The sequence below is a fragment of the Ramlibacter tataouinensis genome, assembly GCF_001580455.1.
GTDB lineage: Bacteria > Pseudomonadota > Gammaproteobacteria > Burkholderiales > Burkholderiaceae_C > Ramlibacter > Ramlibacter tataouinensis_B.
Genome location: NZ_CP010951.1, coordinates 3,875,001 through 3,988,380, shown reverse-complemented (window position 1 = coordinate 3,988,380; position 113,380 = coordinate 3,875,001). Strand labels below are relative to the sequence as shown.

At 67.0% G+C, this 113,380-nt stretch carries 104 protein-coding genes and 2 tRNA genes (2 of these 106 only partly in view); 71 read left to right on the top strand and 35 right to left on the bottom strand.

Translation table 11 applies throughout. The annotated features are described in order from the left end of the window. A protein-coding gene (locus UC35_RS18495; protein WP_082793376.1) for a DUF4142 domain-containing protein crosses the window boundary here: on the bottom strand, positions 1-421 show its 5' portion. It extends 86 nt beyond the left edge of the window; the window shows 421 of its 507 coding nt (coding positions 1-421); it begins with the start codon at positions 419-421; its stop codon lies off the left edge, out of view. A gap of 182 nt (positions 422-603) precedes the next feature. After that, complete coding sequence (locus tag UC35_RS18490; protein WP_061502286.1) at positions 604-2,709, bottom strand: ATP-dependent helicase; 2,106 nt, start codon at positions 2,707-2,709, stop codon at positions 604-606. Here UC35_RS18490 and UC35_RS18485 point away from each other — a divergent pair. Both UC35_RS18485 and UC35_RS23305 read left to right on the top strand, forming a co-directional pair. Beyond that, the gene (locus tag UC35_RS18485; protein WP_061502284.1) at positions 2,699-3,592 is read left to right on the top strand and encodes a DUF72 domain-containing protein; all 894 of its coding nucleotides are present in this window, start codon (positions 2,699-2,701) and stop codon (positions 3,590-3,592) included. The two genes, UC35_RS18490 and UC35_RS18485, sit on opposite strands and share 11 nt — an antisense overlap. Before the next feature lie 17 nt (positions 3,593-3,609). Then, positions 3,610-4,134, top strand: a complete 525-nt coding sequence (locus tag UC35_RS23305; protein WP_082793374.1) for a DUF4019 domain-containing protein — start codon at positions 3,610-3,612, stop codon at positions 4,132-4,134. A 4-nt stretch (positions 4,135-4,138) separates the two neighbouring features. Here the strand turns inward: UC35_RS23305 and UC35_RS23775 are convergent, their stop codons facing one another. Continuing rightward, the gene (locus UC35_RS23775) at positions 4,139-4,957 is read right to left on the bottom strand and encodes a hypothetical protein (protein ID WP_145979542.1); all 819 of its coding nucleotides are present in this window, start codon (positions 4,955-4,957) and stop codon (positions 4,139-4,141) included. Positions 4,958-5,202: 245 nt separating this feature from the next. Here UC35_RS23775 and UC35_RS18465 point away from each other — a divergent pair, with 245 nt between their 5' ends. Beyond that, on the top strand, positions 5,203-5,562 hold the full coding sequence (locus UC35_RS18465; protein WP_082793373.1) for a hypothetical protein: 360 nt from the start codon (positions 5,203-5,205) through the stop codon (positions 5,560-5,562). 18 nt (positions 5,563-5,580) lie between these two features. Here UC35_RS18465 and UC35_RS18460 read toward each other — a convergent pair whose 3' ends face one another. Further along, complete coding sequence (locus tag UC35_RS18460; RefSeq protein ID WP_061502275.1) at positions 5,581-6,426, bottom strand: ZIP family metal transporter; 846 nt, start codon at positions 6,424-6,426, stop codon at positions 5,581-5,583. Between the two features lie 102 nt (positions 6,427-6,528). On the opposite strand from UC35_RS18460, the gene UC35_RS18455 reads away from it, so the two are divergent. Next, the gene (locus UC35_RS18455; RefSeq protein ID WP_061502273.1) at positions 6,529-6,849 is read left to right on the top strand and encodes an I78 family peptidase inhibitor; all 321 of its coding nucleotides are present in this window, start codon (positions 6,529-6,531) and stop codon (positions 6,847-6,849) included. Between the two features lie 15 nt (positions 6,850-6,864). Here the strand turns inward: UC35_RS18455 and UC35_RS18450 are convergent, their stop codons facing one another. Next, entirely contained in the window at positions 6,865-7,467 is a 603-nt protein-coding gene (locus UC35_RS18450) for a helix-turn-helix transcriptional regulator (protein ID WP_227820377.1), read from the bottom strand. Between the two features lie 325 nt (positions 7,468-7,792). On the opposite strand from UC35_RS18450, the gene UC35_RS23770 reads away from it, so the two are divergent. From UC35_RS23770 to UC35_RS18325, 25 genes are all read left to right on the top strand, one after another. Further along, a complete protein-coding gene (locus UC35_RS23770) occupies positions 7,793-8,074 on the top strand; it encodes a PilZ domain-containing protein (RefSeq protein ID WP_145979541.1) in 282 nt (93 codons plus the stop codon). A 228-nt stretch (positions 8,075-8,302) separates the two neighbouring features. Then, positions 8,303-8,863 (top strand): A24 family peptidase, encoded by a 561-nt coding sequence (locus UC35_RS18440; RefSeq protein ID WP_061502267.1) that lies wholly within the window; start codon positions 8,303-8,305, stop codon positions 8,861-8,863. 30 nt (positions 8,864-8,893) lie between these two features. Next, the gene (gene cpaB, locus UC35_RS18435) at positions 8,894-9,760 is read left to right on the top strand and encodes a Flp pilus assembly protein CpaB (RefSeq protein WP_061502264.1); all 867 of its coding nucleotides are present in this window, start codon (positions 8,894-8,896) and stop codon (positions 9,758-9,760) included. A gap of 43 nt (positions 9,761-9,803) precedes the next feature. Further along, positions 9,804-12,386 carry a type II and III secretion system protein family protein gene (locus UC35_RS24435; protein ID WP_082793371.1) on the top strand — a complete coding sequence of 861 codons (2,583 nt, stop codon included), beginning with the start codon at positions 9,804-9,806 and terminating at the stop codon, positions 12,384-12,386. A 12-nt stretch (positions 12,387-12,398) separates the two neighbouring features. Beyond that, positions 12,399-12,671, top strand: coding sequence for a hypothetical protein (locus UC35_RS18425; RefSeq protein WP_061502262.1), 273 nt, complete (start codon positions 12,399-12,401; stop codon positions 12,669-12,671). 132 nt (positions 12,672-12,803) lie between these two features. Continuing rightward, on the top strand, positions 12,804-12,995 hold the full coding sequence (locus tag UC35_RS18420) for a Flp family type IVb pilin (RefSeq protein ID WP_061502259.1): 192 nt from the start codon (positions 12,804-12,806) through the stop codon (positions 12,993-12,995). A gap of 103 nt (positions 12,996-13,098) precedes the next feature. Then, positions 13,099-13,281: a hypothetical protein gene (locus UC35_RS18415; RefSeq protein ID WP_145979540.1), complete on the top strand. Its 183-nt coding sequence runs from the start codon at positions 13,099-13,101 to the stop codon at positions 13,279-13,281. Positions 13,282-13,305: 24 nt separating this feature from the next. Beyond that, a complete protein-coding gene (locus UC35_RS18410) occupies positions 13,306-14,571 on the top strand; it encodes a pilus assembly protein TadG-related protein (RefSeq protein ID WP_061502253.1) in 1,266 nt (421 codons plus the stop codon). Positions 14,572-14,576: 5 nt separating this feature from the next. Then, positions 14,577-15,017 (top strand): TadE/TadG family type IV pilus assembly protein, encoded by a 441-nt coding sequence (locus UC35_RS18405; protein ID WP_061502251.1) that lies wholly within the window; start codon positions 14,577-14,579, stop codon positions 15,015-15,017. After that, on the top strand, positions 15,014-15,448 hold the full coding sequence (locus UC35_RS18400) for a TadE family protein (RefSeq protein ID WP_061502249.1): 435 nt from the start codon (positions 15,014-15,016) through the stop codon (positions 15,446-15,448). The genes UC35_RS18405 and UC35_RS18400 overlap by 4 nt, the downstream gene beginning before the upstream one ends. 62 nt (positions 15,449-15,510) lie before the next feature. Next, the gene (locus UC35_RS18395; RefSeq protein WP_227820376.1) at positions 15,511-16,620 is read left to right on the top strand and encodes an AAA family ATPase; all 1,110 of its coding nucleotides are present in this window, start codon (positions 15,511-15,513) and stop codon (positions 16,618-16,620) included. Between the two features lie 47 nt (positions 16,621-16,667). Next, the gene (locus UC35_RS18390) at positions 16,668-18,008 is read left to right on the top strand and encodes a CpaF family protein (RefSeq protein WP_061503926.1); all 1,341 of its coding nucleotides are present in this window, start codon (positions 16,668-16,670) and stop codon (positions 18,006-18,008) included. A gap of 13 nt (positions 18,009-18,021) precedes the next feature. Further along, positions 18,022-19,008, top strand: coding sequence for a type II secretion system F family protein (locus UC35_RS18385; RefSeq protein ID WP_061502245.1), 987 nt, complete (start codon positions 18,022-18,024; stop codon positions 19,006-19,008). A 26-nt stretch (positions 19,009-19,034) separates the two neighbouring features. After that, on the top strand, positions 19,035-19,952 hold the full coding sequence (locus UC35_RS18380; RefSeq protein ID WP_061502243.1) for a type II secretion system F family protein: 918 nt from the start codon (positions 19,035-19,037) through the stop codon (positions 19,950-19,952). Positions 19,953-19,954: 2 nt separating this feature from the next. Continuing rightward, on the top strand, positions 19,955-21,463 hold the full coding sequence (locus UC35_RS18375; protein WP_061502241.1) for a hypothetical protein: 1,509 nt from the start codon (positions 19,955-19,957) through the stop codon (positions 21,461-21,463). 30 nt (positions 21,464-21,493) lie between these two features. Continuing rightward, the gene (locus UC35_RS18370) at positions 21,494-22,243 is read left to right on the top strand and encodes a class I SAM-dependent methyltransferase (RefSeq protein ID WP_061502239.1); all 750 of its coding nucleotides are present in this window, start codon (positions 21,494-21,496) and stop codon (positions 22,241-22,243) included. After that, positions 22,243-22,602 carry an EamA family transporter gene (locus UC35_RS18365; RefSeq protein WP_061502237.1) on the top strand — a complete coding sequence of 120 codons (360 nt, stop codon included), beginning with the start codon at positions 22,243-22,245 and terminating at the stop codon, positions 22,600-22,602. Before UC35_RS18370 ends, UC35_RS18365 begins: the two co-directional genes overlap by 1 nt. Then, complete coding sequence (locus UC35_RS18360) at positions 22,586-23,653, top strand: glycosyltransferase family 2 protein (RefSeq protein WP_227820374.1); 1,068 nt, start codon at positions 22,586-22,588, stop codon at positions 23,651-23,653. The genes UC35_RS18365 and UC35_RS18360 overlap by 17 nt, the downstream gene beginning before the upstream one ends. 57 nt (positions 23,654-23,710) lie before the next feature. Beyond that, positions 23,711-23,998, top strand: coding sequence for an I78 family peptidase inhibitor (locus UC35_RS18355; RefSeq protein ID WP_061502235.1), 288 nt, complete (start codon positions 23,711-23,713; stop codon positions 23,996-23,998). 232 nt (positions 23,999-24,230) lie between these two features. Continuing rightward, complete coding sequence (locus UC35_RS18350; RefSeq protein WP_082793370.1) at positions 24,231-24,725, top strand: GtrA family protein; 495 nt, start codon at positions 24,231-24,233, stop codon at positions 24,723-24,725. After that, on the top strand, positions 24,722-25,531 hold the full coding sequence (locus tag UC35_RS18345) for a glycosyltransferase family 2 protein (protein ID WP_061502231.1): 810 nt from the start codon (positions 24,722-24,724) through the stop codon (positions 25,529-25,531). The genes UC35_RS18350 and UC35_RS18345 overlap by 4 nt, the downstream gene beginning before the upstream one ends. An 18-nt stretch (positions 25,532-25,549) precedes the next feature. Further along, positions 25,550-26,290, top strand: a complete 741-nt coding sequence (locus UC35_RS18340) for an NTP transferase domain-containing protein (RefSeq protein WP_061502229.1) — start codon at positions 25,550-25,552, stop codon at positions 26,288-26,290. A 12-nt stretch (positions 26,291-26,302) separates the two neighbouring features. After that, positions 26,303-28,213: a lysylphosphatidylglycerol synthase transmembrane domain-containing protein gene (locus tag UC35_RS18335; RefSeq protein WP_061502227.1), complete on the top strand. Its 1,911-nt coding sequence runs from the start codon at positions 26,303-26,305 to the stop codon at positions 28,211-28,213. Next, positions 28,210-28,779, top strand: coding sequence for an HAD family hydrolase (locus UC35_RS18330; protein ID WP_061502225.1), 570 nt, complete (start codon positions 28,210-28,212; stop codon positions 28,777-28,779). The genes UC35_RS18335 and UC35_RS18330 overlap by 4 nt, the downstream gene beginning before the upstream one ends. Then, positions 28,776-30,614 carry a hypothetical protein gene (locus UC35_RS18325; RefSeq protein WP_061502223.1) on the top strand — a complete coding sequence of 613 codons (1,839 nt, stop codon included), beginning with the start codon at positions 28,776-28,778 and terminating at the stop codon, positions 30,612-30,614. Before UC35_RS18330 ends, UC35_RS18325 begins: the two co-directional genes overlap by 4 nt. Positions 30,615-30,676: 62 nt before the next feature. Here the strand turns inward: UC35_RS18325 and polA are convergent, their stop codons facing one another. Further along, positions 30,677-33,529 carry a DNA polymerase I gene (polA, locus tag UC35_RS18320; protein ID WP_061502221.1) on the bottom strand — a complete coding sequence of 951 codons (2,853 nt, stop codon included), beginning with the start codon at positions 33,527-33,529 and terminating at the stop codon, positions 30,677-30,679. A 57-nt stretch (positions 33,530-33,586) separates the two neighbouring features. On the opposite strand from polA, the gene UC35_RS18315 reads away from it, so the two are divergent. The 9 genes from UC35_RS18315 (at position 33,587) to UC35_RS18270 (ending at position 42,500) form a co-directional block, all read left to right on the top strand. Next, positions 33,587-33,922, top strand: coding sequence for a hypothetical protein (locus UC35_RS18315; protein ID WP_061502219.1), 336 nt, complete (start codon positions 33,587-33,589; stop codon positions 33,920-33,922). Positions 33,923-33,948: 26 nt separating this feature from the next. Further along, positions 33,949-34,929, top strand: a complete 981-nt coding sequence (locus UC35_RS18310; RefSeq protein WP_061502217.1) for a homoserine kinase — start codon at positions 33,949-33,951, stop codon at positions 34,927-34,929. Continuing rightward, entirely contained in the window at positions 34,926-35,666 is a 741-nt protein-coding gene (locus UC35_RS18305) for a BPSS1780 family membrane protein (RefSeq protein ID WP_061502214.1), read from the top strand. Before UC35_RS18310 ends, UC35_RS18305 begins: the two co-directional genes overlap by 4 nt. After that, entirely contained in the window at positions 35,663-36,418 is a 756-nt protein-coding gene (locus tag UC35_RS18300; protein WP_061502212.1) for a hypothetical protein, read from the top strand. Before UC35_RS18305 ends, UC35_RS18300 begins: the two co-directional genes overlap by 4 nt. A 267-nt stretch (positions 36,419-36,685) precedes the next feature. Beyond that, positions 36,686-38,206, top strand: a complete 1,521-nt coding sequence (locus tag UC35_RS18290; RefSeq protein WP_265331333.1) for a UbiA family prenyltransferase — start codon at positions 36,686-36,688, stop codon at positions 38,204-38,206. Then, positions 38,203-38,631, top strand: a complete 429-nt coding sequence (locus UC35_RS18285; RefSeq protein ID WP_061502208.1) for a GtrA family protein — start codon at positions 38,203-38,205, stop codon at positions 38,629-38,631. Before UC35_RS18290 ends, UC35_RS18285 begins: the two co-directional genes overlap by 4 nt. Then, a complete protein-coding gene (locus tag UC35_RS18280; protein ID WP_061502204.1) occupies positions 38,631-39,929 on the top strand; it encodes an FAD-binding oxidoreductase in 1,299 nt (432 codons plus the stop codon). Before UC35_RS18285 ends, UC35_RS18280 begins: the two co-directional genes overlap by 1 nt. After that, entirely contained in the window at positions 39,926-40,660 is a 735-nt protein-coding gene (locus UC35_RS18275; RefSeq protein ID WP_061502202.1) for an SDR family oxidoreductase, read from the top strand. The genes UC35_RS18280 and UC35_RS18275 overlap by 4 nt, the downstream gene beginning before the upstream one ends. 28 nt (positions 40,661-40,688) lie before the next feature. Beyond that, positions 40,689-42,500, top strand: coding sequence for a hypothetical protein (locus tag UC35_RS18270; RefSeq protein WP_061502200.1), 1,812 nt, complete (start codon positions 40,689-40,691; stop codon positions 42,498-42,500). Here UC35_RS18270 and UC35_RS18265 read toward each other — a convergent pair. Further along, positions 42,484-44,877, bottom strand: a complete 2,394-nt coding sequence (locus tag UC35_RS18265) for a UvrD-helicase domain-containing protein (RefSeq protein ID WP_061502198.1) — start codon at positions 44,875-44,877, stop codon at positions 42,484-42,486. The two genes, UC35_RS18270 and UC35_RS18265, sit on opposite strands and share 17 nt — an antisense overlap. A 33-nt stretch (positions 44,878-44,910) precedes the next feature. Between UC35_RS18265 and UC35_RS18260 the strand changes: the two genes are divergently transcribed. Then, on the top strand, positions 44,911-45,606 hold the full coding sequence (locus UC35_RS18260) for a hypothetical protein (RefSeq protein WP_061502196.1): 696 nt from the start codon (positions 44,911-44,913) through the stop codon (positions 45,604-45,606). A gap of 128 nt (positions 45,607-45,734) precedes the next feature. Beyond that, positions 45,735-46,712: a GMP reductase gene (locus UC35_RS18255; protein WP_061502194.1), complete on the top strand. Its 978-nt coding sequence runs from the start codon at positions 45,735-45,737 to the stop codon at positions 46,710-46,712. Positions 46,713-46,716: 4 nt separating this feature from the next. Here the strand turns inward: UC35_RS18255 and UC35_RS18250 are convergent, their stop codons facing one another. Further along, entirely contained in the window at positions 46,717-47,568 is an 852-nt protein-coding gene (locus UC35_RS18250) for an alpha/beta hydrolase (RefSeq protein WP_061502192.1), read from the bottom strand. A gap of 100 nt (positions 47,569-47,668) precedes the next feature. On the opposite strand from UC35_RS18250, the gene UC35_RS18245 reads away from it, so the two are divergent. The 4 genes from UC35_RS18245 (at position 47,669) to UC35_RS18230 (ending at position 50,112) form a co-directional block, all read left to right on the top strand. Beyond that, positions 47,669-48,550: a phytanoyl-CoA dioxygenase family protein gene (locus UC35_RS18245; protein WP_061502190.1), complete on the top strand. Its 882-nt coding sequence runs from the start codon at positions 47,669-47,671 to the stop codon at positions 48,548-48,550. A gap of 4 nt (positions 48,551-48,554) precedes the next feature. Beyond that, positions 48,555-49,913, top strand: a complete 1,359-nt coding sequence (locus UC35_RS18240) for an NAD(P)H-dependent oxidoreductase (protein WP_061502188.1) — start codon at positions 48,555-48,557, stop codon at positions 49,911-49,913. Between the two features lie 33 nt (positions 49,914-49,946). Further along, positions 49,947-50,022: transfer RNA gene (locus UC35_RS18235), tRNA-Ala, on the top strand. Positions 50,023-50,036: 14 nt separating this feature from the next. After that, positions 50,037-50,112: transfer RNA gene (locus tag UC35_RS18230), tRNA-Lys, on the top strand. Between the two features lie 102 nt (positions 50,113-50,214). Here UC35_RS18230 and UC35_RS18225 read toward each other — a convergent pair. Both UC35_RS18225 and UC35_RS18220 read right to left on the bottom strand, forming a co-directional pair. Continuing rightward, the gene (locus UC35_RS18225) at positions 50,215-50,595 is read right to left on the bottom strand and encodes a tautomerase family protein (protein ID WP_061503924.1); all 381 of its coding nucleotides are present in this window, start codon (positions 50,593-50,595) and stop codon (positions 50,215-50,217) included. An 87-nt stretch (positions 50,596-50,682) separates the two neighbouring features. Further along, the gene (locus UC35_RS18220; protein ID WP_061502186.1) at positions 50,683-51,159 is read right to left on the bottom strand and encodes a hypothetical protein; all 477 of its coding nucleotides are present in this window, start codon (positions 51,157-51,159) and stop codon (positions 50,683-50,685) included. Between the two features lie 127 nt (positions 51,160-51,286). On the opposite strand from UC35_RS18220, the gene UC35_RS18215 reads away from it, so the two are divergent. The 5 genes from UC35_RS18215 to UC35_RS18195 all read left to right on the top strand — a co-directional run bounded on the left by UC35_RS18215 (position 51,287) and on the right by UC35_RS18195 (position 58,165). Further along, the gene (locus tag UC35_RS18215; RefSeq protein WP_145979539.1) at positions 51,287-51,784 is read left to right on the top strand and encodes a hypothetical protein; all 498 of its coding nucleotides are present in this window, start codon (positions 51,287-51,289) and stop codon (positions 51,782-51,784) included. 9 nt (positions 51,785-51,793) lie between these two features. Continuing rightward, on the top strand, positions 51,794-52,708 hold the full coding sequence (locus UC35_RS18210; protein ID WP_061502182.1) for a protein NO VEIN domain-containing protein: 915 nt from the start codon (positions 51,794-51,796) through the stop codon (positions 52,706-52,708). 223 nt (positions 52,709-52,931) lie between these two features. Then, the gene (locus tag UC35_RS18205) at positions 52,932-53,510 is read left to right on the top strand and encodes a DUF2760 domain-containing protein (RefSeq protein WP_061503923.1); all 579 of its coding nucleotides are present in this window, start codon (positions 52,932-52,934) and stop codon (positions 53,508-53,510) included. Further along, the gene (locus UC35_RS18200) at positions 53,507-55,396 is read left to right on the top strand and encodes an Hsp70 family protein (protein WP_227820373.1); all 1,890 of its coding nucleotides are present in this window, start codon (positions 53,507-53,509) and stop codon (positions 55,394-55,396) included. The genes UC35_RS18205 and UC35_RS18200 overlap by 4 nt, the downstream gene beginning before the upstream one ends. Before the next feature lie 27 nt (positions 55,397-55,423). Next, positions 55,424-58,165: an Hsp70 family protein gene (locus UC35_RS18195; RefSeq protein ID WP_061502180.1), complete on the top strand. Its 2,742-nt coding sequence runs from the start codon at positions 55,424-55,426 to the stop codon at positions 58,163-58,165. A gap of 90 nt (positions 58,166-58,255) precedes the next feature. Here the strand turns inward: UC35_RS18195 and UC35_RS18190 are convergent, their stop codons facing one another. The 7 genes from UC35_RS18190 to UC35_RS18160 form a co-directional block, all read right to left on the bottom strand. Then, entirely contained in the window at positions 58,256-59,407 is a 1,152-nt protein-coding gene (locus UC35_RS18190; protein ID WP_061502179.1) for a CaiB/BaiF CoA transferase family protein, read from the bottom strand. Continuing rightward, positions 59,404-60,549 (bottom strand): acyl-CoA dehydrogenase family protein, encoded by a 1,146-nt coding sequence (locus tag UC35_RS18185; protein WP_082793369.1) that lies wholly within the window; start codon positions 60,547-60,549, stop codon positions 59,404-59,406. The genes UC35_RS18190 and UC35_RS18185 overlap by 4 nt, the downstream gene beginning before the upstream one ends. Positions 60,550-60,558: 9 nt before the next feature. Further along, complete coding sequence (locus UC35_RS18180; protein ID WP_061502177.1) at positions 60,559-61,386, bottom strand: SDR family NAD(P)-dependent oxidoreductase; 828 nt, start codon at positions 61,384-61,386, stop codon at positions 60,559-60,561. Between the two features lie 17 nt (positions 61,387-61,403). Further along, the gene (locus UC35_RS18175; RefSeq protein WP_061502176.1) at positions 61,404-61,820 is read right to left on the bottom strand and encodes a MaoC family dehydratase; all 417 of its coding nucleotides are present in this window, start codon (positions 61,818-61,820) and stop codon (positions 61,404-61,406) included. 7 nt (positions 61,821-61,827) lie between these two features. Continuing rightward, the gene (locus UC35_RS18170; RefSeq protein ID WP_061502174.1) at positions 61,828-62,268 is read right to left on the bottom strand and encodes a MaoC family dehydratase N-terminal domain-containing protein; all 441 of its coding nucleotides are present in this window, start codon (positions 62,266-62,268) and stop codon (positions 61,828-61,830) included. A gap of 2 nt (positions 62,269-62,270) precedes the next feature. Further along, on the bottom strand, positions 62,271-63,458 hold the full coding sequence (locus tag UC35_RS18165) for a lipid-transfer protein (RefSeq protein ID WP_061502172.1): 1,188 nt from the start codon (positions 63,456-63,458) through the stop codon (positions 62,271-62,273). 258 nt (positions 63,459-63,716) lie between these two features. Continuing rightward, positions 63,717-66,296 carry a LuxR C-terminal-related transcriptional regulator gene (locus tag UC35_RS18160; protein WP_415752685.1) on the bottom strand — a complete coding sequence of 860 codons (2,580 nt, stop codon included), beginning with the start codon at positions 66,294-66,296 and terminating at the stop codon, positions 63,717-63,719. 396 nt (positions 66,297-66,692) lie between these two features. On the opposite strand from UC35_RS18160, the gene UC35_RS18155 reads away from it, so the two are divergent. Next, the gene (locus UC35_RS18155) at positions 66,693-66,899 is read left to right on the top strand and encodes a glycine zipper 2TM domain-containing protein (protein WP_061502168.1); all 207 of its coding nucleotides are present in this window, start codon (positions 66,693-66,695) and stop codon (positions 66,897-66,899) included. 19 nt (positions 66,900-66,918) lie between these two features. Here the strand turns inward: UC35_RS18155 and UC35_RS18150 are convergent, their stop codons facing one another. From UC35_RS18150 to UC35_RS24020, 3 genes are all read right to left on the bottom strand, one after another. After that, positions 66,919-67,347 (bottom strand): DUF3597 domain-containing protein, encoded by a 429-nt coding sequence (locus UC35_RS18150; RefSeq protein WP_061502166.1) that lies wholly within the window; start codon positions 67,345-67,347, stop codon positions 66,919-66,921. A 128-nt stretch (positions 67,348-67,475) separates the two neighbouring features. Next, the gene (locus UC35_RS18145; RefSeq protein WP_158513940.1) at positions 67,476-69,272 is read right to left on the bottom strand and encodes a DUF1302 domain-containing protein; all 1,797 of its coding nucleotides are present in this window, start codon (positions 69,270-69,272) and stop codon (positions 67,476-67,478) included. A 212-nt stretch (positions 69,273-69,484) separates the two neighbouring features. Continuing rightward, a complete protein-coding gene (locus UC35_RS24020; RefSeq protein ID WP_061502161.1) occupies positions 69,485-70,501 on the bottom strand; it encodes a hypothetical protein in 1,017 nt (338 codons plus the stop codon). Positions 70,502-70,512: 11 nt separating this feature from the next. Here UC35_RS24020 and UC35_RS24410 point away from each other — a divergent pair, with 11 nt between their 5' ends. Then, entirely contained in the window at positions 70,513-70,803 is a 291-nt protein-coding gene (locus UC35_RS24410) for a hypothetical protein (RefSeq protein ID WP_061502160.1), read from the top strand. Positions 70,804-71,053: 250 nt separating this feature from the next. Here UC35_RS24410 and UC35_RS18130 read toward each other — a convergent pair whose 3' ends face one another. Next, positions 71,054-72,196, bottom strand: coding sequence for a hypothetical protein (locus UC35_RS18130; RefSeq protein WP_158513939.1), 1,143 nt, complete (start codon positions 72,194-72,196; stop codon positions 71,054-71,056). 452 nt (positions 72,197-72,648) lie between these two features. Between UC35_RS18130 and UC35_RS18125 the strand changes: the two genes are divergently transcribed. Further along, a complete protein-coding gene (locus UC35_RS18125) occupies positions 72,649-74,265 on the top strand; it encodes an MFS transporter (protein ID WP_061502155.1) in 1,617 nt (538 codons plus the stop codon). Here UC35_RS18125 and UC35_RS18120 read toward each other — a convergent pair. After that, a complete protein-coding gene (locus UC35_RS18120; RefSeq protein WP_227820372.1) occupies positions 74,248-75,822 on the bottom strand; it encodes a glycine betaine ABC transporter substrate-binding protein in 1,575 nt (524 codons plus the stop codon). The two genes, UC35_RS18125 and UC35_RS18120, sit on opposite strands and share 18 nt — an antisense overlap. A gap of 264 nt (positions 75,823-76,086) precedes the next feature. On the opposite strand from UC35_RS18120, the gene UC35_RS18115 reads away from it, so the two are divergent. Together UC35_RS18115 and UC35_RS18110 are read left to right on the top strand one after the other, a co-directional pair. Next, the gene (locus UC35_RS18115) at positions 76,087-77,247 is read left to right on the top strand and encodes an acyltransferase family protein (RefSeq protein WP_158513938.1); all 1,161 of its coding nucleotides are present in this window, start codon (positions 76,087-76,089) and stop codon (positions 77,245-77,247) included. Positions 77,248-77,275: 28 nt separating this feature from the next. Beyond that, positions 77,276-77,620 carry a hypothetical protein gene (locus tag UC35_RS18110; RefSeq protein ID WP_061502151.1) on the top strand — a complete coding sequence of 115 codons (345 nt, stop codon included), beginning with the start codon at positions 77,276-77,278 and terminating at the stop codon, positions 77,618-77,620. Here the strand turns inward: UC35_RS18110 and UC35_RS18105 are convergent, their stop codons facing one another. Next, positions 77,621-78,199, bottom strand: coding sequence for a YSC84-related protein (locus UC35_RS18105; protein ID WP_082793366.1), 579 nt, complete (start codon positions 78,197-78,199; stop codon positions 77,621-77,623). It abuts the gene before it with no gap. A gap of 153 nt (positions 78,200-78,352) precedes the next feature. Here UC35_RS18105 and UC35_RS18100 point away from each other — a divergent pair, with 153 nt between their 5' ends. Beyond that, entirely contained in the window at positions 78,353-80,362 is a 2,010-nt protein-coding gene (locus UC35_RS18100; protein WP_145979534.1) for a hypothetical protein, read from the top strand. Position 80,363: 1 nt separating this feature from the next. Next, a complete protein-coding gene (locus UC35_RS18095) occupies positions 80,364-81,443 on the top strand; it encodes a hypothetical protein (RefSeq protein ID WP_061502148.1) in 1,080 nt (359 codons plus the stop codon). A 73-nt stretch (positions 81,444-81,516) separates the two neighbouring features. Here UC35_RS18095 and UC35_RS18090 read toward each other — a convergent pair whose 3' ends face one another. Genes UC35_RS18090 through UC35_RS18075 form a run of 4 tightly spaced genes read right to left on the bottom strand, consistent with a single transcriptional unit; the run spans position 81,517 to position 84,928 of the window. Next, positions 81,517-82,368 carry an SDR family NAD(P)-dependent oxidoreductase gene (locus UC35_RS18090; RefSeq protein WP_061502145.1) on the bottom strand — a complete coding sequence of 284 codons (852 nt, stop codon included), beginning with the start codon at positions 82,366-82,368 and terminating at the stop codon, positions 81,517-81,519. Between the two features lie 37 nt (positions 82,369-82,405). Then, the gene (locus UC35_RS18085) at positions 82,406-83,410 is read right to left on the bottom strand and encodes a Bug family tripartite tricarboxylate transporter substrate binding protein (RefSeq protein ID WP_061502144.1); all 1,005 of its coding nucleotides are present in this window, start codon (positions 83,408-83,410) and stop codon (positions 82,406-82,408) included. A 44-nt stretch (positions 83,411-83,454) separates the two neighbouring features. Beyond that, positions 83,455-84,510 carry a 3-keto-5-aminohexanoate cleavage protein gene (locus tag UC35_RS18080; protein WP_061502143.1) on the bottom strand — a complete coding sequence of 352 codons (1,056 nt, stop codon included), beginning with the start codon at positions 84,508-84,510 and terminating at the stop codon, positions 83,455-83,457. 22 nt (positions 84,511-84,532) lie between these two features. Then, positions 84,533-84,928: a carboxymuconolactone decarboxylase family protein gene (locus UC35_RS18075; RefSeq protein ID WP_061502142.1), complete on the bottom strand. Its 396-nt coding sequence runs from the start codon at positions 84,926-84,928 to the stop codon at positions 84,533-84,535. Between the two features lie 98 nt (positions 84,929-85,026). Between UC35_RS18075 and UC35_RS18070 the strand changes: the two genes are divergently transcribed. Both UC35_RS18070 and UC35_RS18065 read left to right on the top strand, forming a co-directional pair. After that, the gene (locus UC35_RS18070; RefSeq protein WP_145979533.1) at positions 85,027-86,064 is read left to right on the top strand and encodes an AraC family transcriptional regulator; all 1,038 of its coding nucleotides are present in this window, start codon (positions 85,027-85,029) and stop codon (positions 86,062-86,064) included. 164 nt (positions 86,065-86,228) lie between these two features. Next, entirely contained in the window at positions 86,229-88,505 is a 2,277-nt protein-coding gene (locus UC35_RS18065) for a patatin-like phospholipase family protein (protein ID WP_061502140.1), read from the top strand. Between the two features lie 19 nt (positions 88,506-88,524). Here UC35_RS18065 and UC35_RS18060 read toward each other — a convergent pair whose 3' ends face one another. After that, entirely contained in the window at positions 88,525-89,166 is a 642-nt protein-coding gene (locus UC35_RS18060) for a hypothetical protein (RefSeq protein WP_061502138.1), read from the bottom strand. Between the two features lie 264 nt (positions 89,167-89,430). Between UC35_RS18060 and UC35_RS18055 the strand changes: the two genes are divergently transcribed. Both UC35_RS18055 and UC35_RS18050 read left to right on the top strand, forming a co-directional pair. Further along, positions 89,431-90,216 (top strand): DUF2092 domain-containing protein, encoded by a 786-nt coding sequence (locus UC35_RS18055; protein WP_061502136.1) that lies wholly within the window; start codon positions 89,431-89,433, stop codon positions 90,214-90,216. Positions 90,217-90,227: 11 nt separating this feature from the next. Continuing rightward, complete coding sequence (locus UC35_RS18050; protein ID WP_061502134.1) at positions 90,228-90,704, top strand: hypothetical protein; 477 nt, start codon at positions 90,228-90,230, stop codon at positions 90,702-90,704. Positions 90,705-90,745: 41 nt separating this feature from the next. On the opposite strand, the gene UC35_RS18045 is transcribed toward UC35_RS18050, so the two are convergent. Then, complete coding sequence (locus UC35_RS18045; protein ID WP_061502132.1) at positions 90,746-91,609, bottom strand: hypothetical protein; 864 nt, start codon at positions 91,607-91,609, stop codon at positions 90,746-90,748. 140 nt (positions 91,610-91,749) lie between these two features. Here UC35_RS18045 and UC35_RS18040 point away from each other — a divergent pair, with 140 nt between their 5' ends. Next, positions 91,750-94,041: an AsmA family protein gene (locus UC35_RS18040; RefSeq protein ID WP_061502130.1), complete on the top strand. Its 2,292-nt coding sequence runs from the start codon at positions 91,750-91,752 to the stop codon at positions 94,039-94,041. A gap of 14 nt (positions 94,042-94,055) precedes the next feature. Here UC35_RS18040 and UC35_RS18035 read toward each other — a convergent pair whose 3' ends face one another. Beyond that, positions 94,056-96,422 (bottom strand): arylsulfatase, encoded by a 2,367-nt coding sequence (locus tag UC35_RS18035; RefSeq protein WP_061502128.1) that lies wholly within the window; start codon positions 96,420-96,422, stop codon positions 94,056-94,058. A 146-nt stretch (positions 96,423-96,568) separates the two neighbouring features. On the opposite strand from UC35_RS18035, the gene UC35_RS18030 reads away from it, so the two are divergent. After that, complete coding sequence (locus UC35_RS18030) at positions 96,569-98,146, top strand: phospholipase D family protein (RefSeq protein WP_061503917.1); 1,578 nt, start codon at positions 96,569-96,571, stop codon at positions 98,144-98,146. A gap of 25 nt (positions 98,147-98,171) precedes the next feature. On the opposite strand, the gene UC35_RS18025 is transcribed toward UC35_RS18030, so the two are convergent. The 4 genes from UC35_RS18025 to UC35_RS18010 form a co-directional block, all read right to left on the bottom strand. Then, positions 98,172-98,564: a VOC family protein gene (locus UC35_RS18025; protein ID WP_061502126.1), complete on the bottom strand. Its 393-nt coding sequence runs from the start codon at positions 98,562-98,564 to the stop codon at positions 98,172-98,174. A 17-nt stretch (positions 98,565-98,581) separates the two neighbouring features. Beyond that, positions 98,582-99,358: an enoyl-CoA hydratase/isomerase family protein gene (locus tag UC35_RS18020; protein WP_061503916.1), complete on the bottom strand. Its 777-nt coding sequence runs from the start codon at positions 99,356-99,358 to the stop codon at positions 98,582-98,584. Positions 99,359-99,721: 363 nt separating this feature from the next. Continuing rightward, on the bottom strand, positions 99,722-100,099 hold the full coding sequence (locus UC35_RS18015; protein ID WP_061502124.1) for a response regulator transcription factor: 378 nt from the start codon (positions 100,097-100,099) through the stop codon (positions 99,722-99,724). Positions 100,100-100,155: 56 nt separating this feature from the next. Continuing rightward, positions 100,156-100,824, bottom strand: a complete 669-nt coding sequence (locus tag UC35_RS18010; protein WP_082793364.1) for a response regulator transcription factor — start codon at positions 100,822-100,824, stop codon at positions 100,156-100,158. Positions 100,825-101,067: 243 nt separating this feature from the next. Between UC35_RS18010 and UC35_RS18005 the strand changes: the two genes are divergently transcribed. The 3 genes from UC35_RS18005 to UC35_RS17995 all read left to right on the top strand — a co-directional run bounded on the left by UC35_RS18005 (position 101,068) and on the right by UC35_RS17995 (position 105,015). Then, positions 101,068-103,119 carry an ATP-binding protein gene (locus UC35_RS18005; RefSeq protein WP_158513937.1) on the top strand — a complete coding sequence of 684 codons (2,052 nt, stop codon included), beginning with the start codon at positions 101,068-101,070 and terminating at the stop codon, positions 103,117-103,119. Between the two features lie 312 nt (positions 103,120-103,431). Then, entirely contained in the window at positions 103,432-104,130 is a 699-nt protein-coding gene (locus UC35_RS18000; protein ID WP_227820371.1) for a response regulator transcription factor, read from the top strand. 327 nt (positions 104,131-104,457) lie between these two features. After that, positions 104,458-105,015 carry a YSC84-related protein gene (locus UC35_RS17995; RefSeq protein WP_061502120.1) on the top strand — a complete coding sequence of 186 codons (558 nt, stop codon included), beginning with the start codon at positions 104,458-104,460 and terminating at the stop codon, positions 105,013-105,015. A gap of 10 nt (positions 105,016-105,025) precedes the next feature. Here the strand turns inward: UC35_RS17995 and UC35_RS17990 are convergent, their stop codons facing one another. Next, positions 105,026-105,850, bottom strand: a complete 825-nt coding sequence (locus UC35_RS17990; protein WP_082793362.1) for a Crp/Fnr family transcriptional regulator — start codon at positions 105,848-105,850, stop codon at positions 105,026-105,028. Positions 105,851-106,557: 707 nt separating this feature from the next. Here UC35_RS17990 and UC35_RS17985 point away from each other — a divergent pair. The 6 genes in view from UC35_RS17985 to UC35_RS17960 are tightly spaced (at most 20 nt apart) and all read left to right on the top strand, a layout consistent with a single transcriptional unit that may run on beyond the window. Beyond that, positions 106,558-107,964, top strand: coding sequence for an undecaprenyl-phosphate glucose phosphotransferase (locus tag UC35_RS17985; protein WP_158513936.1), 1,407 nt, complete (start codon positions 106,558-106,560; stop codon positions 107,962-107,964). Between the two features lie 2 nt (positions 107,965-107,966). Further along, a complete protein-coding gene (locus UC35_RS17980) occupies positions 107,967-109,259 on the top strand; it encodes a lipopolysaccharide biosynthesis protein (protein ID WP_082793360.1) in 1,293 nt (430 codons plus the stop codon). Further along, complete coding sequence (locus tag UC35_RS17975; RefSeq protein WP_145979532.1) at positions 109,256-110,578, top strand: hypothetical protein; 1,323 nt, start codon at positions 109,256-109,258, stop codon at positions 110,576-110,578. The genes UC35_RS17980 and UC35_RS17975 overlap by 4 nt, the downstream gene beginning before the upstream one ends. After that, positions 110,575-111,921 carry a hypothetical protein gene (locus tag UC35_RS23760; RefSeq protein WP_061502112.1) on the top strand — a complete coding sequence of 449 codons (1,347 nt, stop codon included), beginning with the start codon at positions 110,575-110,577 and terminating at the stop codon, positions 111,919-111,921. Before UC35_RS17975 ends, UC35_RS23760 begins: the two co-directional genes overlap by 4 nt. After that, on the top strand, positions 111,918-113,036 hold the full coding sequence (locus tag UC35_RS23755; protein WP_145979531.1) for a glycosyltransferase: 1,119 nt from the start codon (positions 111,918-111,920) through the stop codon (positions 113,034-113,036). The genes UC35_RS23760 and UC35_RS23755 overlap by 4 nt, the downstream gene beginning before the upstream one ends. A 20-nt stretch (positions 113,037-113,056) precedes the next feature. Further along, a protein-coding gene (locus tag UC35_RS17960) for a glycosyltransferase family 4 protein (RefSeq protein WP_158513934.1) crosses the window boundary here: on the top strand, positions 113,057-113,380 show its 5' portion. 837 nt of this gene lie beyond the right edge of the window; only the first 324 of its 1,161 coding nucleotides appear in the window; its start codon is at positions 113,057-113,059; the stop codon falls past the right edge of the window.

Here is a 113,380-nt window from a genome sequence, read left to right as displayed (position 1 = left end):
ATTCCGGATCCCGCACCTCGCCGCGCGCCTTCTCGAAGGCGGCGATCACCTCTTGGTGGTCCTCGACGCCGACCACGCGGATGTAGGCCAGGTCGAACGCTTCGCTGGACGGCAGCGACGCGAGCCGCTGCAGCTTGGCCGCCTTGTCGTCGGGCAGGTTGTGTGGCGGGACGACGCCGCGCGCATCCATCAGCGCGACCAGTTCGCTGTTCAACTGCGTGTGGTGCGCAGCCATGCTCTGCGCGTAGGCGCGCACCGATGCATTCATCGCCCGCACCGCGGCCAGCCGGGAGACTTCGATCTCGTACAGGCCCTTGGACACCACCTGCACGGCGAAATCGCGTTCGGCGGTGGTGAACCGCAGGGGCGCCGAGATGGCCGGCGCGGCCGGCACCGACGCTGGCGACGGCGGGGCGCCCATCCCGAGGTCCACGCTGCTGGCGCACGCCGTCAGGCCGCACGCTGCGAGCCAAGGCAAACTCGCTTGAAGGAATCCTCGCGAAGAAAGCACGGGCACAGCGGGTCTCCCAAGTTTGTTCCGGCATTGGACTCGCCGGGGGGCACCGCTGTGCTGCCAGTTTTGGTAAATGTTTCGCCGCTCTGTCAGCGCCAGGCGGCGCGCGCGCGCGCCCGCACCTGCATCAGGGGCTGCGGCTGAGGCTGCGCGCCCGGCCCCGGGGATGCACTGTGCGCGGGCGGCCAGGTGATCTGCTCGAATTTCTCGAGCATGGCCTCGGTGATGAAGCGCGTGCGGCCGGCATAGAGGTGGCGATCGCCGCCGCCCGCCTGCTGCGTGACATAGAACCGCTGAGGCACGATCAGATGCAGCCGCTCGCGGGCGCGCGTCATGGCCACGTACAGCAGGCGGCGCTCCTCCTCGATGTCTTCGGCGCTGCCGGTCGCCATGTCGCTGGGGATGCAGCCGTCGACCACGTTCAGCACGTGGACCGCCTTCCACTCCTGTCCCTTGGCGCTGTGGATGGTGGACAGGATCAGGTAGTCCTCGTCCAGGTGCGGTACGCCCGATTCGTCGCTGGTGGCTTGCGGTGGATCGAGCGTGAGCTCGGTCAGGAAGCGCTCGCGGCAGGCATAACCCGCTGCGAGCCGCACCAGTTGCTCCACATCGAGCTTGCGCACCTGCGCGTCGTCGTGAAGGCGCTCGAGCTGGGGCAGGTACCAGTCGCGGACCAGTTCCAGGTCGGCCGGCCAGGCCACCTGCGCGCCTTGCAGCCGGGCGTAGAGCGTGGCGAACTGTTCCCACTCCTGGCGCGCCTGCGCCGGCGGCGTGAACTGAGCCAGAGTCTCGACAGCTTCGGCCGCCTCGCCCATCGCGTCGAGCAGGCGCGTGGCGGTGGCCTGGCCGATGCCGGCAATGAGCTGCAGCACGCGAAAGCCTGCCATCCGCCCGCGCGGGTTCTGCGCGAATCGCAGCACCGCCAGCATGTCCTTCACATGCGCGGCCTCCAGGAACTTGAGGCCGCCGAACTTGACGAAAGGGATGTCGCGCCGCGCCAGTTCCAGCTCGAGCGCCGCGCTGTGCGAGCCGGTGCGAAACAGCACCGCCTGGCTCTTGAGCGTGCTGCCGGCTTCACGCTGCCGAAGCACCTCGTCGGCCACCCAGCGTGCCTGCTCGGCTTCGCCCGGCACCAGCAGCAGCTGCGCGCGCTGGCTGGCGGACTTGTCGGTCCAGAGGTTCTTGGCGTGCCGCTCGCGCGCCGCGCCAATCACGGCATTGCTCGCATCGAGCACCGGCTGCGTGCTGCGGTAGTTGCGCTCCAGCGTGACGATGCGCGCGGGCTGGCTGAACTGCCCGGGGAAGTCCAGGATGTTGCGCACGGTGGCGCCGCGAAACGAGTAGATGCTCTGGGCGTCGTCGCCCACCACGGTGACGCCCTGCCCGGTCGGTTTGATCGCGAGGAGGATCTGCGACTGCAGGCGGTTGGTGTCCTGGTACTCGTCGACCAGCACATGGTCGAAGCGCTCGCCCAGCTCGCGCGCCAGCGCGGGTTCGCCCATCATCTCGGCCCAGAACAGCAGCAGGTCGTCGTAGTCGAGCACGTTCTGCTGCTGCTTGGCCTCGACGTAGGCGCCGAACAGCCGCCTGAGTTCGTCCTCCCATTGCGCGCACCAGGGATAGATGCCGTCGAGCACCTGGTCCAGCGGCTCGCAGGTGTTGACCACGCGCGAGTAGATGCCCAGGCAGGTGCCCTTGAGCGGGAAGCGCTTCTTCGACTCGGCCAGGCCGATGTCGTGCCGCACCATGCCCATCAGGTCCTCGGCATCGCCGCGGTCGTGGATGGTGAACGAATCGTCGAGGCCGATGCGCGGCGAGTACTCGCGCAGCAGCCGCGAGCCGATGCTGTGGAAGGTGCCGGACCAGGGCAGCCCCGGCGGCGCCTGGGTGGCCGGCAATCCGAGCGTCTTGTGCAGCACGCCGCCGGCGCGCCGCTCCATCTCCTGCGCCGCGCGCCGGCTGAAGGTCAGCAGCATCAGGCGCTGGGGATCGGCGCCTTGGCGGATCAGGTGCGCCACCCGGTGCGCCAGCGTATTCGTCTTGCCCGAGCCCGCGCCGGCAATCACCAGCAGCGGCCGCTGGTCGTGCGCCTCTTCGCCGGTGCCGTGCTGCACGGCGGCGAGCTGTTCGGGATTGAGATCGTTCAAGGCGCCATTTCCAAAGCAATGCCTGTATATTAGTACAGTGGACAACATTCTCATCGGTTCCGCTTCCTGGACCGACAAGACGCTGATCGAATGCGGCCGCTTCTACCCGAAGGACTGCACGACGGCCGAGGCGCGGTTGCGACACTACGCGTCGCAGTTTCCGATGGTCGAAGTCGACTCCAGCTACTACGGCCTGCCCACGCCGCAGAACGCCCAGCTGTGGGCCGACCGCACGCCGCCGGGCTTCGTGTTCAACGTGAAGGCGTTCCGGCTCTTCACCGGCCACCAGACCTCGCCGGCCGTCCTGCCCAAGGACATCCTGCAGGCCCTGGGGAACGATCCGCCCAAGGTGCTGTACTACCGCGACACGCCGGCGGAAATCCGCGACGAGCTCTGGCGCCGCTTCATCGAGGCGCTGGCGCCGCTGAACGACGCGGGCAAGCTCGGAGCGGTGCATTTCCAGTTCGCGCCCTGGATGATCCGCAACCGCGAGGGCATGGCGCACGTGCGCCATTGCACCGAGCGCATGCCCGGGCACCTGCTTTCCGTCGAGTTCCGCAACACCAGCTGGTTCGAGGGCGACCGGCTCGAAAAGACCATCGCCTTCGAGCGCGAGCTGGGCGTGGCGCACACCATCGTCGACGGCCCGCAGGGCTTTGCCAACACCGTGCCCTGCGTGTGGGAGGTGACCCACCCCGCCCTCGCCCTGCTGCGCCTGCACGGACGCAACAAGGACACCTGGAACATCAAGGCGGCCGCCTCGTCGAGCCGCTTCGACTACTGGTATGCGCCCGACGAGCTCGAAGCCATGGTGCCTGAAATCCGGCACGTCGCCGGCCTGGCCAAGTCGCTGCACGTCGTGTTCAACACCAACTACCAGGACCAGGGCCAGGTGAATGCGCGCCTCATGAGACAGGTGCTGTCCGCATGAGCGGCTAGACTGCTCCCATGCCTGGATCGAAACGGTATCTGTCGTGGCTGGCCCCACTGGCGGCAGCGCTCGCTGCCCAGGGTGCGGCGGCGCAACTCAAACTGCCCAAAAACCCGCCCGCAGCGTCTGCGCCTGCACCGGCCGCTGCACCCGCCACGCCGGCGCCAGCGCCCGCCCCTGCGCCCGACAGCGCCTCGGCCGAAAAGCAAGCCGCGGGCCGGTTGGCGGCTGCCGGCTGGCTGGTGCTGCTGGACCGGCGCGATTGGGGCCGTGCCTGGGAAACGTCCAGCAGCGTGTTCCGCGGCGCCGTGCCGCTGGCCAGCTGGATGGACGCCATCCCCAAGGTCCGCGAGCCGTTCGGAAGCTTCGTCGAGCGCACACCCCTGGAATCGGTCTACAAGACCAAGCTCGAGGGCCGCCCCGAGGGCGAGTACGTGAGCGTCATCTTCCAGTCCAAGTTCAGCGAGCGCGAAGTGCAGGAAATCGTCACGACCGTGCGAGAGGACGGCAAGTGGCGCGTGACCGGCTACTCGACGCGCTGATCGATTAGCTGTTCTTCGCTGAGGACTCGGACGAGGAGCCGCCGGCGCCCGGGGTCTCGGAGCTGCCGGTGCTGTTCGCGCCCGCGCTGCTGCTGCCCACGCCGCCACCGGTCGACATCGGTGCCGTGTTCTGGCCCTGGCCGCCGCTGCGGCTGGCTCGCCAGCTGTTGAATTCTTCGGCGAACTTCCTGTAGCGGTCCTGGCGCCACGATTGGTACTCGTTGTCCAGGTTGCGCATCTGCTCTTCACGCCACTGCTGGTAGTCGGGATCGTGGTGGCCATAGCGCTCTTCATGGACCGGACTGCCGCCATAGCCCTGGCGCGAGCCGTAGCCGGCCTGTCCATACGCGCCCTGTCCTTGGCCGTAGGGCCCGGCGTAGCCCATGCCGCCATGCTGCTGGCCCTGGGCATAGCCACCCGGCTCATAGCCAGGTCGATGGAGAACCTGCTGGCCGTAGCCGCCTCGATGGTGCTGGCCGTAGTCGGCCTGGCCCTGCGGCCCGTAGCCACCGCCCATGGCGCCATGGCTGCCCGGGCCTGGGTGACCTTGACCATAGCTGCCCCAGTCGCCGCCGCCCTGGCCCCAGCTGCCCGAGGGGCCATAGGTGCCGTATCCCTGCTGGCCACCGCGATAGCCCTGGCCGCCATGCGGATCGCTGTGGCGCCTGCCTTCCGGCGCACCGTAGCCCGAGCCGCCACTCTGTCCCTGCGACCCCCAGCCACCGCGCGCCTGACCGCCGCCGCCCTGCTCCCGCTCCTGCCTTTGATGCTCGCCCCAGCGACCCGGGTTGCGTGCGTCCTCGTCCCAATCACGTGATGCCATGTCAAGGTCTCCTGCGAAAAGCGCGCGCAACGCCCGGGGCGAGCGCGCCACGGAAACACGTTAGGCCCGAGGCATGGGCGTTTCTGTCGGACAAGCGCCTGCCCCATCGGCGGCCCCAGGGTCATGGGCTGTGGTCTGCGACTTACGAAGAGCGGATGTCTTCACATGGCGTTTGCAATCGCCGCACCGGGCATTTACCTGAGCCTTCAATCATTGGGGCACCCGAACCGAAACTGGAGGTCAGCATGGAAACTAGAACCCGCATCGTCATCGCAGCACTTGCGGCCGCTGCCGCCCTTGCGAGCCTGCCCGCCGCAGCCCACACCTCCATTGGCGTGCAGATCGGTGTGCCCGCCTATGCGCAACCCGTCTACGCGCAACCCGTGTATGCGCAGCCGGTGTATCCGCAGCCGGTGTACGTGCGCCCGGCTCCGGTGGTGGTCTATCCAGCGGTTCCGGCCAATCGCGCGTGGGCGCACGGGTACTGGCAAGGCAATGGATATGCGGGGGTGCCGCAACGCACCGCCTACGTCCGCGGCGATCGCGACCACGACGGCGTGCCCAATCGCTGGGACCGCGCGCCCAACAACCCGTACCGCTACTGACGGCACGGGGCCGGATGGTCAGTGCGCGTGCACCAGCCGGCTGGCGCCGGTGACCATGCCGATGCCCACCAGCAGCCAGGCGATCTGCACCGCGGTTTCGCGCGCGGACAGTCGTTGTTGCAACTGCGGCACGAGGTCGGCAAGCGCCACATAGACGAAGCTGCTGCTCGCCACGACGAGGAAGTACGGCAGTCCGCCCACCAGGCGCTCGACCAGCCAGTACCCGGCGGCCCCGCCCAGCGCGGTCACCGCGCCTGCGAGAGAGACCTTCGCCAGCGCCGCCCCGCGGTTGGCGCTGGTCATGCGCATCACGGCCAGGTCGCCGATGTGATGCGGCACCTCGTGCGCCAGCACCGCCAGCGCAGCCACCCAGCCCAGTCGCGGGTCGGCCACGAAGGCCGACGCGATCAGGATGCCGTCGCCGAAGCAATGCACGCTGTCGCCGGTGATCACCGCCCAGCCGCCGGAGCGCAAAGGAGGGTGTGCGTGGCCATGCCTGTCCTCGTGGGCGTGCGCATGCGCATGGACGTGGAGGTGGCGATGGTCGTGCGTGTCGTGATGGTGCTCATGCCCGTGGTGCCAGAGCTCGGCCTTGTCGAGCAGGAAGAAGAACACGACGCCGGCGAGCAGGGTCGTGAACAGCTTGTCCGCGCCGGCGCCGCTTTCGAAGGCCTCGGGCAGCAGGTGCATGAAGGCCGTGGCCAGCAGGGCCCCGGCCGCCAGGCTGAGCAGGTGCCGCGGGCCGACATAGGTCGAATGCTCGCGCGTTGGGCCGAGCGAGCCAATGCGCATCAGCCCGGCGGCGAGCCACACGCTGCCGATGCCCGCGCCCAAGGTTGCGATGAGGATGGATAGGAAGGTCATGCCAAGCAGGCCGCTCCGTCGTGGACGCCCGATTCTTGATTCTTCTTCCGGCCGATACGGCCGAGTCTGGGGCTGATCTTATCAACCGGGCACAATGACCCCATGAGCCCGCCCCGCCGCCTGGCCTGCGCCCTGGGCCTGCTTGCAGCGGGCCTGTTCGCCGCCTGTGCCCAGCCGTCCGCCATGCCGCCCGCTCCCGCTCCGTCGAACCCAGTCTCCAGCCCCTGCGATGCCCAGCCTGCGCAGTTCGCGCTGGGGCGTGTGCTCGATGCCGGGCTGACCGAGCAGCTGCGCGCACGCACCGGCGCCGAGCGGGTGCGCGTGGTGCGGCCCGGCGAGATGGTGACGATGGAGTTCGATGGGCGCCGGCTGACGGTCGAGCTCGATGCCGGCGGGCGCGTGCTCAAGCTGCGTTGCGGCTAGCGCCGCGGCCGGGGCCTAGCGTCCCGTTTCCGTGAGCTGGTGCCGGGTCGCGTAGGCGTACAGGTCCAACCGGCTGGTCAGCTCCAGCTTGCTATAGATCGACGTCAGGTGGTTGCGCAGCGTGTGCTCGCTGATGCAGAGCCTGCGCGCGATCACCTTGGCGGGCGCCGAGGCGTCGCCCGCCACCGCGGCGATCGTCTGCCGCTCGCGCGTGGTCAGCGTCGCGATCTTGGACTTCTCGGGGTCGTTGGCATCGGCCGCCTTCTGCCGCGCCATTTCCATGAAGATGCGGCTGGTGGCGCTGCGGTCGATCCACAACTCGCCCGCATTCACTTTCTCGATAGCCTTGATCAGCGCGGCGGGCGGGTCCGAGGTGCGGACGACGCCGCGCGCGCCGGCCAGCACCAGTTGGTCCAGCAAGGCAGTGTCCTGCGACCCCGTAACGACGAGCAACTTGGCGCTGCATTTCGAATGCAGGTCGGCAAACCGGGGCAAGTCGGCAGGCGACTCGACCGCGACCACGATCACGTCGGGTTCTTCCTTCGCCAGCGCCGCCAGCGCGACATCGATGTCGCAACCCGTTCCCAGCAACTCCATAAGCGGGTGCTCGGTCTGCACCAGACGCTCAAGGCCCCAGGACACCATGGGCGGAGCGACCAGGTAAACCTGAACGGGGCTAATGCGAAAACCCTGCATGAGAAGAACCTCCCTGCTGTGCTTCGTGGCTCATCGTAGTGACTTCCTGTCGCGTTTGGCCTTCAATGTTGCAATTGCTTGCAAAGGTTGCGGAACCTGTCGATATGGCTGCGCTGCCGAAAGTCTGCTCATCTGTTGAAGAGCCGCAGAACTGTTCGGTCGAGGGGATGAAATCGGGAGGGGCTCCTGCCCAAAAAAGGTGAAAGCAACCACGACTGTGTTGCTTCCAAGCGCCAGAGTCGTTCACATGTTCCGTGAACGACGCCTCGAACCGCGCGAGCTGATCGCTCTCCCGCTTCATCTCGCGAACGGTTGCGCGGCAACAACGCGTGACATCAGCCCATCCGGAATGTTCCTGGAGATCCAGGGGAAGCGCTTGATGGGGGGCACGGTGTTCTTCGAGATGAATCTCGTGGAAGGCCGCATGAAGTTCTCGGCCGAGGGACAGATCGTCCGGCTGGAACATCGCGAGGGCTACACGGGCATCGCCATCAGGCTGATCTCGCCGCGGCTCGAACCGCTCGCCTGACTCCTTGCACATCTACTGAGGACGCGGCGCCTCCAGCAGGGCGCTCTCTGGTCCCCTGCGCCTTTGAGGCGCATCCCCGCGACAGGCTCCCTCCTGCCCCGCACTGGGACCCATCCCATGCAAATCGGGAGAACGCGCCCACTTCCGCGCGAGAGGCCATTTTTATATTCGTCCGCAGTCCTCCGCCGAAGCAGCAAGCCCACGAATTCTCAAGAAGCAAGCAAGACCATGCTCCAACTGAACCTGATTCCGCACGCACTGACGCAACCCGTCGTGGCACTTCTCGTGCTCGACGCCATGCTGCTCGCGGCCGCCGTGATCGACTGGCGCACTTTCCGCCTGCCGAACTGGCTGACGCTGGGCGGTGCCGCCGTCGGCCTGACCATGAGCGTGCTGCCGGAAGGCATCGGCTTTTTTGAGTCGCTGCTGGGCGCGGGAACGGGGCTGATCGTGCTGCTCCCTTTGTACGCGATGGGAATGACGGGCGCAGGTGACATCAAGCTGATGGCGGCCGTAGGTGCCTTCCTCGGCCTGCCGCACGTGCTGTTCGCGATCCTGTGCACTTTGATCGTGGGCGGAATCGTCGCCATTGGCTTCGCCATGTGGCGACGCAGCGTCGCTCGCATGGTGCTCAACGCACGCGACCTCATGCAGCTCACGGCCCTGGCGGCGGTTCACGGCGAACGTCCGCAGCTGGGGCTCATTTCATCGATCGGCAGGCTGCCGTATGGGATCTGCGTGTGCGCCGGCACGTACGCGTGGCTCCTGTGGGTCTACGTGATTCATTGATCAGCAACCAAGAGCGTCAAGGAGATCAGGATGAGAAACATGAAGGCATTGGGCCTGCTGGCGCTGGCGATCATCGCCGGCCTGGCCGCGGCCCTCTACGCGGCCGGCTGGGTATCCGAGCGGGCCACAGTGGCGTCGCAGAAGGTCGTGGTCGCCGCCGTCGACATCGAGCTGGGCAGCAAGATCAACGCCCAGATGCTCACGATGGTGGACTGGCCGACCGGCTCCACGCCGGAGGGTGCGTTCAATGACATCAAGGACGTCCAGGACCGGGTGCTGAAGGTCGGCCTGCTGCGCGGCGACGCCATCCTGGAACGCAAGCTCGCTCCTGCCGGCACACAGGGCGGACTTTCCGCAGTGATCGCCGAGGGCAAGCGAGCGATGACGGTGCGCGTCAACGACGTGATTGGCGTGGCCGGCTTCGCGCTGCCCGGCAACTACGTCGATGTCATGGTCAATTCGCAGGTTGAATCCTCCAAAAAGGGCGAGCCTCCGAGCCCGGTGAGCATGACGGTGCTGGAGCAGGTTCTGGTGCTGGCGGTGGCGCAGGAAGCCAGCCGCGACGACACCAAGCCCAAGGTGGTGAGCGCGGTCACGCTCGAGCTCTCGCCGGAAGACGCCGAAAAGCTCGACCTCGCGCGCAGCGTCGGCTCGCTGTCGCTGGTGCTGCGCAACCAGCTCGACAAGAAGATGGCGTCCACCAGCGGCGTCACCAAGAACCAGTTGCTCAAGCTGCGCGAGGTGGCCGACACCAAGGTCGTGGCCGCATCGGCCCCGAAGCCGACCCCGGTGGTGGCCCGCCCGCGGCCCGCACCCACGGCGCCTGCGCCCGCCAAGGAGCCTTCGATCTGCGTGGAAGTGATCCGCAACGGAACGTTGACGGCCAACTGCTTCTAGCAGGCCGCCGGTCGAAGAAAAAGAACCCTCTCAGGGAGCCCACATGAAAAACTCTTTCCGCGTATCGCAATTGGCCCTGGTGGCCATGTGCGCCGTCGGCACCGTCGCCCTCGCGCAGCAAGCGCCTGCGTCCGGGCCGCGAGCTGCACGCCCGGCCACGGCGAGCAGCCCCGCGCTGCGGCCCTGCACTACCGTTACCACCGATCCGCCGATCCGCCTGGCCCTGGGCAAGTCGCAGGTGCTTCGCCTCGACTACCCCGCCGCGCGCATTGTGGTTGGCGGGCAGGCGTCGAATCGCGCCGGCCGGCCGATCGACACGCCGCCCGTGGCGCGTGTCCCGCCAGGCGGCGTGCCAGGGGCCATGCCGCCTCCGCCCCCGCCGACCCTTGGCGAAGCGATGGGTGTGGCCGACACGGAATTCACGCTCCTGAGCCCCACCGACCTGTTCCTCCTGGGCCGCAAGACCGGCTCCATGAACATGATCATCCAGGGCACGGATGGCCGCTGCGCGGTGAAGGATATCGTCGTGACCATCGACCCCGACACGCTGCAGGCCAAGCTTGGCGAGCTGATGCCGGACGAAAGCGGCGTCAAGGTCCGCGGCGCCGAGAACAGCATCGTCCTGACCGGCAGCGTGAGCGACACGGTGAAGCTGGACCAGATTCTCAGCCTGGCCAGTTCCTACGGCGACGGCAAGAAGGTCGTGAACCTGCTACGGGTGACCAGCCCGCAGCAGGTGATGCTGGAAGTGAAGATCGCCGAGGTCAGCAAGAACCTGCTGAGCAAGCTGGGCGCGAGCCTCAACGTACAGAAGAGCTACAGCAACGGCCTCAACACCTACACCTTGCTTTCCAGTTTCCTGAGCGGCGGCAGCGGGTTGGCGCAGGCGCTGCGCATCGGCACCGGAACGATTACGGTCGATGGCCAGAAGGACGATGGCATCGTGCGGATCCTGGCCGAGCCGACCATCATGGCGGTCAGCGGCCAGTCGGCGAGCTTCCTGTCCGGCGGCAAGATCTTCATCCCTGTCTCGCAAAGCAGTACGGGAACGGCGTTCCCGGTCATCTCGCTGGAAGAAAAGGAATTCGGTATCGGACTGAAGTTCACGCCCACCGTGTTGGATGGACGCGTGAACCTCAAGGTCACGTCCGAGGTGTCCGAACTGTCGCAGACGGGTTCGCCCTTCACCACGATCAACGGCGTCACCGCCGTACTGCCCTCGCTCACGACGCGCCGGGTGGATACCACGGTGCAACTGGGCGACGGCCAGACCTTCGCGGTGGCCGGCCTGATCAAGAACAACTTCGCCGAAGCGATGAAGAAGTTCCCCGGCTTGGGTGAGACGCCGGTCGTCGGCGCGCTGTTCCGCTCGACGGAATTCCAGACCGACCAATCCGAGCTGATGTTCGTGGTCACGCCGCGCCTGGTGAAACCGATCATCGGGCCGGTCTTGCTGCCGACGGACGTCCATGTGCCGCCGAATTCCAACGACGCGTTCATCAACGGCAAGGCCGAAGGCACGCGGCCGCTGCCGGCCGCGCCTGCACCGCTGCCGACCGCACCTGCGCCTACCGCGCCGCCCGCCCGTCCGGCCAGCACCGGCGCGCTCACGCCACCGGCTTCGGAGCGGCAGCCCCAGGAGACGGCCAAGCGCGAGCCGCTCGCCCGACCCGCACAAGCCAAGGTGGAGCTGGCCCTGCCCGCGCCCGTCGCGCAGCCCGCGCCCGTCGCGCAGCCCGCACCCGTCGCGCAGCCCGCACCCGTCGCGCAGCCCGCTCCGTTGGCGCAGCCCGCTCCGGTGGCGCAGCCGGCTCCGGTGGCGCAGCCGGCTCCGGTGGCGCAGCCGGCTCCGGTCGCGCAGCCGGCTCCGGTCGCGCAGCCGGCTCCGGTCGCGCAGCCCGCTCCGATCGCGCGGCCGGCTCCAGTCGCGCAGCCCGCTCCAGTCGCACAGCCCGCACCGGTCGCGCAGCCCGCACCGGTCGCGCAGCCTGCCCCGGTGGCGCAGCCTGCTCCGGTGGCGCAGTCCGCTCCGGTGGTGCAGCCCACGCCGGCACAACCCGAGCCAGTTGTGCAACCCACTGCGGTCGCGCAACCCGCGCCGGTCGCTCAGCCCGAGCCGGTCGCCCAGCCCGAGCCGGTTGCGCAGCCCACGCCGGTTGCACAACCCGAACCGGTCGCGCAACCCACGCCGGTCGCTCAGCCCGAGCCGGTTGCGCAGCCGACGCCGGTTGCACAACCCGAGCCGGTGGCGCAGCCCACGCCGGTTGCACAGCCCGAGCCGGTTGCACAGCCGACGTCGGTTGCACAACCCGAGCCGGTGGCGCAGCCCACGCCGGTTGCACAACCCGAACCGGTCGCGCAACCCGCGGCAGTCGCACAACCCGAACCGATCGCACAGCCTGCGCAGACCGCGCCCGTCACTGAACCGACCAAGCTCGAGGCAGCTGCGCTGCCTGCGCCAGTGGAAAAGTCCGCTCAGTTCTCAGGCAAGCGCCCCCTCAAGCTGACCACCAAGCAGATCGCGCCGTTCGAGACGCAGCTCGCCGTCGCTGCACCTCAACCTGACCCGGTCCTGCAGCCGGAGCCGGCCTCGCAGCCCGAAGCCAAGCCCGCAGCCGCGAACTAAGGAGTGCACGCCATGCAAAGACTTCTCGCCCTCATCCCCGTCGCACTGCTTGGCGCCTGCGCGGTCTCGCCGACGCCGCAATACGACATGCGTTTCGGTGAAGCCGTCAACCAGGCCAAGCAGCAGATGACCGCGAATCCGAATCCAGCACCGGTCCAGGCCGCCATCGGCATGGACGGCAAGGCTGCGGCCGAGGCCCATGGTCGCTACCAGGACTCGTTCAAGGCGCCGCCGCCGGTCGTCAACGTCATCAACATCGGCGGCTCGGTGGGCGGCGGCAATTGACGGCATCGCCTGCGAATCGCAGTGACCCAATCCAGACAGGTTTCCGGAAAGGAGAGCGCATGGATTAGATGACCCGTACCTTTTCCCAGAAACAAACCATCTTTTCTTTCATCTCACTTCAAGGTGAACTCAATGAACCAAATCGTCAAATTCTTGCGGGAAGAAGACGGCGCGCAAGTCATCGAATACGCGCTGATCATCGCCGTCGTGTCCATCTTCATCGTCATCGCCCTGCGCGGCCTGACCAACGGCACCGGCTTCTCGGCCTTCATCAACCGGGTGACCAACTGCCTGACCGGCACCACGACCTCCTCCTGCAGCTGATCGAGAGAACCAACGGGCGGGTCCATTCGCCCATTCCGGGCGAATGGACCCCACCGGAGTCACTTGCACCGACCTGATCTGCGCCGCTCGAAGGGAAATGACCATGACGACCAAGCCCGAGAAGTCGCGACTCAAGGACCACGACCAGGCGATCGAGTACGCACTGGTCAAGCTGGTCGTGGTCGCGCTGGTCCTGGTCTTCACGCCGATGTTGACTAGCAGTCGATTCACCCGCTCCTTCTTCAGCCAGCTGTCGGATCTCCTCGCAGGAAAGCTCTTCTTCTGAACCGCCACCCAGATGACACATCACATGGCGACGAACCGGATTTCACACCTTCCGCAGCGGCAACGTGGCGCCATGTTGCTCACGGCTGCCATGGTCATGTTCCTGCTACTGGGTTTCATCGGCGTCGCGCTGGACTTCGCACGGTTGTTCGTCGTCAAGTCGGAACTGCAGACCGCCATGGACAGCTGCGCCCTTTCTGCCGCGCAGGAACTCGACGGCCAGACCGACGCGATCGTCCGCGCGCAAAACGCCGGCAAAAACGCGAGCGACCTGAATGGGGTCGGCTTCCAGTCAACGCTCTGGGGCGGGCTCGGCCTGCTCGACAAGAACACCGAGATCACCTTCCGGACTTCAGGCTACAGCACGACCACCATCGCTACCGCGGCCCGCTATGTCCAGTGCCAGCACACCCACACAGGCTTCAAGACCTACCTCCTGCAGGCGCTGGGCGCGTATGGAAATTCCGCCCTCGGCGTCAGCACCAGGAACGTGACCGCGTCTGCCGTTGCCACACGCGCCAGCGCCCAAACCGCCTGCCCTATTCCCCTGGCGGTGCGGCCCAAGACGGCCGGCGCACCGGGCCCTAACTACGGCTACGCGCCCGGCGAATGGGTCACCATGCTGACCAAGAGCGACTCCGGTGCCAACGGATATATCGGCTGGGCCAACCTCGACGGCAGCAGCAGCGCCTCAGAAACCGTCGCCGAAATGAACGGCAAATGCGGCGTGACCGTAGGCACCACCCTGGGCACCCCCGGCGTTCAGAGCACCGTTGCCGACAACTGGAACTGGCGTTTCGGCATCTACAAGAACAACCAGTATCCCTACGACCAGTACAAGCAACCGGACCGCACGGGCTATATCTACAGCGCCGCCACCTGGCCGTCCCAAAGCAACGCCTACGGCGACTACCAGTCAAAAAGCGCCTCGTATGCCAACTGCATCCAGAGCACCACGGTGAACAACCAGTCGGTGAAAGACTGCGGAGACCTCCATGGCTACGACCTCAACAGCTTCAAGGACTTGATCCCAGGGGGAGCGGGTTCCACCGGCGGCCACAAGGACTACGGCACCAACCGTCGCGTGGTGCTGGTTCCGGTGACCAATTCCTACCCCGGATCGGTCGCCGACTACGCCTGCATGCTGCTGCTGCAGCCGCTCGATGTCGGCATGAACAGGGATGTGCAACTCGAGTTCATCGGAAATGCCAGCGTGCCAGGCAGTCCGTGTGCGACCAGCGGGCTGCCCGGCGGCGTCGCCGGCCCTCTCGTGCCGGTTCTCGTGAGGTAAGCGCCATGACAGACCAAAAAAACCAGCGCGGCGCCGCCCTCCTCGAACTGGCCTTCGTGATCCCCATCCTGCTGGTGATCACCTTCATCGTCACCGAATTCGGCCGCGCCATCTACCAGTACAGCGCGCTGACCAAGTCGGTGCGCGACGCCGCGCGCTATCTTTCCATCCAGACGCCCAATACCAAGGTCACCGAGGCGCAGAACCTGGTGGTGTACGGGACCACCACTGCGGGCAGCACGCCCCTGGTGACGGGTTTGACCACCGCCATGGTGTCGGCGAACTGGCCCATTGCGCCTACCGGCACGAATCCGCCCATCTACACGGTCACCGTGCAGATCAGCGGCTACACCTTCCAGTCCACCGTGCTGTCTGCTTTCGGCCTGCCGTTCAGCAACGTCACCTTCTCCAACATCCGCGCGACCATGAGGAGCCATACGACATGAGAAGCGGTGCACAAAAAGGCTCGACCTCCATCGAGTTCGCCCTGGGCCTGCTGGTGTTCCTCACCTTCCTGCTGGGCATCACCGACTTCGGCCGCATGCTGTACACCTGGAATGCCGCCAACGAGGCGGCACGGGCCGGCGCGCGTTACGCGGTGGTGTGCGACTCCACATCGAACCAGGCCGACGTGCTCTCGCGTATGCGGCAGCTGGTACCGCAGATCAGCACGATCACCACGACCTGGACGCCTTCCGGCTGCACCGCAAGTACCTGCGAGGGTGTCACGGTGAGCATCACCGGCCTCAACTACCAGTGGATCTCGCCGGTCGCCGGGCTGGCCGCCATAGGCGCCATCCCGATGCCGCAGTTCTCAACCTTCCTGACGCGGGAAGCCATGCGAGGGGACCCCAACAGTCCCACGATCTGTCCTTAAGTCACTGGGTACCGACCATGAAAATTGCAGTCATCTCCCCGAACAAAAACCATTTGCGGGACATGGGCGCCGCGCTGGAAGCCCAGGGTCACCGCGTGACGCTGGCCGAGGGCGGCAAGAGCAAGATGCGAGCCATCGCCGATGCCGACAAGCCGGACGTGATGCTGGTCGATGGCATGTGCTGCGACCCCGACGAGCTCACGCACGTCGAGCAGGTGACCAATACGCACCCCGGCACCGCGGTGATCCTGCTGTGCGCCGCGCAAACGCCGGAGTTCCTGATCAATTCGATGCGCGCAGGCGTGCGCGAGGTCCTGCCCTCGCCGGCGCCGGCGGTCATGCTGCAATCGGCCGTGGCGCGCATCGCCGCGAAGTTCGCCAGCACACGCGGCAACACCAAAGGCAAGATCGTCGCCCTCCTGCCCTGCAAAGGCGGCAGCGGCGCCACCTTCCTGGCCACCAATCTGGGATACCAGCTGGCCGAATCACGCTCGGTGCTGCTGATTGACCTGAACCTGCAGTTCGGCGACGCGCTGTCCTTCGTTCATGACGGAAAACCACCGTCCACCATCGCCGACGTCGCGCGCGAAATCACCCGCCTGGACGCATCGCTGCTGGCGTCGAGCACCGTCAAGGTCACGCCCAACTTCAGCATCCTGGCCGCCCCGGAAGACCTGGCGCAGGCCATGGAAGTCAGGCCCGACCACGTGGAAGCCATCCTGAACGTGGCCGTCACGCAGTACGACTTCGTGCTGCTAGACCTGGGCCTGAACCTCGATCCCATCGCGATCAAGGCACTGGACCGCGCGCAACGCATCTACGTGGTGATGCAGTCAGAACTGCCGTCGGTGCGCAATGCCGGCAGGCTGCTGCAGGTGTTCAGGTCGCTGGGCTATCCGCAGGACAAGACAGAAGTGATCCTCAACCGGTATGAGCGCAACAGCGACATCGGCCTGGATCAGATACGCAAGTCGCTGGGTCAGGTCCGCGTCGTGACGGTGGCGAACTCCTACAAGGAAGTCCACACCGCCATCAACCACGGCGAGGCGCTGGCCAAGGCGGCGAAGTCCAACACGGTGGCACGACAGCTTGCCGAACTGGCCACGGCCCTCGATCCCCGTCAGGAAGACGGCAGCAAGGGCTTGCTTGATCGACTCTTCCGGAGGGCATGAGTATGTCGACGACCAACGTCATCCCGCTTGACAAGGAACTCTCGCTGATGTCGCTGCGCGACAAGCTCAGCGGAGGCGAACCGGGCAGCCGGACTGGCCAGGTTGCTTTCGGCGACGCCTACAAGCATCTCAAGAGCCGCATCCACCTGAAGCTGCTCGACAAGGTCGACCTGGCCGTGCTCGAGACGCTGTCGCCCGAGGAACTGCGCCGCGAGATCTCGATCATGGTCGAAAGGCTGCTGGACGAGGAGCAGGCCGCCATCAACGACGCCGAACGCGGGACGCTGATCCGCGACATCCAGCACGAGATGCTGGGATTCGGGCCGCTGGAACTGTTGATGGCCGATCCGGCCGTGTCCGACATCCTGGTCAACTCCTACCGCCAGATCTACGTGGAACGACGCGGCCGGCTGGAGCTGAGCAACGTCACCTTCACCGACGAAAAGCACCTGCTGCGCATCATCGACAAGATCGTGTCGCTGGTGGGGCGGCGCATCGATGAATCCAGCCCCATGGTCGATGCGCGCCTGCCCGATGGCTCCCGGGTCAACGCGGTGATCCCGCCCGTGTCCATCGACGGCCCCATGATGTCGATACGCCGCTTCGCGCACATCCCGCTGAAGATGGAAAACATGATCGGCGACCTCAAGACCATGACGCCCGAGATGGCGCACATGCTCGAGGGGCTGATCAAGGCCAAGGTGAACATCCTGATCTCCGGCGGCACGGGCGCCGGCAAGACCACGCTGCTGAACATCCTTTCGGGCTACATCCCCGACGCCGAACGCGTGGTCACCATCGAGGACGCGGCGGAACTGCAGATGCAGCAGCCGCACGTGGTGCGCATGGAAACGCGCCCGCCCAACATCGAAGGCAAGGGCGAGATCACCCAGCGCTCACTGGTGCGCAACGCGCTTCGCATGCGCCCCGACCGGATCGTCATCGGCGAAGTGCGCGGCGCCGAGGCCTTCGACATGCTGCAGGCCATGAACACCGGCCACGAAGGGTCGCTGACCACCATCCACGCGAACACGCCGCGCGACGCGCTGTCGCGGCTGGAAAACATGATCGGCATGGCCAACCTGAACCTGCCGCACCGCGCCTCGCGTCAGCAGATCGCCTCGGCGATCGGCGTGATCGTGCAGGTGCTGCGCATGATCGACGGCCGTCGCAAGGTCACCAGCATCCAGGAGATCACCGGCATGGAGGGCGAGATCATCACCATGCAGGAGATCTTCGCCTATCGCCAGACCGGCATCGGACGCGACGGCATGGTGGAAGGCCACTTCCAGGCGACCGGTGTGCGGCCCAAGTTCGCCACGCGCCTGCATGCCTTCGGCATCGACCTGCCGGACACCATGTTCGACCCGAGTCGGCGTTACCAGTGACAAGGAGCCCCTCATGAATCTCGCCGGCAACGCTTTCCTTGTGATGGCCGTGCTCGTTTTCGTGGCAGTGCTGCTGTTCCTGGAGTCGATGTACCTGCTGTGGAATTCCTACCACGGCCCCGAGGCCAAGAAGATCAAGCACCGGCTGCAGGTGCTCTCGGGCAACCACGACAAGACCGTGCAGACGCGCTTGCTGCGCCAGCGCATGCTCAGCGAGCTGCCCACGGTCGAACGCTTGCTGGGCCGCTTCCCGCGCATGCACAGCCTGGATCGCTTCATCCTGCAGTCGGGGCTGGAGACGACCGTATCCAAGCTTCTTCTGTCCTGCGTCGCGTCCTTCGTGCTCGCCTGGTTCCTGATCCGGTCCCAGTTCCAGTTCTCATCGGTGATGGCGCTTCTGCTGTCATTGGTCGCCTGCGCCCTGCCGCTGATGTACGTGGCCTGGATGCGCTCCAAGCGGCTCGAGAAGATCCAGCGCCAGTTGCCGGACGCGCTCGACCTCATGACGCGCGGCCTGCGCGCCGGCCATGCGTTTTCGTCGGCATTGAAGATGACCGCGGAAGAGATGCCCGAACCGATTGCCGGCGAATTCCGCACCGTCCACGACGAAGTCAACTACGGCGTGTCGCTGCAGCAGGCACTGACGCACCTGAGCGACCGGGTCCCGATGACCGACCTGCGCTACTTCGTGGTGGCCGTGCTGATCCAGCGCGAGTCGGGCGGCAACCTGACCGAGATCCTGGGCAATCTTTCGCGTCTGATTCGCGAGCGGCTCAAGCTCTATGCGCGCATTCGCGTGCTGTCCTCGGAAGGACGCCTGTCCGCCTGGGTGCTGGGCCTGATGCCTTTCGCGCTGGCCGCACTGCTCAATGCCTTCAATCCCGATTTCATGAGCCCGATGTGGAAGGACCCGATCGGCATCTTCATCACCCAGGTCATGCTGACGATGATGGTGTTCGGCGTGCTCGTGTTGATCAAGATCGTGAAGATCCGCGTCTAGGGTCTCCATCCGCAAAGGAAAGCACCATGTTGATCCTGGGCTTGCTCATCTTCCTGACCATCACGTCGGCGCTGGTCGGCGTCTTCCTGTGGCTCTCGCCGACGCGCACCGAGCAGCGCCTGCAAGCCATCACCTCGCCGGCGCGCGAGTCGAACTGGACCGAGACCGTGGTCAAGGTCGCCGGCCCGCTGTCGAAGCTGTCGGCGCCGCAAGGTGCCGACTGGGAGACCTCGCGGCTGCGGCTGCGTTTCCTGAATGCGGGCATCCGTAGTCCCGAAGCTCCGCTGCTGTTCTATGCCGCCAAGACGGCTTTGCCGCTGCTTTTTGCCGGGCTGGCCTTCCTCTGGCTGCGCACGACCACCAGCCAGTCGTATGGCATCACGCTGCTGTTCTACGTGATGCTGTTCGCGCTGATCGGCGTGTACCTGCCGAACTTCGTGGTGTGGATGGCCGGGCGTGGCCGCAAGCGCGAGATCTTCGAGAACTTCCCGGATGCTTCGGACCTGTTGCTGGTGTGCATGGAAGCCGGCCTGGGCCTGGACTCCGCGCTGACCAAGGTGACCGAGGAAGTCCGGCGCAAGAGCCAGGCGCTGGCCGAGGAACTCCACCTGACGAACCTCGAGATGCGGGCCGGCGCGACGCGCGAGAAGGCCCTGCACAACCTGGCGATGCGCACCGGGGTGGAGGAGATCAGTACCTTCTCCTCGATGCTGACGCAGGCCGACAAGTTCGGCACCAGCATCGGCGATTCGCTTCGCGTGTTCTCGGACGACCTGCGCTACAAGCGCCAGGTGCGCGCGGAGGAACTGGCGGCCAAGGTGCCGACCAAGATGCTGTTCCCGCTGGTCCTGTTCATCTTCCCGTCGGTCATCATGGTGGTCCTGGGTCCCGCGGTGATCCAGATCATCCGCATGGTGATGCCGATGCTCAGCGGCGAGGTCTGAGCATGGCGCTGGACCAGAACATCGCCCTGGCGCGAGCGGACCGCCCCGCGGCCGGTTTCTTCCTGGCGTCGTGGCCGCTGCTGACGGCCGTACTCACCTACGCCTACCTGCTGGCCCACGGCGCTTCGATGCTGCTCGATGGCGATACGCACTGGCATGTGGCCACCGGCCGCTGGATCCTGGAGCACGGGGTCGTGCCCCAGGTCGATCCCTTCTCTCACACGATGCGCGGGTCCCCGTGGACCGCGCACGAATGGCTTTCCGATGTGGCCTTGGCCTGGGTTTACCAGTGGGGCGGATGGACCTTCGTGACGGCCCTGGCCGCCTTCGCGTTCGCCGTCACGATCGCGCTGCTGACGCGCACCCTCCTGCGCTGGCTGGAGCCGGTGTATGCCCTGCTCTTCGTCGGCATCGCGTATGCCATGACCCAAGGCCACGCGTTGGCACGGCCGCACCTGCTGGCCATGCCGCTGCTCATGGCCTGGACGGTCGAACTCGTGCGCGCCCGCGAAGACGGGCGCAGGCCCGGCTTCTGGCTGCTGCCGGTGATGACGATCTGGGCCAACATGCATGGCGGCTTCACCCTGGGTATCGCGCTGGCTTGCGCCTTCGCCGCCGAAGCAGCGCTGGAGGCCTGGCCGGATCGCGCCAGGCTGGCCGCCGTGGCACGGTCCTGGGGTTCCTTCCTGGTGCTGGCTGTCGTGGCAGCCATGGTCACGCCGCACGGTCCCCAGGGCTTGTGGTTCACCTGGCAGGTGCTGGTCCAGTACACCTACGCACTCGACGTCATCAGTGAATGGCAGTCGCCCAACTTCCACGGCTTCCAGCCGCTGGAGCTGTGGCTGCTCGGCGGCCTGGCCCTGGTGATGCATCAGGGCTTGCGCCTGCCGCCGATGCGGCTGCTGCTGCTGCTGGGGCTGATCCACATGGCGCTCAAGCACGCGCGCTACATCGAGATGCTCGGTCTGCTGGCGCCGCTGGTGTTCGCCCCGGCCTTCGCGGCGCAATGGCGCGAGCGCCGGCGCGGGAAGGCGCAGTTCGACGGCGCCGACCGCTTCTTCGAGAAGCTGGCCGCTCCGGCCGGTCCGGGCGCGATCCTGCTGGCCCTCGTGCTGCTGGTTGCCATCCCCAGCTGGATGGCGCGGGCCAGGCCGCTCGACTTCGGGCCCACCCTGGCACCGACCGCGGCGATCCAGGCTGCGAAAGCGGCGGGCGTCAGCGGCCCCGTGCTCAACAGCTACGGCTCGGGCGGCTACCTCGCTTTCGCCGGGATCCCCTCGTTCATCGACGGCCGCTCGGACATGTATGGCGACGCATTCCTGCGGCAATACCGCGAAGCACTGGGCTTGGCCACCTCGGACGGCTTGCAGAAGCTGGTGGACAAGTACGGCGTCACCTGGACCTTGCTGGATGCCGGCACGCCAGCGGTCGCATTGCTCGACCACCTGCACGGCTGGCGCCGCGTGTATGCCGACGATCACACCGTAGTTCACGCGCGCAACAACCCCTGACGCGGCGCCGTCACACACAGGGAGCACGACATGGGTCTCTACGTCTACGACACTCGCTTCTACGACTACCAGCAGGCCGGGGCGCTGGCTTCGGCCCGCGCGGTGGTGCCGCTGCTCATGCGCCACCTGGGGCCGCGCAGCATGCTGGATGTCGGATGCGGCGCCGGCGCCTGGGTGCGCGCCTATCAGGAGGCGGGCCTGCCGGACGTGACCGGCGTGGACGGCAGCTACGTCAACCCGTCGCGACTCATGTTCGCGCCGACGCGGTTCCGGCCGATCGATGTCGCGCGCCCGTTCAGCCTGGGCCGCCGCTTCGACCTGGTCCAGTGCCTGGAAGTCGCGGAGCACCTGGATCCGCAGGCCAGCGGGACGCTGGTCGACAACCTCACCTCGCATGCGCCGGTCGTGCTGTTCTCCGCGGCGCCTCCCGGCCAGGGCGGAGAAAACCACATCAACGAGCGGCCCTACGAGTTCTGGCAGGAACTGTTCGAGCAGCGCGGGTTCCGGCTGTTCGATTTCGTGCGCCGGCGCATCCAGCATCGCGTCGATGTCGAACCCTGGTACCGCTACAACCTGATGCTCTTCGCCAACGATGAGGCCGTCCTCCCGGCCAGCGTGCGGGAGACGCAGGTGCCGAGCCATGCCGTCGCCGATGTCGCGCCACTGGCATGGCGGGCCCGGCGGCTGGTCCTGTCGGCGCTGCCGCACCGCGCGGTGACGGCGCTGGCCGTCGCCAAGCACCGTGCGGTGCTGAACCGGCGCACGGGACCGCAGCTGTGATGAAGGCACAGCTCCTGCTGTTCGCCGTGCTCGGCTCGGTGCTTGCCGCGCTCGGGCAGGTCAGCTTCAAGCAGGGCGCCAACGGCCACATCGCGCTGGCCGATTTCGTCAACATGTGGATCTTCACCGGGCTGGTGCTCTACGGCGTGGGCACCCTGCTCTGGATCCTGGCCCTGTCGGCCGTGCCCCTGACGGTGCTGTATCCGTTTGCGGCGCTCACCTACGTGCTCGTGAACGTGCTGGCGGTGGTCCTGCTCGGTGAACGCCTCACCCCGCGCGGTTTGGCCGGCACGGCGCTGGTGCTCGCGGGCCTGTTCCTGGTAGCAAGCAGTTTCGAGGTCAATGATGCGCAGCCCTGAGTCCGCGAAACCCGTGCCCCCGGCGATCTCCATCGTCGTGCCGTGCTTCAACGAAGAGGCCGTCCTGTTCAACACCTTCTCCAGGCTGTCCCGGCTGCTGGAGCGCCAGTGCGCGGCGGGCAAGATCGCGGAACGCAGCAACATCGTGCTGGTCGACGACGGCAGCCGCGACCGCACCTGGGAGATCATCGACGCCTGGGTCCGGATCGGCGAGCCCGTCATCGGCGTGAAGCTCTCGCGCAACTGCGGGCACCAGAATGCGCTGCTGGCCGGCCTGGCTTCGGCCAAGGGCGACGCCGTCATCACGATCGACGCCGACCTGCAGGACGACGAGACGGCGATCGAGCGGATGATCGACGCCTTCCAGGAGGGCAGCGAGGTGGTGTACGGCGTTCGCAGCAAGCGCGATTCGGACACCTGGTTCAAGCGCAGCACCGCACACGCCTTCTACAAGCTGATGAATGCCCTGGGCGTGCAAACCATTGCCGACCACGCCGACTACCGGCTCCTGAGCCAGCGCGCGATTCGCTACCTCGGGCAGTTCGGCGAGGCCAACATGTTCCTGCGCGGCGTGGTCCCGCTGCTCGGGCTGAAAAGCGCCGTGGTCCACTACGAGCGGCGGCCACGCCTGGCGGGCGAGTCCAAGTACCCGCTCGTCAAGATGATCGAGTTCGCGCTGAACGGAATCACATCGTTCTCCGTGAAGCCCCTCCGGCTCATCACGGCGCTGGGCTTTTCCGTCTGCTTCGCCTGCCTGGCGCTGGCCGGCTGGGCGCTCGCGGTCAAGCTGATGTCGCCGGACGCGGTCCCCGGCTGGGCTTCGACCATTCTTCCCATCTACTTCCTGGGTGGCGTGCAGTTGTTCTGCATCGGCGTGCTGGGCGAATACACCGGCAAGATCTACGTCGAGAGCAAGAAGCGACCACGCTACTTCGTCGAGCGTGTGGCGCGCCAGGCTCGCGGCGACCGGCCGGGCACTGGTTCCGGCGTTCCCGCGCACCGGCGCATGCGCTCGCGCCCGCACCCGCTGGGCGTGAGGCTGCAGCAGTGAACTGCGCAGCAGCCGGTTGTTACTCCAGTCGGGCTCCAGCTCAGGTAAGTTGCTCGCATGATGCGAGCGAGGATTGCGCTGGCGGCCTTCCCGTGGATCCTGCTTCTGGGCTGCTCGAGCCAGCCCAGTTTGCCCGAGGCCCGCTGCCGCGCCGCCGGCGGCGCTGCGCAACTGGGCCAACCCTTGACCGACCGGAGCGCTGACGCTGCCCGCATGGGCGCGGGCGCCCTGCGGACTCAGGTCCTGCGCTACGGCGCGCCGGCCCCGGGCACGGATGTCGACCCGCAGCGGCTCAACATCGAGGTGGACGACAAGGGTGTCATTCAGCGGCTGCGCTGCGGATAGGGCTTCCTTTCCCTCGCCTCCTACGGCCGACCACCCATCCCTAACGGTCGCGTCCAGATCCGCCTCCGATTGGAGGAGCGGATCAGTGGCTCACCTCATCCGGGACGTCACCTGCCATGAGCCTCGCAGGCCTCGTCCTGAGTCCCTAGTAGAAATCGCTTGCAAATTTAGGGATCTTTATACCTTTTGAAATGACGGGCGGAATTGCACCCTTCCAGAAATTCCCAAAGGGATGCGATCCGCGATCGCACCCGGCTCCCCGAGGCCTACGAGAAAGACTCGATTGCGAATCATCCGATTCCTAAAGTTCACAGGAATTTCCGGTGCCGGCTGGCTCCTGGACTTCGCACTTCTTCTTCTCCTCGTCGGTGCATTTGACATCCCTATCGCTAGCTCCAACCTCATCAGCTCTTGCATGGCTGCCGTCGCGGTGTTCCTCATTTCACGGCAAACCATCTTCCAGTCCGCTCCCGGCGCAATGCTTCGACGCGTCGGCCTTTACTTCACCTACAGCCTCTCCGTCGTCCTGCTGGCCTCGGTCGCCATCCGGTACGTCGCGCAGTACCTCCCCATGCTTTGCGGGGATCTGGGAGTAGTCACCCCATCAGCGGCCGTGATCGCAGCGACGGCGAAGCTGATCATGACACCGCCGCAACTGTTCATGAATTTTCTTGCGGCGCGCCTCACGTCGGAATCGAAGTTCCGGATCGCAGGTGAACCGACATGAACGAGCGACTGCTGATCCTGATCCCTTGCTACAACTGCGAAAGGCAGATCGCTCGCGTTCTGCGCCAGTTCACGCCGGGCATCGCCGCCCGCTTCGAGGAAATCCTGGTCCTCGACAACGGCAGCAAGGACCGGACGCTCGAGGTCGCCGCGGCGGCGCTGAAGGAACTGCGGGGGATTCGCGCGTGCTTGGCCCGCAACTGGGAGAACTACAACCTCGGAGGCTCTCACAAGGCCGCATTTGCATACGCCGCGGCGAAGGGCTACAGCCATGTCGTGGTGTTGCATGGCGATGACCAAGGGCATATCGCCGATCTCCTGTGCGTGCTGGACGCAGGTCTGCACCGGCAACATGACGCGTGCCTGGGCGCCCGTTTCATGACGAAATCGAAACTTCTCGGCTATTCGAGGTTGCGCATCGTCGGTAACCGGGCAATGAACCTGCTGGCGTCGACTGTATCGGCCGCCAAGGTGCTGGACCTCGGATCGGGCCTGAACATCTTCGGTCCGCGGGTCATCGGAGATCGGAAAGTCGATCGCCACTCCGACGACCTTTGCTTCAATGTCTACCTGTTGCTCGGCATGATCGACGATCGCCTGTCGATCAACTTCTTTCCAATCAGTTGGCGTGAGGATGACCAGGTGTCGAACGTCAGGTTGTTTTCGCAGGCGCTCAAGACTTTGGGCATCCTGACGGAATACCTGCTGCGTCGCACCGATTTCCGCAGGATCGACCATCGTGACATGCCGCGGCACGCCTATCGGTTTAACGTGGTGGCGCAGGTCGGTGGCGCGCTCCCCACGTAGTCGTGCCACCATCAAGACATGGTCATGGACGACTTCGCACTGATCATGCCGATGGCGGGGCGGGGATCGCGGTTCGCCACGATGGGCATGCCGAAACCTCTGATTGAAATCGCTGGCAAGCCCTTCTTCTGGTGGGCGGTGGAAAGCGTGCGCCGCTGCGTGCCGTTGCGAAAATCGGTATTCGTCGTCCTGGACGAACACTGCACGAAGTTCGACATGGACGCACGAGTTCTCTCCTTCTACCCGGATGCGACAATCGTACGCGTCCCCGATGTCACCGCCGGAGCCGCCGAGACGGCGATGCTCGGCCTGCGCCAACTCGCCGGCGCCGGTCCGGTGGCCATCAATGACTGCGACCATGCCTTCGACGGCAGTGCACTTCCAGACCTGGCGCGGCGACTGGGTTGCGGAGACATTTCCGCGGCTCTGCTGTGCTTCCGCTCCAACGACCCTTCGTATTCATACGCAGCACTGGATGACGCGGGTTTCGTGATCGGTACGGTGGAAAAGCGTGTCGTGAGTCCGCATGCAATCGCGGGCTGCTACCTCTTCGCAGATGCAGCACTGTTTCTCGACGAATTCGAGACGTACCGGGCGCAATGCCCTTACCACGAACTGTTCATGAGCGGGATCTGCAATGGGTTGGCCCAACGCGGGCAGCGCATGGTCAAAGCTGACCTGGGGCGGCACTGGACCTTCGGCACGCCTGACGAATACAGCCGCGTTCCAGCCGACGACCTCGCCCGCGCCTTCACGTAGCGACTGCGAACCATGTCCCGGCACGACGCCACCTTCCTGCTCGCGGCCGCGCTCCTCTTTCTCGCGCACGCAGCGCGAGCGAGACGCTGGGACATGCTGCTACCCCCGGCGGGCATAGGCCGGCGGTACAGCTTGCTGATGGGTCTTTCGCTCGGCTATATCTTCAACACTCTACTGCCGCTGCGCATCGGCGAGGTAGTGCGCATCGCCTGGGTCAGCAGCCGCGAGAAGGCCCCGTTCACGCGTGTGGCTGCAAGCGTCGCAGCGGAGCGCTTCAGCGATGTGATTGCTGTTTCGCTGATCGCCATGGTGATAACGGTTTGCAGCGGCGGCCGCTACGACCTTTCGGGCCTCGCGTATTCGCTGGCCGCAGTGGCGGCGGCTCTCCTAGTGATCGCACTGATCGTACGCCGCGCAGTCAACGCCCGCTACGCGCTCTGGAAACTCTTCTCGGTCTTCAATCCGGCGATCAGGCTCGGTTTGGTCGACTTTGCTTGGGGCTTCAGCGAACTGGTGACCAGTCGAGTTCTCGTTCGATCTCGCGTCCTCCGAATGACCGTCGGCATGTGGTGCGCGTACTTGCTCTCGTACTACGTGTTGAGCCTCGCCATCGAAAGCCCATTCGATGCCACGCTCCAAGCCCTTCTTGGCAGCCCCTTGCTGCCGACCTGGGACGGCACGAAGATCATCCTGCCGGCCGACGCCATGGCGCTCATGATCTTTACTGGGCTGCCCGTGATCGGCGTTGTCACTTACGGCATCCTCAATCATTGGTCGGGCGCCGTCAGCGCACTGGGTTCCTGGATGCGCAAACGCGAGACGCCGACCCAGGCCCCCGGCTCCACGCGGCAGAAGTTCAAGTCCGACGGCGAGTTCGACACCTTTCTCACGTCGCTGTTCGCCGGTGACCGTTTGGTCATCCGGCAGTTCGGCCTGCTTGGCGTCGATGACGCCGTCATCCACAAACTGTTCCACGGCGGATCGGACGCGGTGACGGCTTTGGTGGAATCCGGCGGATACCTGAAGATCCGCAAGTTCGCTGCAGGCGATGCCGGTAGAAAACTGAAAGTGCAGCGCCAATGGCTAGCCGCCAATCGCGACGGCGTGCTGCCTTTGGTCGATGTGCTTGCGGCCAGGGAAGGCGATGACTTTTTCCAGTACGACATGCCTGTGGTGAACCGCGCCTGTGATTTCTACGACACGATCCATACCTCGGACCGGAAAGCGAGCGCACAGATTCTCGAAACGCTGCTGCACCGCATGGCGCAATTCCATGAGCAGAAAGCCGCTGGGAATGCCTCCCCCGAATGCATACGCGCCTACCTCGATCAAAAGACGATCAGGAATGCCAAGGCCATCCTGCGGTTCGTACTTGGCGTCTTCCCGCACCGGGAGTACGAAATCAACGGAGTGCCTTACCGCATAGAAGACTGGAAGAAGCTGACCGACATCGAATGGCTCTCATCACAGGTCAAGGGTCACAGAGTGTCGACCATCCACGGCGATCTCACGATTGAGAACATCATCGCTGCGCCGGATCACCAAGAAAATTTCTATCTGATCGATCCCAACCCGGTCAATGTTTTCGACAGTCCGCTGATCGACTACGCCAAGCTGATGCAGTCCCTGCATCTCGGTTATGAGACCCTGAGTCGCAGCCGCTCAACCGTCGTCGACGGCCCCTGCATCAGGCTTCCGTTCATTCGATCGCAACAGTACTGCGATCTGCACAGCGACTTGGAGCGTTTCATCGTCAGTCACTGGGGAGAGTCGGTTCTGCGGGAAGTCTACTTTCACGAAATCATCAATTACTTGCGATTGATGCCCTATCGAATCCGACAGAATCCCGAACAGTCGGGCATGGCCCTCTTCGCCGGCACCAGCTACCTGCTCAAACGTTACGTGGAGGCATATCCTTCATGAAGCCGCAAGCTCTGCTGGTGGATTTGGATGGCACCCTGGTTGAAACGGCGAGTGCAAACTATCACGCGTATGCGCAGTCGCTGGCCGAGGTTGGGCTCACGATATCGCGCGAGGAATTCGAAGCCCGCGCCGCAGGCCGGAATTGGCGCCAGTTCCTGCCCGAAATGCTGGCCGAGGCCGGCATCGCCGCGGAACCCCGGACCATTGCCGACCGCAAGGCCTCCATCTATGCCCGCAGCTTCGACCGCCTGGTTCCCAACACGGCACTGATCGCCTTGTTGCGGCTGCGTTCTCCCGCGTGCATGGCGGCTCTGGTCACGAGCGCTTCCGCTGCAAATGCATACGCGGTGCTGCACCACTTGGGCCTGACGGACCTGTTTGACATCATCGTCACTGGAGACGACGTGCCGAGACACAAGCCGGCGCCGGATGCCTACCAACTGGCCGCTCTCCAGTTGGGCGTCGAGCCGGCAAACTGCATTGTTATCGAAGATTCAGACGCCGGCATTGCGAGCGCCCTTGACTTTGGTGCCCTGGTGCTGCGCCTGACTTCCATCCTTGTATGAACAACAGCGCGCATGCGCCGGCACTGAAAGCGCCCTACGTTTCCACCAGCACGATTGTGCTGGCAACGCTCGGCCTGTACCTGATCGCTCCGGCCTTCACGGCCGTGCATCCCGAGGGCTTCTCTGCACAGATCCAATCCATCGCCTTGGCCATGGGCTCGTTCGGAATCGAGCGGCATGACTCGTACCAGCCCGCCTTGACCGAATTCATCTTCTATACACGGCAGGGTGTGAGTGGACTGCTCCATGCGATCGATCGTTTCTTCGGCGTCGGCGGCGATGCCGGGTTCCGGATCTTGAACATCGCCAGCCTTCTCATCGTGCTTGCATCGTCAGTCCGCTTCGCGCGGGATCGAGGTCGCGCGGACATGCGACTGGCACTTGCTTGCCTGTTGCTCACACCCGGCATTGTCGAAACCGCTTTCTTCTTCAACGACAACATTGTTTCTGCGGCTTTCGCCTGCCTCGCAATGGCTGTTGCAGGGCCGCGCACGAGTGTCCTGCGCTATGGCGCGAGCGGCACGCTTTTCGGCATGGCGATACTCTGCCGCCTCGACGCAGTATTCGCACTTCCCTTCATCGCCGGTTTGGCGTTCCACGATTCCCCGTCGATCCCGCACCTGGCCCGACGTGCCGTTGCATTCTCCGCCGGCTTGCTGCTGCTTCTCGGCGCCTTCTTCCTGCTTACGGGCGCCTCAATGTTCGACGCCATTCGGATCGCACAGGAGTTCAGTCAACTGTCGAAGCGATGGATGGCCAGCATCTACGTCATGCCCGCCATTTACTTCTTCGGCATCCTCACGCCCCTGCACATGATCATCGGGGCTATCCCCGATCTTCGGGACCTGATACGAGGCCAACGATTCTGGTATCCACTGACCCTTGTCGCTTATCCGGTGCTTCTCACGATTTATGCGATGAACACTGGTCATCAGATTCGCTACATGTTTCCGCTGCTGGCGCCCGTCATCTGTCTGCACGCAGAGCGCGGATTGCGCTGGATGCTTGACCATCGAAAAGCCAACACGGGAATTGCGCCTCGAGTACGCTGGGTATGGATCGCACTGCTGTTGTACGCGCTGATGTTTCCGCCTACGGCAGTGATTCTGCGTGACGGGCCTCAGGCCATGACCGGGCGCCTCTACATGCCGATCGTTGCATGGCGCTGGCAGGACGCGACCAAACAGTCCATGCAGCGAGTCGATGCCCTCGTGAGCCAGCTCGTTGTTTCTGAGCGTCCCCTGGTCATCAGCGCTCATTACAACGATGATTTTTACCTGAAGCTGCGCCTGATGGAGGCTGGCTATGTGGATACCCCGGTCGCCCGCCGATACCCGGCCTGCGGCGGCTTCACTATCTACACCCGGGGAACGCACGAGATCCTGCACATCCGCCTCAACAACAACTGGCAACTATCTTCGCTCGACCAGGACATCGTGAGCGCTCTTGTCCTCACCCGCGCCTTCGAATGCCCGGTCATCCGGGAACAGCGTATGGCCATCGTCAGCCGATTCGGCGCCCACTTCTCCGCCTTGGACTGGAGGAGATTCGGAATCAACGAGCCGTCGTTCGCACAGCCGCTTGCCATGCCGTTTGCCGAGGACTACGGGCTGGCCCTGGTGTTGGGTAGTGACTGTTGCACCCGCAGCGTTGGGCTGTTTTCATGGGCTGAACTGGACCGTGGCCAGCTGGATGCCCTTCTGGCCGGGGCACATGCCACCGCAGCCAGTGCGGCACGAACTGCAAAGACGAGCCCGGAGGCCCTGTATTCTGAACTGCACGCGAGAGTCCAGAGCCGGATAACGCCGGCCGGGGACAGGCGGGTGGAGGATTGAACTTGGACTCAACGCACCCTACGGTACGTCTCTCCTGGAACTCTGCCGGACGCGGAGATGGTTCAGTGCGCCTCCTCCCAGTTGCTCCCCACCCCGATCTCGGCCAGCAGCGGCACCTTCAATTCCGCGGCATTCGCCATGATGTTCGGAACCTCAGCCTTCACCCACTCGACCTCGTCCTCGGGCACCTCGAACACCAGTTCGTCGTGCACCTGCATGACCATCTTCGTGCGGCGGTCCTGGGCGTCCAGCACCTCCTGCATGCGGATCATGGCCAGCTTGATCAAGTCGGCGGCCGTGCCCTGCATGGGCGCGTTGATCGCCTGGCGTTCGGCGCCGCCGCGGCGCGGGCCGTTGGGTGAATTGATCTCGGGCAGGTACAGCCGCCGGCCGAACACGGTCTCCACGTAGCCCTTGCTCTTGGCCGACAGGCGGGTCTGGTCCATGTAGTTCTTCACGCCCGGGTAGCGCTCGAAATAGCGCTGGATGTAGTTCTTGGCCGCGGTGTTGTCGATGCCCAGGTTGCGCGCCAGCCCGAAGCTGCTCATGCCGTAGATCAGCCCGAAGTTGATCACCTTGGCGTAGCGCCGCTGCTCGCTGTTCACGTCCTGCGGCGTGACGCCGAACACTTCCGACGCGGTCGCCCGGTGCACGTCCATGCCCTCGCGGAAGGCGCGCTGCAGCGCCTCGTCGCCCGACAGGTGGGCCATGATGCGCAGCTCGATCTGGCTGTAGTCGGCGCTGGCGATGCGGTGGCCCGGCGGCGCGATGAAGGCTTCGCGGATGCGGCGACCTTCGGCCGTCTTCACCGGGATGTTCTGCAGGTTGGGGTCGTTGCTCGACAGCCTTCCGGTGATCGCCACCGCCTGCGCGTAGTGCGTGTGCACCCGGCCGGTCTTGGCGTCGGCCATCTGCGGCAGCTTGTCGGTGTAGGTGCCCTTCAGTTTGGACAGCCCGCGATGTTCCAGCAGCTTGGCCGGCAGCGGGTAGTCATCGGCCAGCTTCTCCAGCACTTCTTCGTCGGTGCTGGGCACGCCGCTGGCGGTCTTCTTGGTGACGGGCAGCCCGAGCTTGGTGAACAGGATCTCGCCGATCTGCTTGGGCGAGCCCAGGTTGAAGGGCTGGCCCGCCAGTTCGTGCGCCTCCCGTTCGAGTTGCAGCATGCGCTGGGCCAGCTCGGTGCTTTGCCTGGACAGCATGGGCCCGTCGATCAGCACGCCGTTGCGCTCCACGCAGAACAGCACTTCGCTGGTCTTGATCTCCAGGTCGTAGATGAAGGCGAGCTTGCTGTCGGCCTGCAGTTTGGGCCACAGGGCGTGGTGCACGTCGAGTGTCTGGTCCGAATCCTCGCAGGAATACTCGGCGGCCTTGTCCACCGGCACCTGCGCGAAGGGAATCTGTCGCGCGCCTTTTCCGGCAATGGACTCGTAGTCGATTCCGGTCCGCCCCAGGTGGCGCTCCGCCAGGCTCGCCAGGCCATGCGGCTTGTGCACTTCGAGCACATAGCTTTGCAGCATGGTGTCGTGCTCGTAGCCGCGCACCTCGATGCCGTGGTTGGCGAATACGTGCCGGTCGTATTTGAGGTGCTGGCCCAGCTTCTTCCTGTCTGCGTTCTCCAGCCACGGCTTGAGTTTCTCGAGCACGCCCTCCAGCGGCAGTTGCTCGGGCGCGTCGTGGTAGCGATGGCCCATGGGGATGTAGGCCGCCTCGCCGGGCTTGACGCTGAAGGAGATGCCGATGATCTCGGCCTTCATCTCGTCGAGCGAATCGGTCTCGGTGTCGATGGCCGTGAGTTCCGAGACCTGCAGCTTGGCGATCCACGCATCCAGCTGCTCCCAGGTGAAGATGGTGTCGTAGTGCAGCGTCGAGGCCTGCGACAGGCCCGACAGGTCCGGCTCGTCGAACAGTCCCGCGGGCTGCGCGCCGGGCCCCACCTTGGCGCGGTTGCGGTGCTCCTCGATCAGCTCCGGCGGCACCTCGTGGGTCCTGAGCTGCGAGACCAGGCCCTTGAGGCCGTAGCGCTCGTAGAAGGCCTTCAGCGCCTCGACGTTCTGGCCATTGCCCACCGCGATGTCTTCCAGCGAAGGCAGCCCGTGGATGTGCTCGCCCAGGTCGCAGTCCTTCTTGATCGTGAGAATCTCGCGCCCCTTCGGCAGCCAGTCCAGCGCCTTGCGCAGGTTGTCCCCGACGGCGCCCTTCACTTCACCGGCGCGGGCGATCAGGTTGTCCAGCGACCCGTATTCCTGCAGCAGCTTCACCGCCGTCTTCGGGCCGACCTTCTCCACGCCGGGCACGTTGTCCACCGAATCGCCCACCAGGGTCTGGTAGTCCACCATCTGGCGCGGCGGCACGCCAAACTCGGCCTCCACGCCGGCGACGTCGCGCTTGCGGTCGTTCATGGTGTCGATCACCATGACCTGCTCGTTGACCAATTGGCTCAGGTCCTTGTCGCCGCTGGAGATCACGGTGTGGTAGCCGCGCTCGGTCGCCAGGCAGGCGAGCGTGCCGATCACGTCGTCGGCCTCCACGCCGGGCACGTTCAGCACCTTCCATCCGAGCAGGCGCACGACTTCGTGAATCGGCTCGATCTGCGCGCGCAGGTCCGGCGGCATCGGCGAGCGCGTTGCCTTGTACTCGGGATAGATGTCGTCGCGGAAGGTCTTGCCCGGCGCGTCGAAAATGCAGGCCACGTAGTCGGCGCGCACGTCCTTGCGCAGCTTTTGCAGCATGTTGATCATGCCGCGGATCGCGCCGGTCGCCGCGCTGGTGGGATCGCCGGGCACCGCGCGCAGGTCGGGCATGGCGTGGAAGGCGCGGTACAGGTAGCTCGACCCGTCCACCAGCAGCACGACCTTCGGGTCGGCCTCGGCTTGCCCGTGGTTTTCCTGGGCCGTTTCCTGTGAGGTTTCGCTCATGCCGGGATTGTGCCCTCCTCGCGGCAGCCGCTTCCGGGTGCCCCCTACAATCCCCCCATGGATTCGCTGGCGCGGCTTCGATCTCTGGTGTTGATTCCGCTGGCGGCGGGCGCGGCAGCTTTGGCCCAGACCCCGCCGCTGGTGCAGGAGTCGCAGCCGACCGACCCGCGCCAGAACCAGAAGGTGGAGCGCCTTCGCGTCGAGGACAAGGGCGTGGCGATCGACGAAGTGCGCTACGGCGGCCAGTCCCAGAGCGTCACGGTGCAGCCCAAGGGCGATGTGCCTGCTTACGAGATCCCGTCCGAGAACCTCTCGCGCAGCCGGCCCGCCGACCGCCGCGAAGGGCTGGGCGGCGCCACCGGGCAGCGAGTCTGGAACGTCTTCAATTTCTAGATAAAGAATAGAGTGAGCAGGGCCTGATGGCAGTCTTCACCGAGGTCTCGCAGGAGGAAGCCGGCGAGCTGGCGCGCAAGCTCGGACTGGGCGAGTTGCGCGAGCTGCGCGGCATCCAGGGCGGCATCGAGAACACCAATTACTTCCTGACCACCGAGCAGGACGGCGAAACGCTCGAATACGTGCTCACACTGTTCGAGCGGCTGACGTTCGAGCAGCTGCCGTTCTACCTGCACCTGATGAAGCACCTGGCGCTCCACCGCATTCCGGTGCCGGACCCCCACGAGTTGCCGGGCAGCGAAACCAAGGAGCACCCCGAAGGGCGCTTGCTCCATACCGTCTGCGGCAAGCCCGCGGCGGTGGTGGACCGCCTGCGCGGCAAGAGCGAGCTTCAGCCCACCGCCGCCCACTGCGACCACGTCGGCGACATGCTCGCGCGCATGCACCTGGCCGCGCGCGACTACCCGCGCAACCAGCCGAACCTGCGCGGCCTGGCCTGGTGGAACGAGACCGTCCCGGTGGTGCTGCCGTATATGGATCCGGCCCAGGCGGCGCTGCTGAACGCCGAACTGGCCTTCCAGAACCACATCGCGGCCGGTTCCGCCTATGCGGCGCTGCCGCGCGGGCCCATCCACGCCGACCTGTTCCGCGACAACGTGATGTTCGAGAACGGGCGCCTGACCGGCTTCTTCGACTTCTACTTCGCCGGCGTGGACAGCTGGCTGTTCGACATCGCCGTCTGCCTGAACGATTGGTGCATCGACCTGGCCAGCGGCGCGCCCGACGAGGAGCGCGAGCAAGCGTTCCTGGCGGCCTATGCACGGGTGCGGCCGCTCGCCGCGGCCGAACGGCAGCTGCTGCCGGCCATGCTGCGGGCCGGCGCGCTGCGCTTCTGGGTTTCGCGCCTGTGGGATTTTCACCTGCCGCGCGAAGCCGCGATGCTCAAGCCACACGATCCAACGCACTTCGAGCGGGTGCTGCGCCAGCGCGTGGCGCACGCCAGATGAAACTCAACATCGTCCCCGCGCGCACGGGCGCCCTGTGGGTCCGGCTCGGCCTGCAGACCTTCCTGCGCCAGCCGCTCGCCATGTCCGGCCTGTTCTTCATGTACATGGTGGCGGTGACGCTGGCGGAGCAGATCCCGGTGGCCGGCCCCTTCATCGCGCGGATGCTGGTGCCGGCGGCCACGCTGGGAATGATGGCCGCCTCCGCCGAAGCCGCGAAGGGGCGCTTTCCCATGCCCTCGGTGCTGCTCAGCGCCTTTCGCGCCGGCCGCGAGCGCGCCAGCGCCATGGTTATCCTGGGCGCCATTTTTGCGGCCGGCTCGCTGGCAGCCTGGGGCCTGGCCTCGCTGCTGGCGGGCGCGCGGCCCGCCGCCGGCGCGGCCGGCGAGTTCGACCCGCTCATCATGCTGGGGGCAGGACTGCACATGCCGCTGTCCCTGATCTTCTGGCACGCGCCGGCCCTGGTGCACTGGCATGGCCTGGCGCCCGGCAAGAGCCTGTTCTTCAGTCTGGTAGCCTGCCTTCGCAATTTCCCTGCGCTGCTGGTCTTCATGCTGACCTGGCTGACGCTGCTCTCGGCCATCGCGCTCCTGTTCATCCTCGTCGGCGTGATGATCGGCGGTGAAGCCGGCGCGCAGGCGGTGGTGATGCCCTTGATGCTGATCACGGCCGCGATGTTCACGACCTCGCTCTACTTCACCTTTCGTGACAGCTTTCTTGCCGACGGAGACCCCGCATGACGACACATGTCCTGGAAGGCCGCAGCGAACAGGAAGTCCTTTGGTGGCAACGCCGCGGCTTCCTGCAGGCGGCGGCGGCCTGGACCGCGACGGGCGGCTACGCTGCCGCGCACGCGCAGCAGCGAAGCAACATCGTGGAGCTGCGCGGTGACGCCCTGCTCAATGGGCAGCGGCTGACGCCCCAGGGCGTGATCCAGACCGGCGACAGCATCGAGACCGGGCCGGGAGCCAACCTGGTCTTCGTGATCGGCAACTCCTCCTTCCTCGTGCGCCAGAACTCGCGCTTCACGGTGGAACGCGGCGCCATGCTCAATGCCGTGAGCGTGCTGCGCATGGTCACCGGCGCCATCGCCAGCGTATGGAACAAGGGCGGCCCGCGGCAGATCGCCACGCCCACCCTCACGGCGGGCATCCGCGGCACCGGCGTCTACACCGAGGTGCGGCCCGAGCAGGGCTTCCGCAGCTACTTCTGCAACTGCTACGGCACCGTGGACATGAGCGCCGGCCCGGACCGGGCGCTGTCGCAAGCCTCCTACCACCAGGCCTTCTGGGGCGAGGCCGAGCCGAAGAACGGCCGCTTCCTCACGGCGGCCGGTGCCATCAACCACACCGACGAGGAAATGGAATACCTGGCGCGACTCGTGGGCGAGCGCACCGCCTGGCAGATCGAAGGCAAGAAGGGCGTGAAGGACGGCAGGGGCTACATGGACCAGCAGCCGACCGCCACGCACCCGGCGGCTCAGAAGCCCTAGGCCCGGGGCGCTCGGCGCCCGCTTCGCCGCTGCCTGGTAGTCGACGCTCGACTTCGCCAGTGCCGGTAGTCGTGGTTACCCTCCATTTCGGGCCGGCAACATGGCACCACCACTCCCAGTGAGCCTGGGCGTTCTCTACTAGCTCACGCAGGGCCTTTGCATCATGCCGGGGCAGCGCGGCCGGCATAAGGTCCTGCCAACGGCCCCAGCCTGCGGTCCCAGGTTCCCGGAGCCCGCCGCCTGCTGGCGCAACCGGAGAACGCCCTCGTGCTGAACACCTTGCTCATCGATGCATGCCCTCGCCCCGACGAGGCCCGGCATCCTGAGGATGTGCTGCATCGCCCCGAGGGCGCCGACGGGCATCATCCCTTGGTCGTCGACCTCGACGGCACGCTGGTCAAGGCCGACCTGCTCCACGAGTCGCTCACGGTCGCGCTGTTGAAGCAACCAAGGAGCTGCCACCGCATCTTCGCGTGGCTGGCCAAGGGGCGGGCGCACCTGAAGGCACGCCTGGCCGAAGCCGTCACCCTCGACCCTGCGACGTTGCCCTACCGCGCCGACCTGCTCGGATGGCTGAAGCAGGAAAAGGCCAAAGGACGACGCATCGTCCTGGCCACCGCCGCCAACCACCGGATCGCATCCACGGTGGCGGACCACCTCGGGCTTTTCGATGAGGTCGTGAGCAGCGACGAGAACGTGAACCTCAAGTCCGCGGCCAAAAGGGATGCGCTGGTGGGCCGCTACGGCCTCGGCGGCTTCGCCTACGTGGGGAACGCGCGGGCGGACCTGCCGGTCTGGCAGGCGGCATCGCGCGCGCACGTCGCCGGGCATGCTCCCCAGCTGACAGGCTTGTTGCGCGACCGGGGACGCCTGGGAAAGGTCTTCGACGAGCCCACGAGCATGCTCTCGGCATTGCTGCAGGCGATGCGTCCCGCGCAATGGGCGAAGAACCTGCTGATCCTGGTTCCCCTCCTGATGGCGCATCTCTTGTTCGAGTTGGGGCCGCTCGCCACCGCGCTGCTGGCGACCGTCGTCTTCAGCCTCGCGGCGTCCGGCGTCTACATCCTCAATGACCTTGTCGACCTGCAGGACGACCGGCACCACCCCCGCAAGCGCCTGCGTCCCTTCGCCTCCGGGGCGCTGCCGGTCGCGATCGGCTGGGTCTGCTGGCCTGCCCTGCTCCTCATGGCCGCGGCCGCCTCGTTGGCGATGCTCCCGGCGGCCTTCACCGGCTGGCTCGCGGCGTACCTGGCGTTGACGCTCGCCTATTCGCTGTGGCTGAAGCGCAAGCCCATCGTCGACGTCGTTACCCTGGCTTTGCTCTATACCGTGCGCCTCATCGCCGGTGCGGCGGCCATCGCCGTGCCGCTGTCCTTCTGGTTGCTGTCCTTCTCGATCTTCGTGTTCCTGAGCCTGGCGCTCGTCAAGCGCTACAGCGAACTGCGGACCGCGCTGGTCGATGAAAAGCCGGGGCAACTGCGCGGCCGCGGCTACGGACCGAGCGACCTGAACTTCGTCGCCATCCTCGGCGGCAGCGCCGGCTACACCTCGGTGCTCGTGCTCGCACTCTATATCCAGGACCCGAGGACAGCGTCCCTGTACGCCAGCACCGAGCTGATCTGGCCCGCATGCCCGATCTTCCTGTTCTGGATCTCGCGCTTCTGGCTGCTCGCCTGCCGGGGCGAAATCAAGGACGACCCGGTGGTCTTCGCGGTCCAGGACCGCACCAGCTGGCTCATCGCCGCCATGCTGGCCTGCACTTTCGCGCTGGCGAGCTGGATCAAATGACCGCCGCGCGCATCGCCATCACGTATGCCGCGATCGCCGTGATCGCCAGTGCGGTCAACCTGGCCTTCCAGTTCGTGTCCACCCGCCTGTACGCCGGCCTGTACGCAACGGCGCTTTCCGTCGCGGTCGGGACCCTGGCAGGGCTTCCTGTCAAGTACATGCTCGAAAAGCGCCACATCTTCGAGTTCCGGGCCAACAGCCTGGTGCACGAAGGAGAGACCTTTCTCGTCTACAGCATCCTCGGTGTAGGCACCACGCTGGTCTTCTGGGGCGTGGAGTTCTCGTTCGACGCGCTGTTCGCCAGCGAGGCCATGCGGTATGTCGGCGGTGCCCTCGGCCTGACGGCAGGTCATGTGATGAAGTACCAGCTCGACAAACACTTCGTGTTCTGCCGGCCCGCCCGCGTCCGCACCGGAGGCGCCTGATGCTGCTTCATGGCTGGGGCCGGTATCCACGCAGCGAATGCGATATCGCTTTCCCCGCATCGGAAAGCGAGTGCGCGCAGAGCCTGGGGCGACGCCCCTTGATCCCGCGCGGGATGGGACGCAGCTACGGGGACAGCTCGCTCGGCGACGCCGTCATCTCGACCCGGTACCTGGACCACTTCCGCTCGTTCGACCCCGCCACCGGGCTGCTGCGGTGCGCCGCCGGCGTGACCCTGGCGGATGTCCTGCGGACATTCGTCCCCAAGGGCTGGTTTCCCGCCGTCACGCCCGGAACCTCCTTCGTCTCGATCGGCGGCGCCATCGCGAGCGACGTGCACGGGAAGAATCATCATCGCGACGGCACCTTCACCGATCACCTGCTCGAGATGGAGGTGCTGCTCGGCGATGGGCGCAGAGTCAAGGCCTCGCGCACCGAGAACGAAGACCTGTTCCACGCCACCTGCGGCGGCATGGGCCTGACCGGCATCATTCTGGAAGCGACATTGCGGCTCCGACCCCTGCCGTCTGGCTCCATGGTCCAGACCGCGCTCAAGCTGCCCCACCTGGACGCGGCGCTCGAGGCATTCGAAACCCATGCGCAAAGCAGCTATTCGGTCGCCTGGATCGACTGCACGGCACACGGCCCGAAACTCGGACGCAGCGTCTTGTTCCTCGGCGAGCACGACACGCAGGGGCCGCTGGACTACCGGGAGCGCACCCGCCTGGCGGTACCGATCGAAGCGCCCTCCTTCGCCACCGGCAGCACGGCGCTGCGCTGCTTCAATGCCCTTTACTACGCGCGTGCGCGCGCCAAGGCGAGCACGCGCAGGGTCTCGCTCGCCGACTACTTTTATCCGCTGGATGCGATCCAGGACTGGAACCGCCTGTATGGCCGCGCCGGATTGCTCCAGCATCAGTTCGTGCTGCCGGTGCAATCGGCCGCGCGCGGCCTGCGGACGATCCTGGAACGGGTGGCGGCTTCGGGGTGCGGCTCCTTTCTCGCGGTGCTGAAGAAATTCGGCGCCGCCAACGATCACTTCTTGTCCTTTCCCATGGCTGGCTACACACTGGCACTGGACTTCAAGGCCGGGCCGCGGGAACTCGCGCTGCTGGACGCGCTGGACGAAGTCGTGATCGATCACGGCGGCCGGATCTACCTGGCGAAGGACGCGCGAATGACCCAGCAGGTCTTCCGGGCCAGCTATCCGCGCTGGCACGAGTTCGAAGCCGTTCGCGCCCGCTGGAATGCTCACGGTCGCTTCGCATCAAGGCAAAGCCGAAGGCTGGGGCTTCAATGAATATCCTCATCGTCGGCGCCACGTCCGCGATCGCGGAAGCGACGGCCAGGCTCTGGGCTGCCGAAGGACACCGGATCATGCTCCTGGGCCGGCGCCGGAATCGCCTGGAGTCCATCGCCGACGACCTGCGGGTCAGGGGCGCAGGGCTCGCCCTGTGCGAGACCTTCGACGCCACCGAATTCGAGGCGCACGAGCGAGTCGTGGACCGGTCGCTCGACGCCCTTGGATCGATCGACCTGGTCCTGGTGGCGCACGGTTCGCTGGGAAACCAGCGCGCATGCGAGCGGGACTTCAGCGAGGCCCATCATGAGTACGCCGTCAATGCCCTCAGCGTGATCTCGCTGCTCACCCACATCGCCAACCGGATGGAGACGCAAGGACGCGGCGCGATTGCCGTCATCGGATCGGTGGCCGGAGATCGCGGGCGGCAGAGCAACTATGTGTACGGCAGTGCCAAGGCCGCGGTGGACGTCTTCGTTCAGGGATTGCGAAACCGGCTCCACCGCGCCGGCGTCCACGTGATGCTCGTCAAGCCGGGGCTGATCGACACTCCCATGACAGCGGGCTTCCGCAAAGGCGTCCTTTGGTCTGCCCCGGACGCGGTGGCGCGCAGCATCGTGCGGGGCCTGGCTCGCCGCCGCAACGTGGTCTACGCACCCTCGTTCTGGCGTCCGCTCATGGCGGTCATCCGCTCGATTCCGGAACCGCTCTTCAAGACGCTCAGTCTTTGAAGGTCCTTGAGCGCACTCGAGCCCTGGCATGCTGCATCAAGTCCTGAATTCACATCCGGCGACGGCGCGCGCAGAAGCCGCGCGCCTGCTCCTGTGTTTCGCGGGCCTGGCGACGCTGACGCTGGCACTGCCCTGGTTCGTCCCGGTGCAGCCGGCCCGCTCGACGTCATACATGCAGGGCTTCTCGAATCCCGCCCTCTGGGTGCTGGTGGTTGTCGCGCTCATCGCGCCCACGTACCGTCTGTTTCGAGCCGCGCCGCCCGGTTCGGATCCGTCGGGAGCCTGCGTCCTGCCCGGCCCCGAAGCGCAGGCGCGACTGCGCTCTTGGGCCTGGGCGGCCTGCCTCGTCTTCGGCAGCTATTTCCTCGCGGTGTCCCACAACCTGTCCGCCTACATGGACGCCGAGTACCTGCTCCTGCGCATGCAGTTGGTGGAAGCCGGCAAAGTGCCCTACCGCGACTTCGAGTACGCCTACGGGCCCCTGCTGCTTTACGCACCGGTGGCACTGCACCAACTCGGAATCCCGGCCAGCCCCTCGCACGCCCTGCTCGTGGCCCTGCAAATGGCGCTCGGGTATTTCGCCCTTCACTGGATCCTGCGCCGCTTGCTCGCTCCCACGCCGGCCGGTTGGCTTTTCTCCTGCGTGGTCCTAGCGACGGTGCCGGGGCTGCTGCTGGGCACCAGCACCTACACCTACCTGCGCTTCGCTGCGCCCGCGGCGCTCGCCTGTTTCGTCCTGCTGCGCACGGAGGGCCAGCGCGCGCTGGCGGCGTCGGCGCTCACCGGGCCGCTCTTCATCGCGACCTGGTCGATCTCGCCGGAAGTGGCGATTGCGGCGGGCTTCGCCTATGCCGTCATGTCCGCGGTGAGCTCCCAACGCCTGCTTGCGAGCAGCGCGCTTTCGGCGCTGTCACTCGCGGTCTGCGTGGCCGTGATCCCGCTGGTGACGGATTCCTACCTCACCCTGCTCGAATTCGGGGGCGGCGGAAACAACATCCCGGCGTATCCCGGCCTCCATATCGTCTTCTTTCTCTTTTGCATCTTCCTGGCGACAGCGCACATCGCCACATCGCCGATCCGCCGCAGCACGCTGGACTGGTACGTTTTTCTCTATTCGGTGGCGCTGATACCCGGCGCCCTGGGGCGCTGCGACCCGATCCACCTGGTCTTCTATGGCTGGGGGTTTGTCGCGCTGGCCGCCAAATACTGCCTGCGGCGCTGGCCCTCCGGGCCGGCGTTCTCCAGGTTCTGCATCGCGTACATGTGGCTCTTCCTCGTCAGCTGGGTCCCCTACCTTGCGTCCATCAAGGTCAAGGTTGCGCTGGCCCGGACGGCCATTGCGGTGACTTCCGCGCTTCAAGCCCTGGTGGGCACGCCACTCTCGCAGGATGAGACGGCCCTCGCGTTCGTCCAGGCGGACTCCTGGGGCATTCCGGCGGTGCCGGGGCAGGCCGGGGAGGTGTTCATCATTCCCCCGCGCTCGGACATCCCCAACGCCTGGCAGTTCGCCACACACTTCGTCGGGCTCGAGAATTCGACCTCCTCGCGCGCCTATGCGCGATTGAGCGAGCAAATCCGCGGAAAGCGGGTGCTGATCGCGCCGGAAACCGCGGCGATGATGTGCGAACCGACCGGGATCGCCTGGGCCTTGGTCATGTTCCCGACAGGCATCTTCGAGGCTCGGCACAACGACAAGCAAGTGGCGGCGCGCTTCTGCGCGCAGCTCAGGTCGGCCAGGTGGGTCGCTCGACACGGGCTGCTCGACGAACTCGAGGTTCCGCGCGAGTTGCCCCTGGTTGACGAACTTCCAGGGGCACCGACAGTCAGTCCACCGGCGTGAGCTTGGCCACCGCCAGCGCCAGCCACTTCACCCCGTGCCGCGGGAAGTTCACCTGGGCCCGGGCGTCATCGCCCTGCCCCTCGAGGGAGGCGATCGTGCCCTCGCCGAACTTGGTGTGGAACACCTTCATGCCGGCCTTCAGGCCATGCGAGGGCGCCGCTTTCTGCTGCGGCACCGGCGGGCTGGCGAAGCGCTCGCCCGAATAGGCGCCCCCGCCCCCGCCGCCGTACTGGCGCGTGGTGGGGTAGCCGGACCCGTAGCCGAAGGCGGAGCGGCCGAAGCCGGGGTCCTTGGGGGTCAGCCACTTCAGCGCGCCCTCGGGCAATTCGTCGAAGAAACGCGTGCGCACGTTGTAGCGCGTCTGCCCATGCAGCAGGCGCGTCTGCGAATGGCTGAGGTACAGGCGCTTTCGCGCGCGGGTGATCGCCACGTACATCAGGCGCCGCTCTTCCTCCAGCCCGTCGTGGTCGGCCATGGAGCGCTCGCTCGGGAACAGGCCCTCCTCCAGCCCGCTGATGAACACGCAATCGAACTCCAGTCCCTTGGCCGAATGCACGGTCATCAGCTGCACCGCGTCCTGCCCGGCCTGCGCCTGGTTGTCCCCGGATTCGAGTGCGGCGTGGGTCAGGAAAGCCGCCAGCGGCGACAAGGTTTCCCCGGTATCCGCATCGGGCGCCACGTAATCGGGCGCCGGCTGGTTCGCTTCGGGTAGGCTCGGGTCCAGCCCCTGGCTCACCGGCGACTGGGTGAGCGCGCCGGGTGCCAGTTCGTCCACCGGCAGCGCGATCGCATCGCGCCCGAAGCCTTCCTGCGTGACGAAGCTCTCGGCGGCGTTGACCAGTTCCTCCAGGTTCTCGATGCGGTCCGCGCCTTCGCGCTCGGTCTTGTAGTGCTCGATCAGGCCGGATTCCCCGAGCATCAGCTCGATGGTCTCGCGCAGCGTGAGGTCGCGCGTGCGCTCGCGCAGCGCGACGATCCTGCCGATAAAGGCCGCCAGGTTGGCGCCGGCCCGGCCGGTGGTGGCGCCCGCCGCGTCGTGCAGCGAGCAGCCGCGCGCGCGCGCCGCGTCCTGCAACTGCTCGATGCTGCGAGCGCCGATGCCGCGCGGCGGGAAGTTCACCACGCGCAGGAAGCTGGTGTCGTCGTGCGGGTTCTCCAGCAGGCGCAGGTAGGCCAGCGCGTGCTTGATTTCGGCCCGCTCGAAGAAGCGCAGGCCGCCGTACACGCGGTAGGGCACGCCGGCATTGAACAGCGCCGTCTCGATCACCCGGCTTTGCGCGTTGCTGCGGTAGAGCACCGCGATCTCGTTGCGCGGGAAGCCTTCCCGCGGGCCCTCGCCGCGCACCAGGTGGCGCAGCTCCTCGACGATCCACTGGGCTTCGGCCAGGTCGGTGGGCGCCTCGTACACGCGCACCGGCTCGCCCGGACCCTGGGTGGTGCGCAGGTTCTTGCCCAGGCGGCGCTGGTTGTGGCGGATCAGCTCGTTGGCCGAATCCAGGATGTTGCTGTGGCTGCGGTAGTTCTGCTCCAGCTTGATCTGGTGGCGAACCTGGAACTCGCTCACGAAGTCGGCCATGTTGCCGACGCGCGCGCCGCGGAAGGCGTAGATGCTCTGGTCGTCGTCGCCGACCGCGAACACGCTGTTGTGCTCGCCGGCGAACATCTTGATCCAGGCGTACTGCAGGCGGTTGGTGTCCTGGAACTCGTCAATCAGGATGTGGCGGAAGCGCCGCCGGTAGTGCTCGTGCAGCGGGTCGTCGTCGCGCATGATTTCGTAGCTGCGCAGCATCAGCTCGCCGAAGTCCACCACGCCCTCGCGCTGGCACTGGTCCTCGTAGAGCTGGTAGATCTCGACCTTCTTGCGCACGTCCTCGCCGCGCAACTCGACCATGCTGGGGCGCAGGCCGTCCTCCTTGCAGCCGGAGATGAACCACTGCATTTCCTTGGCCGGAAAGCGCTCTTCGTCCACGTTGAACTGCTTGATCACGCGCTTGACCGCCGACAGCTGGTCCTGGGTGTCCAGGATCTGGAAGCTCTGCGGCAAATTCGCCAGGCGCCAGTGCGCGCGCAGGAAGCGGTTGCACAGGCCGTGGAAGGTGCCGATCCACATGCCGCGCACGTTGACCGGCAGCATGGCCTGCAGGCGCGTCATCATCTCCTTGGCCGCCTTGTTGGTGAAGGTGACGGCCATCACCCCGCCGGGCGACACCTGGCCGGTGGACAGCAGCCAGGCGATGCGGGTGGTCAACACCCGCGTCTTGCCCGAGCCGGCGCCCGCCAGGATGAGCGCGTGCTCGTTGGGGAGCGTGACGGCCGCGAGCTGTTCGGGATTGAGATTGGCCAGCAGCGGCGAAGAGCTCTCGACTTCTGGGAACATACGGCATTGTAGGAATGCCGGATACCGCTGCTCATGAACAGGATCACGAATCGATCGACGCTCCCCGCCGCGCTGCTTGCGATGCTGCTGCTCGCCGGCGGCGCCCAGGCGCAGTCGTCCTGCTCCAGCGACGGCCAGTCGGCGCCCACGGCCCTGCTGGAGCGCTTCATCAACGCCGATTGCGAGAGTTGCTGGGCCGAGCGGACGACGCCGGAGCCGGCCAGCGGCGCCATCGCCGTGGACTGGATCGCGCCCGGGACGCGCGGCGACGATGCGCCGCTGGCGGCTGCGGCCACCACCGATGCGCGCGAGCGGCTGCAAGCGGCCGGCAAGGCACTGCCGGCCCAGTCCGTGACCGCCTTTTCCCGCCTGACGCAGGGGCGGCGCCTGCGCGTGGCACACGGCCTGCCCTTCCGCGACTACATCGGCACCTCGATCGAGCTGAGCTCCTCGGCCGGCGGCCCGTGGAAGGGCTGGCTGCTGCTGGTGGAGACCCTGCCGGCCGGCACCGAGGGCAGCGCGGTCGAACGAAACCTGGTGCGCAACGCGCTTCAGCTGGAATGGAAGTCCGGCCCCGCGGCCCAGCGCCTGCGCGAGGCACGGCCGATGCGAATCCCCGACGGCGCGCAGCCCGATCGCCTGCGTGTCATCGGCTGGGTGGAGGACGAGCAGGGCCGATTGCGGGGGATCGCGCAGTCACGCTGCGCGCCGTCTCGCGAGAAAGGGTAGAATCAAGCACCGGGCCCAAGCATTTGCGCCCGGCTTTTTTTTGCCCCTCGTGGTCCTGACGAGGGTACGCCGGGCCCGATCCAAGCGCTCTCCTGTTTGCTTTTTGAACAGTTTTTCCGGAGCCTGGTATGGAAATCTTCGATTACGACAACGTTCTTCTGCTGCCCCGCAAGTGCCGCGTGGAGAGCCGTTCCGAGTGCGACGCCTCGGTCGAACTCGGCCCTCGCAGCTTCCGCATCCCGGTGGTGCCCGCCAACATGAAGACGGTGGTGAACGAGCCGATCTGCCTCTGGCTGGCGCAGAACGGCTACTTCTACGTGATGCACCGCTTCGACCTGGACAACGTGGCCTTCGTGCGCCAGATGCGCGAGCACGGCGTCTACGCCTCGATCTCGCTGGGCGTGAAGAAAGCGGACTACGACACGGTGAACCAGCTCGCGGCCGCGGGAATGGCGCCCGAATACGTCACCATCGACATCGCGCACGGCCACTCCGACAGCGTCAGGGACATGATCGGGCACCTGAAGGCGAAGATGCCCTCGACCTTCGTCATCGCCGGCAACGTGGGCACGCCCGAAGCTGTGATCGACCTGGAGAACTGGGGTGCCGATGCGACCAAGGTCGGCATCGGCCCGGGCAAGGTCTGCATCACGCGCATGAAGACCGGCTTTGGCACGGGCGGCTGGCAGCTGTCGGCCTTGAAGTGGTGCGCGCGCGTGGCGACCAAACCGATCATCGCCGACGGCGGCATCCGCGAGCACGGCGACATCGCCAAGAGCGTGCGCTTCGGCGCGACCATGGTGATGATCGGCTCCATGCTGGCCGGCCACGAGGAATCGCCCGGCCAGACGGTGGAAGTCGACGGCAAGCTGTTCAAGGAGTACTACGGCAGCGCCTCGGACTTCAACAAGGGCGAATACCGGCATGTGGAAGGCAAGCGCATCCTCGAGCCGGTCAAGGGGCGCCTTGCCGACACCCTGCGCGAGATGCAGGAAGACATCCAGAGCTCCATCAGCTACGCCGGCGGCAAGAAGCTGTCGGACGTGCGCAAGGTGAACTACGTGATCCTCGGCGGCGAGAACGCCGGCGAGCACCTGCTGATGTAAGGCCTCAGGCCTTCAGCAGCTTCAGCGCGAGCTGGTGCAGCCGGTGGCCCGGCTGGCCCAGGGCTTCCAGCACGCTGAAGTGGTTCAGCCCCGCCAGGCTCTCGCACGCCGGCACGCGCGCGGCGCCCCAGGCGTCGCGGATCAGGCTCATCTGGCGGTGGAATTCCTCGCTCTCGTCGCCGCCGCATACCGCGTAGAGCTCGCCTCGCGCCGGCGGCGCCAGCCGGGCCGGGCTGGCCCGGCCCACCTGCGCCGGCGTCAGGTTCAATGAAGGCTGCAGGAAAGGCGTGCGCATGATCGGATCAAGGTCCAGCAAGCCCGAGATCGAGAGCGCGTTGCGCACCAGGTTCGCCGGCAGGGCGGCATCGTGCGTTCGCCACAGGCAGGCCAACGTCATGGCCGCCAGATGGCCGCCGGCCGAATGCCCGGCCACGGTGATGCGGCCGGGATCACCGCCAAAGCGTTCGATGTGGCGCCAGGTCCAGGCCAGCGCGCGGACGAGCTGCAGCACGATGTCGGGAATGGTCACCGCCGGGCACAGCGCATAGTTCGGAATCACCACGCACACGCCCTCGCGGGTGAAGGCGGGCGCGATGAAGGCGTGGTCGCGCTTGTCCAGAGAGCGCCAGTAGCCGCCGTGGATGAACACCAGCACCGGCGCGCCCCGCCCGTCCGGCCTGAAGATGTCGAGTTGCTCGTTGGGGCCCGCGCCGTAGTTCAGGTCCAGCTCGCAGCGCGCCGACAGCAGCGCGTGCGCCGAGTCGTCGGCCCAGCGCTTGAAATGCGCGGGGTACCCTGGCACCTGTGCCCGGGCGTTGTACATGCGGTCCAGCCACTCACCGTCGGGTTGCTTCATGCCCGCAGTGTATGGCCCAGACGCGGGCTACTTGCGGATGAGTTTTGCCCTCCGGCAAGCGGCGCGGTATTCTCGATGTCGCCACTCCAGGGAAATCGCCATGCGCCTTTCGAAAGAGCAGCTCGAACAGTTCGACCGCGACGGCTACCTGTTCTTCCCCGGCCTTTTCACCGCCGGGGAGATCAGCTTGCTGGCGGGCGAGGTGCCCCAGCTGTACGCGCGGCGCGAAGCCTACAACGTGCGCGAGAAGGACAGCGACGCGGTGCGCACCAACTTCGCGGCCCACATGTACAGCGAGCCCTTCGCGCGGCTGGCGCGCCACCCGCGCATGGTGGGGCCGGTGATGGACCTGTTCGGCGAAGCGGTCTACATGCACCAGTTCAAGATCAACGGCAAGATGGCCTTCGCCGGTGACGTGTGGCAGTGGCACCAGGACTACGGCACCTGGCTGAACGACGACATGATGCCCACCGAACGGGCCATGAACGTGGCGATCTTCCTGGACGACGTCAACGAGTACAACGGGCCGCTGATGTTCATCCCGGGCAGCCACAAGAAGGGCGTGATCGAGGCCAGGCACGACCTCACCACCACCAGCTACCCGCTCTGGACAGTGGATGACGCGCTGATCGCCAGATTGGTGGAGCGCGCCGGCGGCAAGAACGGCGGCATCGTCAGCCCCAAGGGGCCCGCCGGCTCGATGATCCTGTTCCACAGCTGCCTGGTGCATGCTTCCAGCAGCAACCTCTCACCGTGGAACCGCGTCAGCGTCTACCTGAGCCTGTGCGCGGTGTCCAACCACATCCGGCGCTTCCAGCGCCCCGAGTACATCGCCCACCGCGACTTCGCGCCGATCGAATGCCTGCCGGACGACTGCCTGCTCAAGGCCTACCCGGTCCAGCTTCCCTGGAAGGACGGTGTGCCGGCGAGCGCCCTGCAGACCAGCCCGGTGCCCATCGAAGAAATGAGAAAGGCCGCGTAAACCCATGAGCCTGTACGCCCAACTCCAGCAGCGAGCCCGGGAGCACCGCCCGATCCGCGTCGGCCTGATCGGCGCCGGCAAGTTCGGCTCCATGTACCTGGCGCAGGTTCCGCGCACCCCTGGCGTGCACCTGGCCGGCATCGCCGACCTGTCGCCTGCTGCGGCGCGAACCAACCTCGCGCGCGTGGGCTGGGACGAGCAGCGCACCCGGGCCGCATCGCTGGACGAGGCGGTGAAGACCGGCACCACGCACATCGGCGACGACTGGCAGGCGCTGGTGCGGCATCCGGCCATCGACGTCGTCGTCGAGTGCACCGGTCACCCGATCGCGGCGGTGGACCACTGCCTGGAAGCCTTCGCCCAGCGCAAGCACGTGGTCAACGTCACGGTGGAGGCCGACGCTTTCTGCGGGCCGCTGCTGGCGCGGCGCGCCAAGGAAGCGGGCGTGGTGTATTCGCTGGCCTTTGGCGACCAGCCGGCGCTGATCTGCGACCTGGTGGACTGGGCGCGCACCTGCGGCTTTCCGGTGGTGGCCGCCGGCCGCGGGCACAAGTGGCTGCCCCACTTCTGCGAATCGACGCCGGACACCGTGTGGGGCAACTACGGCCTGACGCCGGAGCAGGCGCAGCGCGGCGGCCTGAACCCGAAGATGTTCAACAGCTTTCTCGACGGCTCGAAACCGTCGATCGAAAGCACGGCGGTGGCTAACGCCACCGGCCTGGGCGTGCCGAGCAACGGCCTCCTGTACCCGCCTGCCAGCGTCGAAGACATCCCCTTCGTCACGCGCCCCCTCAGCGAAGGCGGCGTGCTGGAACGCAAGGGCATGGTCGAAGTGATCTCCTCGCTCGAAGCCGACGGCCGCACCATCCCCTACGACATCCGCATGGGCGTGTGGGTCACGGTGGAAGCCGAGACCGAGTACATCAAGAACTGCTTCGAGGAATACAACGCGCACACGGACCCGAGCGGGCGCTACTTCACCCTCTACAAGCGCTGGCACCTGATCGGACTGGAAGTCGGCATGTCGGTTGCTAGCGTCGCCCTGCGCGGCGAGCCCACCGGCGTGGCCATCGGCTGGAACGCCGACGTGGTGGCCACCGCCAAGCGCGACCTCGCGCCCGGCGAACTGCTCGACGGCGAAGGCGGCTACACCGTCTGGGGAAAGCTGCTGCCGGCGCAGAAGTCGGCGGGCCTGGGCGGCCTGCCGCTGGGCCTGGCACATGGCATCAAACTCGTGCGGCCGGTGAAGAAAGGCCAGAGCCTGTGCTGGAGCGACGTAGCGATGGACGAAAGCACCCACGCGTTCCGCATCCGCAAGGAAATGGAATCCATGTTCTCACCGCCAGTACTGAAGGCCGCCTGAAAACTCCTGCTAGAATTCGTATCTCTTCTCTGTGGGGGGGTAGCTCAGCTGGGAGAGCGTCGCGTTCGCAATGCGAAGGTCGGGAGTTCGATCCTCCTCCTCTCCACCACAGGTTTCAGAAGTGGGTTCTTAGCTCAGTTGGTAGAGCAGCGGACTCTTAATCCGTAGGTCGTAGGTTCGAATCCTACAGGACCCACCACTTACATCACGGACTTAGCCGCGAGGCTAAGTCCTTTCGTCTTTCTGGACGTGACGAGGCTTTCGTACGCCGCGAACCCGTGGCCTGGGACTGGGACCGTCCCTAGACGTGGATCTGCCGGCCGCCGGCGAAGGCCCAGTTCTCCCAGGTCGTTTCCTTGAATACGACCATCAAGTTCTCCCGGTCGTGTCCGGCCTGGGTCAGTCCGTCGAGAAGCACGCTCAGGAATTGCTTCTTTATCTTCACGCTGCGACCGGCCGAGAGCAGGACCTCGATCAGGATGAAGTCGTCGGTTCGCGCACCTTGCACGTCCGGATATGACCGGTCGAAACGGAAGTCCTCGTGCGCGAGTTCCAGCACCCGATGGAATCGGTCGGCGGCCGGCACGCCGATTGCAACCAAGGCGTCCTGCACTGCCTCAAGAACCGAGGTCTTGAACTCCGTAGACTTGGGGCGAACGACAGTCAGTGTCACGAGCGGCATGGTGGCTCCTGAGATGAGTAAGGCCATGCTATTGACCGGGTGCAGGCGCGCAAGCTCGGCGGTTCGTCACAAGCTCAGATCAAAACATCAGTTGCGAAACTCCATGCCAGGGTGGGCGCGCCGCACCACGTTTTGCGGGTCGAGATACACCCAGAAGAACATGCTGGCCCCCTGGCTGTCTCTCCAGCGATAAGTCATCACCGGGCCGTTCCAACTCGCCACCGCATTGACACCGGCAGGCGGGCCGAACTCCCGCTCGACGTCGGCACGAGTCCATTCTCCGGGAACAATCCGGTTGAAGTCGCGCTCGTTGAGAACCTGTCTGGAGGCGGTGACCCGGCCGGCAGCGTCCAGATCGATCATCCAAGCGTACGGCCCAGACGGTTGCGATGAGTACTGCAGGCGCTGAGCACCATTGGCCAGCGCCACGACACGCGTGGGCTGCCCCATTCTGGCAAGCACCTCTTCACGAGACATACCAGGCGCGATGCTGGAACCCCCGAGCTGCGAATCACAGGCGGCGAGAAGCAGCGCCGCGGCAATCGAAACGAGACTCTTCGTCATGACCAGTTGGACCGTCGAAGTCGGCCCCGAATTCGCCGCTCCCAGTCGTTCCGGGAAGGACCGTTCTCGACCACTCGCAGACATTGTCCTCCATCATTTCCAATGACAGGGCAACCGTGGAGGTACCATGCTCTTCGCCCCTCCACGCCAGACACCTAAAAAGGTTGCCAATATGACCGCGTTCGCAGTGAAACACTTCGTCGACGACCTTGGGCCTCTCTCGAGGGTCATGAAGCAAGTCAAAAAGGCTCCTTACTCGTACGCGTCCAATGAGCCCGAAGCAACGAACGCGGCGCTCGGGAACGACATCTATGTCTTTGAGGTTCGAGCTGAACCCAAAGGCTTGCGCTCGTACTGGCTTGGCTACAAGTTCAGGGCCTTTGAGAAGTACCCTCCCGCTGGCGGAGGAAAATGGCTCGAACAGTTCAAGTTCAAGAACGCGGCAAGGGCCTGCGAGCAGGCCGAGGGATGCTACTTCGACACACCGATCGAAATCGTCGAGCCTCGCCTCGGAGCCTGGCTTGGCGAGAATCGGCCGGCAATGGCGGAAATTCCACCCGAGCTTGTGCCTGCGCTTGACCGCCTCTTGGGCGACCCAGCCAACAATGCCAAGGCGTTTGCCTGACCCATCCGCATGGACCAGGAAGTTGACCCCCAGGTGCTCGCTGTTATCAATGAGAAGCGCCTCTCCGGACCCCGCCTCAACCCGGTGGAGATCGTCGAGAAGATGGGCGTGCTCGCCGCGCGGGAAAGGCCCTTCGATCATGCTTGGCTCGCGAGCGGAGACGGCGTCATTGCCACCATCTGGGGCGAGCACGTCATGGTCGGAACGGGAGCGCGCTGGTTCTCCCTCGAGCTGCTAGACACCCAGTTCCGGACAGGGGGCCGCGCGCGCAGCCCCAACCAGGTTCAGCGTGCCAAGGACCGGCTCGTCCTGCTCAAGCGGACCTTCGATTCGCAGCAGACCTTTCGGGCGGTCCTGCAGACCAATCGAGTCCCCATCGACGAACTGGAGAGCAACAAGAGCGCGAAGGTTTCCACCCGGGTTCGCGATGATGAGGAGTGGCACGTCGCAGCCTGGGAGCCCGATGAAGGCCTGGCGGTTCTGGTCCGCGGCGCGCGCGGGTGGGTCCCGTCAGGCGCGGAGGTTCAGGCCGCGCGAGCGCGACGGGGCGTTCCGGATGCTCCAAAGGCAGGAACGGCGGATTCCACGCCGGTCTCCGGCGAGGATGTCCAGGCCGCCGCGTTGGCCTACGTGACGCGGCACTTCAGCGGGTATGGCTACAAGGCCAAAGACGTGAGCAGTCAGCACCTTGGCTACGACATCGAGGTGTCCAGCCCGAAGGGCGAAACACTGCTCAAGGTAGCGGTGAAGGGAACCTCTCTCGCGGCGCCTCGACTGGAACTCTCGAGCGATGAGCGCGCCTGCTCGGCGCGCGAGAAGCTGTGGCGCCTACTGGTCGTCTCCGACCCTCTCGGCTCCGCGGCGCAGCACAGGATCTACAAGGCCACAGAGGTGTCTCAGGCTCCGGGCTTCGAGGGCGAGTAGAGCAGCCTGCGCTGCATCGCGGCGGATCAGCCATGGGACCGTCGTTCGTGGGCCATGGCCGGCGGTGTGCGAGGTGACAGAAGTGCGGCGCACCATGTTGCGATTCCCAGTCGAGCCATCTGCACTGCGATCGGCGACCGCAGTGGCATGATGGGCGCGGCAAATGTCACGCCCGGCCGAGCCATTCGCCGGTGCCATTTGCGCGTCCGGTATGGAGCACCTCATGGCCACGTCCAATGACACTCCCTCCTCCAGGAAGCCGCCCTCGCTCTTGGCGCGGATCGGCCTCGCGGTTCGAGCGTTCTTCGCCGTGCTCGGCGATCCCGAGACGGCGGCACGCTTTCTCGACGCGGCCGGTGGCGCCAAGCCGGCGCCAGTTGCGCCAGTTGCCCCGGCAGCCCCCGCGCCGACCCTCAGGCAGGCCAGCCCGGACGCTGCGTTGCAACTGCTGTCCCTGCTGCAGCGGGACGCGCGCCTGATCGACTTCGCCGGCGAGAACCTCGCCGACTACAGCGACACCCAGGTCGGCGCCGCAGCGCGCCTCGTCCACGAGGGCTGCGCCAAGGTCCTGCGCGAGCACTTCCAGATCGTGCCGGTGCGCGACGAGGCCGAGGGTAGCCGCGTTGCGCTTCCGGCGGGGTTCGACGCTGCGGCTGTGCGCCTCACCGGCAATGTCGTCGGCCAGCCGCCGTTCAACGGTAGCCTGCGCCATCGCGGCTGGCGCGTGGCCGAGGTTCGGCTGCCCCGACTCGCCGAAGGGCATGACACCCGCGTGCTCGCCGCAGCCGAGGTGGAACTGTGAGCGTCGCGCCCCAACAAGGCGCCGGGCTGGGGCCACGCTATTCCATCGGTATCGACCTCGGCACCACGCACAGCGCGCTGTCGTTCATCGACATTGGCGCCAGCGACGGTGACGTCACCGCGCATGGGGTGTTGCCGGTCCCGCAACTCACTGCCCCGGGCACGGTCGAAGAGCAGCCCTTGCTGCCATCGTTCCTCTATCTTCCACATGCCGACGAGTTGCCGCCAGGTGAACTCACCTTGCCATGGCAGACCGGGGGCAGCGGCGTTGTCGGCGAGCTGGCACGCAGCCGTGGCGCGACGACGCCGATCCGCTTGGTGTCGAGCGCGAAGAGCTGGCTTAGCCATCCCGGAGTCGACCGGCGGGGCGCCATCCTGCCGCAAGATGCCCCGCCTGAACTGGGGCGGGTTTCGCCGCTGGACGCGTCCCGTCGCTACCTGGAACACCTGCGCGCCGCCTGGGACCAGGCGCACCCCGAGGCACCGTTCGCCGAGCAGGACGTGACGGTAACGATACCGGCCTCCTTCGACCCGGCCGCGCGCGAGCTCACGCTGGAAGCGGCCAAGGCCGCGGGCTATCCCGCGCCGACACTGCTCGAAGAGCCGCAAGCCGCGCTCTACAGCTGGATCCAGACGGCACGGGGCGCCTGGCGGCAACAGGCACGTCCGGGCGACGTCATCCTCGTGGTCGACGTCGGCGGCGGCACCAGTGACTTTTCCCTCATTGCGGTGCTCGAGCGCGAGGGCAGCCTGGAGCTGCACCGAGTCGCAGTCGGCGAGCACATCCTGCTCGGCGGCGACAACATGGACCTGTCGCTTGCGCACGTGGTCGCGCGCAAGCTCTCCGCCGTCGGAACGACGCTCGATGCATGGCAGCTGCGTGCCCTGACCCATGCATGTCGTGGCGCCAAGGAAAAACTTCTGGCCGATCCCGAGGCGCCCGCGCAGCCCATCGTCGTACCCAGCCGCGGCAGCAAGCTGATTGGTGGCTCGATCCGAACCGAGCTCACGCGAGAGGAGGTCGCCGCTTCGATCCTCGAAGGCTTCTTTCCGGCCGTCGAAGCCTCGGCTCGCCCTGTGGTCCGCGTGCGCGCGGCCCTCGCACAGCTGGGCCTTCCCTATGCCCAGGACGCCGCGGTGACGCGCCACCTGGCGGCGTTCCTCGGCCGCCAGATCGGTGCCGTGGCCGAGCTGGAGGGCTTTGCGGCTCGCCGTGCGCCCGGTGCCAGCTTCATCCATCCGACCGCACTGCTGTTCAACGGCGGTGTGTTCAAGTCGCAACTGCTGGCCGAACGCGTTGCCGGCACTGTCGATCAATGGCTGCGGTCCGAGGGCAGCGAGCCGGTGCGCCTGCTGGCCGGTGCCGACCTGGATCTCGCCGTCGCGCGCGGTGCGGCGTACTACGGTTACGTGCGGCGCGGCCGCGGCGTGCGCATTCGCGGCGGAACGGCGTTCGCGTACTACGTCGGCGTGGAGTCATCGATGCCGGCCGTGCCCGGGATCGAACCGCCGCTGCAGGCGCTGTGCATTGCCCCGTTCGGCATGGAAGAGGGCACCGAGGCTGCGCTGCCGTCGCTCGAGGTCGGCATCGTTGTCGGCGAGCCGGTGCGATTCCGCTTCTTCGCTTCGTCGGTGCGGCGTCACGACGCCGTCGGCGCAGTGCTCGATGCCTGGGCACCCGACGAGTTGCGGGAGATCGACGCCATCTCGGCCACGCTGGCACCGCAGGGCCGCTCGCCGGGCGAGATGGTGCCCGTGCGCCTGCATGCGCGTGTCACGGGGGCCGGGACGCTGGAGCTCGAAGCCGTGCCGCGCAGCGGCGAAGAACGGTGGAAGGTCGAGTTCGATGTGCGTGGCGAGCCACTCGAAGGCAGTGAAGGCGCCTGACGCCGAACCGTAGAAACGAGCGTCGCGATGGCGCCTTACATCGTCGGCATCGACCTCGGCACCACGCACACGGTCGTTGCCTACGCGCCATCAAAGGCTGTCGGGGACGACGCCATCCAGCTGTTCGAGATCGAGCAGCTTGTCGCGCTGGGCGAGGTCGCCACGCGGCCGCTCTTGCCCTCGGTGCGTTACCACCCCGCGGCGGGCGAGATTCCCGAAGGCGACCTGGTGCTGCCCTGGGGCCCCAGTCCTGACGGGGCGGTGATCGGCAGCCTGGCACGCGAACTCGGCGCGCAAGTGCCCGGCCGCCTGGTCACGAGCGCGAAGAGTTGGCTGTCGCACGCGGCTGTCGATCGGCTGGCGCCCATCCTTCCGTGGGGCGCTTCCCGAGAGGTGGCCGGGATCTCGCCGGTGGCAGCCAGCGCGAGCTTCCTGGCGCACGTGCGGGCAGCCTGGAACCACCGCATGCCACAAGCCCCGCTCGAGGCGCAGGAACTCGTGCTGACGGTGCCTGCTTCGTTCGACGACGTCGCACGCGCGCTGACGTTGGAGGCGGCACGAGGGGCCGGCCTGCCGACGCTGCGGCTGCTCGAAGAGCCGCAGGCCGCGCTCTACGACTGGCTGTTCCGTCATCGCGCTGCGCTGTCCGCCGAGCTGGCAGACACGCGCCTCGTGCTGGTGTGCGACGTGGGCGGCGGAACCACGGACCTGAGTCTCGTGCGGGTCGAGATGCGCGGCGGCGAGCCGCGGCTCGAACGCGTCGCGGTCGGCCGTCACCTCATGCTCGGTGGCGACAACATGGACCTCGCGCTCGCGCACTGTGCCGAGGGCAAGCTGGCGGCCGCCGCCGGCGGGCAGCGCCTGGCGCCCGGCGCGCTGCCTTCGCTGATCGAGCGCTGCCGCGCCGCGAAGGAGCGGCTGCTAGCGCGCGAGGCGATGGAGAGCGTGGCAGTGACCCTGCTCGGCACGGGCTCGCGATTGGTCGGCGGCGCCCGGACGGTCGACCTGGGCCGCGATGAAGCCGAGCGCATCGTCATCGACGGATTCTTCCCGCGGGTGGCCGCCGATGAACTGCCCCGCCGCGATCGCGTGGTCAGCGGCCTGGTGGCATTCGGCCTGCCCTACGCGAGCGACCCGGCGGTGACGCGGCACCTCGCCGCTTTCCTTGGTCAGCACCGGGGTGCGGCCTGGCCCGATGCGGTGCTGCTCAACGGCGGCGTGTTCCGCGCCCATGCCATTGCGACGCGATTGCACGAGACGCTGGCGGGATGGCGCGGCGCTGTGTTGAAGCCGCTGCACAACGCCGACCCGGACATCGCGGTGGCCCGCGGCGCCGTGGCCTATGCGCTGGCACGCCGCGGGCTTGCGCCGAAGATCGCCGCGGGCGCCGCTCGCAACTATTTCCTTCGCGTCCAAGGTTCGAGCGGCGACACGCCGCGCGGGATCTGTGTGCTGCCCCGCGGGAGCGAAGAGGGGCACGAGGTGCCGCTCGAAGGCCGCAGCTTTGCGATGAAGAGTGGCGAGCCGGTGCGCTTCGATCTCGTTGCGACGACGTCCGGCACGGTGGCCGCCGGCGCGCAGGTGGACCTGAGCGACCTGGACGCGGTGCCGCTGCCGCCCTTGGCCACCGTGCTGCGCTCCTCTCGCGGCAAGGGCCTGCAGGAGATCGCCGTTCACCTGGCGTCGACACTGACAGAGGTCGGAACCCTCGCCCTCTATTGCATCGCCGACGATGACCCGAGCCAGCGCTGGCGGCTCGAGTTCCAGTTGCGCGGGGACGGCGCGGCGGCGTCACCGCAAGCCCTGCCACCGCGCTTCGCCGAAGCGGTCACCCTGGTCGAGCGCGTGTTCGGGACGCGCGACCGGCTTGCCGACCCGAAGGCGGTGAAGCAACTGCGCACGCGACTGGACGCCTTATTCGGGCAGCGCGACCGATGGAGCCTCGGGCTGCTGCGATCGATGTTCGATGCGCTGCTCCAGCGCGCCCGCGGGCGGCGCCGCTCTGCCGATCACGAACGGGTCTGGCTGAGCCTCGCCGGCTGGTGCCTGCGGCCCGGCTTCGGCGACGTGCTGGACGAGTGGCGCATCGAGCGCCTGTGGCCGCTTTACGAGCAGGGCGTGCACCATGGCCGCGACGCCCAAGTCTGCGCCGAGTGGTGGACCCTGTGGCGCCGTGTGGCCGGCGGCCTCGACGACGCGGCACAGCAGCGGCTGCTCGAGGACTTCGCGATCAACCTTCGCGGCGACGAGATCGATCCGGTCGAATTTCGGCGCATGCAGCGCCCGGTCCCGGGCGGCTGGGACGACATGGTGCGGATGTGCGCGACGCTGGAACGCATTGCGAGCGAGCACAAGGTCGAGGTCGGCGACTGGCTCGTCGGGCAGATGCAGCGCGGCACCGTGAAGGCTCAGAGTCAGTGGACGCTGTGGAGCATCGGCCGCCTGGGCGCGCGCTTGCCCTTTCACGGCAGCGCGCACCGCGTCGTGCCGATCGAGGCCGCCGCCGCGTGGTTGAAGGTCCTTCTCGCTCTGGACTGGAAGCAGGTCGAAAACGCGGCGGCCGCGGCGGCGAATCTCGCGCGCATGAGCGGTGACCGTGCGCGCGACCTGCCTGCCGACCTTCGCCATGAGGTGATCGACCGCCTCGACGCGTTGCGCGCGCCACCGGCGTGGATCGCGCGCGTGCGCGAAGTCGTGCCGCTGGACGAAGCGGGCCAGCAGGGTGTCTTCGGCGAAGCGCTGCCCCTGGGATTGAAATTGATCGACTGAGCCGGCGCTTCCTGGGTTGTGTTGCTTGGGGCCGAAAGCAGCCGTCGCTGTTGCGTGCGTCAGAACGACGGCATCCCTTGCCGCCGCGTTTCAGCTGGGGATGACCCCCAGGGCAAGGATCTCTTCGGCCGAGCGCGCCGCGAAACCAGCTTGCTCGACGATGGCCTGCCAATCGGCACCGCGCCGCGGCACAGCCGCGACCTCGGGCGCGAAGCCGGAAAAGCGCGGGGCGGGCGCCGCCTGGTGCACGCCGTCGCGCTCGACATAGGTGCCGCGCGCACGCAGCTGCGGGTCCTGCGCCGCCTCGCGCGGGTCGAGCACCGGCGCCACGCACGCATCGCTGCCGTCGAACACCCGGCACCATTCGTCGCAGCTGCGGCCGGCGATGATCGTCGCCATGCGCTCCCGGCCAAGCGGCCAGCCCAAGGGGTCGTAGGGCCGCGCGAAAGCCGGGTCGCCCACGGCACCCAGGCGCTGCAGCAACTCCGCGTTGAACTGCGCTTCCAGCGCGCCGATCGAGAGCCAGCGGCCGTCGGCGCAGCGATAGGTGCCATACCACCAGGGGCCGTCGAGCAGCCCGCCGCCGCGCTGCACCGGCATGCGACCAGCGGCGTGCAGCGACAGCACCAGGTTCATCAGGTGGGCGCTGCCGTCCACGATGGCCGCGTCCACCACCTGCCCCGCACCGCCGGCGCGTGCATGCAGCACGCCCGCCACCAGGCCCAGCGCCAGGTACAGCGCACCGCCGCCCACGTCGCCCACCAGGGTGGGCGGTGGAAGCGGCGCCTGATTGGCCTGCGACGAAAACCACATCGCGCCGGAGCGGGCGATGTAGTTGATGTCGTGGCCCGCGGTTTGCGCGAGGGGCCCGGCCTGGCCCCAGCCGGTCATGCGTCCGTACACCAGCTTCGGCTGGCGCGTCAGGCACACGTCCGGACCCAGGCCCAGGCGCTCCATCACGCCGGGGCGCATGCCTTCGATCAACGCATCGGCGCTCGAGACCAGGCCGAGCACCAGATCCACCGCATTCGGATTCTTCAAATCCAGGCAGATCGAACGCTTGCCGCGGTTGCAGATGTTGTTGGGACCCAGGTCGAGCGGATCGCCGGGTTTGACGGGCCGCTCGATCAGGATCACTTCCGCACCCAGGTCGGCCAGCAGCATGCCGGCGAACGGACCCGGGCCGATGCCGGCCATCTCGACGACGCGCACGCCGGCGAGTGGTCCCCTTGGCGCGTTCATGGCAGCTGGCGCGAGATCACTTCCTTCATGATCTCGTTGGCGCCACCGTAGATACGCGACACGCGCGCGTCGGCCCAGGCGCGGGCAATCGGGTACTCCCACATGTAGCCGTAGCCACCGTGCAGCTGCAGGCACACGTCCAGCACCTTGCTCGTGAGGTCGGTGCACCAGTACTTGGCCATGGACGCGGTGGCAGCGTCGAGTTCACCCTTGAGCCGCAGCTCGATGCAGCGGTCCACGAATACACGTGCCACCTGGACTTCCGTCATCGCCTCGGTCAGCTTGTGCCGGGTGGTCTGGAAATCCATGATCTCCTTGCCGAAGGCCTTGCGCTCGCGGCAATACCGGGACGTGTCCTCGATCGCCTGCTCCATCTGCGCGACCGCGGCAATGGCGATCTGCAGGCGCTCCCAGGCGAGCTCGTGCATCAGGTAGGAAAAGCCCTTGTTCTCCTCGCCCAGCAGGTTCTCCACCGGCACCTTGACGTTGTCGAAGAACAGCTCGCCCGTGTCCTGCGCCTTCAGGCCGACCTTCTTCAGCCGCTTGCCCTTGGTGAAGCCGGGCATGGAGGTGTCGACGATGAACAGGCTGGTGCCCTTGGCGCCACCGGCCGGATCGGTCTTGGCCACCACGATCACCAGGTCGCACAGCACGGCGTTGGTGATGAAGGTCTTGGAGCCGTTCAGCACATAGTGGTCGCCCTGGCGCACCGCCGTGGCGCGCACGCCCTGCAGGTCGGAGCCGGCGCCCGGCTCGGTCATGGCGATGGCGCCGATCATTTCGCCGCTCGCCATCTTCGGCAGGTACTTGCGCTTGAGCTGCTCGCTGCCGTAGTTCAGGATGTACGGCGCAACGATCTCGTTGTGCAGCGACATGCCCAGCAGCGCGGGCACGTGCTTGCGCGAGAACGCCTCGAACAGCACCACGCTGAAGAGCCTGTCGACGCCGGAGCCGCCGTATTCCTCCGGCATGGTCGGGCACAGGAAGCCGGCCTGGCCGGCCTGGGTCCAGACCTCGCGGTCGATGAAGCCCTGGTCCTCGTAGCGCTCGTAATTCGGCACCACCTCGCCATCCAGGAAGCGGTCGACCGCTTCCTTGAACTGCAGGTGTTCTTCGGCAAACAGGGTGCGCGGGATACCCACTGACGCTCCTTAGATGCGGAAGCCGCCGCCGCAGACCAGCAGTTCGCCGGACACGTAGTTCGACTCGGGGTAGCAGAACATCGCCACGGCGCCCGCGGCTTCTTCCGGCGTGCCGCCACGGCCCAGCGGGATCATGGCTTCCATTGCCTTGAGCAGGTCGGGGTTGACGCCGGTCTTGATCTTCTTGCCTTCGACGTCGATCTCGGAGGAGCCGTCGGCGGGCGCGCTGGTCAGGCGGGTGTTGATCAGGCCATAGGCCACGCAGTTGACGTTGACCTTGTAGCGGCCCCACTCCTTGGCCATGGTGCGGGTCAGGCCGATGATGCCGGCCTTGGCCGCCGCATAGTTGGCCTGGCCGGCGTTGCCGCCCACGCCGGCGATCGAGGAGATGTTCACCACCTTGCGGAACACCTGCTTGCCGGCTTCGGTTTCGGCCTTGACCGCTTCGCGGATGAAACCGCTGGCGGCGCGCAGGATACGGAAGGGCGCCGTCAGGTGCACGTCGATCATGGCGTACCACTGCTCGTCGGTCATCTTCTGCAGGACGTTGTCCCAGGTGTAGCCGGCGTTGTTGACGATGATGTCCAGGCCGCCGAAGTTCTCGATGGCGGTCTTGACGAAGCGCTCGGCGAAATCGGGCGCGGTCACGCTGCCGACGCAGGCCACGGCCTTGCTGCCGGCGGCCTTGATCTGCGCCACGGTTTCGTCCGCCGGCGCGGCGTCGAGGTCATTGATGACGACGCTGGCGCCTTCGGACGCCAGCTTCAGCGCCACCGCCTGGCCAATGCCGCGGCCCGAACCGCTGATGAGGGCTACCTTGCCTTCGAGCTTTCCCATGATGTGCTCCTGTTCCTTCAGTTCAATGCCACCAGGGCCTCGCCCTGGATCTTCAGTTCGCCGTATTGATTGCGCATTTCGACCTGCACCCGGGCGAGCGGCTCGCCGCCCTGCTCCAGCTTCTCGACCACCTTGCCGGTGAGCACCGGGCGGTTACCCAAATGCGTGATGGCCATGAAGCGCACGTCGAAGCGGCGCAGCTTCGACTGCGGGGCCCACTGCGTGAGCAGCCGGCCCAGCCAGGCCATGCCCAGCATGCCGTGCGCGAACACGTCGGGCATGCCGGCGCGGCGCGCGAAGTCGATGTCGATGTGGATCGGGTTCAAGTCGCCCGAGGCGCCGGCGAAGATCGCCAGCATGGTGCGGTCCACCGGCGGCAGCCGCATTTCGGGCAGCGCGTCGCCGATGTTGAGGGTCTGGTCCTTGGTGCTCATGCTGCTCTCAGCTCCGCGCGACGATCACCGCGGTCATCTCGCCCACGGTGTCACCCAGCTGGTTGGTGATGGTGGAGCGCTGGGTGACGAATTCCATCTTCCCGCCCTTCTTGTCGACGATGTCGGTGATGCGCGTCTTGATCGTCAGGACATCGCCGGCGCACACGGGGGCGCCATAGGTGAAGGACTGCTCGCCGTGCAGGATGCGCGCGATCGGCACGTCCAGTTTCGAGAGCATCAGCTCCAGCGTGCCGCCGTCGGCCCAGGCGCCGAACCAGAAGGTGGGCGGCGCCACCAGGCCGCGATAGCCGGCGTCGCGGGCGGCGGAGTCGTCCAGGCACTCCGGACGGGTGTCGCCGATGGCACGGGCGAACGCCATCACGCGTCCGCGCTCCACCGGCCAGTTCACGGCCGGCAACTCCAGCCCGATGTGCTTCTTGTCGATCATGTTCAGTTCGCGCGCTGGTAGAGGGTGACGACGCAGGCGCCGCCGAGACCGAGGTTGTGCTGCAGGCCGATGCGCGCGTTCGGCACCTGGCGTTCGCCCGCAGTGCCGCGCAGCTGCTCGACCAGTTCCGTGCATTGCGCCAGGCCCGTGGCGCCCAGCGGATGGCCCTTGGACAGCAGGCCGCCCGAGGGATTGGTGACGATGCGCCCGCCGTAGGTGTTCTGGCCCTCGGAGACGAACTTGTCGGCGCCGCCCTCCTCGCACAGGCGCAGGCCTTCATAGGTCACGACTTCGTTCTGCGCGAAGCAGTCGTGCAGTTCGACCACGTCGACGTCCTTCGGGCCGATGCCGGCCTTCTCGTACACCATCTCGGCCGCCTCGCGCGTCATGTCGGCGCCGACCAGGGTCATCATGCTGCGCTTCTCGAAAGTGCCGGGGCGGTCGGTCGTCATCGCCTGGGCGGCGATGAAAACGCGGCGGTCCAGCTTCTTGCGTTCGGCGAAGTCGTGCGACACCAGCAGGGCAGCCGCCGCCCCGCAGGTGGGCGCGCAGGCCATCAGGCGGGTCATGCCGGCTTCAGGGAACACCACGGGCGAGGCCATCACGTCTTCCGCGGTCACTTCCTTGCGGAACAGCGCCATCGGGTTGTTCCTGGCGTGGCGGCTGGCCTTGGCGCGCACCTTGGCGAACAGCTCGGGCGTGGTGCCGTACTTGTCCATGTACTCCTTGCCCGCGCCGCCGAAGTACCGCAGCGCCAGCGGCACCGGGTAGGGATTGATGTCGTCGCAGAGCTTGTCGAAGTCGGCGAACGGCGAGGGCCGGTCCGTCCAGTGCGTCTGCAGCGCGCCGGCCTGCATCTGCTCGAAACCCAGCGCCAGCACGCAGTCGACAGCGCCGGCTTCCACCAGTTGGCGCGCCAGGAACAGCGCGGTGGAGCCGGTGGAGCAGTTGTTGTTGACGTTGGCGACCGGGATGCCGGTCATGCCGACGTTGTAGAGCGCCTTCTGGCCGGCGGTCGAGTCGCCGTAGACGTAGCCGACGATGGCCTGCTGGACGTCGCCGTACTCCAGCCCCGCGTTCGCCAGCGCCTTGCGCACGGCAGCGGCGGCCATGATCTCGTAGTTGTCGGAAGCGCCGGGCTTGCCGAACGGCACCATGCCGACGCCGGCAACGTATGCTTTTCCATTCATGAGGTAAATCCGTTTCCTTGGATGGTTGGCTGGGGAATGCGCATGGCGATCCGAAGGCGTGGCGCCCAAATCAGCCTGGGTGGGTTGGCGCCGTTCGTCCATTGCGCGGTGTCTGCGCTGGCAACGCCTGTCATTGCGCTGCCGTCACGAGTCCTGCAAGGTTACGGGCCGGGAGGGTTGGTTCCAACCCTCCAAAAGTGAGGTTTTTGCGCGGCCCTGCCGGGCCGCCAGGAGTGGTAGCTGAGCAGTGCCCTGCCGCTAGGCCGGCCCGTTCTCAATGACCCCGCGGCGCCGGGCCGCGGCGATCGCGCCGCTGCGGTTCTTGCAGCCGAGCTTGCGGTAGAGGTTGCGCAGGTGCCATTTCAGCGTGCCCTCGGAGATGAACAGCGATTCGGCGATCTCGCCATTGGAGCGGCCGGAATCCAGATGCTTGAGGATGCGCAGTTCCTTGCGCGTGAGCTGCTCGTCCGATTCGAGCAGGACCGCCTTCGGCCTGGCTTGCAACCAGGCGGGCCGCGGAACCTCTTTCCTCCCCCTGGCGGCCTGGGACAGCGTGGCGACCATCTCCGCGTCGTCCAGGAACACACGGCGGTAGCCGAAGCGCTCTCCCAGTTCCAGCGCGGCCGCCCATGCGCCCGCGGCATCGGCCTCGCGCCCGCTGCGCACCAGGGCCATCGCCTGCAGGATCAACAACTCGACGTGGCGGTGATGGAAGCCCTTCTCCCGGCTGCGGACGATCGCCGGCTCGAGCTGGACCAGCGCCTGTTCGGGCGACTTGGCAAGCAGCAGCCGCGGACCGATGCGCGCCGCCTTGTCGGCCAGCAGGTCATAGCCGGTGAATTCCCGGCGATCGAAGCCGAACTGGCGCGCCAGGTCCAGCGCCGCCGCCTGTTCGCCAAAGCGGCACAGCCAGGTGCACTCCTCGGCCGCCAGCGTGATGGTCAGGCGCGGCAGTTCGCGGCGCACGCCCAGCCGCCGGCCCAGGCTCAGCGCCTCCAGGCCGGCATCTCGCTCGCCCTGCAGGAACTGCAGGCGCGCTCGCGTCAGGTAGATCAGGATCAGCACGTCCGCGATGCCGGTCGCGTCCACCGCGGCGAGTTCGCTTTCGAGCTCCTTGACCGCTTGCGCCATGTCGTCGAACTCGTACTGGACTGCGGAGAGCACCGCGTGGTGGTAGGCCATGTGCTCCGGGTGCCGATTGAGCTTTTCGGCGACGAAGCGCAGGCCCTCTTCGCTGACCGACTGGGCCGCCCGGTAGTCGCCACGCTTGAGCCACAGCACCGCCGTGACGAGCATGCTGCGCGACACCCCGAAGGGACCGCCATGCCCGGAGAGGGTCTGGCGCGCGCGAGACGCGTAGTCGATGCCGCGGTCGATCTCGCCGGCCGTCTTGCAGGCGTAGGCCGCAGCGATCAGCGCATCGCCCAGCATGCGGGGCCGCGCCTGCGGCCAGCGTTCCAGCCAGGCCTGCGCGTGCGGCAGCATGTCCACACCGCCGTCGCTCAGGGCCCGCCACATCAGCCGGTGCAGCGCCAGCGTGCTGCGCATCGCATCCATGTCGTTCGCGTCCCGCCCGCCGGAGCGCTCCCAGGCGTGAATCAGCGATTCGAAGTCGGCGAGCTCACGCTGCAGCAGCTCCTTCTCCTGGTGATAGGCCAGGGTGGACATGTAGCTGATGCGGATCTGGGGATAGCGGTCGATCTGCTCCCGGGGAATCAGGGGCATCCAGCGCGCCACGCTGGTGCCCGAACCCATGCGCCGGGCCTGGCTCCCGATCGAGGCGGCCAGCCACTGGCAGGCCTGGTCCCAGGCCTGGGCACGCACGGCGCAGTCGATTGCGTCATCGGGCATGCCGTTGTCATGGAACCACTGGCCACCGGCCAGCAGCGTCTGCCGCGTGGTATCCGCGAGGCCCCGAGGCAGCTGGCGCCGCAGGTAGTCGCGCACCAGGTGATGGAAACGGAACCACTGGCCTTTGCGATCGAGAGGAATGACGAACAGCCTGCGCCGTTGCAGCTCAGCCAGCAAGTCGTCCGGCACACCGGGCCCGCAGGCCTGCAGGGCCAGTTCGGCGCAGAACCTGTCGAACTGGGCCAGGCGATGGATCTGCTCGCGCTGCTGGGCAGCCAGCCGCCCGAACACCACCTCGCCCAGGTATTCCACCACGCCGCGCTCCGTGGCCGAGAAGTCGGCGATCAGCTTCGCGGCATTGGGCTCTTCGTTGAGCGCCAGCGTCAACAGCTCGATCACGGCGGCCCAGCCCTCCGTCTTCTCGAGAAGGGTCGCAAACGCCCTGCGGTCCAACGGTCCAAGTTGCCGCTCATGCCAAAAGCTCTCGACTTCATCGGTGGTGAAGGCCATAGCGGACTGGTCGAGTTCGACCAACTCACCGCGCAGCCTGAGTTCCGGCATGCCCACGCGCGGCACCTGCCGGCAACCGATGACGAAACGCAGGCTGTCGCCGGCGAAGCGGACCAGCCACTCGAAGACCTGCAGGGCCTGGCCATCCGCCAACACATGGGCGTCGTCGATGAACAGCACCAGCTTGCGATCGAAGTCTGCGAGCCGGGCGCCGAGCGCATCGAGCTTGGCTTCCGTGGTCACGGGCGCCTGGAAATCCAGTGTGGGATCTCTGCGCAGTTCCGGAATGGCCGCCTGCAACGCGGCGATCAGGTAGTGCAGCAGGCGCTCGGGGTCGTTGTCGTTCTCGTCCAGGTTGAGCCAGGACGCCTGCGCTTCCTGCTCGCCGCGCAACGATTCGAACCACTGTGCCATCAGCGTCGACTTGCCGTAGCCGGCCGGCGCCACGACCAGGACCGCTTTGATGCGCCCTCGCACCAAGTCCGCGGGAAGCGCCAGACGCGGACGTGCGATGGGCGTCCGTGCGCCCAAGAGAGGGCGCAGCTTGCTCTCGAGCAAAGCCAAGGTGGGCCTGGATTTCTGCGCTGGCACCGGTTTCGTGGAGACCCGCTGGGTGATCCGCCAGCGTGATTCGTGATGAGTGGGGATGGTAGCGGACGACCATCGCCGAAAGCCGAGTCGCCGGCCCCCACACTCAGTTTTCCCGACCTTGTCCGGCGCGCGCTGCCCGGCAGGCAGGCCATGGACCGACCGCCTGCGGCCTCCCTTTCCTACATCGGCGCGACTCAGCCGCTGCCTAGACTGGCATGACAGGCTGAACAAGCCGGGGCCAAGCGGCTCCCGCGCCTGGCAATGCAACAGGAGAGGTACACGATGAAAACGAAGCTCTTCGCGGCCGCTCTGGCCGTATTCCTGACGACGCTGGCCGGCTGTGCCAGCATGGACCGCAATACCGCCGGCACAGTGGGTGGTGCCGCGCTCGGCGGCGTGGCAGGCCACGCCGTGACTGGCGGCAGCACGCTAGGCACCGTCGGCGGCGCCGCGGCTGGCGCCTACATCGGCAACAGGGCGACCAAGTAGTCGCCTCCGGAACGCCTGGTCAGTCCCTGAGCTCGGCCGGCACCTTGCCGCCGTTCTGCGCCAGCTTGGTCATCACCTGCCGGTGCAGCCAGGTGTTCATCTCGGCCGAGCCATCCAGGGCACCCGTGTAGCCGAGCTCGGTCGCAAGATCCTTCCGCGCCTTGAAGCTGCTATCCAGGTCCAGCAGCTTCATCAGGTCCACGATGGACGTGCGCCAGTTCAGCTTCTGGCTGTTCTGTGCCGCGATTTCATTCAGCACGGCCTCGACATCCACCGGCGGCATGGCAGCGACTGCCTCCGCCGTGGCTGCCGCCTGCGCCGCGAGGCCGGCGGTCGCGGCGTCGGCGCCCGATGGCATGGGGGCCTCTGCAGACGCCGCAGGCGTCTGCGCCTGTTCGCCGCCGCCGCGATGGAAGATCTTGTTGAGGATGTCCTTGAAGATGCTCATGGGGGCCCCCGATTCCAGTGAATGCGGATGTGCATTGTTGGAACGGGAGTCTCCTGCCCGTGTCGGACGCCGTCTCGTTCGGTGAGCGGTGATGGCGGACAGCCCCGGGCCGCCCGCGGGGCGGCTCATCAGAAGCGCTGGCCGACGAACACCTGGATCGCGCTGCGATCGCGCTGGTTGTTGTAGGTGCCGCCCCAGGTCGGGAACCAGGCGACTTCGGCCACGAAACCTCCACGGAAGACGGCCCGCAGCGATGCCAGGACCAGCTTGCGGCCCTCGAGGATACCGGCGTCGCCGGACCAGCCCTTGACGTCCTGGCCGAAGAGGATGGCGGGTACGAGGTCGACGCCATCGGCCACGTTGGCATAGCGCAGGCCGCCAAACACGCGATAGCCCCATGCATGGCGCGATACGTAGCCGTCGGTGGTGCACTGGATCGCGACCGCCGGCGGCGGGCAGACGCCGTTGACCGGCCCCTGCCCGAAGATGTCGCTGCGGCCGAAGCGCGTCACCGAAGGATCCGGCAGGTCCGGCACGCCCTTGTAAACCACCTCGGCGCCCCAGTTGAGGCCCGCCGCGCCAAGCACCTTCGGAACTTGCCCCACCTCGCCGAGCTGGAACTGCACGTTCTTGTGCCGCTCGAATCCGCTCAGGGTGCCGCCCGGCCCCAGCGCGTTCATCCTGGCCCGCAGCGGCGTCGGCGCGACGTTGGATACGGCCGCCGCCACGAGGTCGGCCGCGTTGAACTGCAGCGGCTGGTTCGGACGGTAGGTCAGTTCGCCGAAGATCAGGCCACCCTTGACCTTGGTTTCGAAGCTGCCGCCGAACATGTTGATGCCCTCCGGGAACTCGGTGAAGTACCTCGGGTTCAGGCCGCCGGGATCGTTCGGCAAGAAAGGCGCCCCGGCACGCAGCGACTTGTAGATGCCGCTGAAGCCGGCCCGCGAGTGGAAGCGGGTGGCGTAGAGACCGAACTTGGTGTCCCATTCGTCGACCGTGTGCAGCACGGCCAGCCCGCCCTGGCCGGAGTTGGAGGGCATCACGTTGGGCGCACGCGGAATGAAGTTGCCCGTCGCAAGGGCAACGCGATCGGAATCGTTGCCCAGCGTCACCGCGTTGCAGCCATCCGAGAAGTAGTCCACCGCCGTGTAGAAGGTGCCGCACTGGTTGGGCGCGTTGCGCTCGAAGTGGAACTGGTAGAAGCCCTCGATGCTGGTCGACTTCGAGACGCCGAGCTTGGCGAAGATCTGCGGCACCGGGATGCGCGTCTCCTGGTCCCGCTGCAGCATGCCGGGCCGGGTGAGCGCCGGGATGTCGATCGGGTTGAGGTCGCGCAGGCCACCGATCACCAGCAGTCGGTTGCCCCAATCGAGTTTCTGCCAGCCCAGGGTCCAGTCGAGCGGCAAGCCGCCGACCTCGTTGCGGCCGAACACCTTGAGGTTGTCGATCGCGACGCCGCTGAACTGCGTGCGGGGCTGGGCACCGCCGTCACCCAGACTGGCATCGGGCGTGTAGCGGTTCGGGATATTGCCCCAAGGGACACCGCCGTGTTCCAGCAGGTAGTCGTACCAGGCCTTGACGCTCGCCGCCGCGCCATAGGCCCCCTGCTTGTACTCCAGCGCGAGGTAGCCGTTCATGACCTGCGACACCGGGTCACCCTTGCTGTAGTTGAGGTTGCCGTCGTCCTGGTTGCGGCCGGCGGCCGGCGTGATCGCGTTGCCGACGATGCCCACCTGCGAGCTGTTCACATTCGGCAGCAGCGTGGTGTCCTGCGAGTCCGTCCGCCAGGAGCCGCCGGCAGTGACCGACCCGGTGACAGTGAGCTTGCCGCCGGCCACTTCGTATTCGACGGCATGAACCGACAAGCCTCCCGGCAACAGCAACAGGACTGCGGAGAGGCGGATCATCGAACGAGGCGCACGCATGGTGACGAATCTCCTCGAGTTGATTCGCCTTGCGGCGAACACGCGATCACTGGCGCGGCAACCCCAAGGCTTCCTCCTCCCGGGCTGCGCGACGGCACCGATCATCGCGGCAGGCTCGCCATCCGCAGCTCATGCAGGCTGCGCAACTGCTGCATCGGCATGCAACCGACTCCGCGCCGGCGATGGCGGCCGGCGCTCCGGCGGGTGGCGCCTTACTGCGCCGCCTTCATGGCGTCGATCTCGGCATGGGTCAGCAGGCCGCGGCTGGTGAGCTCGTTGCGCTCGCCCGTCGTCAGCGTGCCGCCGGCGAAGGCGGTGGCCAGGTACAGATGGACCTTGGGCTGCGACAGGCTGTACATCATGCCGAAGCGGTTCTCCGGCGCGCTCTTGCCCGGCTCATCGGTCAGCTCGTAGATGTGGACCGACTCGATGTTGGCGATGGTCTGGGTGCGCAGCTCCTTCAGGTGCCGCGTCAGGCCCTTCAGGCACTTCTCGGTCGTCGCCATGCCGGCCTGGTTCTCGTAGGCGCCGTCGTAGATCTCACCGCAGTGGAACTCGTTGATGCGAACCGGCTTGCCGAAGGAAGCGAGCTGGGCGAGCGGGCCGCCAGCGCCGTACCAGGTGTCGTTCAGCAGGCTGGCCTGCTCCTGGCGCGGGTAGATGTGCCAGCCGGTGATGTCCCACTGCACGCCCTGTTGCTTCAGGTGGGTCATCAGGCCCCAGTCGCGGCCCAGCGCGCCCATGATCACCTTCAGCGGCAGGCCCGAGCTGGCGCGGATGTCCTGGATCGCGCGCGACATGCCCTTGAGCGCCGCGGTGAGCGAGGCCACGCAGGGCTTGCCCTGGTAGGGCGCGGTGGAGCTGCCGGCGCTGTTCCAGGGCACTTCGCGCTGGATTTCCGGGCGCAGCTGCACTTCGTTGAGCAGCTCGTAGTCGTAGACGATGTCCTTGGTCTGGTTGACCAGCGTCGCGGTGTCGTTGTAGGCGCGCTGCTCGATGCCGGCGAGGTCCGGGCTGCAGCTGCTGTCCCACTGGAAGTTCACTTGCAGCGCCACTTCGACCTTGCCGCCGTTGGCGCGGATCTTGTTGACCTGGTCGCGGAAGGCGTTCATGTCGCCGGTCCACAGGTCCATGCGCGCCGTCTTCAGGTTGCGCGTCTTCATGATGCCGGCGCGCGTGCTGTTGGTGCTCGCGTCCGAACCGGTGTGGATGTTGACGCCGAAAATCAAGTCACCGGACGGTGCCGGCGCGGGAGCGGGACTCGGCGCCGGGGCCGGGCTCGGCGCCGGCGCAGGTGCAGGGCTCGGCGCCGGCGCAGGTGCAGGGCTCGGCGCCGGCGCAGGGCTCGGTGCCGGTGCAGGACTCGGTGCTGGGGCCGGACTTGGCGCCGGTGCAGGCGCAGGACTCGGTGCGGGGGCCGGGCTCGGTGCCGGTGCAGGCGCAGGACTCGGTGCCGGGGCCGTGCTCGGTGCCGGTGCGGGCGCAGGACTCGGCGCCGGACTCGGTGCCGGGCTGGTCGCAGGCGGCGTAACGCTGACCGACAGCGGGGGCGCGCTTTCAGCTCCGCTTCCCCCACCTCCACCTCCACCGCAAGCCGCCAACACAGTTGTGGCAAGCGCCGAGATGATCAGCAATTTGCGGTTCCTCAACTCGCGGCCGCTTGCTGGGGCGGTCACGGCGGGCACGGTTGCAGCAAGCGAGGTATGTCGAGCGGGCATGGCGAAGCGGGGAATTCGGGCGATGCTTCCGCCCGGGGACACTGGAAAGACCTAGGGGCAGGCTTAGGGCGCGACCTGCATCGCGTCGATCTCGGCGTTGGTCAGCAGGCCTCGGCTGGTGAGCTCATTGCGCTCGGCCGCGGTCAGGCTGCCGCCGGCAAACGCGCTGGCCAGGTACAGGTGGACCTTGGGCTGCGACAGGCTGTACATCAGGCCGAAACGGCTCTCCGGCGCCGACTTCCCGGGCTCATCCAGCAGTTCGTACAGGTGGATCGACTCGATGTTGGCGATGGTCTGGGTGCGCAGCTCCTTCAGGTGCCGCGTCAGGCCCTTCAGGCACTTCTCGGTCGTCGCCATGCCGGCCTGGTTCTCGTAGGCGCCGTCGTAGATCTCACCGCAGTGGAACTCGTTGATGCGAACCGGCTTGCCGAAGGAAGCGAGCTGGGCGAGCGGGCCGCCAGCGCCGTACCAGGTGTCGTTCAGCAGGCTGGCCTGCTCCTGGCGCGGATACACGTGCCAGCCGGTGATGTCCCACTGCACGCCGTTGTTGCGCAGGTGGGTCATCAGGCCCCAGTCGCGGCCCAGCGCGCCCATGATCACCTTCAGCGGCAGGCCCGAGCTGGCGCGGATGTCCTGGATGGCGCGCGACATGCCCTTGAGCGCCGCGGTGAGCGAGGCCACGCAGGGCTTGCCCTGGTAGGGCGCGGTGGAGCTGCCGGCGCTGTTCCAGGGCACTTCGCGCTGGATTTCCGGGCGCAGCTGCACTTCGTTGAGCAGCTCGTAGTCGTAGACGATGTCCTTGGTCTGGTTGACCAGCGTCGCGGTGTCGTTGTAGGCGCGTTGCTCGATCCCGGCGAGGTCCGGGCTGCAGCTACTGTCCCACTGGAAGGACACCTGCAGCGCCACTTCGACCTTGCCGCCGTTGGCGCGGATCTTGTTGACCTGGTCGCGGAAGGCATTCATGTCGCCGGCCCACAGGTCCATGCGGGAACTCTTGAAGTTGCGCTCCTTCATGATCTCGGCGCGCTGGCTGTTGCTGTTCGCATCCGAGCCGGTGTGCGTGTTGACGCCGAAGATCAGCGACCCGGCCTGCGCCGCAGGGCTCGGAGCTGCGGCGCTCGGCGCGGGGGCCGGACTCGGTGCGGCAGCGGGACTCGAAGGCGCGGGGCTCGGCGCCGCCGTCACCGACGACGCTTCCCCGGTCACGGGCAGCTGGGTCTCCGTGCTTCCGCCCCCGCCCCCGCCGCCGCAGCCGGCCAGCACAGCGGCAAACAGCGCCGGGATGATCAGGGACTTCCGGAACCGGGTACCGTTGAAGGCGGGCGCAGCTGAAGCAAGAGATTTGTTTTGATGAGGCATGGGAGGGAGGGCGAGAGACGGCCGCAGCCGCCCATGAACAGAAGAGCTGGCAATGGTAGAGCTCGAGCTGCCCGCGGTTGCTGAGTTCGGCGTTTCAAGCGGTATCGAAGGCGGATTTCGTGCACAACTCCTGTCCGAACAGGGATGAGTTGTAAGCAGACGCGCCCGTCGTTACCGGTTCAGCCGCTTGCAAATGGATGCCGGATGGCTTTTCGCGCGCAGCGCCTGCGCCGCGACGCCGGCCTTTTGACACCTATGATGGCCAGGAACCCGCGCGCTGAATCTGGGCTCCCGTTGGCATGACCACCACCTCGCGTCTTCCCTGCGACGAAGCTTCGGTCCGGCATGGCGATCAGGAAACGCCTTGCAGCGCATCGCAAAAGCGCTGGGTGCTGGCGGCCTCCATCCTCGGCTCCAGCCTGGCCTTCGTCGACGGCACCATCGTCAACGTCGCCCTTCCGGCGATCCAGCGCGAGCTGGGCGCTTCGGTGTACCAGGCGCAGTGGGTGGTCGAGTCCTATGCGCTGCTGCTCGCGGCATTGCTGCTGGTGGGCGGCGCGCTGGGGGACCGGCTGGGGCGCCGGCGCGTGTTCCTGATCGGGGTGGCCATCTTCGCCCTCGCCTCGCTGGCCTGCGCCTTGTCGCAAAACGTGCAGCAACTGATTGCCGCGCGCGCGGTGCAGGGCGTGGGCGGTGCGCTGCTGGTGCCCGGCAGCCTGGCCCTGATCAGCGCCGCTTTCCCGGAGGACGAACGCGGGCGCGCTTTCGGCACCTGGGCGGCGTTCAGCGGAATCACCTCCGCGCTCGGGCCGCTGCTCGGCGGCTACCTGATCGACCGGCTTTCCTGGGCCTGGGCCTTTGCGATCAACCTGCCGCTGGCAGCCATCGTGCTCGCCATCAGCTGGCTGCGCGTGCCCGAGAGCCGGCACGGCGAGGCCACCGGGCCGCTCGACGTGCCCGGCGCCCTGCTCGCCACGCTCGGCCTCGGCGGGCTGGTGTTCTTCTTCGTCGAGGCGCCCTCGCGCGGCTGGAACGCGCCTGCGGTCGTGATCGCCGCGGCGATCGGCGTGGCCGCGCTGGTCGCGTTCGTGGTGGTCGAACGCGCCCAGCGCGTGCCCATGCTGCCTTTCGAGCTGCTGCGCCGGCGCAATTTCGCCGGCGCCAACCTGCTGACGCTGCTGTTGTATGCGGCCCTCGGCGGCGGCCTGTTCTTCCTGCCGCTCAACCTGATCCAGGTGCAGGGCCTGTCGGCCACCGCGGCCGGTGCCGCGCTGCTGCCCTTCATCCTGATCATGTTCGCGCTGTCGCGCTGGGCAGGCGGCCTGGTGGACCGGCAGGGCGCGCGCCGCCCGCTGATCGTCGGGCCCCTGATCGCGGCGGCGGGCTTCGCCCTGCTGGCCCTGCCGGGCACCGCCGCCAGCTACTGGACCGGCTTCCTCCCCGGTGTCGCCATCCTCGGCCTGGGCATGGCGATCGCCGTTGCGCCGCTCACCACCACCGTGATGAATTCGGTGGACGCCGATGCGATCGGCACCGCCTCCGGGGTGAACAATGCCCTGTCGCGCGTGGCCGGCGTGCTGGCGATCGCCGTCTTCGGCGCGTTGATGGCGGCGGTGTTCGAGCCGCGGCTGCGGGCGGCCACCGCGGGCCTGCCCGAGGAGGTGGCCGCCGCGGTCTGGCAGCAGCGCGACCGCCTCGCGGCGATCGAACTGCCGGCCGGCTCACCCGGCGCGCAACAGGCGCAGGCCGCCGTGCACGAAGCCTTCGTCGCGGGTTACCGCTGGATCATGGTCGTCAGCGCGGCGCTGGCGCTCGCGAGCGCGGGCGCGGCTGCCCTGTGGGTGGAGAACGTCGGCCAGCGCCCCGCCGCGGCACCGGTGCATCGACGGGCCAAGGGCTCACGGCTCGGGCCCTGAACCGGAGCGCCCCGCGCGGCCGCGCCGCAGCCAGTGCTCGAGCGCGTCGAAGACCCATTGCGTGAGCAGCGCCAGCACTGCGGCAGGCACCGCGCCGGCCAGCATGAACGCCGTGTCGTTCACCGCCAGCCCCGCCACGATGCGCTCGCCCAGCCCGCCGGCGCCGATGAAGGTGGCCACCGTGGCCACGCCCACGTTCAACACCGCCGCGGTCTTGATGCCGGCGAAGATGGTCGGCGCGGCCAGCGGCAACTCGATGCTGCGCAGCACCTGGCCGTCGCGCATGCCCAGGGCCAGGCCCGCATGACGCATGCCTTCGGGCAGCGAGGACAAGCCCGCATGCGTGTTACGCACGATCGGCAGCAAGGCGTAGACCGACAAGGCCAGCAGCGCCGGCACGAAGCCGATGGTGCCCACGATCGCGATCAGGAAGGCCAGCAGCGCGAGCGAAGGCACGGTCTGCGCCATGCCCACCACCGCCATCAGCCCGGGCGCCAGGCGCGGTTGGCGGTGCGCCAACACGCCAGCCGGCACGCCGATGGCGATGGCGATGGCGAGCGACGCGAACACCAGCGTCAGGTGCTCTCGCAGCAGCCGCGGCAGGTCCGGCGCCAGCAGCCGCTGCATGAAGCTCTGGCCCACTGCCGCCGTCACCGCCGTCACAGCCGACGCCGTCGGCGCGGACATGGCGGCAGCCTTGCTGCGCACCAGGAACTCGCGTGCCACCGCGTCGAACGAGCGTCCGTCGATCTCCACTTCGCCGTTCATCGCGCGCATGGCCTCATCGTTGATCCGGCCGGCCAGCGCGGCCGCCAGAGGACGCTCGTCGACCGAGGCGCGCATCAGCAGCACCGCGTCGTAGCGCGGAAAGAAGTTGCGGTCGTCGCGCAGCACACGCAGCCGCAGCCGCGCGATCTGCGCATCGGTCGTGTAGGCATCGACCACGTCAACCTGCTTGCGCGCCAGCGCCTGGTACGCCAGGCCATGATCCAGGCCGCTGCCCGGCGCAAACGGCAAGGCATAGGCGCGCTGCAGCGCCGGCCAGCCGTCCGCGCGCACCAGGAACTCGTGCGACAGACCCATGCGCAAGCGCGCCTGGGTGCGCGCCAGGTCCGAGATCGATTCGATGCCCAGGCGCTTCGCGTCGTCCTCGCGCATCGCCAGGGCGTAGCTGTTATTGAAGCCCAGCGGCACCGCGGCCTTCAGCCCGCGCGGTGCCAGCCACTCGTTGATCTGCTCGAGCGAAGGCGCAGCCGGAGCGTCCGTCCTCTTCAGCAGCTCGCGCACGATGGTGCCGGTGTACTCGGGATAGAGCTGGATGCTGCCGTTGGAAAGCGCCTGCTCCATGACCGCCGTGTTGCCCAGCCCCTGGCGGTGCCTTGCCGTGATGCCCGCGTCGGCCAGCACCTGCCGCGTCAGCTCGCCAAGCACATAGCTTTCGGTGAATCGCTTGGATCCGACCACGATGGGATCGGCCGCTCCCGCGAACGGCGTGACGCTCGCCATGGCGAGGCCCATGAAGGCGTGCAGCAACCGATGACGGAAGCGGATTCCCATTTGAGAGCTATGTCGGATTCGGGGACGAACGAGGTGCGCGGCGATGAGTATGTTCGCTTTGTCGTGGGCGTGGGCTGTCCTGCTGGTCCGCAGCGCCGCAAGCTCAGCAAGGCAACAAGGCGGAACACCGCCAGCAAGGCGAACACGGTATGAAACGAAGCCGCACGAGCACCCCTGCCTCTTCGAATGTCGGCCAGGCTGAGCTGCAAATGCGCTACGCTAGGTTCACGTCAGCGGCTCGTCCGCCACGGTGCAAAAGGGAACATGAAACATCTGATGCCCCAGTCGATCCATGCCGGTTCGCCTCAGACGGATAGCTGGGTTGCGATTCAGATCTTGAGGGGCCTCGCCGCCTTTGCCGTCGTCCTGCATCATGTGCCGCAGTACCTCGCCGCGCGCGCCGAGGCTCCTCCCTACGTGCTGGAGTCCGGCGCGGCAGGCGTGGATGTCTTCTTCGTGATCAGCGGATTCGTGATGCATGCCGCGACGGTCGGCAAGGACACCCAAGCTCTGGACTTCTTCCTGCGGCGGCTCGCGCGCATTCTTCCGATCTATTGGCTGATCAGCACGGTACTGTTCGTCGCTACCGTGGCCGTTCCGTCGGCCTTCGCAACATTCACGACCACGCCGGCGATCTGGCTGAAGTCCTTGTTCTTCGTCCCGGTATTCGATGAGTCGGGCTATATCCGCCCCCTGATTGCCCAAGGTTGGACTCTCCATTTCGAGATGACCTTCTATTCCGTTCTCGCGCTCAGCCTTCTGTTGGCTAAACGCCATCAAAGCCTCCTCGCAGCGCTGATCATCCTGGGCTTGGGTACGGCTGTTTCCGCGAGCGGCGTGTCACTTCTGAATTCGTGGCTCCAATTGCTGGCGCCGATCACGCTGGAGTTTTGCGCCGGCGTGGTTATCGCCCATGTGTTCTGCCAACCGCGCGTTCTGGCCCGGATTCAGGGCATCCCAGCCCTCCCGATTGCCGGTGTCGCGCTCTCCGTTGCGTCACTCCACTTCTTCAAAGATGGCATCTCGCAGGAACTGGGTTATTCCCGCCTGGCAGGCTGGGGCGCCGGCGCGGTCCTCCTGGTGTTAGGCGCCCTGCTTGTCGAGCCGGCGCTGCGCCACCTGGGGCACCTGCTGTCCGGCTTCAAAAAGTTGGGCGACGCCTCCTATTCGCTGTACCTGATTCACGGCCTGCTCTTTTCCGTCGCATGGAAACTGGCGCCTGACGGCCTCAAGCAGAATGCGTGGGGGGCTGCGGTGCTGCTGGCCACGTTCCCGCTGGTTGCGGCCTGGCCTTTCCACAAGTTCATCGAAAAGCCCCTGAACCGCCACGCGCTCAGGCTCATGCTGCGCAGCGTGCGCCGCCCATCTTGGACCGGCAAGCGGAACGAAACCACACCGAAGGCGAACGACCGGATTCCGGGCTGAACGCCTCCTCCAGCCGTCCCGCAAGCCGATGCCAGAACAGCTGACCAAGCACCCCGAGGTCACGCTGCAGGTGCTGCGCAGTGCCGGCGCCAAGTGTGGTGAAGGCGCCGTCCAGGAGATCCTCACGCAGTGCCCGGCCGAGCACTTTTGCAAGCTGCCCGGCGGTGAGCTCTGCGTCTACGGATTGCCGGAAGCGGCGCGCATGACGCAGTTCAGCGCGCAGGACTGGCAGGCGCTGTCAGCGCCGCAGCCTGTGCCCCCGCCCGCGACCTTCGCCATCGGCGGCGAAGCGCTGGCGATGGGCGGAGCCGGGCTGATCCTCGGAATGCTGCTGGCGCTGATCGTCTCGCGGCGGCGCGCCAGGCGCAGGTGATCAGCGCTTCTTGTACGAGTACTTCTGTCCCTGCAGCGAGATGTCGTACATCAGGCCGCCACGGATGATGGTGAAGATCGCCATGCCGTTGTTGTAGGCGGCCGTGGCTGCGGCCTTCTCCTTGGTGACGCTGGCTCCGGCGCCGGCGCCCTGGGTGCCCGCCTTGGCGCCCGCGCCGGCCGTGATGGCCACGGCCGACGCTTCGGCACTGAACTCGAAATTGCCGGATGTGAACTTGTCCAGCGCGGCCTTGTTCTCGAAGAAGATCATCTCGGCGAAGCCTTCACCGCCCAGCGCGAACCCGATCGAGAGCTGGGTCATGGTCGAGTCACCGATGACCTTCCCCTTCTCATAGACGCGGCCCTCGCCGCGAGCGCCGCCGATCCCGATCGCACCCTTCAGGATCTTCGGAAAGACCGCATAACCGTAGGCATTGCCGAAGAACTTGCCTGTCTCGTCGGCCTTCTTGAACAGGGCAATGGTGTCGTCGTATTCGTCGGCCCATGCCGGCTGGACCCACGCCCAGCCACATGCCGCCAACGAAGCAGCCACCGCAGTACGCCGATTGATCTGGCTCATGCTGAACTCTCCTTATGAATGACATTGACCGTAGTTGAGCCTGGCCGCGCCCGGTATTGGACCTTGGTCCAACACGCGGTACATCGATGACGTAAAAGTGCGCAGCTTGTGGTTTGATCTGCGCACGCCGTTCCCATGCACAGGACCTGAGCCATGAGACCGATGCTCGTCGCGAAGCTGCTGCCGCGCCTGCTCGCCGTGCTGGTCCTTGGCGCGATGCCTTTCGCCGTGCAGAGTTGGGTCTATCCCGAGCACAGGTATCTGGCACTGCTCGCCGTGCAGCGGCTGGACGACGACCGCCGGGCCGTCTTCGACCGGCTGTGGCAGCTGGCGCGCGCGGGTGACGAGCAACGGCTGTGCGCTACCGGTGCCGACGGCGAACAGGGCACCGCGCCCTCGTGCATCGACTGGGCCGCCTTGAGCGCCATCGCGGGCGATCATTCATGCTCCAGCCGCGACATGTTCGAGACGGCGCGAAGCGCGCCCTGGATCCTGCAGGTAGCGGACGTCGCCGCGCAGCTGAAGGAAGACCTGGCGCGCATCCCCGTGACGCCCAGCCCGGAGGCCATGGAAAAAGCCGCTGACGTCGTGAGCGACGCCCAGCGCCGCATCGCCAGCCAGGCAGCGCGCGCGCAACGCGTCAACGCGCTGCGCACCGCCGACATCCGCCTGCAGCGCGCCGACCCGGAGTACGTGACGCGCGCAGGATCGAACCACGCCCATTTCCTGCTCGCGCGGCCGGACACCGACACGGCCATCGGCGACTACGCCGCCCTGACGCTGCGCGTGGGCTCGGAAGTCAGCGCGATCGGCATCTACACGTATTTCCATCTCAGTGCCCTGCAGAAGGCCAGCCGCCTGGCCGCGGAGCCGCAACTCTCGGGCACCGAGCGGGCTGCGCTGGCCCGTGCCATGCTGGCCGACGAGGCATTCGCGCTGCACTTCCTGCAGGATGCTTTCGCCGCCGGCCACATTTCCGGTACGTGGGGCGATCGATCACAGCGGCAGGGAACGCACGACTACTACAACCAAAACGGCCTGGAGGTGTTCACCTGGGCTGGTGGTAGCCGGTCCGTCGTGCTGATGGGCGATGCTTACATGCGCGAGGAAGATGCCCAGTTCGCGGCCAAGACGGTACGAACCAGCCTCGAACAGGTGCTGGATGTCGCTTCCAACCGGCAGGGCGGCGCTGCCTTCGGCCACACGCCGGCGGCGCCTATCGCACCTGATGGATTCGATGTGTGCCGCAACAACAAGCTGCCGGAGCGTGATCCGGGCCTCCGGGTGCAACAGAACCAGCGGCAGTTCTTCGCGGCGACGCTCACGGACACCCCGGTGCCGGGCTTGGGCCCGGGCTTCGGCGCCATGCCGCGTTTTCGCAGCGAAGTGGGGCCGTTCGTGGGTTTGGCCGGAGGGATCGACGGTCGCGTTGTCGACGGCGGTTTTTCGAACCTGCAATCGAGCCGCGGCGCGATCGGCGGGGTGGACCTGTCCTTTCGTACCGGCTTCGGGCTCGACGGCGTGATCAGCGAGGCGGGTGACGGCCTGGTGTACGCATCCCTCGGCGTGCGCGCCGACGGGCCTTCCACCAACCGCTTCAGGGAGAACTTCCCCGGGTCGGCCGGCGGCAACCTCAGCGCGGCCACCCCGGCCCGCATGGGCTTGTCCCTGCGGTTTCGCATGCCCTTCTATCTGGTCCCGGGTGACCTGCTGCTGTTGTCCCCGATGTACTTCTTCGACAAGCAGACCTACGGGAAGATGGCGGTCACGGCCGGCAACGGCGGATTGATTCCATGGCAAAGCGGGTGGGCCACGGGGATCGGCCGCTTCCAGTTCGTGCTCGGGCGCGAACTGGGCGTCACGCTTTATGGGCTGGACGACAAGGACCAGCTCATTGTGCCACGCACCGATCCTTCGTCGCAGGCGCGTGTCGTCAATTTCCAGTCGATCTCCTACGACCTCCCGATCTTCGAGTACCGGCCGTATCGATCCTTCTCGTCCAACCAGAGTTCGTCGGTCGTGTTCCAGCTGTTCGCCGGAGCCGATGTGCCGCGAAAGGCGTCAACCGTCTTTCCCGTGGGCGCCGCGACACCGGACTTGCACACCGTGTGGTCCCTCGGCCTGCGGATGGTGTTCGACTGGCGCTACTACTACAGCTTCTGACATGTCCCAGTTCAAACCTGCCATCGCGCTTGCATGCCTCGCACTCGGACTGGGCGCCTGCTCGACGGAGCCACTGGTCCCCTACTCGGCGGACACGCCGCCGCTGGCACGCGTTCCGGCCTCCAAGGCGGGGGTCCAGGACAAGCGCGGGCGCTTCCGCGAGATCTACTGCGCCGTGCTGCAGGCGCGAAAGGACCTTCCCGACGTGCGGCCCTGCGACGAGGCGCTGACGCGCGTGGGCACCGAGCCTCCCGGCACCAGCAAGCCGGTGGACCTTGGCCCGTCGAAGCGGCGGCTGGTCGCCGCCGGCGTCCCCGGCATCGGCTACGAATGCTTCGAGCGATGGCTGCAAAACCCCAGCGCCGGAAAGTTGCATGTGACCCAGTTCGGCTATGACGCGGTGTGGGTGCAGGTCGATGCACTGTCGGGCACAGAGACCAACGCCCGGCAGATCCGCGACGCGGTGATGGCGATCCCGCAGGAACCGGGTCAACCGCGCGTGGTGCTGGTCGGCTATTCGAAGGGCGCCCCCGACATCCTCCAGGCGGTCGTCAGCTATCCGGAGATCCGCAGCCGGGTGGCGGCCGTGGTCAGCGCCGCCGGCGCCGTGGCGGGCTCGGCGCTCGCCAACGACGCCACACAGTACCAGGCGGACCTGCTGCGGCACTTTCCGGGCGCCGCCTGCAAGTCGGGCGATGGCGGAGCCGTCGAGGCCCTGCGCCCCGCGGTTCGGATGAAGTGGCTGGCGCAGAATCCCTTGCCGCGCGAGGTGCGCTACTACTCGCTGGTCACCTTCCCCCAGCCGGAACGCATCTCTTCGATTCTCAAGGGCAGTTACGGCAAGCTGGCGCAGATCGACTCCCGCAACGACAGCCAGGTGATCTTCTACGACCAGGTCATCCCGGACAGCGTCCTCGTCGGCTACGTCAACGCCGACCACTGGGCGCTGGCGGTGCCCATCGCGCGCGCGCACACGACCGTCGGCTCCCTCTTCGTCACCCAGAACGCCTACCCGCGTGAAGCGCTGCTGGAAGCACTGCTTCGCTTCGTGGAAGAGGACCTGGCAACGCCCGTGCAGTAGCGGGCATGGCTGCTTCGGCGCAGCGACGAGATCAGCACCGGCTGCAGCGTCCTTTGGCCATTCACGGCACTCATCAGATCACAAGGCCGCCGTTCGGGCTGATGACCTGACCGACAAGGTAGTGCTCATCAGACGCCAGGTACACGGCGAGCGAGGCGTATTCCTCGGGCTTGCCGATGCGCCCCAGCGGCATCATCTGGTAGAGACGGTTCCTTTGTTCGTCGGTGGCGCGTGCGAGATAGTCCTTCAACGGAGGTGTCAGCACGCCCCCGCAGGCGATCGCGTTGACATAGATGTTGGCGCCTGCGACGTCGAGCGCTGTCGTCTTGGTCAGGCTGATCACGCCGGCCTTGGTCGCCGAATAGCCCGGGCTATGCGTGCTCCCGGTGCCGAGGCCCGCGATCGAGGCGATGTTGACGATCTTGCCCGAGCGCTGCGGCTCCATCAGGCGCAGCGCGGCGCGGGTGCAATAGAACACGCCGTGCATGTTGACGCCCCACCACTTGAGCCAGTCGTCGTCCGACAGCGACGAGACGATCCCGAGCGACCGGCGCGGCACCGGCGTCGTCACGTACTCATAGTGCAGATTGCGCCGCGCCTCCTCGGCCGGCTTGTTGGGAACACGCGCGGCGTTGTTGACCAGGATGTCGACCGTGCCGAAGCGACCGGCGGCCTGCGCAAACATCGCGCCGACCGCGGCGCTGTCGGACACGTCGCAGCGCAGCGCCAGGTACTCGGCGCCGAGCGCCGCGAGTTGTGCTTCGGTGGCGGCAAGCGCCTCGGGGTCGATGTCGCACAGCACGAGCCGCGCCCCCTCTCGCGCCATGGCCACGGCGATCGCGCCACCGAGGCCGGGCCCGGCACCGGTGACCAGCGCGACCCGGCCTTTGAGGCGGCCGGCGCGCGCGTGTGTAGATATGCTCATCGTTGATGTGCTCCGCAAAACGATATCAATCAGTCGGTCAACTGCCCAGGTCCTGGGGCTTCACGCCGAGGGCGCGCAGCGTCGCGCCCTGCTTGTCGTAAGCGGTGCGCAAGGCCCGGGACAGCGCCTCCGGTGCGGCGCCGCTGCCCTGGTCGAACCCGAAATCGAGCAGCCGTGCCTTGGCCGCCGGCTGAGCCAGCACCTTCAGCGCGGCCTCGCGGATCCTGGCCTGCACCACCTCCGGCACGTCGGGCCTGATCCACAGGACCATCGAAGCCACGTCGTCGATCGATGGGTAGCCCTGCTCGGCAAAGGTCGGCACGTCGGGCAGCGCCGGGTTGCGCTTCGGGCCGCTGACCGCGAAGGCCTTGATCCTGCCGGCCTTGATCATCGGGATCGAAGTCGCCGGGCCATCGAACATCAACGGGACATGACCCCCGATCACGTCCTGCAGCGCCGGCGGCGAGCCCTTGTAGGGCACGTGCGACAAGTCGATGCCGGCGGCCTTGTTCAGCGCCAGCCCCATCGTGTGCGAGATCGTGCCCGCGCTGTACGAAGCGTAGCTCACCTTGCCGGGGTTGGCTTTGACATAGGAGACGACCTCGGCGACGTTCGTTGCAGTGAGCGATGCGCTGCCGACGAACACCAGGCCGGTGCCGCCCAGGTCTACCAGCGGCTTCAGGTCCTTGAATGGGTCGTAGCGCACCCTGATCACGTGCGGGACCTCGGTAACGGCGGCGTTGGCTGCGACGTACAGCGTGTGGCCGTCGGCGGGAGCGTGAACCAGCTCGTTCACGCCGATCGTGCCGGCGCCGCCGGGCTTGGCATCGACGATCACCGGCTGGCCCCATTCCTTCTGCATGCCGTCGGCGAGCACGCGGGCGAAGATGTCGGAAGTGCCTCCGGCCGGTGCGCCGATGACGATGCGCACGGGCTTGGTGGGCCAGGACTGCGCCAACGAGGCGAACGGGGTCAGTGCCAGGCCGAGCGCGGCGGCGCCGAGGACGTTGACAAAGTGGCGGCGGAAGTGGTGACGAGTCAAGAATTTGTCTCCAATAGGTGTGATGTGGACCGAACCGGTTCGGATCAGGCCACGTGGCGCAGCGTGGCACCGCGCTCGATGGACTGGCGGTTGGGTGCGTAGCCGAGCTTGGCCAGGGTCTCGTCGGCACTGCGGTAGTGCTCGCCGATGCGGTAGATCTTCCTGGCCTGCTCGCCGGTGGCGACGTCGCGGTGAAGTTCGCGCGAAATGCGCACCATCTGCTCGATCTGCTGCGCGCTGGTGATGCGCTGGCCCTTCCTGCCCCAGAGGTTGTCCTCGATGCCGACGCGCACGTGCAGCCCCATGGCAATGGCCATGGTGTTCAGTGGCAGCACGTTGCGCATGAGGCCCTCGATGCTCAGCACCGCGTTTTCGGGGCAGCGGTTGATGAACTCCATCATGTTGCGCGGGTTCGGGCCGTCGGAGCCGCCGCCAATGGCCACCCAGTTGAGGACCAGCGGGCCGGTGTAGGCACCGCGACGGATCAGGCGTTCGACGGTCTCGAGCTGGCCCACGTCGCCGAGCATGAAGTGCGGCTGGATCCCGGTGGCCTGCAGGCGCTTGAGGTGCTCAGCGACGAAGGCCGGACCCGACGGGATCGTCATCTCGCGGTACGCCTGCTGATAGGCGGGTTGGGCCAGCGAGGTGCCGGCCACGTCATCGGCGCTCATCAGCTCGCATATGTTCATCTGGTTGGTGTTGATCGCGAGCGTCACCTGGTCGGGCTTCGGATCGAGCTCGGCCAGCATATGGCGCGTGTCGTCATTGAGCCACTTGGCCTCCGCACCTTCGCCCTCGGGCGCGAAAGAGATCGAGCCGCCGACCTGCAGCAGCATCTGCGGCACCGCCTCGCGCAGCCGCGCCAGCATCTCGTTGAACATGGACAGGCGCTTGGAACCTTTGCCGTCGGCCTCGCGCACGTGCACGTGCAACACCGTGGCGCCCGCGTTCCAGCAGTCCACGGCCTTCTGCACCTGCTCGGCTATCGTGACGGGGATGTCGTCCGAATCGCCCGGCAGGAACTCGGGACCATAGGGGGCGACCTGGATGACCAGCGGCTGCTGGTTCTCGGGCAGGAGGGAGTCGTCAAGGAATTGCATGGTTCAGGTCCTTCGGCTGGCTTCAGGTGGTGGCGGGAACGGCGGCCTCGGTGGCCGCGATTTCTTCGAGCAGGATCGGCGCGCCGAGGCTCATCGTGTGGATGCCGAGCACGCTCGTGATCTGCAGCACGGCAGTGATTTCTTCCTTCGTTGCGCCGAGATCGAGCGCCTTGCGGATGTGGCGGCGAACACCAGGGCCGTACATGTGGGTGCACGACGCGTCGACCGCGATGGCGATGAATTCGATCGTCTTGGGGTCGAGCACGCCTTTGAGCATCGGCGACAGCCCCATCACCATGAATTTCTCGGTCCACGCAGGGTCCAGTTCGTAGGACGGCTCCCAGTTGGGGTTCCATTCGCCGATCTCGCGCACGCTGTCGCACATCGGGGTGGCAACGCTTGCCTTCGGATGGGGCATCAATTCTTTCCTCGCTTGGTCGTCGATGGCCGCGATTCTTCGGGGTCGCACCGCTTTTGAGCTTGACCAATCGGGACATCTACTTAACATTTCGGGACATGGCGAACACTTCGATCCCAGCACTCGTCCGCAGCGCCAGCCTGACGCACTTCAGTCAAGTGGCTGCGTCGTGCGGCCTCGATGCCCGGGCCCTGGTGGCCGCGGCGGGCCTGCCCTCACGTTGCCTGGGCGATCCCGACCTGAAGATCCCGGCGCGCGGTGTGGCCCGGCTGCTCGAGATGGCGGCGGTCCAAGCGAGGGACCCTGCCTTCGCCTTGCGTATGGTCGAGTCGCGGCAGCTTTCCAACCTGGGCCCGCTGGGCCTGCTGGTCCGCGACGAACCGACGCTGCACAGTGCCCTGGAAGCGTTGATCCGCCACGCCCACGTGCAAAACGAGGCGGTGGCCGTTGGTGTGGAACAGAACGGGCCGCTGGTCATCGTCCGTGTTGAGCTCGATGCCGGGGACGAGTCGGCCCGGCAGGGAATCGAACTGGCGGTCGGAGTTGCATTCCGAGTGCTTAGCGTGTTCCTGGGCGCGAGCTGGCAACCCAGGCTGGTTTGCTTCTCGCATCGTGCACCGCCAAACCTCGCCATGCACCAGCGGGTCTTCGGCCGCGCAGTGGAGTTCGGCCACGAGTTCAACGGCATCGTCTGCAACGCTGCCGACCTGGACGCGCCCAACCCCGGCGCCGATCCGGTGATGGCCCGCTATACGCGGCAACTGCTGGAGAAGAGGGGGCACGCCATGACGATGGCCGCGCGCGTGCGCCAGCTGATCGTGCTGCTGTTGCCACGCGGACACTGCCGCGTCGAAACGGTGGCGCAGCACCTGGGCATGGACCGCCGTACGGTGGCGCGGCGCCTCGGTGCCGAGGGCGTGACCTTCAGCGAACTCGTCGATCGCATCCGTGGCGAGTTGACCGCACGCTACCTCGAGGACGGCTCCCGGCCACTGGCCGAGATTTCGGTACTGCTCGGGTTCTCGGCGCCGAGCGCATTTTCGCGCTGGCATCGGCATCACTTTGGAACTTCGCCGCGCCATCTAAAGGCTGCGCGGGATCGCGCGATTGGTGGACGGGCAGGAGCAGGTCGCTGATCTTGCTCACCTTCACGACCGCGCAGCAGTCGAGGAGTTGGAAAAAACCGGCACTTACGCTTCGCCTCTCGTCCATTGGCCCTTTGTCCAATAGGACCAGGGAGCAATCGCGCCCACCATGCCCTCCGTGATTGGAGGCACAGCGAGTGCGCGCAAAGCCCCCGATGAGATTTGCTTCCCGCACCGTCGTGGCCCCGCTGCTTGCCGGCGCCGCCGGCCTTGTTGCGGCTATGCTGGCCGGTCCGGCGCGGGCCCAGGCCACTCCCCCTGCGGCACCCGCCTCGGCAAGCGTCCCTGCAGCCGGCCTGATTCCCGGCCGGCCCAAGATCTGTCTGGTGTTGTCGGGCGGCGGCGCGCGCGGCGCCGCGCACGTGGGCGTGCTCAGGGTGCTGCAGGAAATGCGCGTGCCGGTCGATTGCGTCACCGGCACCAGCATGGGCTCCATCGTCGGCGCGGCCTACGCCTCGGGCGCCACGATTCCCGAGATGGAGCAGATGCTCGCCGAGCTGTCCACCCGCCTGCTCTTCAGGGACCTTCCGCCGCGCGAGGAGCGCTCGGTCCACCTCAAGCGCGACGACGTCACCAACCTGTCTTCCTTCGAATTCGGCGTCGGCAAGGAGGGGGTGCTGCTGCCCAAGGGCCTGGTGTCGGGCGTGCAACTGGAAGCGGTGCTGCGCGAGCTGGCCAAGGTCCGCGGCTACCAGGTGTTCGACCGGTTGCCCATCCCCTATCGTGCCGTGGCGACCGACCTGGTCACCGGCAAGCCGTTCGTCATCGGCGAGGGCGAACTGGCCGCGGCCATGCGGGCGAGCATGTCGGTCCCCGGTGCGATCGAGCCGGTGCGGCTGCAGGGCAAGTTGCTGGTCGACGGCGGCCTGACCAACAACCTGCCGGTGGACGTCGCGCGTGCGATGGGCGCCGAGGTCGTGATCGCGGTGAACCTGGGCACCCCGCTCATGCGCGAAGAGCAGCTCAATTCCGTGCTGGGCGTGACCGGGCAGATGGTCAACATCCTGACCGAGCAGAACGTGCAGGCTTCGCTGGCGAGCCTCAAGCCCACGGACATCCTGATCCTGCCCCAGTTGGGCGACTTCTCGGCCGGAGACTTCGACCACCTGCCCCAGACGGTACCAATAGGCGAAGCCGCCGCGCGCGCGGTGGCCGACCAGCTCGCCAAGTATTCCGTGTCGCCGCAGGCTTTCGCCGCCTGGGATGCGCGGCGCGGCGCCGTACCGCCAGACGCGGCCGTGGCGGTGGACGAGATCCGGTTCGAAAACCTCAGGCGCGTCAATCCGGTCGTGGCGCAGTCAGTGATGGAAACGCAGCCGGGCCAGCCGATCCAGCAGCAGGTCCTCGACAAGGACATGCGTCGGCTGTACGGCACAGGCGACTTCGAGCACGTCAGCTACAAGCTGCTCGAAGAGCCAGGGCGGCGCATCCTGTCGGTCGACGCGGTGGAGAAGTCCTGGGGCCCCGACTACGTGCGCCTGGGCCTGGGGCTGACCTCCGACTTCAGCGGCGACGCGTTCTTCAATGTCCTGGCCAGCCACCGCCGCACCTGGCTGAACAGCCTGGGGGGCGAATGGCGCAATGATGTGCAGTTCGGCCGCACCAACCTGCTCATGACGTCGTTCTACCAGCCACTGCAGGCCGGCGGCTCCGGCCTGTTTATCGAGCCGCGCGCCGCGTTCGAGCGGCGCACCTTCGATTTGTTCCAGGCTGACCAGCGCATCGCCACCTTCGACACGCACGGCCCCCTCGTGGGTGTGGACCTGGGTGCGCAGTTCACACGCTACGGTGAAACCCGGCTCGGCCTGTTCTACAGGAGGATCACCTCTTCGCTGGACACCGGCCCGCCGCAATTCACCCCCTCGCCCGACACGTTCACGCACGCGGGCTTGCGCTGGTTCACCTTGGTGGACCAACTCGACAACGTGAGCTTCCCGCAGGCCGGCTATGCCGGCTCCCTGGAGGTGATCGGCGCCTCGCAGGAGATGGGCAGCGACGCGTCGTTCGCACGCGTCGAGGCCAGCGGCATCGGGGCCAAGACCTTCGGCGACCACACCTTCCAGTTGGCCTTCCGTCTCGGCGAGCGCTTGGGCACCCACCCTCTGCCGCCGGAGCGCATGTTCCAGTGGGGCGGGTTCCTGCAGCAATCGGGCTATCCGACCGGCGCCCTTCTGGGCGAGAACCTGCGGTTCGCGCGGCTGGTCTACACCAACCGGCTGGTCAGGTGGAGCCTGCTGGACGGGGTGTACGCCGGCGCATCGCTGGAGGTCGGGCGTGTCGGCCAGCCGCTTCTTCCCAACAACGAGCAGGGCACGCTGTACTCGGGCGCGCTGTACATCGCCGTCGACACACCGCTCGGCCCGTTCTACCTCGGCTATGGCCGCGCCTCACGCGGCTTCCACTCCTTCTACCTGTTCCTCGGCAAGCCCTGAGATCGAGCCATTCGCCTGCTCACCGGCTCGGGCTGCTGGCGCCGCTCGCAGCGGGCGCCGCGCCCATGGCCGAGGGAGAATGGATGTCCACGGCCAGCGCCTCGTCGACTACGGCGATGACCTGGTCGCCGGCCCGCACTTCCTCCAGCCGCGACTTGTCGACCTTTGCGTCCACGATGCGGCCCTCCGGACCGCGCAGGCGCACCGTCCCCTGGTCACGGTCGACCGACAGCACGTCGGCCACCAGGGTGGTCCTGCGGGCGCGAGCACCGCCCGCCGGACCGCCTGCGGGATTCTCGACCTGGGCTTGTTGCTCGACCTTCTGGCGGTCCTCGCCGCCGCCTTTCTTCAGCGCCAGGGCGACGGCCACCAGGTATTCCATTTCGACGCGGTCGCCCACCTTCACCTTTTCCAGCTTCAGCGAGGGGTCGACCCCGAATTTCAGTTCGCGGCCTTCGTCGGTGCGAAGCGTCACCTCACGCTTGTCGGTATTGATGTCCGTCACCTGGCCCGCGACGGTAACGCGCTCGCCGCCGATGCGCACCGGTACCGATGTGGCGGAGGCGGCCGGCGCTGCCGCTTGCGCGTACGCGCCCGGCGCCGACGCGCAAGCGGCCATGGCGGCGATCACGACGGAGATCTGGCGAATCGATTGGTTCATGGTGTTCCCTGGCCCGAAGGCCCTTTCAGTTGATCAGTTTCAGAAGCGACAGGCCGCTCCCGGCACGCCACCGCTGAAGCTGAAGTCCTGCAACAGCTTGTCGCCGCCCGGGCCTGCGTGGCAAATGGCGCAAGTGCAGTTGAACCGCCGGGAAGGGAGCGCGCAATGGACCAAGGTCCAATATGCCCCGGCCCGGTCATACGTACAGTCTCCGCCTCGGAGCCGCCGTCGCACCGGTCACCTGTCTCATCTTCGGAGTTCCCAATGGGCCGAAACATCCTGCCAATCGTCATGCTGGCGGCATCACTGTCGGCGCCTGCCGCCCGCGCGCAGACCCCGGCGCCGGGCGCGCCGCAGCCAGCTGCGTCACAGCCAAGCGCGACCGCCGTCGATCCGGCGTCCGTTCAGGCCCTGAAGGACATGGGCGCCTATCTGCAGACGCTGAAGCGCTTCCGGGTTTCGACCGAAGCCACCGGCGAGCGCGTCCTGCGGGACGGTCAGAAGCTGCAGCACACAGCCAGGGCGGACCTGCAGGTCGTTCGTCCCGGAATGCTGCGCGCCAAGATCTCCAGCGCACGGGCCGAACGCGAGCTCTTCTATGACGGCAAGACCGTCACCCTCTATGCGCCCCAACAGAAGTACTACTCCAGCGTCGAGTTTGCCGGCAGTATCGGTGAGTTGATCGACAGGCTGGAAGAGAAGTACGGCGTGGAGATGCCGATGGCCGACCTCTTCCGCTGGGGCACGCCGGCCGCCCCGCTCGACCAGATCGAGTCGGCGATGTTCGCCGGACAGGAACTCGTAGGCAAGGACACCTGCGATCACTACGCCTTCCGCCAGGGCAAGCTCGACTGGCAGATCTGGATCACTGCGGGGGACAAGCGGCTCCCGCGCAAGGTCGTGATCACCAATCGCGGCGACGAAGCCCGTCCGGCGTCGGTCTCCCTGTTCAACTGGAACCTGAAGCCGGCTTTCGAGGACCCGATATTCAAGTTCACCCCGCCCAACGGGGCGAAGAAGATCGAGATGGTTCAGCGCAAGGCCAAGTAGAGGGGTGCGAGATGAACAAGTCAATCGGCAAGCTGACTGCGGCTTCGTGGGCTGCGCTCGTTCTGGCGAGCTTTCTCATGACGCCTGCCGCTGAAGCCCAGCGTCGCGCTGGTGGTGGCGGCGGCGGCGGCGGCGGAGGAGCCGCCGGTGCCCGTGCCGGCGGCGGCGCCCAGGCCAGCCACAACAGGGTCGATGCGCGCAGCACGGACGTCCGCAACACGAGCGTGAACAACGTCAACGTGCAGAGAAACGTCAACGTCGACGTGGACTGCAGCCCTCGCTGCGGCGGCTGGGACCATCCGGTCGCCGCGACAGCCGTCGTCGCAGGTACGGTCGCCGTGACGGCCGCCGCTGTCGGCTCGATGGTGGCGGCGGTCCCGGCAGGTTGCGTTCCAGTCAGCTACGGCGGCATGGTCTACCAGCAATGCGGCGCCACCTGGTACATGCCTCAGGGCCCCCAGTACGTCGTCGTCCATCCGCCGTATTGACAGCAGGGTTAGCGGCGCCAGCAGCGGCGCCCCATGCATATTCAGAAACGGAAGGTCGCCCCCAGCATGCCGCCGCTGAACTTGAAGTCCTGCAGCAGCTTGTTGTCATCCTGGTCGTAGAACAGGGTCCGGCCCGACAGTGAGATATCACCCCAGCCGAAGCTGTAGCCGATGCCGACGAGCGCCTGCCAGGTGAGCTTGGACGAGCCCGCGCCCACGTCCAGGTAGATCGGCACGAACCAGCGGTCCGCGATCCGAGCGCGCCCGCGCGCGCCGACGATGGCATCCCAGAGGTCGGCGTTGCGTGACACCGTTCCCGCCGCGGCGAAGCTCTGACCCGGGCCCGGCCCGGCGACGGCCGCCGCAAAGTTCCATTGCGTCTGGGTCTGGACGCCAAAGTAGCGGACCCCTCCGATCAGGTCGAACGGTGCGTCGGGCGTCCCGGAGATCTGATAGCCGCCCGCCAGGGTCAGCACGTTGCCGTCGATGCGGGTGGAGGTCTCCCGGTTGACCGTCGTGCTCAGGGGGTTCACCGGGGCGCCGGCATTGAAGTCGATTGAACGGATGTCGCTCTTCGATGACGACAGCTTCAGGTAGATGTAGTCGCCAAAGAAGGACAGCCGGCCCCGGCGCGCCTCGCCCGAAATCATGAAGAAGGCATCGATGGCATCGAGCACTCGGTTCTCATTCACCGACACGTCGGGGCTGCCGGTGCCGGGCGGCAGCGCGTACTTCAGCGTGCCGTCGAAGCCGGGCAGCCAGATGTAAGGCGTGACGGCGTAGCTCCAGCGGTCGGCCGGCGGCGCGGTCTGGGCCTGGGCCGCACCCAGGCCGGCGGCCATGCAAGCCACGAGCAAAGCGCGGTTCAGCCGTGCGCGACCGGCCAGGGAGGCGGTGATTGTCATGGATGGCCCAGTTGCCAAAGCGGCAGAGTCAGAGCGAACGATGGTCTCCACCGTGGACTGCGCCCGCAATTGCCCCTTGGTCCAACCCGGCGGCAGCAAACTGCAAGCACGCAAGCGCGGGCGAGCGACAATTTGCATCCATGAAAGCAGTGAAATACATCGCATTCGCCGTGCTCGGCGTTCTGGTGCTGGCCGCGATTGCAATTGGCGTGGCCGCCGCGCGCTTCGATGCGGCTTGGGTCAAGCAGAAGCTGGTCCAGACTGTCCAGGAACAGAAGCAGCGCACGCTGAAGCTCGACGGCGACCTGGCGCTATCGTTCTACCCTTCCATCGGCGTCAAGCTGGGCAAGGCGAGCCTGAGCGAACGCAGCTCGCCGCAGGAGTTCGCCACGGTCGAGAAAGCCCGCGTCTCGGTGCGGCTGATGCCCTTGCTGTCGCGCCAGGTGGTGGTCGACCGCGTCGAACTGGACGGCCTGCGGGCCCGGATCGTGCGGGGCAAGGACGGCAAGTTCAATTTCGACGACCTGCTGTCGGCGGACAAGGGCAAGGAGCCGCAAGCCAAGCCCGAGAGCGGTACGCCACCGGCCGAGCCGGTGCGCTTCGACGTTGCCGGCGTATCGCTCACCAATTCGGCCGTGAGCTTCCGCGACGACAAGGCCGGCCGGACCATCCAGCTCGCCGACCTCAACCTCAAGACCGGGCGCCTGTCCGAAGCCGCGGGCGGACCGCTCAACCTCAGCTTCAAGGCCGGCGCCGAGCAGCCCAAGCTCAATGCCACATTGAAGCTCGACGCCAACTACCGCTACGACCTTGCGCGCCAGCAGTTCGCGCTGGAAAAGATCGACCTCAAGATAAAGGGCGACGCGCTGAACTTCAGGGACCTGGACGCAGCGCTGGCGGCCAAGGAAGCGGGCGTCGGCGGCGGCCAAGGCGGCATCCAGGTCGAGGGCCTGGCCATCGCGGCCAAGGGCAAGATGGCGGACGACGCGCTGGATGCGAAAGTCGATGTGCCCCACCTCGCGCTGCTGGAAGAACGCACCAGCGGCCAGACCGCCAGCGCGACCGTGCGCCTGTCCGGCAAGGAACGGCAGCTGGATGCCAAGCTCGACTTGTCCGCGGTGGAAGGCACCGCCGCGCTATGGAAGATCGGCAAGCTGGCTGCGCAATGGAGCCTGAACCAGGGCCCGCTCGTGGCCAAGGGCAACGTCAGCGGTCCCGTGCAGGCTGACCTGAAGGCCGAAGTCGTCGAGTTGTCCAAGCTGAGCGGCGAGCTCGATATCGCGCATCCGCAGATGCCGGTCAAGCAGGTCAAGCTGCCTCTGGACGGCTCGCTTCGCGCCGACTGGGGCAAGTCGCAGGCCACCGGTCGCCTGTCGACCAAGTTCGAGGAGAGCGCGATCCAGGCCACATTCAACGTGGCCAAGTTCTCGCCGCTGGCAGCCGGCTTCGACTTGTCCGCCGATCGCCTCAACCTCGACCGGTACTTCCCGGCCGAGGTCGCAGCGGCGCCAGCCAAGCCGGGCACGCCGGCGCCTGCTGCTGCGCCCCCGGCCAAGCCCGCGCCCATCGACTTCTCCTTCCTGCGCGGACTGGACCTCAAAGGGGCCTTGCGCGTGGGCTTCCTGCAGGCGCGCAACATCAAGCTCAACAACTTCAAGGCCGACCTCGCGGTGCGCGGCGGCCGCCTCGACGTCAACCCGCTGGCAGCCAATCTGTACGGCGGCACGGTGGCCGGTGCGCTGGCCGCGCAGGCAGACGGCAATCGCGTCGAGCTGAAGCAGACCTTCAGCAACGTCGATATCGGGCCGTTGATGCGCGACTACGCGAAGAAAGACCTGATGGAGGGCCGCGGGACGATCGCCCTGCACGTCGTGGGCGGCGGCACCTCGGCGGCGGCGATGACGCAGTCGCTGAACGGATCGGCCAGCATGCTGCTGCGCGACGGCGCGGTGAAGGGCATCAACCTCGCCAAGTCGGTGCGCCAGGCCAAGTCGATGATCGCCGGCAAGCAGGACGCGGTGGTCGGCGCCAACGCCAGCGAGAAGACCGATTTCTCCGAGATGACGGCGAGCTTCAAGATCGTCAACGGCGTCGCGCGCAACGACGACCTGTCGGCCAAGTCGCCCTTCCTGCGTGCGAGCGGAGCCGGCAACATCGACCTGGTGAACAGCCGCATCGACTACCTGGCCAAGGCGACGATCGTCGGCACCTCGAAAGGACAGGAAGGCAAGGAACTCGCCGACCTCAACGGCCTCACGGTGCCGGTGCACCTCACCGGTCCGTTCGACAACATCTCCTGGAAGCTGGAGTTCGGCGCGATGGCCGCCGACCTCGCCAAGCAAGAAGCCGAGAAGCAGATCCAGAAGCAGATCGACAAGCAGCTGGGCAAAGGCGGGCTGGGTGACGTCCTGAAGGGACTGAAGATCAAGTAGGGCCCTAGCGGCGCTCACTGCTTGGCCAGGGCCATCATGAAGCGCTCGTCGGCGCCGATCATGTGGTCCACGTCCCTGGCCGCAGCATCGATGTCGATCTGCACCCAGTGCACGCGGCCGTTGAAGCGGTTGTCGCGCACCGGGTAGTCCGGTGACACGGGTGAGCCGTGGTCGCATCCCACTTCCAGGGTTTCGTCCATCGAGAAGAAAAGCGCGTGCGTGCGGTCCAGCCGGCCCAGGCCGATTTCCTTGCCGTCCACGAACAGCTTCACGTTGGCGCCCTTGCCGATGCCGCCGCCGTCGTAGGTGAACTCCATGCGCGCCTGGTGGATGCCGGCAGGCAAAGTCGACTGTGCCGTGACCTCGAAGGTCAGCATCCCGAGGAAGTTGTAGAGATATTTCAGCCTGCCTTCGTGGGCGTACAGGGTCCAGCCGCCCATGCTGCCGCCCTGCGCGACGATCACGCCCTTGGCGCCGCCCCTGGGGATCTCCAGTTCCGCGGTGACGGCATGCGACTTGTTCTTGGTGTTGATGACCGCGTTCTCCTGGATGCGGCGCATGCCGGGGAACAGCAGCTGCGTGCTGCCGTGCACGACCTGCGGACGGCCGGCCAGGTCCGGGTTGGCGCGCTCGGCCTTGCGGTCGTCGAGCGGGAACACGTTGTACTTCGCGGCCTCCAGGTCGAACAGGCGCTTGAGCTCCTCCAGCTTTTCGGGCATCTGGCCGGCCAGGTCATGGGCCTGCGACCAGTCACGGTGGGTGTCATAGAGCTCCCAGACATCCTGCGACAGCGGCGGCTGCGCGCCCGTCACCACCCACGGCAGGCTGCCGTGGCGCGTCACCGCCGTCCAGCCCCGGTGATAGATGCCGCGGTTGCACAGCATCTCGAAGTACTGGGTCTGGTGGCGGTCGTCGGCACGGGGGTTGTCGAACGAGTACATCATGCTCACGCCGTGCATCGGTTCCTGCATGACGCCGTTGACCATGGTGGGTGCGGGCAGCGTGGCCGCTTCCAGCACCGTGGGCGCGATGTCGATGACGTGGTGGAACTGATGGCGCAGCTGGCCCTGGGCCTCGATGCCCCGGGGCCAGTGCACGATCATGCCGTTGCGGGTGCCGCCGAAGTGCGAGGCGACCTGCTTGGTCCACTTGTAGGGCGTGTCCATCGCGTGCGCCCAGCCGACCGCATAGTGGTTATTGGCCCGCTGGGTACCCAGGTCATTCATGCGCTGGATCATCAGCTCGGGTGTGTTCAGGTCCGGCGCTTCGCCGATCGCCTGTTCGTTGAAGATGCCGATCAACGACCCCTCGGCCGAGGCGCCGTTGTCGCCGATGACGTAGATCACCAGCGTGTCGTCCAGGATGCCCAGGTCGGTGAGCGAATTGACGACGCGGCCGGTGTGGTAGTCGGCGTACTCCAGGAAGGCGGCATAGATTTCCATCTCGCGCGCCAGCACGGGACGGATGCGCTCTTCCATCAGTTCCCAGGCGGGGATGTCGCCGGGCCGCGCCGTCAGCTCGCAGTCCTTGGGGATCACGCCCAGTTTCTTCTGCCGCGCGAAGGTCTCCTCGCGCACCTTGTCCCAGCCCTGGTCGAACTTGCCCCGGTAGCGCGCGATCCAGTCCCGGGGCACCTGGTGCGGGGCGTGCGTGGCGCCGGGCGCGAAGTAGACGAAGAAGGGCTTGTCGGGCGCCATCGCCTTCTGCTGGCGGATCCAGCCGATCGCCTGGTCCGCCAGGTCCTCCATGAGGTGGTAGCCCTCTTCCGGCGTGCGATCGGGCTCCACGGGCGTGGTGCCGTCGTAGAGGGCCGGGTGGTATTGGTTGTTCTCGCCGCCGATGAAGCCGTAGAAATGTTCGAAGCCCGAACCCGTGGGCCAGTGGTCGAACGGCCCGATGGGCGAGGACTCGAACACCGGCACCTCGTGGCACTTGCCGAACTGCGCCGTGGAATAGCCGTTCAGCTTGAGGATCTCCGCCAGCGGCGCGCAGGTGTTAGGGCGCAGCGAGTTGTAGCCGGGCGCCGAGGTCGCGATCTCGGTGATGCCGCCCATGCCCACCGCATGGTGGTTGCGGCCCGTCAGCAGCGCGGCCCGCGTTGGCGAGCACAGCGCCGTGGTGTGGAAGCGGGTGTATCTGAGGCCCTTGGCCGCCAGCCGCTCGGCCGTGGGCGTCTGGCACGGTCCGCCAAAGGCGCTGGAGGCGCCGAAACCCACATCGTCGAGCAGGATCACCAGCACATTGGGCGCGCCGGCGGGCGGCCGCAGCTGCCTGATCGGTGGGAAATGGGTGTCGGGGTCCCTGGCGTCGTAGGTCGTCAAGCCGACCGGCTTGTGGTCCGGGATCGGCAGGTTGTCCCTGGGGTAGTCGCGTACAGCCATGCTATGCCCCTTGTAGTCGTCAATCACGCATGTTCCGCTCTGGCCGAAGGCACCGGCATTGGACCAAGGTCCGATGGCCCCAGGCGCCGCCTGAGTCGATCCTTGGTGTACTAGCGCTCGGGAGCAGGTCGGTCCTGATGGGTCCCATGGGTCCAAAAGAAGTCAGCATCCGCGCCGCTGCTGCGATGCTGGCGGCGTGCCTGGTCGCCTGCGCGTCCCTGCCCTCCACCGTGGAACGCACACCCACGCAGGCCATCGCGGACACCGGCGGCACGCGGCTCGGCCGCTCGATCGACCCCGAGGTCGCGGCCCATCCCGGCCGCAGCGCGGTGCATGCCCTGTCCGCCGGCCGCGATGCCTTCGCCGCGCGCTACGCACTGGCCACCGCGGCCGAGCGCAGCATCGACGTCCAGTACTACATCTGGCATGCCGACACCAGCGGCGGCCTGCTGGCCCATGCCTTGTGGCAGGCGGCCGAGCGCGGCGTGCGCGTGCGCATGCTGCTGGACGACAACAACACCAAGGGCATGGACCCCGCGCTCGCCGCGCTGGACGCCCACCCCAACATCGAGGTGCGGCTCTTCAACCCCTTCGCCAACCGCACCTGGCGGCTGGGCGATTTCGCCGGCGACTTCGCACGCGTCAACCGCCGCATGCACAACAAGTCGTTCACGGTCGACAACCAGCTGTCCGTGGTGGGCGGCCGCAACGTCGGGGACGAATACCTCGGCGCCGAGACCGCGGTCGCCTTCGCCGACCTCGACGTGGTGGTCGCCGGACCCGCGGTACGCGAGATCTCCGGGTCCTTCGACCGCTACTGGAACAGTCCATCGGCCTACCCGGCCGCCAGCCTGATCCCCCGGACCGAGGACGAGTCGCGCGCCAGCGTCCTCGCGCAGTGGGCGCAGTTGCAGGACAGCCCGAAGTCGGTTCGCTACCTGGACGCCGTGCGCCAGCAGCAGTTCGTGTCGCAGATGCTCGCCGGCTCGGTGCCCTTCGAGTGGGTGCCGGCGCGCATGGTGGTGGACGACCCGGCCAAGGTGCTGAACCCGCCCGGTCGCAAGGAATTCGAGATGGCGCCGCGGTTGACCGAAGCGCTGGGCCGGCCCGAGCGCGAGCTGCTGCTGGTCTCGCCCTACTTCGTCCCCGGCGAAGAGTTCACCGCCGCCCTGGTGGCGATGGCGCAGCGAGGCGTCAAGGTCTCCATCCTCACCAACTCGCTGGCGGCCACCGACGTGGCGCCGGTGTATGCCGGCTACAGCAAGTACCGCGAGGAACTGCTGCGCGGCGGCGTGCACCTGTACGAGCTGAAACCCGGAGCCAACCCGCCCGGGGGCGACAAGGACCGCGAGCGCGGCGGCATGGGCGGCAGTTCGGGCGGCGGCAGCTCGGGCGCCAGCCTGCATGCCAAGACCTTCGCCGTCGACCGCGCGCGCATCTTCGTCGGCTCCTTCAATCTCGACCCGCGCTCGGCGCGGCTGAACACGGAACTCGGCCTGGTGCTGGAAAGCCCGGCGCTGGCGACGCAGCTGGCGCGGGCCTTCGACGAGGCGGTGCCGCGCGAAGCCTACGAAGTGCGCCTGGCCGGCGACGGCCGCTCGCTCGAATGGATAGAGCGCACGGCCTCGGGCGAGGTGAAGTACACCAGCAGCCCGGGTGCCGGCTTGTTGCGCAGGATGTGGATCGGCGTGCTGGCCATCCTGCCGATCGAGTCGCTGCTGTAGCAGCCCGGGCAGCAGCGGCCAGCAGTCACTGGTAGCCGCCCGCCGCAAACTCGATCAGGCAGAACCCATGCCCGAACGGGTCCGAGAAGGTGATGCACCGGGAGCCGCGCCATTCGATGCACTCGCTCTCGGCGACCGCCCCGGCCGCCGTGGCCCGCCGGGCCGCCTGCGCCACATCGTCGACCACGAAGTCCATGTGCACCGGCGTCCAGTGCCGGGTGTAGTCGCGCGCCACCGGCTTCGAGCTCACCGCCGGCGAGCCCGCCGGGTTGCACAGGAGGTAGATGACAGACGAGGCGCCCGTCAGTTCCGCAACGTCCTCATCCAGGATGCGGCTCAGTTGCAGCCCCAGGGCCGCGCTGTAGAAGTCGATCGCCGGCTTCAGTTCGGGCACGTCGATGTTCACGATGACTCGCATGGATAGCCCCGCTGTCTTCAGGCGTCCTTGGTCAGGAGATTGCGGGTGGCCGCCCAGTGGTCCTCGTGCAGCCAGGTCTGCGCAAGGTGCTTGCGTTCGATCTGCCGATGGTCTTGCCAACCCGCGCCCTGGCGCGCCGCGATCGCCTGGGCCTTGATGCCGCGCAGCACCTGCGGTACGCAGCTGTCCAGGGGCTCGAGGAAGGCGGCCATGTCCTTGCCCGCCGGTCCGTCATCGATCACCGCGTCGGCCAGTCCCCAGGACAGGGCCTGGTCGGCGCTCACCAGTTCCGCCCGGCTCATCATTCGCATCGCACGCGCAGGGCCCAGCAGCCGGAACAGGTCCGGGCCACCGCCCCACGCCGAGGTGATGGCGAGCCTGGCCTGGATGAAGCCGATGCGGGCATGGCGGGACTGCAGCCGCATGTCGCAGGCCAGCGCCAGCTCGGCGCCGCCGCCAATCGCGTCTCCGTTGAGGTAGGCGATCACCGGCACCGGGCACTGGCGGATCGCCTCCAGGCTCGCGCCTGCCTCATCCATCATGGCCTGCACGGCGGCTTCGTCGCGCACGGATGCCAGTTCCCGCAGGTCGCCGCCGGCGGCGAAGTAGCGCTCACCGGCGCCGGTGACCACCAGGTAGCGCACCTGCTCGCGCGCCCCGGCGGCGCGCACCGCATTCGCCAGCTCGGCGAGCACCGGGCGCGCCAGCGCGTTGTGCTTTTGCGGCCGGTTGATCGTGATCCATACCCCTCCCCCGCGCTCCTCGGCGAAGACGTTCGTGGCAATGTCAGGCATCGTGGCTTTCATGACCACGGATACTAGGGCCTGTTAACGCTATGGGAGGGCTCGCGTGACCCAGGAAACGGGCGCCATCAAGACGCAAAGCACAGCCGGGGTGGGACCCCGGCGAGCATTTGCAACGCGGAGGGCGCCCGTTTCCTGGGTCACCCTCCGGGCCGGTGGCTGGCAGGCCGCAGGGCGTCGTTACGGCCTCGTTGTGTGCCCGAGCACACGGCCTCGGCCGCGCCTAGCCCTGCAGCCTGCCAGCCACCGGCGCGAGCCCTCCCATAGCGTTAACAGGCCCTAAGCCCCGCGAATCACCGGCCTGCAGACGAACGGCCGCCTGCAACTCGCGGCAGAAGCAAGATGAGGGCGCGCTCACGCGCCGCTGTGCACCGCACCCAGGATCGCGTCCAGCAGCATCGCGTCGTCCACCGGCTTGCGCAGGTAGGCGTGCGCGCCGTACTCCGAGGTCCTGTGGTGGTTTTCCGGGGAGTCGTCGCCGGTGATGATCACCACCGGCACCCGGGCACCCGACTGCCGGAGCGCCCGCTGGATCTCGAAGCCGTCCACCACCGGCATGCGCAGGTCGAGCACCACGCAATCGGGCAGGTGCTTCTGCAGGGACAGCATGAACTCGACGCCGGAGCCGTAGGCTTCCACCTCGTAGCCCGCCGTGCGGATGAGCCGCGCCAGCGCCTTGCGTACCGACTCCTCATCATCGACGACTGCGACGAGCGACGTGTCCCTGTGCATGCCGGGACGCTATCGGTCCCCGGTCGCGCAGCCAATACGACCTTGGTCCAACACGGTCAAGCCGAACCGTCCGGCCGGCCCCGTTCGACCAGCCGCACCAGTTCGGCCACCGAGCGCACATGCATCTTCTCCATGGCGCGCGCCCGGTGTACCTTGACGGTCTTTTCCGCCGTCCCCAGATCGGCGGCAATCTGCTTGTTCAGCCGCCCTTCCATCACGTGCGTCAGCACCTCGCGCTCGCGCGGCGTCAGGGTGGACAGGCGTTCTTCGGCGGTGTGCTGCCGTTCGCGCGCGGAGCGGCGCTGGAAATCCCGCTCGAGACCGCGCTCCACCGCGGCGAGCAGTACTTCCTCGTCGACGGGCTTGGTCAGGAAGTCGATCGCGCCCTCGCGCATGGCCCCCGCGCACATGGGCACGTCGGCGCATCCCGTGAGGAAGATGATCGGCATGAGCTCGCCATTGCGGGCGAGCAACTGCTGCAGAGCAAGCCCATCGAGGCCCGGCATGGCAACGTCCAGCACGATGCAGCCGTGGGCTTCGGGGTCATGCGAGGAAACGAAGCTTTCCGCGCTGGCGTGCGCGAAAACGCTCCAGCCCCGGCCGTCCAGCAGGCGAGCGAGCGCGCCGCGCACCGACGCGTCGTCGTCAACGACGTGCACCTGCGCCGGTTGCGGGCAGGTGGCCTCGGTATCCGCGGCCCGTAAAGAGAACGGGATGTGATCCATGTGTTCACCTCGTTCAGGACGCGCGGGCGTTTACGCCTGCTCGAAACATGTGAGGGCAGTCTAGGGGCGCCCGCACTCCGGTCAAGTTCAGCAGTAGGGAAGTCGTAACGATGCTTGCGTTTCGCGAACGCCGTTGGGCTTGCACTTGGGCCAAAGTTCACGCTGCCCGACATTCAAGAACAAGCATGAGACGCGTGCCGAGCGAAGCTTGCCCACCGGACGACTGTGCAGCGGAGTATCTGCGTGCCCGCCGCTGACCCTGTTGCTGTCCAGGCTTCGCCGGCCCCCTGGTGGGAGCCGCTGCGCATCGCCGTGCTGACGGCCGTGGCGTACTACGCCGGCGCGAGGCTCGGCCTGGCGCTCACCTTCGCCCCCATGCCGGTGTCGGTGCTCTGGCCTCCCAACGCGCTGCTGCTGGGTGCCCTGGTCCTCACGCGCCGGCGGTGGTGGTGGGTGCTGGTGGCCGCCGCCCTGCCCGCGCACCTGCTTTCCGAACTGCAGGAAGGCGTGCCACTGGCCATGGTGCTGTGCTGGTTCATCAGCAACAGCCTCGAAGCCCTGCTCGGCGCAACGCTGGTGTGCAAACTGTCGCAGACGCCGCACCTGCGCTCGCTGCGATCCGGCCTGGCGTTCTGCGGCGCCGCCGTGATGGCGCCCTTCCTGGTGTCCTTCCTGGATGCCGCCCTGGTACGGCTGGTGGGCTGGGGCACCTCCGACTATGCGTCGGTGTGGTACACGCGCTTCTCTTCCAACCTGCTGGCCGCGCTCACCTTCGTGCCGCTGATCCTCACCTGGGGCAGCAGCGAACCGGATGGTCCGCGCGACAGCGGCCGGGCGCCGCTGCTGGAGATCTGCATCCTGCTCACCGGCCTGCTGGCGGTGTGCGTGGTGATCTTCGACTCGGCGCTGGCCCAGCCTGCCGCGCCGCCCACGCTGCGCTACCTGCCCCTGCCTTTCCTGGTGTGGGCGGCCGTGCGCTTCGGTCCCGCCCTCGCCAGTTCAGCCTACGCGCTGGTCGTGCTGGTCGTGGTGATGTCGGTGGCGGCGCAACCGGAGCAGTTGCCGATCCAGCCCTACCTGATCTGCATGGGCGTGCCGCTGCTGTTGCTGGCAGCCGTGATGGAAGAACGGCGCGCCATGGAGCGCCGGCTGCAGGCTTCCGAGCAGCTGTTTTCCGTCGCCTTCCGCGAAGGGCCGGATGCGGTGGCCATCAGCCGCCGCGACGGCGCCATCGTCAGCGCCAACCCGCGCTGGCTGCAGTTTTTCGGCGACGGTGCCAGCTCGTCGCCCTTGATGGACCACCTCGATGACGCCAGCCGATCGCGCGTTCGCGCGCTGGCAGGCGACCCGCGCCAGCGGCGGGAGATCGAGGTCGAACTGATCGACCGGCACGGCGGCGCGCACGTGGCGCAGCTGTCGATGGTCGCGGTGGAATTCGGCGGCGAATCCTGCTTCATCACCATCCTGCGGGACGTCACGCGCCAGCGCCAGGCGGAGAAAGACGCCAGCGAGCAGCAGCGCCAGCTGACGCACCTCACGCGCGTGGCTTCGCTGTCGCACTTCTCGAGCACCATCGCCCACGAGCTGAACCAGCCGCTGACGGCCATCCTGAGCAACGCGCAGGCGGCCTTGCGCCTGCTCACGCGCGAGCCCCCGAACGTGGGCGAAGTGAAGACCATCCTCAGCGACATCGCCGATGCCGACAAGCGCGCGGGACTCCTGATCCACCGCCTGCGGCGCATGATGAAGGACGGCGACACGGAGTTCGTGCCTGTGAACATGAACACGCTCGTGTCCGAGATGCTCCACTTCGTTCGCGGCGAATGCCTGGTGCAGAACATCGAAGTCAAGACGATCCACGCGCCGGACCTCCCGGACGTGCTGGGCGATCCGGTGCAGCTGCAGCAGCTGCTGCTCAATCTGGTTCTCAACGCCTGTGAGGCGATGCGCGCCAACAGCCTCACCGGGCACAACCCGACGCTGCGCATCAGTACGGCGGTGGCGCCGGAAGGCGGCATCCAGGTGGTCGTGACCGACACCGGCCCCGGCATCGCCGCCGACCGGCTCGAACGCGTATTCGAGCCGTTCTTCACCACCAAGGAAAGCGGGCTGGGCATGGGCCTGGCGATCTGCCGCCGCATCGCTCGCGCGCACGGCGGCACGCTGACGGTATGGAGCCAGGCCGGCGAAGGTGCGAGTTTCCGGCTGCTGCTCCCGCGCCTGGCGCAGGACGTGCCCGCCGCGCCCGCCGACGCGCTCGCAAGGCCACATGCAGTGCCGAAGCCAGGTCGCTAGCACGGCCCCAGGCCCGAAGGTTGTGCGCCCAGGCATCGCTTTACATGCGCTTTACGTGCGAAGCTGCAGCGGCAACCGCGGTATGAGCTCAACCTCAGCCCCTGCTCGATGACAAACGAATGACATCGGGTCCGCCGACGGTATGGGACGTTGGTCCCACATGCACCGCGACTCCGGACTGAAGAACGAGCCATCTCGGATCAGACCGAGCTGCGATGCGCAGCAGCATGGATGGCGTGACCGCGAAGCACGCGTGCCCTATTGGACTTTTGTCCAATAGGTGCGACACCCGCGCACGCGAATACTTGCCGCATGGATGCACGCAATGTGGCTCATGCCCGCGGTGAAGCCGAGAGCTGGCGGGTTGCCATGGACTCGGGCGCCGCGAGTGCGATGGTGCATGTGATCAACAGCGATCCGAGCGCGCGGGCGGCCTTGCAGCGCACGCTGTCGGGCGCTGGCTACCAGGTCATCACCTATGCCGCGGCAGGTGACTACCTCGTGCCTGCACCTCACGATGAGCCCGGGTGCCTGCTGCTGGATGTACAGTTCCCCGGCGCCAGCGGCCTGGAGCTGCAATCCGCGCTGCAGCGCTATCCCGCCTACCGCCGTCCGATCGTGTTCCTCGGCGGGTCGGCGGATGTCCCGATCAGCGTGCGCGCGATGCGCGGGGGCGCGCGCGAATTCCTGACCAAGCCCGTTCCGCGCGAAGTCCTGCTGGCGGCGGTAGAGGATGCCATTGCCTACGACCTCAAGGAGCGCGCGGCGCAGCGCGAAGCGGAGTCGGCGCGAGAGCGCCTGGCAACCCTGCGCTGGCGCGAGCGCCAAGTCCTGGAGGGCATCGCTGCCGGCCGCGGTCACAAGCAACTGGCCCAGGAGCTCGGCGTGAGCGAAAGGACCATCAAGGCCGATCGGGCGCGCGTGATGCGGCAGCTCGGTGTGACCACGCTGGCCGGATTGTTCAAGGCGCTGAAGATGGCGCAGGACGCGGCGGGACAGCAGCAGGCCTGAGGACAGACACGACTCCAACGTCAACCGTAGCGTCAACGTCAACCGTAGCGTCAACGTCAACCGTAAGCTCAACGTCAACCGTAACGTTAATGTCGACCAGCCTGCGGATGCACACGACGACGTCGACCGAGACTACCATCCCTTTGCAACCGCCGCCGCGGTGACCACAGCGGCGGCTGTGACCGGAGCGGTGATCGGGTCCGAAGTGCCTTCGCGACGTACAGCCAAAGCGGCAGCACTTGGTACATGCCGCGGATGCAGGGAAGTTCGATGACCTATGTGGTTTGGCGCCACCCAGGTGACGGCGCCTGAAAAGGAGAGCGTCTCATGAAACGAAGAACACTGCTGCTCGTGGCCGGTGCCGGCCTGGCGGCGGGCTGCTCGACTCCCATGGGTAGCGGCAGCCCCGCCGACAAGAAGCGCGAGATCGATACCGGCGTCGACAAGGCGTTGGCCGACCTCTATCGGGAGACACCGACTGCGAAGGGATACGGCGACAAGGCGCAGGGCATCCTGATCTTTCCCAGCGTGGTGAGCGCCGGGTTCCTGGTCGGCGGTTCCTATGGGCAAGGCGCGCTGAAAAAGGGTGCGAACACGCTGGGCTACTACAGCGTAGGCACCGGTTCGGTGGGCCTGCTGGCCGGCGCCGAGTCCAAGGCGATGTACCTGATGTTCATGACGCAGGAAGCGCTCGCGAAGTTCCAGGCAAGCAGCGGCTGGACCGCGGGCGCGGACGCGTCGGTCACGATGGTCGACACAGCCGCCAGCACGCGGACCGACACGCTGGCCAGGGATGCCCAGGTGGTTGGCTTCGTGCGCGGGCAAAAAGGGCTGATGGCGAACCTGAGCCTGGACGGCACCAAGATCACCAAGCTCAACCTGTAGGCCGGCGGGCTCAGGGCGAGCGGTAAGCCATCATCGCGCGAGCCTGGCCGGCGGCTGCCTGCTCCAGGTGCAGGCCGAGCAGTTCCGGACGCAAGTTGACCGGAATGAGCAGGCGCCTGAACTCGCCGTTGGCTTGGGCGTAGCACTCGCAGCTGCGGCGCTCCAGGCCGCCGCGATCCAGCACGGCGATCCGGCCGCGCCGGTGCGCGATCATGCCCGCGCGCTGCAGTTGGCCGGCCGCCTCGTTGACGCCTTCGCGCCGTACGCCCAGCATGACGGCGATGAGTTCCTGCGTGGTGGTGAGCTCCAGCGCATTGGTCCGGTCCAGGCTCAGCAGGAGCCACCGGCACAGTTGCTGCTGGATGGTGTGATGCCTGTTGCAGGCCGCCGCTTGGGCCGCCTGCGCTATCAGCGACTGGGCATGCCGCATCAGCATGCGGCGCACGTCGGTCGAGCGCTGAAACTCTTCCTGCAACCAGGCGCAGGGCACCCGCAGGGCAAGGCCGGCTTGCTGCACGATGGCCTTGACGGGCATGGGCTCACCACCGAAGCACACTGAAACGTCGAGCATTCCTTCACGGCCAACCACAGCCGTCTGCGCGGAGTCGCCGTTGGCGGCCTGCCACAACAGCGCCACGATGGCGGACACGGGGAAGTAACTGTAGACCTGCTCGTCCGGCGATTGGGGCTGGTGCAGGACCTCGCCCGCTTGCAGGGTCACGGGGTCGAGCTTGTCCAGCCAGCGCTGCCGGTCCTGCTCAGGCAAGGAGGCCAGCAGGTGGTTGCGCTCGAACTGCGCAGCAGTCGTTCGCGCGCTCTGCGATTCCTTCCCCACGTTGATCTCCCTTCGACGTCTTCCGACGCTTGTCCCATCTACTTTGCCAACGCTGGGCCTTCGGTGGGTAATGTTCAGCGCGCAACGAGTCGCAAGAAGTTTCCGGATCTGTAAAGGCGAGAACTCTTCCGCGTGACCCAGCCGTTTGCTCCGCCGCTTGAAGGATGGCTTGCCGCGTCATACCCGGCTCAACTCCTGCGGAACGCACGGTCACATGAGAGCGTGCCTTGTTTCCGGACCTGTGTGGGATGGCGAACAGACGATTTTTTTGCCGAGCCCTTACCGTGCGTCTTCAGCGTCAATAACGACGAGCAACCATCGTGACAGGCCAGCAGGAGTTTCAATCGCCGAGCCGCACCCAGGCGGGCGCCGCCAGCCCGCGCGTCCAGCAAACAGCTCAGCGCAGAACGGAACCTCGGCCGTCCGAAGGGTGCTGTTCGGTCCGGACTTCCAGGAGGGTTGGTCCATGCAAGAAAAGCCACTGGTCTCGTGCTTGTCGCCTCGAGTGCAACGGTCGCCCATCGATCGGTCGGCAGACGACCTGGCGACCTTCAGTGGCTGTGCCGTGGACTTCACCGAAACCGCCCGTGCTCTCGCGTCCCCGCTGACGCGGCAGTCGCCACCCTCGCGCTTCCCGCTGGAGCGCGCTGGCACGCTTCCCGCTTCTGCCCATGTCATGGGCCGTCCCGCTTGAGATGGTGCAGGCCATGAAGATCTACACCGACACCCTACCCCCAACCGCCGAGATCACGGGGCGCCCTTGGGGGCTCGTGCGGGCCGCCATCGATCCGCTCCTGGCGGTGGCGGTGTACCTGGCTGCACTGCGGGTGTTCGGCGCCCCGTTCAGGCAGGACGACCTCGTGATCCTGACCCTGAGCTTCGTGCTGACCTTCCCCGGGGACCTCCCCTTCCGGCGCTTTTCCGCGGCCGCCGCGGGCAGGTTGCTGCTGCAGTGGCTGAAAGTCGCGGCCGGCGTGTCCTTCTTCTGGACGGCCAAGTCGATGCTGCTGAACTCGGGCTTCCAGCCGGACGGTAACGTGGTGGCGACCTGGCTGATCGGGGCACCACTGGCGCAGTTCCTGATGCACTGGGCCTCGCCGCGCGTCGCGCCCCTGCTGTTCCCGCTGTACCCGCAGGCCAAGGTGGTCATCGTGGGCGCCAACCCCGTGGCGCGGCGGGTGGCGAAGCTGATCAACGACGGCGAAGCCGAGGGACAGCGCTTCATGGGCTACTTCGACGACCGCTCCATCCGCCGGCTCGGCCACGGCGGCGTGCGCTCGGTGATCGGCCGCATCCCCGAGGTCAGCGACTACGTCAAGTCGCATGGCATCGACACGATCTACATCGCGATGCCGATGACGACCCAGCCCCGCGTAGTGAGCCTGCTCGAATCGCTGCGCGACACCACCGCCTCGATCTATTTCCTGCCGGACGTTTTCATCGCCGACCTGATTCAGGGCCGCGTGACCACACTGGCCGGCTTGCCGGTGGTGTCGGTCTGCGAATCGCCCTTCAACAGCACTGCGGGCGCGATCAAGCGGGTGATCGACCTGACGCTGACGATCCTCTCCCTGCCGGTGGTGCTGCCCCTGATGGCGATCATCGCAATCCTGGTTCGCGCGACTTCGCCGGGGCCGGCCATCTTCAAGCAGCGCCGCTACGGCCTGGACGGCAAGGAGATCGTGGTCTGGAAGTTCCGCACCATGACGACGCTGGAGGACGGCGATACCACCTACACGCAGGTGACCCGTGGCGACTCCCGCGTCACGCCGCTGGGCCGCTTCCTGCGCAAGACCTCGCTGGACGAACTGCCGCAGCTGTTGAACGTGCTGGGCGGCTCCATGAGTCTGGTCGGCCCGCGTCCCCATGCGCTCGCCGTGAACGAGCAATACCGCAAGCTGATCCCCGGGTACATGGTGAGGCACAAGGTCAAGCCGGGCATCAGCGGCTGGGCGCAGGTGAACGGCTGCCGCGGCGGCGACGACCTGGACTCCATGCGCAGGCGCACCGACTATGACCTGGCGTACCTGCGCTCCTGGAGCCTGACGCTCGACCTGCTGATCATCCTCAAGACGATCAAGATGATCGTCCTGGGCGACAAGCGGGCGTACTGAGCATGTTGTCGACGATGCGACCCGGACCTCTGCTGCAGCGTCTTCGATCGGACCCTGCGTCGCGCAACTCGGCCTACATGATCGGCAGCCAGGTGTCGATCGCGGTGCTGCAGGGCTTGTTGTTCATCCTGCTGGCAAGCGCCCTGGGCGCGCACGAATTCGGCAGGGTGGCAAGCGTCATCGCGATCACCTCCGTCTTCCTTCCCTTCGCCGGGATGGGTCTGGGCAACGTGGCCATCATGCGCATTTCCCGCGGGCAGGCGCATGCGGCCATGTCCCTGGGCAACGGGCTGGCGGTCACCGCGGTCACGGGGACCCTGGGCGTGCTGGTCGCCATGCTGATTGGCGAGGCCTTCCTGCATGAGCGCGGCACCTGGCTGCTGGTGCTGCTGTTCGGCATCTCGGAAATCCTGATGACGAAGGTGGTGGATCTCGCCGCCCACGTGTTTCTCGGCCTGGAACGCCAGGGGGTGACTGCGCTCTTCTACAACCTGCTGATGGTGGTGCGCCTTGTGTTCGCCGGCGCGCTGTTCTGGGGTTTCACCACGCCGACGGCCTTGCATTGGGCCGAACTGCACCTGGCCGCCGGGGTCCTGAGCGCGGTGGTGGTCCTGTTCTACAGCGTGCGCCTGCTGGGCCGGCCGAGAACCGGGTACCAGACGGTCAGGAATGACATCGGAAAGGGCTTCCTCTTCTCGGTCGTGATCGCCGCGCGAAGCGTGCACACCGATGCCGACAAGGCCGTGCTGGCCCGAATCGCCTCGGAGGCGACTGCGGGAGCCTATACGGCCGCGTTCCGCCTGGTGTACATGGCGTGCACGCCGATCACCGCCGTGCTGCTGTCCTTGCAGGCCCGCATCTTCCGCCGCGGCGACCAGCGCGGACTTGAGGGCTCGCTGACCGCGGTGAGGCGCCTCGTTCTGATCGGGGGCGTGTACTGCATGCTGCTGGCCGTGGCCATTTACGCCGTGGCGCCCGCCGTGCCATGGCTGCTCGGGGACTCCTTCGACCTCTCCCCCGACATCCTGCGCTCCATGTGCCTGCTGCCCTTCCTGGTCATCGCACAGGCGGCGGCTTCAGACGCGCTGAATGGCGCCGACGCCCAGCGCCGCGTCAGCACGCTGCACACGCTCACGGCCGGGCTGTCCGTCGTGCTAAACCTGTTGCTGGTGCCCGGACACGGATGGCAGGGCGCCGTCATGGCGGCGTACGCATCGCAGGGCTTCCTGGTTGCCGGCCTCGTGCTCACCATTCTGCTGGGCCTTCAGGCCCAGAGGAAGGCGCGTGCCGCATGAACACCGGCGTGCCATGGACCGCCTCACCACGGGCTGCGCCGGCGCGGGCGCCCGTTCGGCCTGCGCGCGACCGGACCCGGGCCGTGGACGATCTGTTGTGCGCACTGCTTGCGGTCTACCTGACGACGTTGCTGCTGGAAGGCGTGCTTCGGTACGTGCTCGCGGCAGCCGGCGTCCCGAACCTTCTGTATCTTCGCGATTCGATCCCTGTCGGTTCAGTGCTGTTCCTGTTTCTGCGCTCGCTGCTGCGGGACCGCCGTATCGATCTCGTGATCGCGATTCCATCCGCCCTGCTTGCATGCCATGCCGTCTACTCGGCCATGGTGGGCGTGGCGATCTTCGCGATCGCTTTCGGGCTAAAGATCTACCTGTTCGTGATTTACGGCATGGCCATGTGGCCGCTGCTGCGTCGGCGTCTGGCCCCAATGCTCGCCATGGGCACGGCGATGTTCGCCATCACGGCCGCCGGCGTATTCGCCAACTTTCTCTGGGGAACGATGCCCTGGGAGGGGCTGGAGTACGAGACGGCCTTTGGCATGTCGTCCACCACGCGGACATGGTGGATGGCCCATGGCATCGCCCGCCTGCCGGGCTTCACCCGCACTTCCTTCAACGCGGCCGTGATCCTGGGAATCACGGGGCTGCTGACCATGCTCAGGTACGGACACCCACTGGCACGCTTGGCGATCTTCGCGACCGCGACCACGGCTATCGTGCTGACCACGAGCAAAGGCATGGTCCTCGCATTTCCGCTCGCTGCCCTCTGGCTCGTCGTCCAGGATCGCCGTCCCGCAATGGATGGCCACGTGCTGGTGGGCGCCCTATGCGCCGCGACGGTGGTGTTGCCGCTGGTCGTCGTCTTCTGGGACATCGGCTCGGCCATGAAGGCTTCGGACTTTCCCGTGCTGATCGTGTCGGTATGGGAACGGTTCACCTCGATGTGGCCGCTGGCCTTCCAACTCCTGCCCGACGGGCCGCAGTCCTGGCTCGGAGCCGGACTGGGCAGCATCGGCACGCCCTTGGCGTTCGGCAACACGCCGCACCAAGCAAATTCTGCCGATAACGTCGCCATCTACATGATGGTGAGTTTCGGCGTGGCAGGGCTCGTTTACTGCGCATTCCCGGCACTGTCGGTACGCAAGGTGGCCGCTTGCGAACCGGTGGCCCTTCACCGGATGTACGTCGCGGTGCTGGTCATTGCCTACGTCTATGGCGTGTCGACCAACATGATCGAGGAGAGCTTCTTCTCCTTCTTCTTCGGCCTCTGCTTCGGGGCCGCGGCCTCGGCATGGCTGGGCGAGAAGGAGCGCACGCCATGAGGAGCGCCTGCGTGATGGCCGGCACGGCGCTGGGCGCGGCGGCTCTGGCTGCCCTTGCCATCCTGCCGATGGCGACGTCCGCAGCCGACACTGCGAAGCCGCTGGCCGTCGGCGTGCAAACGCATTTCGCATTCGAGCCATCCGGAACGGACATCGGTTCGTTTCACTCATGGATGCAGCGTTCGCGATTCACGACGTCCCGCGACGAAATGTTCTGGTCGGACGTCGAGGATGATGCGGGGAGGCTCGAGCTGCGCCGCGGCGCATTGCGTTCCCAGCAGGCCTGGGCGTCGATGCCCGCGCCATTCGCCGGCCTGCTGACGCTCGACTTCGGCCATCTCCGCTATGACTCGGGTGCACAACCGAAGTCAGATACCGCGCGAAGCGCCTTTGCCCGCTATGCCGCTTACGTCGCGGGCGAAGCCAGTCCGGGCATCCGTTGGGTCGAGGTCTGGAACGAGTGGAACATGCCGACCAGCCACGAGCGCGCGGTCAGAAGCCGAGGGGACGCCCATGACTATGCGCGGCTGGCGCAGGTAACCTATGCGAAGCTAAAGGCCGAGCACCCGAGAATCACGGTCCTGGCCGGATCCGCCGGCGAGGATTCGGTCGAGTGGCGCTGGATGCGCCAGGCCATCGGCCAAGGCCTGCTGTCTCACACGGACGCGTTGTCCGTTCACCTGTACAACCACTGCAGCGCTCCGATGCTCGTCGGATCCGACGAGATGGCCGAGCGCCTGGACGCCCTGCACGTGATCGTGGCCGCTGCGGGCCATCGGCAGATGCCTTTCTACGTGACGGAAGTGGGCTGGCCGACACATCTGGGCAAGTGCGGCGTGAGCGAAAAGGCGGCCGCGCAGCATTCGGTGCGCTTCCTGCTGGAGGCGAGTGTGCGGCCGTGGGTTGCCGGAGTCTGGTTCTACGAGCTGCGGGACGGCGGCGACGATCCGCACAACCAGGAGCACCGGTTCGGGCTGTTGCGGCGCGACGGCACCGAAAAGCCCGCCGGGTGCGCGCTGCGCGAATTGGGCGCTCTGCTGGCGTCGCGGCCCGCCACCTTCGTGCCCGGAAACAAGATGGCGGCGGCGAGTTTTCGCAATGGCGACAGCGACAGGTGGCTGCTTTGGGCGCGGGGCAAGGTCCAGCAGCCGGTTTCCGTCCGGCTGGCCAGCAACGACGCGCCGGCAACTTCCTTTTCGTCCCCCGCTGTCTGCAGCCTGCAGGCAGCCAGCATGGAGATCGGGCCGCAGGGGGCCTACGCAACTGTCCGGCTCACGCCGCGCAGCGTCTACATCATCGACGTGCGTGCCGGCGAACCGCTCAAGGTGGAGGAACTCTCGTGAAAGTGCTTCACGTCGCGCAGACGGCATTGGGCGGGGTGGGCAGCTATCTGGAGGAGATCCTGCCCCTGCAGGCGTCCCTCTATGGGCGCGACAGCCTTCGTGCCGTGATGCCGCAAGAGCACGCCGCCGCCTTCCCCGGCCTGTTGCCGCAGTGCCTGGTCACCTATCCCGGTGGCGGCGACGGCCGCCTGCTGAGCACCTGGCGCATGACGACCCTCGCGCTGGACCTGGTCCGCCGATGGGAGCCCGATGTGGTGCACCTGCATTCCACGTTCGCGGGACTGGCCCTGCGGCCGCTGCTGCGCGTGCCGGGGCTGAACCCGGCGATCGTCTACTGCGCCCACGGCTGGTCGTTCGACCGGCGCGGCGGCGTCCTCCAGTTGCGGGTGGCCCGCTCGCTGGAGCGCCTGCTGTCGGGTCTGTGCGATCGAATCGTGTGCGTCTCGCGGCAGGACTACGAGCAAGGCGCGCGCGCCGGCATCCCACGGGCGAAGATGAGCGTGGTGGTCAACGGCATCGCCGACCACGCGCTTCGTGATGCCACGGCGGGCGCGCAGTCCTGGCCGGGCCAGGGGCTGCGCATCCTGTTCGTCGGCCGCCTGGACACGCAAAAGGGCGTGGATGTCCTGCTCACGGCGATGCAGCAGCTGGGTGCGCGCGCCGGCGCGCTCGTCGTCGGCGCCTCGGTGGTCGGCGACGGAGAGACCGCCATCCAGACGCCGGACAACGTCAAGGTGCTCGGCTGGCTCCCGCGTGAGCGGATCGCGCAGCTCTACGCGGCCGCCGACGTGCTGGTGATGCCGTCGCGCTGGGAGGGCCTTCCGATCGTGGCACTCGAGGCGATGCGCGCGGGGCTTCCCGTGATCGCGTCGCGCGTGGGCGGCATCCCGGAAGCCGTGCAGGACGGGATCACCGGCCGGCTGGTGGACGTCGATTCACCGTCGCAGCTCGCGGCGGTGCTGGCGAGCCTGGATGCGGCCTCCTTGCGGCTGATGAGCACGCGGGCCCGGCACCGCTACCTCGAGGCGTTCCAGGTCGACCGCGTGGTACGCGAACTCGACGTCCTCTATCGCGAGCTCGCCATGCCGCCGGCGGTGCGCGGAAGGGTTGCATGATGGCGGGCCAGGACCTCTTCATGGTCGCGGACCAATGGGGCCCTGAAGCCTCCGGCATGGGCGTGTATGCCTACGAAGTGGCCCGGCGGTTACCTGCGCTGCTGTGCCCTGGCGGATTCGGGGTGACGGTGGCAGTGCGCGCCGACGCGCCGCGGTTGGCCGACGAGGTGCGCGCGGGCGGGGGTGTGGTGCATACCCTGCTGCCCAGCCGCGTCTCCAACAAAAGGAAGCTGCCGGAGATCTACCTGCAGCTGCCGCTGCGCGCACGCGGGTGGAACTGCTACTACAGCCTGGATCACAAGCTCCCGCCACCGGTCTTGCTGCCGCGCCTGCGGATCGCCACC

Excerpts from the sequence above, each read along its gene's own strand:
- UC35_RS18490 (WP_061502286.1), bottom strand. The coding sequence starts at position 2,709 with ATGTTGTCCACTGTACTAATATACAGGCATTGCTTTGGAAATGGCGCC.
- UC35_RS23305 (WP_082793374.1), top strand. The coding sequence starts at position 3,610 with ATGCCTGGATCGAAACGGTATCTGTCGTGGCTGGCCCCACTGGCGGCA.
- UC35_RS23775 (WP_145979542.1), bottom strand. The coding sequence starts at position 4,957 with ATGGCATCACGTGATTGGGACGAGGACGCACGCAACCCGGGTCGCTGG.
- UC35_RS18465 (WP_082793373.1), top strand. The coding sequence starts at position 5,203 with ATGGAAACTAGAACCCGCATCGTCATCGCAGCACTTGCGGCCGCTGCC.
- UC35_RS18460 (WP_061502275.1), bottom strand. The coding sequence starts at position 6,426 with ATGACCTTCCTATCCATCCTCATCGCAACCTTGGGCGCGGGCATCGGC.
- UC35_RS18455 (WP_061502273.1), top strand. The coding sequence starts at position 6,529 with ATGAGCCCGCCCCGCCGCCTGGCCTGCGCCCTGGGCCTGCTTGCAGCG.
- UC35_RS23770 (WP_145979541.1), top strand. The coding sequence starts at position 7,793 with ATGTTCCGTGAACGACGCCTCGAACCGCGCGAGCTGATCGCTCTCCCG.
- UC35_RS18440 (WP_061502267.1), top strand. The coding sequence starts at position 8,303 with ATGCTCCAACTGAACCTGATTCCGCACGCACTGACGCAACCCGTCGTG.
- cpaB (WP_061502264.1), top strand. The coding sequence starts at position 8,894 with ATGAGAAACATGAAGGCATTGGGCCTGCTGGCGCTGGCGATCATCGCC.
- UC35_RS24435 (WP_082793371.1), top strand. The coding sequence starts at position 9,804 with ATGAAAAACTCTTTCCGCGTATCGCAATTGGCCCTGGTGGCCATGTGC.
- UC35_RS18425 (WP_061502262.1), top strand. The coding sequence starts at position 12,399 with ATGCAAAGACTTCTCGCCCTCATCCCCGTCGCACTGCTTGGCGCCTGC.
- UC35_RS18420 (WP_061502259.1), top strand. The coding sequence starts at position 12,804 with ATGAACCAAATCGTCAAATTCTTGCGGGAAGAAGACGGCGCGCAAGTC.
- UC35_RS18415 (WP_145979540.1), top strand. The coding sequence starts at position 13,099 with ATGACGACCAAGCCCGAGAAGTCGCGACTCAAGGACCACGACCAGGCG.
- UC35_RS18410 (WP_061502253.1), top strand. The coding sequence starts at position 13,306 with ATGGCGACGAACCGGATTTCACACCTTCCGCAGCGGCAACGTGGCGCC.
- UC35_RS18405 (WP_061502251.1), top strand. The coding sequence starts at position 14,577 with ATGACAGACCAAAAAAACCAGCGCGGCGCCGCCCTCCTCGAACTGGCC.
- UC35_RS18400 (WP_061502249.1), top strand. The coding sequence starts at position 15,014 with ATGAGAAGCGGTGCACAAAAAGGCTCGACCTCCATCGAGTTCGCCCTG.
- UC35_RS18395 (WP_227820376.1), top strand. The coding sequence starts at position 15,511 with ATGGGCGCCGCGCTGGAAGCCCAGGGTCACCGCGTGACGCTGGCCGAG.
- UC35_RS18390 (WP_061503926.1), top strand. The coding sequence starts at position 16,668 with ATGTCGCTGCGCGACAAGCTCAGCGGAGGCGAACCGGGCAGCCGGACT.
- UC35_RS18385 (WP_061502245.1), top strand. The coding sequence starts at position 18,022 with ATGAATCTCGCCGGCAACGCTTTCCTTGTGATGGCCGTGCTCGTTTTC.
- UC35_RS18380 (WP_061502243.1), top strand. The coding sequence starts at position 19,035 with ATGTTGATCCTGGGCTTGCTCATCTTCCTGACCATCACGTCGGCGCTG.
- UC35_RS18375 (WP_061502241.1), top strand. The coding sequence starts at position 19,955 with ATGGCGCTGGACCAGAACATCGCCCTGGCGCGAGCGGACCGCCCCGCG.
- UC35_RS18370 (WP_061502239.1), top strand. The coding sequence starts at position 21,494 with ATGGGTCTCTACGTCTACGACACTCGCTTCTACGACTACCAGCAGGCC.
- UC35_RS18365 (WP_061502237.1), top strand. The coding sequence starts at position 22,243 with ATGAAGGCACAGCTCCTGCTGTTCGCCGTGCTCGGCTCGGTGCTTGCC.
- UC35_RS18360 (WP_227820374.1), top strand. The coding sequence starts at position 22,586 with ATGATGCGCAGCCCTGAGTCCGCGAAACCCGTGCCCCCGGCGATCTCC.
- UC35_RS18355 (WP_061502235.1), top strand. The coding sequence starts at position 23,711 with ATGATGCGAGCGAGGATTGCGCTGGCGGCCTTCCCGTGGATCCTGCTT.
- UC35_RS18350 (WP_082793370.1), top strand. The coding sequence starts at position 24,231 with ATGCGATCCGCGATCGCACCCGGCTCCCCGAGGCCTACGAGAAAGACT.
- UC35_RS18345 (WP_061502231.1), top strand. The coding sequence starts at position 24,722 with ATGAACGAGCGACTGCTGATCCTGATCCCTTGCTACAACTGCGAAAGG.
- UC35_RS18340 (WP_061502229.1), top strand. The coding sequence starts at position 25,550 with ATGGTCATGGACGACTTCGCACTGATCATGCCGATGGCGGGGCGGGGA.
- UC35_RS18335 (WP_061502227.1), top strand. The coding sequence starts at position 26,303 with ATGTCCCGGCACGACGCCACCTTCCTGCTCGCGGCCGCGCTCCTCTTT.
- UC35_RS18330 (WP_061502225.1), top strand. The coding sequence starts at position 28,210 with ATGAAGCCGCAAGCTCTGCTGGTGGATTTGGATGGCACCCTGGTTGAA.
- UC35_RS18325 (WP_061502223.1), top strand. The coding sequence starts at position 28,776 with ATGAACAACAGCGCGCATGCGCCGGCACTGAAAGCGCCCTACGTTTCC.
- polA (WP_061502221.1), bottom strand. The coding sequence starts at position 33,529 with ATGAGCGAAACCTCACAGGAAACGGCCCAGGAAAACCACGGGCAAGCC.
- UC35_RS18315 (WP_061502219.1), top strand. The coding sequence starts at position 33,587 with ATGGATTCGCTGGCGCGGCTTCGATCTCTGGTGTTGATTCCGCTGGCG.
- UC35_RS18310 (WP_061502217.1), top strand. The coding sequence starts at position 33,949 with ATGGCAGTCTTCACCGAGGTCTCGCAGGAGGAAGCCGGCGAGCTGGCG.
- UC35_RS18305 (WP_061502214.1), top strand. The coding sequence starts at position 34,926 with ATGAAACTCAACATCGTCCCCGCGCGCACGGGCGCCCTGTGGGTCCGG.
- UC35_RS18300 (WP_061502212.1), top strand. The coding sequence starts at position 35,663 with ATGACGACACATGTCCTGGAAGGCCGCAGCGAACAGGAAGTCCTTTGG.
- UC35_RS18285 (WP_061502208.1), top strand. The coding sequence starts at position 38,203 with ATGACCGCCGCGCGCATCGCCATCACGTATGCCGCGATCGCCGTGATC.
- UC35_RS18280 (WP_061502204.1), top strand. The coding sequence starts at position 38,631 with ATGCTGCTTCATGGCTGGGGCCGGTATCCACGCAGCGAATGCGATATC.
- UC35_RS18275 (WP_061502202.1), top strand. The coding sequence starts at position 39,926 with ATGAATATCCTCATCGTCGGCGCCACGTCCGCGATCGCGGAAGCGACG.
- UC35_RS18270 (WP_061502200.1), top strand. The coding sequence starts at position 40,689 with ATGCTGCATCAAGTCCTGAATTCACATCCGGCGACGGCGCGCGCAGAA.
- UC35_RS18265 (WP_061502198.1), bottom strand. The coding sequence starts at position 44,877 with ATGTTCCCAGAAGTCGAGAGCTCTTCGCCGCTGCTGGCCAATCTCAAT.
- UC35_RS18260 (WP_061502196.1), top strand. The coding sequence starts at position 44,911 with ATGAACAGGATCACGAATCGATCGACGCTCCCCGCCGCGCTGCTTGCG.
- UC35_RS18255 (WP_061502194.1), top strand. The coding sequence starts at position 45,735 with ATGGAAATCTTCGATTACGACAACGTTCTTCTGCTGCCCCGCAAGTGC.
- UC35_RS18250 (WP_061502192.1), bottom strand. The coding sequence starts at position 47,568 with ATGAAGCAACCCGACGGTGAGTGGCTGGACCGCATGTACAACGCCCGG.
- UC35_RS18245 (WP_061502190.1), top strand. The coding sequence starts at position 47,669 with ATGCGCCTTTCGAAAGAGCAGCTCGAACAGTTCGACCGCGACGGCTAC.
- UC35_RS18240 (WP_061502188.1), top strand. The coding sequence starts at position 48,555 with ATGAGCCTGTACGCCCAACTCCAGCAGCGAGCCCGGGAGCACCGCCCG.
- UC35_RS18225 (WP_061503924.1), bottom strand. The coding sequence starts at position 50,595 with ATGCCGCTCGTGACACTGACTGTCGTTCGCCCCAAGTCTACGGAGTTC.
- UC35_RS18220 (WP_061502186.1), bottom strand. The coding sequence starts at position 51,159 with ATGACGAAGAGTCTCGTTTCGATTGCCGCGGCGCTGCTTCTCGCCGCC.
- UC35_RS18215 (WP_145979539.1), top strand. The coding sequence starts at position 51,287 with ATGCTCTTCGCCCCTCCACGCCAGACACCTAAAAAGGTTGCCAATATG.
- UC35_RS18210 (WP_061502182.1), top strand. The coding sequence starts at position 51,794 with ATGGACCAGGAAGTTGACCCCCAGGTGCTCGCTGTTATCAATGAGAAG.
- UC35_RS18205 (WP_061503923.1), top strand. The coding sequence starts at position 52,932 with ATGGCCACGTCCAATGACACTCCCTCCTCCAGGAAGCCGCCCTCGCTC.
- UC35_RS18195 (WP_061502180.1), top strand. The coding sequence starts at position 55,424 with ATGGCGCCTTACATCGTCGGCATCGACCTCGGCACCACGCACACGGTC.
- UC35_RS18190 (WP_061502179.1), bottom strand. The coding sequence starts at position 59,407 with ATGAACGCGCCAAGGGGACCACTCGCCGGCGTGCGCGTCGTCGAGATG.
- UC35_RS18180 (WP_061502177.1), bottom strand. The coding sequence starts at position 61,386 with ATGGGAAAGCTCGAAGGCAAGGTAGCCCTCATCAGCGGTTCGGGCCGC.
- UC35_RS18175 (WP_061502176.1), bottom strand. The coding sequence starts at position 61,820 with ATGAGCACCAAGGACCAGACCCTCAACATCGGCGACGCGCTGCCCGAA.
- UC35_RS18170 (WP_061502174.1), bottom strand. The coding sequence starts at position 62,268 with ATGATCGACAAGAAGCACATCGGGCTGGAGTTGCCGGCCGTGAACTGG.
- UC35_RS18165 (WP_061502172.1), bottom strand. The coding sequence starts at position 63,458 with ATGAATGGAAAAGCATACGTTGCCGGCGTCGGCATGGTGCCGTTCGGC.
- UC35_RS18155 (WP_061502168.1), top strand. The coding sequence starts at position 66,693 with ATGAAAACGAAGCTCTTCGCGGCCGCTCTGGCCGTATTCCTGACGACG.
- UC35_RS18150 (WP_061502166.1), bottom strand. The coding sequence starts at position 67,347 with ATGAGCATCTTCAAGGACATCCTCAACAAGATCTTCCATCGCGGCGGC.
- UC35_RS18145 (WP_158513940.1), bottom strand. The coding sequence starts at position 69,272 with ATGCGTGCGCCTCGTTCGATGATCCGCCTCTCCGCAGTCCTGTTGCTG.
- UC35_RS18125 (WP_061502155.1), top strand. The coding sequence starts at position 72,649 with ATGACCACCACCTCGCGTCTTCCCTGCGACGAAGCTTCGGTCCGGCAT.
- UC35_RS18120 (WP_227820372.1), bottom strand. The coding sequence starts at position 75,822 with ATGGGAATCCGCTTCCGTCATCGGTTGCTGCACGCCTTCATGGGCCTC.
- UC35_RS18115 (WP_158513938.1), top strand. The coding sequence starts at position 76,087 with ATGAAACATCTGATGCCCCAGTCGATCCATGCCGGTTCGCCTCAGACG.
- UC35_RS18110 (WP_061502151.1), top strand. The coding sequence starts at position 77,276 with ATGCCAGAACAGCTGACCAAGCACCCCGAGGTCACGCTGCAGGTGCTG.
- UC35_RS18105 (WP_082793366.1), bottom strand. The coding sequence starts at position 78,199 with ATGAGCCAGATCAATCGGCGTACTGCGGTGGCTGCTTCGTTGGCGGCA.
- UC35_RS18100 (WP_145979534.1), top strand. The coding sequence starts at position 78,353 with ATGAGACCGATGCTCGTCGCGAAGCTGCTGCCGCGCCTGCTCGCCGTG.
- UC35_RS18095 (WP_061502148.1), top strand. The coding sequence starts at position 80,364 with ATGTCCCAGTTCAAACCTGCCATCGCGCTTGCATGCCTCGCACTCGGA.
- UC35_RS18090 (WP_061502145.1), bottom strand. The coding sequence starts at position 82,368 with ATGAGCATATCTACACACGCGCGCGCCGGCCGCCTCAAAGGCCGGGTC.
- UC35_RS18080 (WP_061502143.1), bottom strand. The coding sequence starts at position 84,510 with ATGCAATTCCTTGACGACTCCCTCCTGCCCGAGAACCAGCAGCCGCTG.
- UC35_RS18075 (WP_061502142.1), bottom strand. The coding sequence starts at position 84,928 with ATGCCCCATCCGAAGGCAAGCGTTGCCACCCCGATGTGCGACAGCGTG.
- UC35_RS18070 (WP_145979533.1), top strand. The coding sequence starts at position 85,027 with ATGGCGAACACTTCGATCCCAGCACTCGTCCGCAGCGCCAGCCTGACG.
- UC35_RS18065 (WP_061502140.1), top strand. The coding sequence starts at position 86,229 with ATGAGATTTGCTTCCCGCACCGTCGTGGCCCCGCTGCTTGCCGGCGCC.
- UC35_RS18060 (WP_061502138.1), bottom strand. The coding sequence starts at position 89,166 with ATGAACCAATCGATTCGCCAGATCTCCGTCGTGATCGCCGCCATGGCC.
- UC35_RS18055 (WP_061502136.1), top strand. The coding sequence starts at position 89,431 with ATGGGCCGAAACATCCTGCCAATCGTCATGCTGGCGGCATCACTGTCG.
- UC35_RS18050 (WP_061502134.1), top strand. The coding sequence starts at position 90,228 with ATGAACAAGTCAATCGGCAAGCTGACTGCGGCTTCGTGGGCTGCGCTC.
- UC35_RS18045 (WP_061502132.1), bottom strand. The coding sequence starts at position 91,609 with ATGACAATCACCGCCTCCCTGGCCGGTCGCGCACGGCTGAACCGCGCT.
- UC35_RS18040 (WP_061502130.1), top strand. The coding sequence starts at position 91,750 with ATGAAAGCAGTGAAATACATCGCATTCGCCGTGCTCGGCGTTCTGGTG.
- UC35_RS18035 (WP_061502128.1), bottom strand. The coding sequence starts at position 96,422 with ATGGCTGTACGCGACTACCCCAGGGACAACCTGCCGATCCCGGACCAC.
- UC35_RS18030 (WP_061503917.1), top strand. The coding sequence starts at position 96,569 with ATGGGTCCAAAAGAAGTCAGCATCCGCGCCGCTGCTGCGATGCTGGCG.
- UC35_RS18025 (WP_061502126.1), bottom strand. The coding sequence starts at position 98,564 with ATGCGAGTCATCGTGAACATCGACGTGCCCGAACTGAAGCCGGCGATC.
- UC35_RS18020 (WP_061503916.1), bottom strand. The coding sequence starts at position 99,358 with ATGCCTGACATTGCCACGAACGTCTTCGCCGAGGAGCGCGGGGGAGGG.
- UC35_RS18015 (WP_061502124.1), bottom strand. The coding sequence starts at position 100,099 with ATGCACAGGGACACGTCGCTCGTCGCAGTCGTCGATGATGAGGAGTCG.
- UC35_RS18010 (WP_082793364.1), bottom strand. The coding sequence starts at position 100,824 with ATGGATCACATCCCGTTCTCTTTACGGGCCGCGGATACCGAGGCCACC.
- UC35_RS18000 (WP_227820371.1), top strand. The coding sequence starts at position 103,432 with ATGGATGCACGCAATGTGGCTCATGCCCGCGGTGAAGCCGAGAGCTGG.
- UC35_RS17995 (WP_061502120.1), top strand. The coding sequence starts at position 104,458 with ATGAAACGAAGAACACTGCTGCTCGTGGCCGGTGCCGGCCTGGCGGCG.
- UC35_RS17985 (WP_158513936.1), top strand. The coding sequence starts at position 106,558 with ATGAAGATCTACACCGACACCCTACCCCCAACCGCCGAGATCACGGGG.
- UC35_RS17980 (WP_082793360.1), top strand. The coding sequence starts at position 107,967 with ATGTTGTCGACGATGCGACCCGGACCTCTGCTGCAGCGTCTTCGATCG.
- UC35_RS17975 (WP_145979532.1), top strand. The coding sequence starts at position 109,256 with ATGAACACCGGCGTGCCATGGACCGCCTCACCACGGGCTGCGCCGGCG.
- UC35_RS23760 (WP_061502112.1), top strand. The coding sequence starts at position 110,575 with ATGAGGAGCGCCTGCGTGATGGCCGGCACGGCGCTGGGCGCGGCGGCT.